Source organism: Thiovibrio sp. JS02 (assembly GCF_053485635.1).
On record NZ_CM130715.1, the window covers coordinates 3082666 to 3197157 of the forward strand.

At 59.2% G+C, this 114492-nt stretch carries 106 protein-coding genes (2 of these 106 cut by a window edge); 67 read left to right on the forward strand and 39 right to left on the reverse strand.

What is annotated here, in order from left to right; all coding sequences use genetic code 11:
- From ACUUL3_RS14130 to ACUUL3_RS14215, 18 genes are all read left to right on the forward strand, one after another.
- Positions 1-328 carry the 3' portion of a type I restriction enzyme HsdR N-terminal domain-containing protein gene (locus ACUUL3_RS14130; protein ID WP_448552384.1) on the forward strand. 248 nt of this gene lie to the left of the window's left edge, so 328 of the gene's 576 nt are visible here — the last part of the coding sequence; the start codon falls outside the window, past its left edge; the stop codon is at positions 326-328.
- 97 nt (positions 329-425) lie between these two features.
- Positions 426-1775: a class II 3-deoxy-7-phosphoheptulonate synthase gene (locus ACUUL3_RS14135; protein WP_448552386.1), complete on the forward strand. Its 1350-nt coding sequence runs from the start codon at positions 426-428 to the stop codon at positions 1773-1775.
- 292 nt (positions 1776-2067) lie between these two features.
- Positions 2068-4779, forward strand: a complete 2712-nt coding sequence (locus tag ACUUL3_RS14140) for a DUF2339 domain-containing protein (protein ID WP_448552388.1) — start codon at positions 2068-2070, stop codon at positions 4777-4779.
- Positions 4776-6179 carry a DUF3999 domain-containing protein gene (locus tag ACUUL3_RS14145; protein ID WP_448552390.1) on the forward strand — a complete coding sequence of 468 codons (1404 nt, stop codon included), beginning with the start codon at positions 4776-4778 and terminating at the stop codon, positions 6177-6179. The genes ACUUL3_RS14140 and ACUUL3_RS14145 overlap by 4 nt, the downstream gene beginning before the upstream one ends.
- Before the next feature lie 269 nt (positions 6180-6448).
- A complete protein-coding gene (locus ACUUL3_RS14150; RefSeq protein ID WP_448552392.1) occupies positions 6449-7819 on the forward strand; it encodes a sigma-54-dependent transcriptional regulator in 1371 nt (456 codons plus the stop codon).
- Between the two features lie 284 nt (positions 7820-8103).
- Complete coding sequence (locus tag ACUUL3_RS14155) at positions 8104-8565, forward strand: hypothetical protein (protein ID WP_448552394.1); 462 nt, start codon at positions 8104-8106, stop codon at positions 8563-8565.
- A 103-nt stretch (positions 8566-8668) separates the two neighbouring features.
- Positions 8669-9604: a sulfite exporter TauE/SafE family protein gene (locus ACUUL3_RS14160; protein WP_448552396.1), complete on the forward strand. Its 936-nt coding sequence runs from the start codon at positions 8669-8671 to the stop codon at positions 9602-9604.
- Between the two features lies 1 nt (position 9605).
- Positions 9606-10400, forward strand: coding sequence for a TIGR02186 family protein (locus ACUUL3_RS14165; RefSeq protein ID WP_448552398.1), 795 nt, complete (start codon positions 9606-9608; stop codon positions 10398-10400).
- Between the two features lie 166 nt (positions 10401-10566).
- Positions 10567-13125, forward strand: a complete 2559-nt coding sequence (locus tag ACUUL3_RS14170; RefSeq protein ID WP_448552400.1) for a PEP/pyruvate-binding domain-containing protein — start codon at positions 10567-10569, stop codon at positions 13123-13125.
- A 42-nt stretch (positions 13126-13167) separates the two neighbouring features.
- The gene (locus ACUUL3_RS14175) at positions 13168-13554 is read left to right on the forward strand and encodes a response regulator (protein WP_448552402.1); all 387 of its coding nucleotides are present in this window, start codon (positions 13168-13170) and stop codon (positions 13552-13554) included.
- A 15-nt stretch (positions 13555-13569) separates the two neighbouring features.
- On the forward strand, positions 13570-15066 hold the full coding sequence (locus ACUUL3_RS14180; RefSeq protein WP_448552404.1) for an ATP-binding protein: 1497 nt from the start codon (positions 13570-13572) through the stop codon (positions 15064-15066).
- A 6-nt stretch (positions 15067-15072) separates the two neighbouring features.
- Positions 15073-17601, forward strand: a complete 2529-nt coding sequence (locus ACUUL3_RS14185) for a PEP/pyruvate-binding domain-containing protein (protein ID WP_448552406.1) — start codon at positions 15073-15075, stop codon at positions 17599-17601.
- Positions 17602-17606: 5 nt separating this feature from the next.
- Positions 17607-20219, forward strand: a complete 2613-nt coding sequence (locus ACUUL3_RS14190) for a PEP/pyruvate-binding domain-containing protein (RefSeq protein WP_448552408.1) — start codon at positions 17607-17609, stop codon at positions 20217-20219.
- A gap of 5 nt (positions 20220-20224) precedes the next feature.
- Positions 20225-21754 (forward strand): hypothetical protein, encoded by a 1530-nt coding sequence (locus ACUUL3_RS14195; protein WP_448552409.1) that lies wholly within the window; start codon positions 20225-20227, stop codon positions 21752-21754.
- Complete coding sequence (locus tag ACUUL3_RS14200; RefSeq protein WP_448552411.1) at positions 21741-22964, forward strand: GspE/PulE/PilB domain-containing protein; 1224 nt, start codon at positions 21741-21743, stop codon at positions 22962-22964. Before ACUUL3_RS14195 ends, ACUUL3_RS14200 begins: the two co-directional genes overlap by 14 nt.
- Positions 22961-24367: an ATP-binding protein gene (locus tag ACUUL3_RS14205; RefSeq protein ID WP_448552413.1), complete on the forward strand. Its 1407-nt coding sequence runs from the start codon at positions 22961-22963 to the stop codon at positions 24365-24367. Before ACUUL3_RS14200 ends, ACUUL3_RS14205 begins: the two co-directional genes overlap by 4 nt.
- A 97-nt stretch (positions 24368-24464) precedes the next feature.
- Positions 24465-24833 carry a response regulator gene (locus ACUUL3_RS14210; RefSeq protein ID WP_448552415.1) on the forward strand — a complete coding sequence of 123 codons (369 nt, stop codon included), beginning with the start codon at positions 24465-24467 and terminating at the stop codon, positions 24831-24833.
- A gap of 18 nt (positions 24834-24851) precedes the next feature.
- Complete coding sequence (locus ACUUL3_RS14215; protein WP_448552417.1) at positions 24852-27398, forward strand: PEP/pyruvate-binding domain-containing protein; 2547 nt, start codon at positions 24852-24854, stop codon at positions 27396-27398.
- Between the two features lie 3 nt (positions 27399-27401).
- Here the strand turns inward: ACUUL3_RS14215 and ACUUL3_RS14220 are convergent, their stop codons facing one another.
- Positions 27402-28058 (reverse strand): metallophosphoesterase, encoded by a 657-nt coding sequence (locus ACUUL3_RS14220; RefSeq protein ID WP_448552419.1) that lies wholly within the window; start codon positions 28056-28058, stop codon positions 27402-27404.
- 19 nt (positions 28059-28077) lie between these two features.
- On the reverse strand, positions 28078-28671 hold the full coding sequence (locus ACUUL3_RS14225; protein WP_448552421.1) for a hypothetical protein: 594 nt from the start codon (positions 28669-28671) through the stop codon (positions 28078-28080).
- Positions 28672-28791: 120 nt separating this feature from the next.
- Here ACUUL3_RS14225 and ACUUL3_RS14230 point away from each other — a divergent pair, with 120 nt between their 5' ends.
- From ACUUL3_RS14230 to ACUUL3_RS14240, 3 genes are all read left to right on the forward strand, one after another.
- Positions 28792-30138 carry a phosphomannomutase gene (locus tag ACUUL3_RS14230; RefSeq protein ID WP_448552423.1) on the forward strand — a complete coding sequence of 449 codons (1347 nt, stop codon included), beginning with the start codon at positions 28792-28794 and terminating at the stop codon, positions 30136-30138.
- Between the two features lie 130 nt (positions 30139-30268).
- Positions 30269-31576 carry a porin gene (locus ACUUL3_RS14235; protein ID WP_448552425.1) on the forward strand — a complete coding sequence of 436 codons (1308 nt, stop codon included), beginning with the start codon at positions 30269-30271 and terminating at the stop codon, positions 31574-31576.
- A 37-nt stretch (positions 31577-31613) separates the two neighbouring features.
- Positions 31614-34262 (forward strand): ATP-binding protein, encoded by a 2649-nt coding sequence (locus ACUUL3_RS14240; protein WP_448552427.1) that lies wholly within the window; start codon positions 31614-31616, stop codon positions 34260-34262.
- Between the two features lie 99 nt (positions 34263-34361).
- Here the strand turns inward: ACUUL3_RS14240 and ACUUL3_RS14245 are convergent, their stop codons facing one another.
- Positions 34362-36590 (reverse strand): NADP-dependent isocitrate dehydrogenase, encoded by a 2229-nt coding sequence (locus ACUUL3_RS14245; RefSeq protein WP_448552429.1) that lies wholly within the window; start codon positions 36588-36590, stop codon positions 34362-34364.
- A 239-nt stretch (positions 36591-36829) separates the two neighbouring features.
- Here ACUUL3_RS14245 and ACUUL3_RS14250 point away from each other — a divergent pair, with 239 nt between their 5' ends.
- The 14 genes from ACUUL3_RS14250 (at position 36830) to ACUUL3_RS14315 (ending at position 45062) form a co-directional block, all read left to right on the forward strand.
- Entirely contained in the window at positions 36830-37249 is a 420-nt protein-coding gene (locus ACUUL3_RS14250; RefSeq protein ID WP_448552431.1) for a bacteriohemerythrin, read from the forward strand.
- 38 nt (positions 37250-37287) lie between these two features.
- Positions 37288-38457, forward strand: coding sequence for a sensor histidine kinase (locus tag ACUUL3_RS14255; protein ID WP_448552432.1), 1170 nt, complete (start codon positions 37288-37290; stop codon positions 38455-38457).
- Positions 38448-38768 carry a heavy metal-binding domain-containing protein gene (locus tag ACUUL3_RS14260; RefSeq protein WP_448552434.1) on the forward strand — a complete coding sequence of 107 codons (321 nt, stop codon included), beginning with the start codon at positions 38448-38450 and terminating at the stop codon, positions 38766-38768. The genes ACUUL3_RS14255 and ACUUL3_RS14260 overlap by 10 nt, the downstream gene beginning before the upstream one ends.
- Complete coding sequence (locus ACUUL3_RS14265) at positions 38761-38931, forward strand: hypothetical protein (protein ID WP_448552436.1); 171 nt, start codon at positions 38761-38763, stop codon at positions 38929-38931. Before ACUUL3_RS14260 ends, ACUUL3_RS14265 begins: the two co-directional genes overlap by 8 nt.
- A gap of 29 nt (positions 38932-38960) precedes the next feature.
- Positions 38961-39356, forward strand: coding sequence for a hypothetical protein (locus ACUUL3_RS14270; RefSeq protein ID WP_448552438.1), 396 nt, complete (start codon positions 38961-38963; stop codon positions 39354-39356).
- A 121-nt stretch (positions 39357-39477) separates the two neighbouring features.
- Entirely contained in the window at positions 39478-41178 is a 1701-nt protein-coding gene (locus ACUUL3_RS14275) for a diguanylate cyclase (RefSeq protein ID WP_448552439.1), read from the forward strand.
- 110 nt (positions 41179-41288) lie between these two features.
- Entirely contained in the window at positions 41289-41492 is a 204-nt protein-coding gene (locus tag ACUUL3_RS14280) for a hypothetical protein (protein ID WP_448552441.1), read from the forward strand.
- A 97-nt stretch (positions 41493-41589) separates the two neighbouring features.
- A complete protein-coding gene (locus ACUUL3_RS14285) occupies positions 41590-41745 on the forward strand; it encodes a rubredoxin (RefSeq protein WP_448552443.1) in 156 nt (51 codons plus the stop codon).
- Positions 41746-41991: 246 nt separating this feature from the next.
- Positions 41992-43089 (forward strand): NAD(P)/FAD-dependent oxidoreductase, encoded by a 1098-nt coding sequence (locus tag ACUUL3_RS14290; protein ID WP_448552445.1) that lies wholly within the window; start codon positions 41992-41994, stop codon positions 43087-43089.
- A 36-nt stretch (positions 43090-43125) separates the two neighbouring features.
- Entirely contained in the window at positions 43126-43341 is a 216-nt protein-coding gene (locus tag ACUUL3_RS14295) for a hypothetical protein (protein WP_448552447.1), read from the forward strand.
- A gap of 3 nt (positions 43342-43344) precedes the next feature.
- On the forward strand, positions 43345-43551 hold the full coding sequence (locus ACUUL3_RS14300; RefSeq protein WP_448552448.1) for a hypothetical protein: 207 nt from the start codon (positions 43345-43347) through the stop codon (positions 43549-43551).
- 13 nt (positions 43552-43564) lie between these two features.
- Positions 43565-43852 (forward strand): hypothetical protein, encoded by a 288-nt coding sequence (locus ACUUL3_RS14305; RefSeq protein ID WP_448552450.1) that lies wholly within the window; start codon positions 43565-43567, stop codon positions 43850-43852.
- A gap of 32 nt (positions 43853-43884) precedes the next feature.
- Positions 43885-44379 (forward strand): GatB/YqeY domain-containing protein, encoded by a 495-nt coding sequence (locus ACUUL3_RS14310; protein WP_448552452.1) that lies wholly within the window; start codon positions 43885-43887, stop codon positions 44377-44379.
- 86 nt (positions 44380-44465) lie between these two features.
- Complete coding sequence (locus tag ACUUL3_RS14315; RefSeq protein ID WP_448552454.1) at positions 44466-45062, forward strand: hypothetical protein; 597 nt, start codon at positions 44466-44468, stop codon at positions 45060-45062.
- A gap of 62 nt (positions 45063-45124) precedes the next feature.
- Here ACUUL3_RS14315 and ftsH read toward each other — a convergent pair whose 3' ends face one another.
- Positions 45125-46948 (reverse strand): ATP-dependent zinc metalloprotease FtsH, encoded by a 1824-nt coding sequence (gene ftsH, locus ACUUL3_RS14320; RefSeq protein ID WP_448552456.1) that lies wholly within the window; start codon positions 46946-46948, stop codon positions 45125-45127.
- Positions 46949-47176: 228 nt separating this feature from the next.
- On the opposite strand from ftsH, the gene yfcD reads away from it, so the two are divergent.
- From yfcD to ACUUL3_RS14340, 4 genes are all read left to right on the forward strand, one after another.
- Positions 47177-47677 (forward strand): NUDIX hydrolase YfcD, encoded by a 501-nt coding sequence (gene yfcD, locus ACUUL3_RS14325; RefSeq protein WP_448552458.1) that lies wholly within the window; start codon positions 47177-47179, stop codon positions 47675-47677.
- Complete coding sequence (locus tag ACUUL3_RS14330) at positions 47674-48396, forward strand: double zinc ribbon domain-containing protein (RefSeq protein ID WP_448552460.1); 723 nt, start codon at positions 47674-47676, stop codon at positions 48394-48396. Before yfcD ends, ACUUL3_RS14330 begins: the two co-directional genes overlap by 4 nt.
- 259 nt (positions 48397-48655) lie before the next feature.
- Positions 48656-49762: an S-methyl-5-thioribose-1-phosphate isomerase gene (gene mtnA / locus ACUUL3_RS14335; RefSeq protein ID WP_448552462.1), complete on the forward strand. Its 1107-nt coding sequence runs from the start codon at positions 48656-48658 to the stop codon at positions 49760-49762.
- Positions 49763-49873: 111 nt separating this feature from the next.
- Positions 49874-50146: a hypothetical protein gene (locus ACUUL3_RS14340; protein WP_448552464.1), complete on the forward strand. Its 273-nt coding sequence runs from the start codon at positions 49874-49876 to the stop codon at positions 50144-50146.
- Positions 50147-50178: 32 nt separating this feature from the next.
- On the opposite strand, the gene ACUUL3_RS14345 is transcribed toward ACUUL3_RS14340, so the two are convergent.
- Both ACUUL3_RS14345 and ACUUL3_RS14350 read right to left on the reverse strand, forming a co-directional pair.
- A complete protein-coding gene (locus ACUUL3_RS14345; RefSeq protein WP_448552466.1) occupies positions 50179-51114 on the reverse strand; it encodes a sulfite exporter TauE/SafE family protein in 936 nt (311 codons plus the stop codon).
- A gap of 14 nt (positions 51115-51128) precedes the next feature.
- Positions 51129-52250, reverse strand: a complete 1122-nt coding sequence (locus ACUUL3_RS14350; protein ID WP_448552468.1) for a serine hydrolase domain-containing protein — start codon at positions 52248-52250, stop codon at positions 51129-51131.
- 466 nt (positions 52251-52716) lie between these two features.
- Here ACUUL3_RS14350 and dnaN point away from each other — a divergent pair, with 466 nt between their 5' ends.
- The 7 genes from dnaN (at position 52717) to ACUUL3_RS14385 (ending at position 62510) form a co-directional block, all read left to right on the forward strand.
- Positions 52717-53847: a DNA polymerase III subunit beta gene (gene dnaN / locus ACUUL3_RS14355; RefSeq protein WP_448552470.1), complete on the forward strand. Its 1131-nt coding sequence runs from the start codon at positions 52717-52719 to the stop codon at positions 53845-53847.
- 79 nt (positions 53848-53926) lie between these two features.
- Positions 53927-56326 (forward strand): DNA topoisomerase (ATP-hydrolyzing) subunit B, encoded by a 2400-nt coding sequence (gyrB, locus tag ACUUL3_RS14360; RefSeq protein WP_448552471.1) that lies wholly within the window; start codon positions 53927-53929, stop codon positions 56324-56326.
- A gap of 163 nt (positions 56327-56489) precedes the next feature.
- Complete coding sequence (gene gyrA, locus ACUUL3_RS14365; protein ID WP_448552473.1) at positions 56490-58988, forward strand: DNA gyrase subunit A; 2499 nt, start codon at positions 56490-56492, stop codon at positions 58986-58988.
- Between the two features lie 85 nt (positions 58989-59073).
- Positions 59074-60153: a RelA/SpoT domain-containing protein gene (locus ACUUL3_RS14370; protein WP_448552475.1), complete on the forward strand. Its 1080-nt coding sequence runs from the start codon at positions 59074-59076 to the stop codon at positions 60151-60153.
- A gap of 174 nt (positions 60154-60327) precedes the next feature.
- The gene (locus ACUUL3_RS14375) at positions 60328-60744 is read left to right on the forward strand and encodes a very short patch repair endonuclease (RefSeq protein ID WP_448552477.1); all 417 of its coding nucleotides are present in this window, start codon (positions 60328-60330) and stop codon (positions 60742-60744) included.
- Positions 60741-61916, forward strand: coding sequence for a DNA cytosine methyltransferase (locus ACUUL3_RS14380; protein WP_448556495.1), 1176 nt, complete (start codon positions 60741-60743; stop codon positions 61914-61916). The genes ACUUL3_RS14375 and ACUUL3_RS14380 overlap by 4 nt, the downstream gene beginning before the upstream one ends.
- Positions 61917-61925: 9 nt before the next feature.
- Positions 61926-62510, forward strand: a complete 585-nt coding sequence (locus tag ACUUL3_RS14385; RefSeq protein WP_448552479.1) for an Eco29kI family restriction endonuclease — start codon at positions 61926-61928, stop codon at positions 62508-62510.
- Positions 62511-62640: 130 nt separating this feature from the next.
- Here ACUUL3_RS14385 and istB read toward each other — a convergent pair whose 3' ends face one another.
- Together istB and istA are read right to left on the reverse strand one after the other, a co-directional pair.
- Positions 62641-63423 carry an IS21-like element helper ATPase IstB gene (gene istB, locus ACUUL3_RS14390; protein WP_448551597.1) on the reverse strand — a complete coding sequence of 261 codons (783 nt, stop codon included), beginning with the start codon at positions 63421-63423 and terminating at the stop codon, positions 62641-62643.
- Positions 63411-64658 carry an IS21 family transposase gene (gene istA, locus ACUUL3_RS14395; protein WP_448556398.1) on the reverse strand — a complete coding sequence of 416 codons (1248 nt, stop codon included), beginning with the start codon at positions 64656-64658 and terminating at the stop codon, positions 63411-63413. The genes istB and istA overlap by 13 nt, the downstream gene beginning before the upstream one ends.
- 124 nt (positions 64659-64782) lie before the next feature.
- Between istA and ACUUL3_RS14400 the strand changes: the two genes are divergently transcribed.
- Together ACUUL3_RS14400 and ACUUL3_RS14405 are read left to right on the forward strand one after the other, a co-directional pair.
- Entirely contained in the window at positions 64783-65040 is a 258-nt protein-coding gene (locus tag ACUUL3_RS14400) for an Eco29kI family restriction endonuclease (RefSeq protein WP_448556497.1), read from the forward strand.
- A gap of 229 nt (positions 65041-65269) precedes the next feature.
- The gene (locus ACUUL3_RS14405) at positions 65270-65386 is read left to right on the forward strand and encodes a hypothetical protein (protein WP_448552481.1); all 117 of its coding nucleotides are present in this window, start codon (positions 65270-65272) and stop codon (positions 65384-65386) included.
- A 34-nt stretch (positions 65387-65420) separates the two neighbouring features.
- Here ACUUL3_RS14405 and ACUUL3_RS14410 read toward each other — a convergent pair whose 3' ends face one another.
- The 4 genes from ACUUL3_RS14410 to ACUUL3_RS14425 all read right to left on the reverse strand — a co-directional run bounded on the left by ACUUL3_RS14410 (position 65421) and on the right by ACUUL3_RS14425 (position 66636).
- Positions 65421-65687 carry a type II toxin-antitoxin system RelE family toxin gene (locus tag ACUUL3_RS14410; protein WP_448552483.1) on the reverse strand — a complete coding sequence of 89 codons (267 nt, stop codon included), beginning with the start codon at positions 65685-65687 and terminating at the stop codon, positions 65421-65423.
- 3 nt (positions 65688-65690) lie between these two features.
- Positions 65691-65942, reverse strand: coding sequence for a type II toxin-antitoxin system Phd/YefM family antitoxin (locus ACUUL3_RS14415; protein WP_448552485.1), 252 nt, complete (start codon positions 65940-65942; stop codon positions 65691-65693).
- Positions 65943-66133: 191 nt separating this feature from the next.
- On the reverse strand, positions 66134-66388 hold the full coding sequence (locus ACUUL3_RS14420) for a Txe/YoeB family addiction module toxin (protein WP_448552487.1): 255 nt from the start codon (positions 66386-66388) through the stop codon (positions 66134-66136).
- Positions 66385-66636, reverse strand: coding sequence for a type II toxin-antitoxin system Phd/YefM family antitoxin (locus ACUUL3_RS14425; RefSeq protein WP_448552489.1), 252 nt, complete (start codon positions 66634-66636; stop codon positions 66385-66387). The genes ACUUL3_RS14420 and ACUUL3_RS14425 overlap by 4 nt, the downstream gene beginning before the upstream one ends.
- A 157-nt stretch (positions 66637-66793) precedes the next feature.
- On the opposite strand from ACUUL3_RS14425, the gene ACUUL3_RS14430 reads away from it, so the two are divergent.
- The 12 genes from ACUUL3_RS14430 to ACUUL3_RS14485 all read left to right on the forward strand — a co-directional run bounded on the left by ACUUL3_RS14430 (position 66794) and on the right by ACUUL3_RS14485 (position 79033).
- The gene (locus ACUUL3_RS14430; protein WP_448552491.1) at positions 66794-67825 is read left to right on the forward strand and encodes an NAD(P)H-dependent glycerol-3-phosphate dehydrogenase; all 1032 of its coding nucleotides are present in this window, start codon (positions 66794-66796) and stop codon (positions 67823-67825) included.
- A 6-nt stretch (positions 67826-67831) separates the two neighbouring features.
- Positions 67832-68125: a DUF3343 domain-containing protein gene (locus ACUUL3_RS14435; protein WP_448552493.1), complete on the forward strand. Its 294-nt coding sequence runs from the start codon at positions 67832-67834 to the stop codon at positions 68123-68125.
- The gene (gene selD, locus ACUUL3_RS14440; RefSeq protein WP_448552495.1) at positions 68122-69165 is read left to right on the forward strand and encodes a selenide, water dikinase SelD; all 1044 of its coding nucleotides are present in this window, start codon (positions 68122-68124) and stop codon (positions 69163-69165) included. Before ACUUL3_RS14435 ends, selD begins: the two co-directional genes overlap by 4 nt.
- Before the next feature lie 27 nt (positions 69166-69192).
- Positions 69193-71091, forward strand: coding sequence for an ATP-binding protein (locus tag ACUUL3_RS14445; protein ID WP_448552496.1), 1899 nt, complete (start codon positions 69193-69195; stop codon positions 71089-71091).
- A 21-nt stretch (positions 71092-71112) separates the two neighbouring features.
- On the forward strand, positions 71113-72147 hold the full coding sequence (locus ACUUL3_RS14450; RefSeq protein ID WP_448552498.1) for an Lcl C-terminal domain-containing protein: 1035 nt from the start codon (positions 71113-71115) through the stop codon (positions 72145-72147).
- 301 nt (positions 72148-72448) lie between these two features.
- Positions 72449-72724: an RNA recognition motif domain-containing protein gene (locus tag ACUUL3_RS14455; protein WP_448552499.1), complete on the forward strand. Its 276-nt coding sequence runs from the start codon at positions 72449-72451 to the stop codon at positions 72722-72724.
- 188 nt (positions 72725-72912) lie between these two features.
- A complete protein-coding gene (locus tag ACUUL3_RS14460; protein WP_448552501.1) occupies positions 72913-73518 on the forward strand; it encodes a hypothetical protein in 606 nt (201 codons plus the stop codon).
- A gap of 91 nt (positions 73519-73609) precedes the next feature.
- Positions 73610-74170 (forward strand): hypothetical protein, encoded by a 561-nt coding sequence (locus tag ACUUL3_RS14465; RefSeq protein WP_448552502.1) that lies wholly within the window; start codon positions 73610-73612, stop codon positions 74168-74170.
- A 54-nt stretch (positions 74171-74224) separates the two neighbouring features.
- Complete coding sequence (locus tag ACUUL3_RS14470) at positions 74225-75103, forward strand: YitT family protein (protein WP_448552504.1); 879 nt, start codon at positions 74225-74227, stop codon at positions 75101-75103.
- Positions 75104-75143: 40 nt separating this feature from the next.
- Complete coding sequence (locus ACUUL3_RS14475) at positions 75144-75836, forward strand: class I SAM-dependent methyltransferase (RefSeq protein ID WP_448552505.1); 693 nt, start codon at positions 75144-75146, stop codon at positions 75834-75836.
- Positions 75833-76471 (forward strand): DUF2238 domain-containing protein, encoded by a 639-nt coding sequence (locus ACUUL3_RS14480; protein WP_448552507.1) that lies wholly within the window; start codon positions 75833-75835, stop codon positions 76469-76471. Before ACUUL3_RS14475 ends, ACUUL3_RS14480 begins: the two co-directional genes overlap by 4 nt.
- 84 nt (positions 76472-76555) lie before the next feature.
- Entirely contained in the window at positions 76556-79033 is a 2478-nt protein-coding gene (locus tag ACUUL3_RS14485) for an ATP-binding protein (protein ID WP_448552509.1), read from the forward strand.
- A gap of 11 nt (positions 79034-79044) precedes the next feature.
- Here the strand turns inward: ACUUL3_RS14485 and ACUUL3_RS14490 are convergent, their stop codons facing one another.
- The 14 genes from ACUUL3_RS14490 to ACUUL3_RS14555 all read right to left on the reverse strand — a co-directional run bounded on the left by ACUUL3_RS14490 (position 79045) and on the right by ACUUL3_RS14555 (position 96088).
- Positions 79045-82137 (reverse strand): ATP-binding protein, encoded by a 3093-nt coding sequence (locus tag ACUUL3_RS14490; RefSeq protein WP_448552511.1) that lies wholly within the window; start codon positions 82135-82137, stop codon positions 79045-79047.
- Between the two features lie 94 nt (positions 82138-82231).
- On the reverse strand, positions 82232-83338 hold the full coding sequence (ald, locus tag ACUUL3_RS14495) for an alanine dehydrogenase (RefSeq protein WP_448552513.1): 1107 nt from the start codon (positions 83336-83338) through the stop codon (positions 82232-82234).
- A gap of 138 nt (positions 83339-83476) precedes the next feature.
- Positions 83477-83968 (reverse strand): universal stress protein, encoded by a 492-nt coding sequence (locus ACUUL3_RS14500; protein WP_448552515.1) that lies wholly within the window; start codon positions 83966-83968, stop codon positions 83477-83479.
- Entirely contained in the window at positions 83965-84960 is a 996-nt protein-coding gene (locus ACUUL3_RS14505; protein WP_448552517.1) for a hypothetical protein, read from the reverse strand. The genes ACUUL3_RS14500 and ACUUL3_RS14505 overlap by 4 nt, the downstream gene beginning before the upstream one ends.
- 113 nt (positions 84961-85073) lie before the next feature.
- On the reverse strand, positions 85074-86027 hold the full coding sequence (locus ACUUL3_RS14510) for a YbgA family protein (protein ID WP_448552519.1): 954 nt from the start codon (positions 86025-86027) through the stop codon (positions 85074-85076).
- A gap of 94 nt (positions 86028-86121) precedes the next feature.
- Positions 86122-87276 (reverse strand): cytochrome c3 family protein, encoded by a 1155-nt coding sequence (locus ACUUL3_RS14515; protein ID WP_448552521.1) that lies wholly within the window; start codon positions 87274-87276, stop codon positions 86122-86124.
- A 509-nt stretch (positions 87277-87785) separates the two neighbouring features.
- Positions 87786-89675: an anaerobic carbon-monoxide dehydrogenase catalytic subunit gene (cooS, locus tag ACUUL3_RS14520; RefSeq protein WP_448552523.1), complete on the reverse strand. Its 1890-nt coding sequence runs from the start codon at positions 89673-89675 to the stop codon at positions 87786-87788.
- Between the two features lie 158 nt (positions 89676-89833).
- On the reverse strand, positions 89834-90448 hold the full coding sequence (locus ACUUL3_RS14525) for an HAD-IA family hydrolase (RefSeq protein ID WP_448556499.1): 615 nt from the start codon (positions 90446-90448) through the stop codon (positions 89834-89836).
- A 49-nt stretch (positions 90449-90497) separates the two neighbouring features.
- Entirely contained in the window at positions 90498-91238 is a 741-nt protein-coding gene (locus ACUUL3_RS14530; protein WP_448552525.1) for a YkgJ family cysteine cluster protein, read from the reverse strand.
- A complete protein-coding gene (locus ACUUL3_RS14535; RefSeq protein WP_448552527.1) occupies positions 91238-92158 on the reverse strand; it encodes a dihydroorotate dehydrogenase in 921 nt (306 codons plus the stop codon). Before ACUUL3_RS14535 ends, ACUUL3_RS14530 begins: the two co-directional genes overlap by 1 nt.
- Complete coding sequence (locus tag ACUUL3_RS14540; protein ID WP_448552529.1) at positions 92155-92949, reverse strand: dihydroorotate dehydrogenase electron transfer subunit; 795 nt, start codon at positions 92947-92949, stop codon at positions 92155-92157. The genes ACUUL3_RS14535 and ACUUL3_RS14540 overlap by 4 nt, the downstream gene beginning before the upstream one ends.
- Before the next feature lie 65 nt (positions 92950-93014).
- A complete protein-coding gene (locus ACUUL3_RS14545; RefSeq protein ID WP_448552531.1) occupies positions 93015-93902 on the reverse strand; it encodes a ParB/RepB/Spo0J family partition protein in 888 nt (295 codons plus the stop codon).
- Positions 93903-93906: 4 nt separating this feature from the next.
- Complete coding sequence (locus ACUUL3_RS14550) at positions 93907-94710, reverse strand: ParA family protein (RefSeq protein WP_448552533.1); 804 nt, start codon at positions 94708-94710, stop codon at positions 93907-93909.
- A 229-nt stretch (positions 94711-94939) separates the two neighbouring features.
- Complete coding sequence (locus tag ACUUL3_RS14555) at positions 94940-96088, reverse strand: M20/M25/M40 family metallo-hydrolase (RefSeq protein WP_448552535.1); 1149 nt, start codon at positions 96086-96088, stop codon at positions 94940-94942.
- Between the two features lie 73 nt (positions 96089-96161).
- Between ACUUL3_RS14555 and ACUUL3_RS14560 the strand changes: the two genes are divergently transcribed.
- From ACUUL3_RS14560 to ACUUL3_RS14570, 3 genes are all read left to right on the forward strand, one after another.
- A complete protein-coding gene (locus ACUUL3_RS14560) occupies positions 96162-96545 on the forward strand; it encodes a cupin domain-containing protein (RefSeq protein WP_448552537.1) in 384 nt (127 codons plus the stop codon).
- A gap of 40 nt (positions 96546-96585) precedes the next feature.
- Positions 96586-96738: an RCKP-type rubredoxin-like domain-containing protein gene (locus tag ACUUL3_RS14565; RefSeq protein ID WP_448552538.1), complete on the forward strand. Its 153-nt coding sequence runs from the start codon at positions 96586-96588 to the stop codon at positions 96736-96738.
- 166 nt (positions 96739-96904) lie between these two features.
- Positions 96905-98941, forward strand: a complete 2037-nt coding sequence (locus ACUUL3_RS14570) for an ASKHA domain-containing protein (RefSeq protein ID WP_448552540.1) — start codon at positions 96905-96907, stop codon at positions 98939-98941.
- A gap of 46 nt (positions 98942-98987) precedes the next feature.
- On the opposite strand, the gene ACUUL3_RS14575 is transcribed toward ACUUL3_RS14570, so the two are convergent.
- The 4 genes from ACUUL3_RS14575 to ACUUL3_RS14590 form a co-directional block, all read right to left on the reverse strand.
- Positions 98988-99419 carry an NIL domain-containing protein gene (locus tag ACUUL3_RS14575; protein ID WP_448552542.1) on the reverse strand — a complete coding sequence of 144 codons (432 nt, stop codon included), beginning with the start codon at positions 99417-99419 and terminating at the stop codon, positions 98988-98990.
- Positions 99416-99982, reverse strand: coding sequence for an AAA family ATPase (locus ACUUL3_RS14580; RefSeq protein WP_448552544.1), 567 nt, complete (start codon positions 99980-99982; stop codon positions 99416-99418). Before ACUUL3_RS14580 ends, ACUUL3_RS14575 begins: the two co-directional genes overlap by 4 nt.
- On the reverse strand, positions 99969-100982 hold the full coding sequence (locus tag ACUUL3_RS14585) for a hypothetical protein (RefSeq protein WP_448552546.1): 1014 nt from the start codon (positions 100980-100982) through the stop codon (positions 99969-99971). The genes ACUUL3_RS14580 and ACUUL3_RS14585 overlap by 14 nt, the downstream gene beginning before the upstream one ends.
- Positions 100983-101165: 183 nt before the next feature.
- On the reverse strand, positions 101166-101540 hold the full coding sequence (locus ACUUL3_RS14590; RefSeq protein WP_448552548.1) for a hypothetical protein: 375 nt from the start codon (positions 101538-101540) through the stop codon (positions 101166-101168).
- Between the two features lie 15 nt (positions 101541-101555).
- On the opposite strand from ACUUL3_RS14590, the gene ACUUL3_RS14595 reads away from it, so the two are divergent.
- Both ACUUL3_RS14595 and ACUUL3_RS14600 read left to right on the forward strand, forming a co-directional pair.
- Positions 101556-101792: a hypothetical protein gene (locus ACUUL3_RS14595; protein ID WP_448552550.1), complete on the forward strand. Its 237-nt coding sequence runs from the start codon at positions 101556-101558 to the stop codon at positions 101790-101792.
- The gene (locus ACUUL3_RS14600) at positions 101789-102166 is read left to right on the forward strand and encodes a response regulator (protein ID WP_448552552.1); all 378 of its coding nucleotides are present in this window, start codon (positions 101789-101791) and stop codon (positions 102164-102166) included. Before ACUUL3_RS14595 ends, ACUUL3_RS14600 begins: the two co-directional genes overlap by 4 nt.
- A 6-nt stretch (positions 102167-102172) precedes the next feature.
- Here the strand turns inward: ACUUL3_RS14600 and ACUUL3_RS14605 are convergent, their stop codons facing one another.
- Entirely contained in the window at positions 102173-102709 is a 537-nt protein-coding gene (locus ACUUL3_RS14605) for a DUF309 domain-containing protein (protein WP_448552554.1), read from the reverse strand.
- Positions 102710-103073: 364 nt separating this feature from the next.
- On the opposite strand from ACUUL3_RS14605, the gene ACUUL3_RS14610 reads away from it, so the two are divergent.
- Together ACUUL3_RS14610 and ACUUL3_RS14615 are read left to right on the forward strand one after the other, a co-directional pair.
- Positions 103074-103676: a PEP-CTERM sorting domain-containing protein gene (locus ACUUL3_RS14610; RefSeq protein WP_448552555.1), complete on the forward strand. Its 603-nt coding sequence runs from the start codon at positions 103074-103076 to the stop codon at positions 103674-103676.
- Positions 103677-103926: 250 nt separating this feature from the next.
- The gene (locus ACUUL3_RS14615) at positions 103927-104319 is read left to right on the forward strand and encodes a HEAT repeat domain-containing protein (protein ID WP_448552557.1); all 393 of its coding nucleotides are present in this window, start codon (positions 103927-103929) and stop codon (positions 104317-104319) included.
- A 139-nt stretch (positions 104320-104458) separates the two neighbouring features.
- Here the strand turns inward: ACUUL3_RS14615 and ACUUL3_RS14620 are convergent, their stop codons facing one another.
- From ACUUL3_RS14620 to ACUUL3_RS14655, 8 genes are all read right to left on the reverse strand, one after another.
- The gene (locus ACUUL3_RS14620; protein WP_448552559.1) at positions 104459-106531 is read right to left on the reverse strand and encodes an MtrB/PioB family outer membrane beta-barrel protein; all 2073 of its coding nucleotides are present in this window, start codon (positions 106529-106531) and stop codon (positions 104459-104461) included.
- 12 nt (positions 106532-106543) lie between these two features.
- Positions 106544-107428 (reverse strand): DmsE family decaheme c-type cytochrome, encoded by an 885-nt coding sequence (locus tag ACUUL3_RS14625; protein ID WP_448552561.1) that lies wholly within the window; start codon positions 107426-107428, stop codon positions 106544-106546.
- A gap of 341 nt (positions 107429-107769) precedes the next feature.
- Complete coding sequence (gene aspS, locus ACUUL3_RS14630; RefSeq protein WP_448552563.1) at positions 107770-109554, reverse strand: aspartate--tRNA ligase; 1785 nt, start codon at positions 109552-109554, stop codon at positions 107770-107772.
- A 100-nt stretch (positions 109555-109654) separates the two neighbouring features.
- The gene (gene hisS / locus ACUUL3_RS14635; RefSeq protein ID WP_448552565.1) at positions 109655-110938 is read right to left on the reverse strand and encodes a histidine--tRNA ligase; all 1284 of its coding nucleotides are present in this window, start codon (positions 110936-110938) and stop codon (positions 109655-109657) included.
- A gap of 330 nt (positions 110939-111268) precedes the next feature.
- Entirely contained in the window at positions 111269-112882 is a 1614-nt protein-coding gene (locus ACUUL3_RS14640) for a methyl-accepting chemotaxis protein (RefSeq protein ID WP_448552567.1), read from the reverse strand.
- Between the two features lie 30 nt (positions 112883-112912).
- Positions 112913-113395 carry a chemotaxis protein CheW gene (locus ACUUL3_RS14645; protein ID WP_448552569.1) on the reverse strand — a complete coding sequence of 161 codons (483 nt, stop codon included), beginning with the start codon at positions 113393-113395 and terminating at the stop codon, positions 112913-112915.
- A 38-nt stretch (positions 113396-113433) separates the two neighbouring features.
- Positions 113434-113874, reverse strand: coding sequence for a response regulator (locus ACUUL3_RS14650; RefSeq protein WP_448552571.1), 441 nt, complete (start codon positions 113872-113874; stop codon positions 113434-113436).
- A gap of 298 nt (positions 113875-114172) precedes the next feature.
- Positions 114173-114492: the end of a sigma-54-dependent transcriptional regulator gene (locus ACUUL3_RS14655; RefSeq protein WP_448552573.1), read on the reverse strand. It continues 1048 nt past the right edge of the window; 320 of the gene's 1368 nt are visible here — the last part of the coding sequence; the start codon falls outside the window, past its right edge; its stop codon occupies positions 114173-114175.

Consider the following 114492-nt stretch of genomic DNA (forward strand, 5'->3'; position numbering starts at 1 on the left):
CCGCTACGGGCCCGGCTCCCTGGTGACCAGGGAACGGCCGGCCATCGCGGCGGCCCGGGTGCTTGAAGAATCGCAGCTCATCCCCCTGGCGGTGGTGAGCAACGGCGAGGATGCCGAACTGCTCGACGCCAGGAGCGGCAAGGTCCTTGCCCAGGGCCTGGCGGCGATTCCCGGCAAGGAGACGCTGACGGCCATGCTGCCGGGTCTTGATTTTACTCCGGTACCGACGGCACGACGCGAACCGGAATTGCGCATCCTGAATGCCTTTGACATTGAGGTCTGCTGCGCCGGCGGCCCCTGCGCCCTGCCCAATGCCAAAGAGGGCTGATGCGCACTTGGAGAACGCCCTTGCCGGACAATACGTATTCTCATATTTCATTGCGCCTCTGCGTTGACATTTTTCAATAAATAACGGAGACATAAACATGGCACAGCCCCCCTGGAGCAAAACAAGCTGGCAGAATTTCACGGCCCTCCAGCAACCGAACTGGCCGGACAAAGCGGCTTACGAGGAAGCGGTGCGGACCATCTCCCAGCTGCCGCCCCTGGTTTTTGCCGGGGAAATCCGCACCTTGAAAAAACAGCTGGCCATGGCCGCCGAGGGCAACGCCTTCCTGCTGCAGGGCGGCGACTGCGCCGAGGCCTTTTCCATGTGCAGCGCCCCGGCCATCCGGGAGCTTCTGAAGGTCATCCTGCAGATGACGGTGATCCTGGCCTATGCCGGCGGCAAACCCGTGGTCAAGGTGGGCCGCATGGCCGGCCAGTATGCCAAGCCCCGCTCCGCCGACACCGAGGTGGTGAACGGCGTCGAACTGTCCAGCTACCGCGGCGACATGGTCAACGGGATCGAGCCCACCCCGGAGGCGAGGCGACCCGACCCGCAGCGCATGGTCAAGGGCTACCATCTGGCCTGCGCCACCATGAATATCCTCCGCGCCTTCACCCGTGGAGGGTACGCGGCCCTGAACCGGGTCCATTCCTGGAACAACGACTTTGTCAAACGCTCGCCCCAGGGGCAGATGTACGAAAAACTGGCCCGCCAGATCGATCAGGCCATCAACTTCATGCGGGTGGTGGGCCTTGACCCGGAAAATATCCCCCAGCTCAACCAGGCGACCTTTTTCACCTCGCACGAGGCCCTGCTGTTGGGCTACGAACAGGCCCTGACCCGCCAGGATTCGACCACCGGCGACTGGTACGACTGCTCGGCGCACATGCTTTGGATCGGCGAACGCACCCGCCAGCTCGACGGCGCCCATGTGGAGTTCTTCCGCGGGGTGCTCAACCCCATCGGCGTCAAGATCGGTCCCAACCACGACATCGACAATGTGAAGGCCCTGGTCCGGACCTTAAACCCGGAAAACGAAGCAGGCCGGCTGACCCTGATCACCCGCTTCGGCGCCAAAAAGATCGGCGACTCTCTGCCCAATCTGGTCAGGGAAATGAAGAAAGAGGGTTTCAGGCTGGTCTGGAGCTGTGACCCCATGCACGGCAACACTTACACGGCGGAAAGCGGCCACAAGACCAGGAATTTTGACGAAATCCTCAACGAGATCCGTTCGTTTTTCGAAATCCACTGGGCCGAGGGCACGGTGCCCGGCGGCGTCCATTTTGAAATGACCGGGGACAACGTCACCGAATGCACCGGCGGCGGCCGCCAGATCCTCGACCGGCATCTGGCGGAAAATTACCAGACCCAGTGCGACCCCCGTCTCAACGCGGAGCAGAGCCTGGAACTGGCCTTCCAGATCGCCGAGCTGATCCGGGAGAAATAACCCGCCCGCGCCCAGCAGTCATTGCCAAGCAAGCAAAAAAGCCCGCCGGCGCCAAGCCCCGGGCTTTTTTTGCCTTCTGCTCCCTTCCGCACCGGACAGCTCCAGCCCGATAGAGTCAGCGTCCCTCCCGCAGCTGCCTCAGTTCCGGCCGGACAAGCACCAGACGCTTCGCGGTAAAAATCTTTTTCCCCGCTTCTCCTTGCGAACAAACGGCCTGTCAGTTTATTGTAGACGGGAAAAGACAAAGGAAATAGCGCAATTACGGAGACACGAAACAGATCGGGGGGGGGAAATGGCTCTGTTTGCCATAATTTGCGGCGTTATCGCGGGGGGAGTTCTTTTTTCCAGCCACGACCAGACGCCGGTCGGCTTTATCGTCGGCGGCCTCATGGCCTTCCTGCTGGTCCGGCTTATTCGTCTGCAAAATACAATCAGCCGCCTGGAGCGCCTCCTGGCGCAGGAGGGCGCGCGGGCGACCGCGCCCGAACCCGCGGCCAGGCCGGATAGGCATTCGGAATCTTTTGCCCCTCAACCCGGTGAATTGCCGCCGGATCGGGAAAAGATCGCCCGCAGCCGGCAAGCACCCCTTCCCTTTAAACCCGCCGCCGAAGCAGGGCCGGCCAAACCCGAAACCGCGCCCCCCCCTGACGACGGCAATCCCATCGACCTCCGGCAGATCATTATTTCCTACTTCACCGGCGGCAACGTGGTGGTCCGGGTCGGAATCGTGGTTCTCTTTTTCGGGGTGGCCTTCCTCTTAAAATACACGGCGGAACGCAATCTCGTTCCCATCGAGTTCCGCCTGCTTTCGGTCTGCCTGGCCGCCATGACCCTGCTCCTGGTCGGCTGGCGCCTGCGGCGGAACAGACAGTCCTATGCCCTCATCCTGCAGGGTGGCGGCATCGGCGTTCTCTACCTGACCATCTTCGCGGCAATGCGCCTGTACGATCTGTTGCCGCCCTGGCTTGCCCTGCCTCTCCTGGTGGGCATGTCGCTCTTCTCCGCAACCCTGGCCATGGCCCAGGATGCCCGCGCCCTTGCGGTCATCGGTGTTTCCGGCGGCTTTCTCGCCCCGGTCCTCGCCTCCACGGGCGCCGGCAGCCAGGTGATGCTCTTCAGCTATTACGCCCTCCTGAATGCAGGTATTCTCTATACAGCCTGGCACAAGTCCTGGCGGGAACTGAACCTGATCGGCTTTGTCTTCACCTTTGTCATCGGTACCCTCTGGGGTACAAAATTCTATGCGCCCGAAATGTTCGCCAGCACCGAACCCTTCCTGATCCTCTTTTTTCTCTTCTATATCGCCATCTCGGTCCTCTTCGCCAAGAATCTCCCCCTGGCCGGCAAAGGATTTGTCGACAGCTCCCTAGTCTTCGGCACCCCGATCATCTGCTTCGCCCTCCAGACAGCCATGGTGAAACCTTATGAATACGGGCTTGCCTGGTCAGCCCTGGCCATGGGTCTCCTGTATGCGAGCCTTGCCCGGCTGATTTTTGCAAAAGGCAACCAGGCCATGCGCACCATGGTGGAAGCCTTCCTCGGGCTCGCTCTGGTTTTCGGCACCATCGCGATTCCCCTTGCCCTTGACGGACGGTGGACGGCAGCGGCATGGGCACTGGAAGGCGCGGCCATGGTCTGGATCGGCCTGCGCCAAAATCGCCGCCCCGCCCGCTTCTTCGGCCTGGCACTGCAACCGCTGGCCGGCCTTGCCATTCTTGCCGACCTGCACATGGAGCCGGAAAGTCTTCCCCTGATAAACGGCTTTTTCCTGGGCTGTCTGGCCGTTTCCCTTGCCGGTCTGCTGAGCGGTTACTTTCTCTTTCTCCAACGGGAAAAGATCACCGGCGCGGCAACGGAAAGCCTGGTCGCCTTTACCTGGGGTCTGCTCTGGTGGGGCGGCGCCGGTCTCCATGAAATCGACTTTTTTGTGGATCACCCCCATAAGCTTGCCACCGGCCTCGCCTTTCTCAGCGCATCGGCGCCGCTCTTCTTTCTCAGCGGACATCGCCTCGGCTGGCCAGCCCCTCGTCAGGCCAGCAGGGGGCTGCTGGGGATCCTCCTCTTGGCCGGAATCGCCTCCGTGGCCGAAGTACGCCACCCTGGCCAAGCCGGCGGTTTTCTCGCCTGGCCGCTGGCCTTTTTTCTTCAGTATTTCCTGCTGTACCGCCTCAGCGGCCGGGAGGAAGAAACGCTCTCCGAGCTCGACAGGGGCTTGCACATCGGTTCACTTCTCCTGCTGGTGGCCCTGCTTTCCTGGGAACTCCGCTGGTGGGTCGATTTCTGGGTGGACGGCTCCGGTACCTGGCCCCTGATCGCCACCGCCCTGCTTCCCGCGCTGGTGGTTCTGCTGCTGAGCCGATTTCCGAGGGCAATCCCCTGGCCCGTGGCCTGCTTTCCCGTCACCTATCTTGCCCGCGGCCTGGCCCCTGTCGCCCTCTACCTCTGGCTCTGGACCCTTGCCGTCCCTCTCTTCAGCAAGGGCGATCCCTGGCCCCTCACCTATATCCCTCTTTTGAACCCCCTGGACCTCAGCCAGCTTTTTGTCATCATCGCCTTGGCCTTCTGGGCGTTGACGGTACGAAGGCAGCTTGCCCTGGCTCCCGCAGGCCTCACCGGCCCCTGCCTGTTCGGCCTCGCAGCCGTCGCCCTCTTTTCCTGGCTCAATGCGGCGCTGATCCGCACCCTGCATTACTGGGGCGGCGTCCCTTTCAATTTTTACAGCATGCTTCATTCCGATCTCGCCCAGGCCTCGCTCTCCATTTTCTGGACCCTTTCCGCCTTCCTGGTCATGTACCTGGCCCAACGCCAGGGCAGACGAGTCATCTGGCTGACAGGCTCCGGCCTCATCGCCATTGTCATTGCCAAGCTTTTCACCGTCGATCTTGCCAGCACCGGCACGGTGGAAAGGATTGTTTCCTTTATCGGGGTGGGAGTGATCTGCCTTGTCATCGGCTACCTGGCCCCACTGCCACAACGCATTCAGACAGAAACGGAAAAACCATGAAAAAAACAGCCTGCCACCTTGTCGCGCTCCTTATCCTCTTTAGTCTTGTCCAGGCAAAAGCTTACGCGGCATCGCCCTCCCCGGAGATGTTCGCCTACGGCATGGAACTCGCGGCCGAACCGGATCATGCCCTTTACGAGATCGCCCTGCCCCTTGCCGTCTATCAGGGGGTGACCCGTGGCGACCTCGGCGATCTGCGGATCTTCAACAAGGCGGGCCAGATTGTGCCCCATGCCTTGCGCCAGCCCCAGAGCAAAACCGCGCGACCCGCGGCAAGCAGCAGGCCCCTTCCTTTTTTCCCCCTCAGCGGTGGCGCTTCCCAGGCCGGGGCCGACCTTGGCCTCTCCCTTAGGCGTGACAGCGCCGGAGCCATCATGGATCTGAAGCTGACGGCGCCCGCCGGGCCGGAGAAAACGCATACGGTAACGGGTTACCTTGTCGATGCGAGTGCTCGGAAACAGGGCATCGATTCCCTGATCCTTTCCTGGCCGGACAGCGCTTCTGATTTCTTTACGAAAACCGTGCTGGAAAAAAGTAATGACCTTGCGCACTGGGAATCCGTCGCCACCGTGCCGGTGGCGCAGCTCAACCACCTGGGCAGGCGGCTTGTCCGCAACACCATCGATTTTGCGCCGACCATCGCCAAGTACTACCGGTTGACCTGGGCCCAGGACCAGCCTCCCCTGGCCATTGCCGGCATCAGCGCCCAGAGCCAGGTCGCCGCCGCGGCAGGCGATCCGCAGCGCAACTGGCATACCGCCACCGCCAGCCCGGCCGGGCAGAAACCCTTTCACTATCTCGTCGATCTGCAAGGGCCTCTGCCGGTGGAACGGGTGAAAATCAGGCTGCAGGACGCCAATGCCGTGGCCAGCGTCTCCCTTTCTTCCGGACCGACGCCGGACAAGGCCGAGAAGATGCACTGGCGCGGCCTGGTCTACAACCTCACCGTTGATGGTGAAAACGTGGCCGCGCCGGCCATGGCCGTGGGAGTAGGCAGGCACCGCTACTGGATGCTCACCATCGACCAGGCGGAATCCTCCTTAAGTCGACCGCCGGTCCTGGAGTTTGGCTGGCAGCCCCAGCGCCTGCTCTTCGTGGCGCAGGGAGAAGGGCCATTCATGCTGGCTTACGGCAGTAAAGCGGTCGAGCCCGACCCGCTTCGGATGGGCGGCCTGCTGGACAAGCTTAAAGACGATAACAGCCGGACAATAAACCCAAAAATAATCACCCCCGGCCCCCAATTTTCAATCAATGAAAAAAATCTCCGGCCCGGCCTCGGCTCCCTGCCCTGGCGCAAATACATCCTCTGGGCCACCCTGGGCGCCGGCGTGCTCCTGATCGGTTGGCTGAGCCGAAAACTCTACCGGCAGCTGCGCGGCGGCAAAGCCGCGGATCAATAATGGCGCTCTTTGCCTGAAAAAAGAGCGGGAACGCAGAGAATAGGCCGAAAGGAGAAAAACTGCGGCAGCGCGAACAAAAAAATTCCCCCTCTACCCGTTGCGACATGCGCCTGCCGACCATTGCCGAAATTTCCGTTTGCAAGGGGACAGGGGTCGTGCTAGTGTGCGCAACATAATTTTTTGATGAAATACCTTTCGCCTGTTGCCGGTCGAAAGCAAATCGGTATTTTTCCCTGCTTCGCAGCCGGTGCTCCTGGAGTTGTCTGACAATGGCGGATGCGGTCGCCCCCAAAGCCCTTATCTATATCCTGGATGACGAGATCATCACGGTGCGGCGCCTTGTCCAGGCCCTGGCCAAGGACGGCTATGAACTGGAAGGCTTTGTCACCGCCGCCGAGGCCATTGCCCGGCTCAGCGAACGGCCGCCGGATCTGTTGATCACCGATATCCGCCTCGGCGATGCCGACGGGGTGGAAGTGCTCCAGCAGGTCCAGGCCCTTTCCCCCCGGACCATGGTCATTCTCATGACCGGCTACGCATCCATCGATCAGGCTGTGCAGGCCATCAAGAACGGGGCCTTCAACTATCTGGCCAAGCCCTTCCGCCTGGAAGACCTGCGCCAGAACATCCGCGACGCCCTGCACAGCGCCAGTTTTACCAAGAAGGCCGCGAGCCGGCACGAGGAAAACCCTGACCGTTTCGGGGAAATCATCGGCCGCTCCCAGGCAATGCGGGAAATATTCAAAACCATCCGGCAGGTTGCCCCCTTGAGCTGCAACATCCTCATCCAGGGCGAATCCGGCACCGGCAAGGAACTGGTGGCCAGGGCGCTCCATGCTTACAGCAACCGGGCCGGGCACCCCTTTATCCCCTTCAACTGCGGGGCCTTCAGCGAAGAGCTGATCGCCAACGAGCTGTTCGGCCATGAAAAAGGCGCCTTTACCGGAGCGGTATCCACCAAGCTGGGCCTCCTGGAAACCGCCAACGGCGGCACGGTCTTCCTCGACGAGGTGGGCGAGATGCCGCTGCCCATGCAGATCAAGCTCCTGCGCGTTATCCAGGAGCGGACCCTGCTCCGGGTGGGCGGCGTCAGCCCCGTTGCCATTGAGGTGCGGATCATCGCCGCCACCAACCGGGATATCGAGAAGATGGTGGCGGCGGGCAGCTTCCGTCAGGATCTCTTTTACCGGCTCAAGGTGGTGATGATCGAGCTTCCTCCCCTGCGCAAGCGGCAGGAGGATATCCCGCTGCTGGTGGAGCATTTCGTCAGCCTCATCGCCACCCAGTTCGGCAAAAAAGTGCCCGGCATCGCCAATACCTTTCTCGATGCCCTGGTCACCTATCCCTTTCCGGGCAATGTCAGGGAGCTGCAGAACATCGTCGAGCGCGCCGTGGCCCTTTCCCGGGATGAGATGCTCACCGCCAGGGATCTGCCCCCGGACCTCTTCCTGGGCAACAGCCGCCCCATCCCGCCCGACCATGCGAAAAATCAGCTGAAAATCCTTGAGCAGGAACATATCTACGAGGTCTACCGCCGTACCGGCTTCAATCAGACCGAAACCGCCCAGCAGCTCGGGATCTCCCGCACCACCCTCTGGCGACGCCTCAAGGAGCTGAATCTGATCCCGGATAAAAAATGATTCTCCTCTAAAACCCCCCACCACTCCGCCTCTTTCCTCCCCGCCCCACCGCTGTTTCAACCTGAAACCATTGTTTCAATCTGAAAAATCCTTTTATTTCACATGGTTACGCGCATACTGTTTCAACCCTGAACGCACCGCTGCCCGCTGTCGCTGGTCAGATTCGACAAGAACCGCGATAATTCATTACGATATGCCACATGGCACGATCGATGCTTATGGGACGCGGCAACGGTCATGATGCCGCAACAACCGGCATCGGAACATGGAATACAGGAGCAACCATGAATTTAGGGATTGCTCTTCTCCTGAGGGGCTCCTCTGCCGATCTCTCCGCCGCTCTCCATTCCATCGAGCTTGCACGGCGAACCACCGGGGTGGTGCATGCGGTTTTTCTGGAACAGGGGCAGCAAGGCCAGAAAACCGATCCCGGGGAGGAGGGGAAAACGGTGAAACAGGGCTGGAAGGGGCAACTGGCCGCCCTGGCCGGCCTGTTCGGCGATGCGGAAGAGGTCACCGTCCACATCCACCTGCTGGAGAGTCTGGCCGACGAGCCGTTGCTGCGGTTTCTCTGCGAATACCGCATCTTCTGCCTCATCCTGGGCGCCGGAGACCAAAGCTCGGTGAAGCGGAAAACCGCCTGGCTGAAACGGTTGCGGCGACGGCTTTCCGGCAGACGGGACTGCTTTCTGCCCCCGCTCTGGTCGGTAATCATTAAACCCCGGGACGAAGCGGCGCCCCCATGACCCGAATACAGTGAAACCCGCCGGCATCGTGATTCTTCACCGCGCCGGCAAAGAATTTACCCATACTTTAAAACCCAACAAAAGAGTGTGAAAGGAGGAAAAAATGTACATGTACCTTCCAATAGCCCTCACCAGCGTGAATTATCTGGTGGTGGTGGGCCTGGGACTTGCGGTCGGGCTTTTGTCCGGCCTCTTTGGCGTGGGTGGAGGCTTTCTCATGACCCCGCTGCTGATGATGATCGGCATCCCGCCGACCATTGCCGCGGCCACCGATGCCAATCAGATCGTCGCCGCCTCGGCGTCCGGCTCCTTTGCCCACTGGCGGCTCGGCAATGTTGACGTCAAGATGGGCATTTTTCTGCTCATCGGCGGCTTTGTCGGCGGCGCGGCAGGCGTCCAGGTCATCAAGATGCTGCGCGCCACCGGCGGCGCCGACTTTCTCATCAAGATCACCTATGTGGTCATGCTGGGCCTGGTCGGCTCCTTCATGTTCGTGGAGAGCCTGAACGCCCTGCGCAAAAGCAAAAAGGCGGCCGCCGGCGATGCCGCTCCGGCCAAAGCCGCGCCGGAAAAGAAAAAAGGCGGCTTCTTCGCTTCCCTGCCCATGCAGACCTACTTTGAAAAATCCGGCGTTACCCATTCCGCCCTGGTTCCCCTGTTCCTGGGCACCTTTGTCGGCGTCCTGGCCGCGATCATGGGTGTTGGCGGCGGCTTTCTCATGGTGCCGGTCATGATCTACATGCTGCGCATGCCCATGCACGTGGTGGTGGGCACCAGCCTGTTCCAGATTCTGTTCACCTGCATCGAGGTCACCTTCCTGCAGGCTTATCAGAACCATACCGTGGATTTCTTCCTTGCCCTGCTCCTGCTGGTCGGCTCGGTTTTCGGCGCCCAGATCGGCACCGCGCTTGGCAAAAAACTCCATGGCGACCAGTTGAAGATCCTGCTCGCCATCATCGTTCTGGCGGTGACGGTGAAAATCGTCCTGGAACTGGTGCTTGAACCCTCTCACCTTCTCGCCTATGCAGGAGGTCACTGATATGAAGAATGCCATGATGAAGAACATGAAACTGTGGGCGGCCAAAGCCGCCGTCTTGCTCGGAATGATCGCCTTTTCGGCCGCCGCCGCCCAGGCGCTGACCGCCGAGGTGGCTCCCAAGGAGATCCCCATCACCCTGAGCTACCACGGCGCCAAACTGACCATCACCGGCCAGAGCGGAGCCAATGACGACCTGGTGGTGAAGATCTCCAACGAATCGCACGACGCCGCCATGAAGTACAAGGCCAAGGTCGGCGGCGTGGTCTGGATGAAGAAGGGAAGCCTTGATTTCAAGAACGTGCCCGGCGTTTATCTGGTGACATCCACCGCCGATCTGGGCAGGATTCTCTCCGATGCCGAGCGCAGCCAGTACCAGCTGGGCTATGACGCCCTGGCCGCCTCCTCCAGCATCGTAGCGGCCGGCGGCGAACCCGCGGACGGAAAATGGTTTGCCGAATTTATCCGTTTCAAGGAAATGGAGATGGTTTATAGTATCCAGCAGGGGACCATCACCCGTCAGCACGGAGAAAACGGCAACACCTTCCAGGTCGAGGTCGCCTGGCCCTATCAGGCCCCTCCCGGCGTCTACAACGTGGAGATTCTCGCCGTCAACGGCGGCAAGGTGGTGGACAAAGCCGCGACCACCTTTGAGGTACAGCGGGTGGGCATCACCGCGGCCCTGTCGAACATGGCGTTTAACCAGGCGGCCCTTTACGGGATCATGTCGGTTGTCATCGCCATGGCGGCCGGCTTTGCCGTGGCCGCCGTCTTCAAGAAGGACGGCGGCAGCCATTAAGTAAGACCCTGGCGCGCCGGCTGGCGCATCCCGGCAATGCAATCCCCGGACGCACAGGCGTATTTCGCCGCCCTGTGCGTCCGTTTTTTTCCTTCCTTACCGCAGCAGCCCGCGCAAGTTTCCGCAAACTTGCCTTTGTCCTGTCCCTGGGGACAGGGGAGAAACGATGTCGCTCCTGAACTCGCTGAAAACCCGAGCCTGGCCATGGCAAAAAGGGCCTGCCCCCGCCTGCCGGCCGATCTCGGAGGTCTTTTCCCGGTTCCGCGCCGTGCTCAAGGCCAACAACCAGGCCCTGGAACTCATTGCCGACATGGGGGAAAAGCTTTCCGGCGAGTACCTCTTTGATCAGCGCTACGTGGAAACCGTCGTCGAGGAGCTGATCGTGGCCATGCAGCGCTCCATTGCCGCCCTCAACACCCTCACGGAAGGCCGCTGGACCTCGCTGATTGAAATATTCGCCGGGCTGGAGGCGCGGGTACGGGCCATCGCCGCCCGCCGCGACGACCGGGAAGGACCGCCGCTTCTCTGGCTTGACGAGATCAACAGCCGGGACTGGCCGCTGATCGGGGGCAAGGCCGCCCACCTTTCCGAGTTGATGGGCAACCCCCAGGTTCTGGTGCCGGAAGGATTCGTCATCACCACCCGTCTTTTTCATGATTTGATCGACGCCAACTCCCTGCGCGCCGACTTCAGCCGTTTCGAAGAGCTGGCAGCGGCCTCCGACCGCTGGGAAAACGAACTGGAAGCGCTCCGCGCCTCTTTGGAAGAACGGGTGCTGGCGGCCCAGGCGCCCCCCGGCTTTCTCGCCCTTTTGGCCGAGGCCCTGGCGCGCCTGGCGCAAACAAGCCCCGCCCCCCTCTTTCTGGCCGTGCGCAGCAGCGCCCAGGAAGAGGATATGGATTTCTCCTTTGCCGGCCAGTTCCATTCCGAGTTGCAGGTTGCCCCGACCCCGGCCGCGGTTTTTGCCGCCTACCGCGCCGTCACCGCCAGCCTGTTCGGGGCCAAGGCGCTCCGCTACCGGCGGCAGGTCTTTCCGGAAGGGGGCCATCTCGCCATTGCCGCCTGCTGCCAGCGCATGATAAACGCCCAGGCCAGCGGCATCATCTATACCGAAGACGCCCTGGCGCCGGGCGGGCAAACCATGCTGGCGGTGGGCGCCTTCGGCCAGGGACAGGCGGTGGTGGAAGGCCAGGTGCCCACCGACCTCTTCCGGATCAGAAAAGGCGAAAGCCCGCAACTCATCGAGAGCAGCATCGCCGTCAAGGAGCCAGCCGGCGCGCCGGCTCGGGCCGGAGAGCCCTGCCTGGCGGAGGAAAAGCTCTTCGAGCTTGCCCGGATCGCCGCCCATCTGGAAACCTTTTTCAAGCGGCCCCAGGATATCGAGTGGAGCCTGGACGACAAAGGGGTTCTTTACATCCTGCAGGCAAGGCCTCTGCTCCTGGCGGAAAGGGAGCAGGGGAAAAAGCCGCTTTCGGAAAAACTCGACGCCTATGCGCGGATCGCCGAAAACGCCGGCCGGATCGCCCAGCAGGGCATCGGCAGCGGGCCGGTCTTCCGGGTGGAAACCCTGGCCGACCTCAAAAATTTTCCCGAGGGGGCGGTGCTGGTGAGCCTGCGCGACTCCTCGCAGTTTGTCCAGGTCATGCAGAAGGCGGCCGCCATCGTTACCGAGGTTGGTACGCCGGTGAGTCATATGTCCACCCTCTGCCGGGAATTCAAGGTTCCCTGCCTGGTCGGGGTCGCCGGCATCTTCGGCAAGGTGGCGGACGGCGAGGAGATCACCGTGGATGCCGAGGACCGCTGTCTCTACCGGGGCCGGGTCACTGAGCTTCTCGCCTACCAGGCCGCCACCACCATGAACGTGCAGATGGCGCCGGAATTCCGGATGCTGCGCCGGATCCTGCACGAGGTCTCCCGCCTGAATCTGGTGGATCCCCTGATGCAGAATTTCCGGCCCGAAGGCTGCCGGACCTTCCATGACGTGCTGCGCTTCATCCATGAAACCGCGGTCCTCGATCTGGTGGAAATCGGCAGGGACGAGCGCTGCCTGCGCGGGCAGAAGCTGGCAAAGCGCCTGGATCTGCCCATCCAGGCAGGCATTCTTGCCATCGACATCGGCGGTGGTTTCGCCGAGGATGCGCCGCCGGACAATGTCCCCTTTACCGCCGTCCGCTCCAGGCCCTTCCGCGCCATCCTGCAGGGCATGCTCTTCCCCGGGGCCTGGCATCAGGTGGGAATGCCGGTGAGCTTTACGGACATGATGCACAGCATGCTTTCCACCCCGCGGGACACCCTGTCCGGCCAGTACACCGGTCACAATATCGCCATCATCAGCGAAACATACGTGAATCTCTGCTTCCGTTTCGGCTATCATTTCAACATCATCGATGCCTTCTGCCATGAAGTGGAACGGGACAACCATATCTATTTCCGCTTCCTGGGCGGCGCCACGGATATCGCCAAACGTTCGCGCAGGGCGAGCCTGATCGCCGCCATCCTGGAAGCCTTTGACTTCAGCATCCGCACCCGGGGCGATCTGGTCATCGCCCGTACCGGCAATCTGGTCCAGAGCGAGATGGAGCGCACCCTGGATATTCTCGGCCGCCTGGTCGGCTTCACCCGCCAGCTCGATGTGCAGATGGCAAACGACCAGGCGGTGGCGCGCTACGCCGAGGCCTTCCTCATGGGCGATTACGGGATTGTCGCCAGGGAGGGAGGGTATTAGAATGCGGAAGAAACAATCTTTTCCCGGAAGGAGAACCAGAACATGACCCAGGAAATCTGCCGGCTGTTGGTGGTGGACGACGAAGCCATCGTCGGCAAACGCCTCAAGCAGGTGTTCAGCAAGATCGGTTTTGAGATAGAGACCTACACCGAGGCGGCGCCGGCCATGGCCGCCATGGCGGAAAAGCCCTTTGATGTCGTGGTCACCGATCTGAAAATGGATGGCATGGACGGCATGGAAGTGCTAAGACGAGTACGGAGCATGAATCCCCGCACCCAGGTGATCATCATCACCGGCTACGCCTCCCCGGAGACGGCGGAACTCGCCCAGGAACAGGGCGTTTTCGAGTTCCTGGCCAAGCCCTTCCGCCTGGATGAACTCAAGCAGGTCATTTTCCGCGCTCTGGAGCAGCAAAAGGGTCGCAACTGAACAAGGAATCCCCTGATGAGCATTGACCCCGTCCCCCAGCAGCCCGCCGCGCAGACAGGCCGCCCCGCCAGCCAGGAGTGCGCCTGCCTGCCCCTGCCCCGCTCCATCCGGGGCAAGCTCATTGTTTCCCTCACCGTGGTTTCGGTGCTGGGCATCATCGCCACCGTCTCGGCCATCTACGCCATGTGGCGCATCGAGGACAAGATCCGGATCATCGAGTCCTTCTACGAACTGAACCAGAACGTCCTCGAGGTGCGGCGCTACGAGAAGAATTATCTTCTCTACAGCAACAAAAAAGATCTGATGAGCGCCCTGGACTACATCGATCAGGTGCGCGCCTCCGTGGTCACCGTAAAGCAGTTTCTCCCGAAACGCGAGGTTGAGCTGCAATCCTTTTACGACGAGGAACTGGGCAAGTACGAGTCCATTTCCCGGCGGCTGATGGCGGAAAATCTCACCCTGCGCGGCAAGAAGCTGCTCGAGGGCGCCCTGCGCAAGCATGGCCAGGACATCACCCGGCGGATTTTCGCCATGGATGCCCAGGCCCGGGTCCAGGTGGAGCGGGAGGTGGCCAACTACCAGAAAACCGCGGCGCTGATCCTCGCCCTGGCCGTGCTGGTGGGCGGCGTCCTCATCTATTATCTGATGGGCTGGATCATGCGCCCCCTGGAAGCGATCCGCGACGCCGCCGCCCAGATCAAGCAGGGCAAAATGCGCTCCATCCCCATCACCGGGGCGGTCAGCTGCTCGGTGGAGGGCATCGAGCTGGTCAACTCGCTGAACCGCATGCTGCAGGCCCTCAATCACAAGCAGGACCAACTGGTCCAGTCGGAGAAACTGGCGGCCATCGGCAAGGTCACCGCCGGCATCGCCCACGAGATCAACAACCCCCTGAACAACATCTCGCTCACCGCCGAGGTGTTGCTCGAAGATCTGCCCAACCTGGCCTGCAGCGAGCGGCTGGACATGGTGCGGGACATCCTGGTCCAGTCCGACCGGGCCCGGGAGGTGGTGCACCATCTGCTCGAATTTTCCCGTTCCCGCAAGACCAACGTCACGGTAAACCTCGATCTGGTCAAACTGGTGGCCGACTCCATCACCCTGGTCCGCAACCAGTTCCGGCTGGGCGGCGTGACCTGCGACTACCAGCATCCCGAGCAGGCGGTGCGGATTACCGGCAACCCCCATCAGCTCCAGCAGGTGCTGGTCAACATGATGCTCAACGCCGTCCAGGCCATGCAGCCGGGCGGCCTTCTTTCGATGCGGGTGGCGGCAGAGGAAAAAGACGCGGTCATCACCATCAGGGATAATGGCGCCGGCATCCCGGCCCGGCTGCTGGCCCACATCTTCGATCCCTTCTTTACCACGAAAAACGAGGGCACCGGCCTGGGTCTCTCCTTGAGCTACGCCATCGTCAAGGACCATCAGGGCGACATCGGGGTGGAAAGCACGGAAGGCCTGGGCACCACCTTCCGGATCAGCCTGCCGCTCGCCGCGGCCGCGGAGGCATAAGACTCCATGGACCTTTTCGGCAAAAGCGGGGAGAGCGCCGCTTTTTCGGCCTCCTTTCAGCAGTTCCGCCGCCTTCTTTCCTTAAACAATGCGGTGCTGGAAAAAATCGCCCGCATGGAAGGCGCCCTTTCCGGGGAATATGTCTTTGACCGGAAATTTCTCTCCGAGGCGGTGGCCTCGCTCTCCGATCTGGTGCGGGAGGTGATCTACTGCGTAAACAGCCTGAGCAACGACCGCTACCTTGCCCTGTATGCGCGCTATGAGGAGATCACGGGCAAACTCGCGGTGCTGGCCGCCGAATATACCGGCCCCTACGACAACAGCCTCACCCTGGCCTATGCGCTGATCAACAGCGATTTCGAGGAGCTGGTCGGCGCCAAGAACGCCACCTTGAGCGAGATCCGCAACCGCCTGAACCTGCCGGCGCCCGACGGCTTCGCCATCACCGCGGCGGCCTACCGCCTCTTCATGACGGAAAACGGCCTTTTTGCCGAAATCGACGCCATCTGCGCCGCGGCCGGGACCAGTCGGGAGCGCAGCGAGCGGATCGGCGCCCTCATCGCCAAGGCGAGGATTCCCGAAAGCCTGGTTGCCGCGGTGCGGGATGAACTGAGCCAGCTTCGGCGGCGGCTCGGTAACGAACTTCCCCTGGCGGTGCGCTCCAGCGGCGTTGGCGAAGACGCGGAAACCCGCAGCTTTGCCGGCCAGTTCCATTCGGCCCTTGGGGTGCGGCCGGAGCTTTCCGCGCTGCTCGCCGCCTATCGCCAGGTCATCTCCTCCCGTTTTTCCGTGCCCGCCCTGGAATATCTCGGCCCTTCGGCAAGCAGCCGGGATGTCCCCATGGCCGTCGGCGTGCAGCCCATGGTGGCGGCCCGGGTTGCCGGCGTGACCTACAGCCGCAACCCCGAAGCCCCGGAACAGAATCAGCTCCTGATAACGGCGGTGCGCGGCGCCGCCCGCGCCCTGGTGGAGGGACGCAAGCCCGCGGACCGTTATCTGCTCAGCCGGAATTGGCCCTTTGCCCTGCTGGAAAGCGAGTTGGTCCAGGGCGAGGATTTTTCCGCCCGCAAGGCGCCGCTCGACCTTCTGCCCTCCGGCCTGCGGCGCGGTTCGGCCGCCCTGACTCCCAAGGAACTGGGCAAACTTGCCGAACAGGCCATGCTGCTCGAAAAAGCCTTTGGCGAGACGCAGGATATCGAATGGGCTCTAGCCGGCGAACCAGTCATCCTCCAGAGCCGGCCCTTTTCCCTGCCTGGGAAGCCGCCGCCCCGGCCTGGCGAACTCGCCGCCGAATTGGCCGCCGCCATTCCGCTCCTCAGCGGCAAAGGCCAGGTCGCCCAGCTGGGCATTGCCGCGGGCAGGGTGGTGCAGGTGGATCAGAACACCGATCCGGCCCGGTTTCCGGTGGGCGCCATCGCGGTGGCCCGTTTCCCCAGCCCCCAGCTCAGCCCCATTGTCTGGCGGGCCGCGGCGATCATCACCGATGTCGGCAGCCCCACCGGCCATCTCGCCACCATTGCCCGCGAATACCGGACCCCGGCCCTGTTCGGCACCGGCGAGGCGACCAGGCTCCTTGCCGATGGCGGGGAAATCACGGTTGATGTGGAAAACAAACAGATCTACCAAGGGATCATCGCCGGGCTGGTCCGCCTGCAGGCGGCGGAAGAAAACAGCTACCGCGCCTCCACGGAACTGCGGATCCTGCGCCGCCTGCTGCGCTGGGTGGCGCCCATCACCCTTTCGGACCCGGGCGGCCCGGAGTTCAGGGCGGAAAACTGCCGGACCTTCCACGACATCCTCCGCTTCTGCCATGAAAAGGCCATCGACGCCCTGATCCATTTCCATGCCGACCAGGGTGGAAAAACGGGCCTGCGGAGCCGGGCCCTGCACCTGCCGGTTCCCCTCAAGCTGCGTCTCATCGATATCGGCGCCGGCATTGCCGCCTCCGCGCCGGCCAAAGGCGAGCTCACCCTGGAGATGGTGAGCAGCCGGCCGCTGGCCGCCATCCTCGCCGGCTTTCTCAAAGAGAGCGCGGCGGACAGGGAGCCGGTGCCCTTGGGCCTCAGGGATATCCTCTCCGGCATCGGCAAACCCATGGCGCTCATCGGCGGCGCCTCCTACCCCGGCGACAACCTCGGGATCATCGCCCAGGATTACTGCAATCTCAGCCTGCGCCTGGGCTATCACTTCAACGTGGTGGATGCCTATATGTCGACGGAGGCGGACAACAACTACATCTACTTCCGCTTTGTCGGTGGCCTGGCCGAGAAAAGCAAGCGCGAATGGCGGGCCCGCCTGCTCGGCGCCATTCTCTCCGGCCTCTACTTCAAGGTGGAGCGCAAAGGCGATCTGGTGATCGCCAAGGCCAGGAACCTGGACCTCCTCCAGATGGAGCGGGTACTCTCCCGCCTGGGCGAGCTGATCTCCTTCACCCGCCAGCTTGACGTGCAGATGCACGACGAGACGGCCATCGAACGATTCTTCCTGCAATTTCTCTCCAGCATCAAGGAAGAACAGGCAGGGGCAAGGGGCTAGCGAAGATGCGAAGCTGGCTGAAAAAACAGCTGGGCAGACTGCGGGAGGGCCGCGAGCAGCGGCAGGCCGAGGCGAAAAACCTCCTCACCGCCCGCTATCAGGTGTTCCGCTCGCTCCTGGCCGGCAACAACAGGGCGGTGGACTGCCTCACCGAGATCACGATCCTGCTCCGCCTGCAGAGCGACCCGGCGAATCTGGCCAGCCTCATCAAAAAACTCCTTGCCGAAACCGGGGAGATGATCGGCCGCCTGGAAAGTTTAAGCCGCGGCAAGTACCGCGGCCTCTGGGGCGTGCAGGAGAAGCTCGCCCTCGCCATAACGGCCAGGCTCAAGGAGCTTGCCGGCCCCGAGCAGGAGACGATTCCCCGCCTCCTGCCGCTTGCCGCCATCAGCGACGGCCACAAGGCGATGGCCGGCAACAAGGCCGCCAACCTGGCCCGTCTCATGCGGCAGGGCACCTTCCGGGTTCCGGACGGTTTTGTCGTCACCCTGGCCGGCTGCCGTCTTTTTCTCGACCACGAAGGCCTCTCCCTGAAACTGGTCCATCTCCTGGCCCGGCACAGCGCCAAAAACCAGGGCAGCATCCCGCCGGCCGTCGCCGCTCAGGCCCGGGAGCTGATCAGCAATGCCGGCCTGCCGCCCGAGCTGGCCGCGGAACTGCGCGGGGCGGCCCTGCCCTTCCTGGGCGCGGGCAAGGCCCTGGCCGTGCGCAGCAGCAGCATCAGCGAGGACGGCCGCCACCACTCCTTTGCCGGCCAGTTCAGTTCGGTGCTCAATGTCAGAAACGAGGCGCAGCTCTTTGCCGCCTTCAAGGAGGTGGTGGCCAGCAACTTCACCGCGCGCAGCCTGGCCTACCGGCTCAATGCCGGCCTCGACCCTCTGCGCTTCGACATGGCCGTCCTCTGCCTGGAGATGGTGGAAGCCAGGGCGGCCGGCATCCTGCTCAGCCGCTCCCCCCAGGAACCGAACAGCGACCTGCTCCTGATCAGCGCGGTCCCGGGCCTGGGCGAAGCAGCCGTTGCCGGCAGCGCCGCCGCTGATCTCTACCATCTCCGGCCCGACGGCAGCGTGGACTGGCCGCGCTCCGTCATCGCCGACAAGGAAAAACTCCTGGTCTGCAAGGAGGACGGCGGCCTTGCCTGGCAGGAACTGCCGCCGACGGAGCGGCACAAACCGGTGCTTGCCGAAGAGGAGCTGCGAACCCTGACCGCCTGGGGAAAACAGCTTGAAGCAGCGGAGGAAACCCCCCAGGATATTGAATGGGCGGTGGACAAAACCGGGCAGCCCCTCATCCTGCAGATGCGCCCCCTCACCATCCTGGCGGGCCGGGAGGATGACGGCTGGCAGGGCAAAACCCCGCCCCTTGCCGAAGGGATCATGGCCTCGCCCGGCCGGGCCACCGGCCGGGCGAGGCCGGTGAAGAACCGGCAGGATCTGGAAAATCTGCCCCATGAACCGGTGGTCCTGGTCATGCAGCAGAGCTTTGTCGATGCGGCCAATATCCTGGGCCAGGTCGCCGCGGTGCTGGTTGACCTGGGCAGCCCGGCCGACCACCTGGCCTGCGTGGCCCGCGAACAGCAGATCCCGCTGCTTTGCGGGCTGAACCAGGCCGGCCGCCGGCTCAAGGCCGGGCAGTGGCTCACGGTGGACGCAAGCCATGGCCGGGTCCATGCGGCAAGCGCCGAGGAAATCGCGGCAGCCCTGGCTGCCTGGCGGCAGGCCCCCGCCGCCAAGGCCGCCAAACCGATCCTGCCGCCCCTCTACCAGGAGCTGCAGGCACTGGTCACCGCCCTCAACCTCACCGATGCCTACGGTCCGACCTTTTCCATTCTCGAGTGCCGCTCCCTCCACGACATCGTCCGTTTTGTTCACGAAAAAGGGGTGCTGGCCATGTTTGACGCCGGCGACGAGATGCTGGAGAAAAATCTTGGCGCCGTGCATGCCATCGACTCGCCGGTCCCCTTTTTCCTGAGCGTCATCGACATGGGTGGGGGGCTGGCACCGGGCCAAGGTCCGCGCCGGCGGCGCATCCCCCCGGAACTGGTGATCTCCCGGCCCTTCCAGGCCCTCTGGCAGGGAATCACCAGCCCGGGCCTGCACTGGGGGCCGCCGCCGGGCGGGGCGCCCATGGGTTCGGTGCTCTCCTCCTTTCTCACCGACCAGAAATCGGAACGGCCCATCGGCCTGCCCAACTACTGCATCGTCAGCCGCGACTACTGCAATATGAACGCCCGCATGGACTTCCACTTCATCATGATCGACGCCGTCGCCTCTCCCTCCCCGCGCAGCAACCATATCAGATTCCGCTTCAAGGGCGGCGGCACCAGCCTCGAACGGCGGCGGCGCCGGGCCCTGTGCATCGGGGAGATCTTTGAACAGTACGGCTTTCTCGTCGATGTACGGGAGGATCTGGTCAACGCCTCCCTGCAGGGCGCGGCCCGGGAGGCCATCGAGGAAAAACTGGTGATGGTGGGAAAAATTCTGGGTTTTACCCGCCTGCTCGACGCCTTTATGGCCGACGACACCATGATCGCCAAGGTGGCGGAGGCCTTCCTGGCCGGCGATTACGCGCTGGCGGGACTGGCAGCGAACACTAACCCTGCGCTGGCCACCGGATGAAAGAGATGGTGGCTGGATTAGAGAAACAACAGGCCCTGGCGGCGCTTGGCGAACAGTACGGCTGCCCCTGGGTGGAATATCAGGAATCGGTGACCGGCCCCCAATTTCTCCTTTGGAAGCTCGACATGGCGCGGCTCCGGGCCGAGGGCTGGTTTCCACGCCTGGTTGCCCATGGCCGGGCGACGGTGATCGCCACCGCGCCGGGGCCGGCGCTGGCCGCCAGGATCCGCGCGGTCCTCGGCGTTTCCGAAGTGGAGTTTCAGGTCACCCTGCCCGATGATCTCATCCGCATCCTCGAACACAACCAGGACCTCAACCCCGGCTTTCCGGCCGCGGCCGGCCGAACCCCTTTGGCTAAGGTCCGCACCTACCTGGCTGGCCGGCGCTCTCTTTTCGCCCATTACCGCACCCTGCTCGCGAAAAGCCGCACCGGCCTGGCCTTCATCCGCACCGGCCTGGCCTGCATGACCATCGCCCTCCTCTTTCTCCGCCTGGTCGGCAGCGGCTATTATCTGCTCCTGGAGATTCCCCTGTTCCTTGGCGGCATCATCGCGGTCTGGGACGGCCTCAAATGGTATCTCCCGGCCCGGGCTCTGTTCGCCGGCCTGCCGGCCTGTCTCGATACCGGCGCCAGCGGCGGCACCAGCGTCCTGGCGGTGGAAAACGAGTACCTCACCCCGGAATTTCGCCGCAGCCTGGTGGTGGAAGGCGCTGCCGGGCGCCGGGCCGCCTGGCATAGTCTCTCCCCGGTGATGCGGCGCCGCTTTCTCGCCAGCGACCGCACCGATCTCGCCGAGGAACGGACGGTGCTCGCCTGCTTCCGGACCAGAATGGCCAAGGTGCGCACCGGGCTTGCCTTCAGCCGTACGGGTCTGGCCTTCAGCGGCTTGGGCCTCGGACTCCTGCGTCAGTTTCAGGCCAGCCGTTGGCTGCTCTTCGACCTCGCGCTCATCGCCATCGGCATCCTCATGGCCCTGGAAGGGTTTCTCTGGTATATGCGCGGCAGAAAGGCCGGCGTGGAGGGACATTGCTCGGTGCGGGAAAAAACGAGGATGTCCTCGATCTGGGATTATTTCTTTCCCCACCGCCATGTCCCGCCCGGACCGGCGGGCAATCCCCTGACCCTGCCGGTGAAGAGTTCCCACGCGCCGGGGATCTGGGCCACCACCGGCGTCGCTCTGGAGCGTACGGTGCTGGCGGAACGCCGCAACGTCATGGCCAGGCTGCGCACGGTCATGGCCCGCGCCCGCACCGGGTTCGCCTTTATCCGCACCGGATTGAGCCTCTTTCTCGTCGGCGCCGCCTTTCTCCTCTCCTTCCGGGCTTCGGGCGGACCGGCCTGGACCGTCTTTTCCGCGCTGCTGATGGCGGCCGGCCTTTTTCTGGTGGCTGACGGCTTTGTCTGGAGCGTTCCGGCGGAACGGCTGCGCCGGCAGTTTCCCTACTGCTATGGCGACATGGAGATCCCCATCCCTGATTACGGGGTGCCTGCCAGATTCTGGAAAAAAGTGGTGTTCAGCAATGACGAGGATTGACGGCGAAACCTTGCTGCGGCCCTTTGCCGGCAGCGGCCTGCTTGCGCCCGACCTGCTCAGGCTGGCGGCCGAGGCGGCGGTCTTGCGGCGGGTGCCGCTCAGCCGGATTCTTCATGCCGAGTACGGGGTACCCCGGCCGCAACTACTTGCGGCCCTGCGCGACTATTACCGCTGCGCCTCCCTCGAATACGATGAGCGCTTGCCCATTCCCCCTGAATTGCTGCGGGATCTGCCGGCACGCCGACTTGCGGAAAACGGCTGGTTTCCGGTGGTCAAGGATGCCGACGGCACCATTGTCATCGCGGCCCAGGATCCCTCCGACCCCGGCATGCGCGCCGAGGTGGAGAACATTTTCGGCCCGGCCCCCTATGAATTCCGGGTGGCCCTGGCCGATGACCTTGCCTGGTTCATTCAGGATTTTCTCCATGCCCGCCCCGGTCTGCTCATCGGCAGCGAACGCACCGGCCTGGCCTTCTGGCGCAACACCATGGCCCAGTGGCGAACCCGGCTCGCCTGCTACCGCACCGACCTGGCCAAGGCCCGTACCGCCCTGGCCTTTGTCCGCACCGGCCTGGCTTTTGCCACCATTTCGCGCACCCTGCTGGGCGGCGAAGTTTTTCCAATCTCTCCCGTCCTGGCCTATTGTGTCCTGGCCATCGGCCCGATCCTGATCGGTACCGCCCTGCCCACCTACCTCAAGGTGCGCGGTTCCCGGATGACTCCGCCCCGGCACCAGACCCTGGTCGAGGTGAGCGGCGCCACCCTCAGCTTTCTTGAAAACTACCAGAATCTGGAGCAGCCCGGGCCGGTCAGGCAAAGCAAGGACACCATGCTGGCCCGCCTCGGCGACCTGCTCGGCAATTACTGCACCATTATCCATCCGGTGCCGGCCAGCCGGGAACGCACCCACCTGGCGCGGGAACGTAACGTGCTCGCCGCGCAACGTACCATCGCCGGCTGCTACCGGACCATCTATGCCCGGGCCCGCACCGGCCTGGCCTTCGTCCGCACCGGGGTCGCCTTTATAAGCATCGGCATCGGCCTGATCGGTTACTTCGGTCTCGGCGTCAACACGTTTTTCGACGGGGCGCTGATTCTCTGCGGCCTCCTGATGATCATTGACGGCGGGCTCTGGTACCTGCCGGTGCGCAAGGAGCAGGCCGAACTGCCCAGCACCCGGAGCGCCGCCCTGGCGGGGAAATCCTCATGAAAATAGAACACAAGATCTATCTTTCCAACGCGGTCCATATTCTGCTCATCGTCCTGATCGGCACCTTTGCCCTGCATAATCTCAACGAGATCCTGACCAAGTTCCGCTTCACCGTGATCGCGGAAGGCCTGAACGCCACCTTTCTCGAAATGCGCCTGGCGGAAAAAAACTACTTTCTCTACGGCGATGACGAGGCCCTCGCCAACATCAGCGGCCGGATCACGCAGACCACCGAGACCCTGCAGCAGGTGCGGCCGGAGATCACCCGGGCCGTGGGGGCGGAAAAGTACGCGAAGCTGCGGGACCATCTGCGTGCATACGCGCGGCAGGTCGAGACCATCGGCAAGACAGGACACGGAAACAGGACCGCCCAGAAAAACCTGCGCGAAGCGGGGCAGAGCCTGAAAACCTTTTCCGAGGACATCACCGCCCTGGAGAGCGAGCGGATCGGCACCATCATTGTCCGCTCCAAGAATATCCTCCTCTACTCCTTCTGGGCCGTGGTCCTCTTCGCCTTGCTCTTCAGCAACCTCATTGTCCGCAATATCGGCAATTCCCTGCGCAAGATCGTCGATCTCACCCGGGCGATCTCCAGGGGCAACTACCGGAAGATCGAGGCAACGCCATCAAACGACGAAATGGGCGCGGTGCTGGCGGCCATCAACGCCATGGCCGAGGAGCTGCGAAAACGGGAAAAGGAGATCGTCCAGTCGAAACGGCTTGCCTCCATCGGCGTGCTGGTGGCCGGGGTCGCCCATGAGCTCAACAATCCCCTCAACAACATCTCCATGATCGCCCAAACCTACTCGGAGGTCTATGACGGCTTAAGCAGGGAAGAGCGGATCGGTTTCATGGGACGGATCGACGAAGAAACCGAGCGGCTGCGGGTGATCATCCACAATCTCCTCGACTACGCCAAGCCCAAGGAGCAGCATCTGGCCCCGGCCGCCGCCAATCAGGTCATCCAGAAGATCCTGGCCCTGATCCAGAACATGCTTGATATCTCCAACATCAAAATCAGGCTGACCCTGGCCCGGGATCTGCCGGAGATCTATATCGACGAACACCAGATCCAGCAGGTCCTGGTCAACATGGCCACCAACGCCATCCAGGCCATGGACAAGGGCGGCGAACTCTCCATCTCCTCCCGGTTTCTCCCGGAGGAAGAGATGATCGAAATCGAGATCCGCGACAACGGCAAGGGCATCCCCCCGGAGTTTCTCGATCATATCTTTGATCCGTTTTTCACCACCAAGGAGGAAAGCGGCACCGGCCTGGGCCTGTGGGTCAGTTACGGCATCATCAAGAATCACCAGGGCAACATCCGGGTGACAAGCCGGCTCGGAGCCGGCACCACCTTTATCATCACCCTGCCGACCTGCAAAAAACTGGGAATCGCATGACGAGTCCGGGCCGGGGCCAGGGAACCTACCACGCAATAACCGCCGGCCTTGCGGCCTACGCGCCAGGCCGGCATCAACAATTTCATGAGGTGAAGTGATGGCGAAACACAGCATAATGATCATTGACGACGAAAAAATCGTGGGAGACATGGCAAAGCTCTCCTTCGAGCAGGATGGGTATGAGGTGGAGACCTTCCTGAACGGCGAGTCCGCCCTGGCTCGTCTTGCGGAAAAACCCTTCGACGTGGTGGTCACCGATCTGAAGATGAAGGGGGTGGACGGCCTTGAGGTGCTGCGCACCGTGAAAAAGCTCTACCCCGGCATCGTGGTGATCATGATCACCGCCTTTGCCAATCTGGACGTGGCCATCGAGGCCCTGCGCGACGACGTGCATGACTTCTTCCCCAAGCCGGTCAAGATCAAGGAGCTCAAGGCGTCCATCAGACGGGCCCTGGGCGAGCAATGAACAGGCAGGCCCGTTGACATGCCCTCCTCTCTTCTCAGGCGGCTGCGCGGCCTGTTCGCTGCCGGCTCCGACCTTGCGGGGCGCTTTGCCCTGTTCAAGGCGGTGCTGGCGGCCAACAACCGTACCCTGGAAGCCATGACCGAAATGGGGGAAAAGCTTGGCGGCGACTATCTCTTTGACGTCAATTACACCCGCCGCGCTTATCAGGAGCTCCATGGGGCGATCTCCGACTCCCTTGCCAACTTCGCCCGGCTCACCGACAACCGCTACCCCGCGCTTGTCGAAACCCTAAACCGGATCGACACCCTGGTGCAGCGGATGCTTTCCGGCAACGGGCCTGCCTCTGCGCGGCTGGTGGTATTTTATCCGGAAATCACCTGGGATCTGGCCGAGGAGGTGGGCGGCAAGAACTACCACCTGGCCGAACTGGCGAACAGCCTGAAGCTCCGGGTGCCCGAGGCCTTTGCCGTCACCACCGCCGCCTTCAGTGCCTTCATGCGCCACAACGGTCTGGAAGAACGGCTGGCCGGCCTGGACGGGGTCGATGCCGCGGCGATTGCCGACCTGCGGGCGAAGATTCTCGCCGGCAGCTTCCCGGAGGATTTCCGGACCGACCTTGCCGCCGCCCTCGACACCATGAAAAAACGGCTCGGGCCGAACGCAACCCTGGCGGTGCGCAGCAGCGCCGAAGAGGAGGACGGCGATTTTTCCTTTGCCGGCCAGTTCGAGACGGTGCTCAACGTGCCCTGTACCCCGGCCGCGGTCGAAGCCGCCTATAAAGAAGTGGTGGCCAGCCTTTTCCAGGAAAACGCCATCAGCTACCAGCGCCAGCTTGGCTATGCCCCGGGCCGCTTGATGATGGCGGTGGGCTGCCTGGCCATGCTCGACGCGAAGGCGAGCGGCGTCATCTATACGGCCGCAGGCGGCAAGGACCGGAGCAGGCTGGCGATCAGCGCCGCCTGGGGCCTGGGCAAGGGCGTGGTGGATGGCCTGACCGACGCCGATCTCTACACGGTGGCCAAGGGCGAGGAGCTGACAATTCTTGAACGCCGCATCGGCGCCAAGGCGAAGATGGTGGTCAACCTCGGCGAGGGCACCGAAATCGTGGCCACCCCGGCCAACCTGCGGGAACTCGCCTGCCTGAACGATGGGGAGATTCTTTCCCTGGCCGCCCAGGCAAAGGCCATTGAGGATCATTTCCGGAACCCCCAGGATATCGAATGGGCGCTGGACAAGAGTGGCCGTTGTCACCTGCTCCAGGCCAGGGCCCTGCGCATGGATGGGCCGGAAGAAGAGACTGCGCCTGAGGAGCGGCCCGCGACAACGGGCTTTCCGGTGCTCCTGGAAAATCAGGGGACCGTGGTGCAGCGGGGCACCACTGCGGGCAAGGTCTTTGTCCTCCAGCGCCTGGACGAGCTGGCCAAGATCCCCCAGGGCGCCATTCTGGTGGCCAGCCATGACTCCCCCCACTTCGTGCAGGCCATCCCCTTTGTCAACGCCATCATCACCGAGGTCGGGGTGCCCACCAGCCATATGGCCGCGATCTGCCGGGAGTTTGCCGTTCCCGCCGTGGTCAACACCGGCGTTGCCACCCGCCTGCTCCGGACCGGGCAGGAGATAACCCTGCAGGCCGGCGAGGGCGGCGAGTTTACGATCTATGCCGGCCTTGTCCAGGGGCTGCTCCGCAAGGAGCGCCAGACCGGGGCAAGGCTCCGGGAGTTGTACGAGTTCCGGCGACAGAAGTATATCATGCGCCACATCGCGCCGCTGAATCTGGTCAATCCTCTCAGGCAGGACTTCAGCCCGGAGAAGTGCAAGACCGTGCACGATCTGGTCCGCTTCGTGCACGAAAAATCGGTGCAGGCCCTGGTCGCCACGGCCGAACACCAGGGCAAGTCCTGGGTTTTCGGCGGCCGGAGCGCCCTGCGCCGCCTGGCCCTGCCCTTGCCTGTCCAGCTTCTCATGATCGATCTCGGCGGCGGCCTGGAAGATTCGGCTGGCAAGGAGGTCGGCTTTGCCGGGATCGCCTCGCTGCCGCTACGGGCCGTGCTCGCCGGCATGCTGACCCCCGGCGTCTGGCAAAACGAATCCGTGCCGCTTCAGGCCGGCGACCTGCTTGCCGGCCTGAGCCGGGCCGCGGATCTCACCGCCGCAGGCGGACAAGCCGGCTTCAACCTGGCCCTGGCCAGCCGGGAGTATGTGAACATGAGCCTGCGCTTCGGCTACCATTTCAACATGCTGGACAGCTACTGCAGCGACACCCCGCGCAACAACCATATCTACTTCCGCTTCGTGGGCGGCGCCGCCGCCATCGCCAACCGTTCCCGCCGTATTGCCCTCATGGCCATGGTCCTGGCGGACCATGGTTTTTCCTTGCAGGAGAAAGGCGATCTTCTGGTCGGCCGCCTCTCCGGCCTGAGCCGCGGGGAGATCGAAAAAATACTTGCCGGAATCGGCCGCTTGCTCGCCTATACCCGACAGCTCGACGCCCGTCTTGATTCCGACGGGCAAGTCGCGGTCCTGGCCCGCCGGTTCCAGGCCGGCGATTACCGCCTCGACCTTTAAGGTTCAGGCGTGATAAAAGCGCAGGCTTGGCAATTCCACGGCGGTGAGCAGGTTGCCATAGGCGGCGCCGGTGTCGATGCCGATCTTGTTGGGGGTGACGAGGGGGGTGGCAAAGGGGGTATGGCCGAAGATGATCCGCTTGCCGTAATCCCGCTCCTCGGAAAGAAAGGGCTCCCGCACCTCGCAGAGATCGGAGATGTCCTGCTCGCTTACGGGCTGATCAAAGCGGAGGCCGGCATGCACGAAGATGTAGTCGTCGGTTTCCCAGTAGGGAAGAAGGGTGTCGAGAAAATCCCGGTGTTCGCGGGGCAGAAAGGCGAGATCGCCGAGAGCGGCCAGGCTGGCGCCGCCGTAGCTCTCCAGGGTATTCTCCAGGCCGAGCCGGCGCAGATAGGGAAGCAGGGCCGGGTCCTTGCCGCGATGGTATTCGAGGAGCAGGTATTCATGGTTGCCCATGATGGCCTGCAGGCGGACCCCGTCCTGCCGCAGGCGGCAGAGCTGCGCCAGCACCTCCCGGGCGCCGGGGCCGCGGTCGAAATAGTCGCCCAGGGTGACCAGGGTGTCGCGGCCTGCCGCAAAGGGCAGCCTGGCCAGCAGGGCGGCGAGCTTGTCCGCGCAGCCGTGGATGTCGCCGATGGCAAAGATTTTTCCGTCCCTCATCCACTTCCCTTGCCGCGTCTCAGAACCGCGGCGGCCCCAGGAGGATCATGTCGGCGATGGTCTTCTTCACCTTGGGCATCTGCCCCTGCTCCCTGCCGAGCAGCTCCTGCTCCAGGGCGACCAGGCCGCGCAGGAGGGGGGCGCGTTCCACCGTCGGCACCGCCGGCCGGCCGGCCACCAGCTCCTGGCAGCGGAAGCAGCCGGGAAATTTCTTGATCTGGCCGTTGGGAAAGGTGAGGCTCGAAGGCACCCCGTGCAGCCGGCAGATCATCAGCCGGTGCCTGTAGAGGCTGCAGCGGCCCTCCTCGTTCAGCGGGCACATGAGCCGGGGCCGCTCATCCTTTTCCTGGGCTTCGAGGCTTGCGGCCGCATAGTCGGCGGCCCGGTTTTCCAGGAGTTTGCGCCGGGCGGGGGCAAGCTCCATGAGTCCCACCCAGAGATAGGCCCACTCCGCATAGGTATGGTGGAGAAAATAGGAATCGCAGCAATTGTCCGGGCAGCCTTCGCAGGAAAAATCGAGCTGCCTGGCCACGATGTCGTAGGCACCTTCCATCCGCGCGTAGAGATCGGCCATCCGGGCCGCGAATTGCGGTTGCAGAATCGGGGTTTCCATGCTTTCTTGTCCTTCTTGAGATTTACAAAAAACAACTCTACCCGAAAACACGCATTCCTTCAAAGGGTTATGCGAATCCGCCGCGACAGCGGCATATTCCGCACATGAGCTGGAGCCCCCATGAGCCTGCCCTGTTTCAAAGCCTACGATATCCGCGGCCGCGTCCCGGACGAACTCAACGAGGAGCTGGCCTTTTTGATCGGCCAGGCCTACAGCGCGCGATTTTCCCCGAAAAAAGTGGCCATCGGCCACGACATCCGCCTCTCAAGCCCGGCCCTGGCCAGGGCTCTGGCCGACGGCTTTCTCGCGGCCGGGGTCGATGTGGTCGATCTGGGCCTCTGCGGCACCGAGGAGATCTACTTTGCCGCCTCCCATCTGGCCGTGGACGGCGGCATCATCGTCACCGCCAGCCACAACCCGGCCGACTACAACGGCATGAAGCTGGTGCGGGCCGGGGCCCGGCCCATCTCCGGAGACACCGGCCTGAAAGAGATCGAGCGGCTGGCCGAGGCGGGCAAAAGGATAACCGCGGCCAGACCCGGCAGCCTCAGCACGCTTGACGACAAACCCGCCTACATCGAGCACCTGCTTGGCTATATCGACAAAAAGGCATTGAAGCCCTTGAAAATCGTGGCCAATGCCGGCAACGGCTGCGCCGGCCCCATCATCGATGCGCTGGCCGCGGCCTTGCCCTTCGAATTCCTCCGGGTGCAGTGGCGGCCGGACGGCACCTTTCCCAACGGGGTGCCCAATCCCCTGCTCCCGGAAAACCGAGACCTCACCGCGCGGGCGGTGCGCGAACATAAGGCCGACTTCGGCCTTGCCTGGGACGGCGATTTTGACCGCTGCTTTCTCTTTGACGAAGAGGGCGAATTCATCGAGGGCTATTACATGGTCGGCCTGCTGGCCCAGGCGATCCTGGCCAGAAATCCCGGCGCCAGGATCATCCATGACCCGAGGCTGGTCTGGAACACCAGGGAGATGGTCGCCGCGGCCGGCGGGGTGCCGGTCATGAGCAAGACCGGCCACGCCTTCATCAAGGAGCGGATGCGGGCGGAGGATGCCGTCTACGGCGGCGAGATGAGCGCCCACCATTACTTCCGCGACTTTGCCTACTGCGACTCCGGCATGATCCCCTGGCTGCTGGTCGCCGAGATCCTCTGCCTGTCGGGCCAACCCCTTTCCCGGCTGGTGCGGGCCCGGCAGGAGGCCTATCCGGTGAGCGGCGAGATCAACAGCCGGGTGGCGGACCCTGACGCCGTCATTGCCCGGGTGGAATCCTTTTACGAACATACGCCGGGCCAGAAGGACCATACCGACGGCTTAAGCTTCACCGCCGAGCGATTCCGCTTCAACATCAGAAAATCAAACACCGAGCCGGTGCTGCGCCTCAATGTGGAAGCCAGGGGGGACAGGGCGCTGATGGAGGCAAAAACAGAGGAGCTGCTCCACCTGATCCGGGGCTGAACAGGGCGCGATCCGCGCCCTTGAAAAACAAGCCACAGAGTGGTAGCTCATTGCTTGACGGATACTTTTTTTTGCTGCTAGAGTGAATATTGTCCACAATGAGAATAATTACTACAGCAAGGACGCCTTGATGAAAAAAGCCCTGTCCGCCGGTCTGCTCGTTTGCCTCTGCGCCCTCTCCCTGCCCGCCCAGGCCCGGGCTGCAAACTGGCTGATGCAGCAGGGCACCGAACCGGACAAGGCTCCGGCGGTCCGTCTTTACGGCAATGTGACCGCCGACTACCAGTACACCGAGGACAGCCATCTTTCGGTGGGTCCCTGGACCGGCCAGAAAGCGGTTTTCAACCAGATCGGCCCGCGCCAGGCTTCCGCTTCCCAGCTCACCCTGCGCAAGATCCGCTTCGGCGCCCGCGGCGTCACCCCCGACCCCCGCTTCAACTACCTGATCATGGCCATGGCCGGCGACAACGACGTAACCCGCCTCGACGAAGGCGACAGGGTGAGGCTCCTCGACACCAGCCTCACCATGAACGTCATCCCCCACGCCCGGCTCCGCCTGGGCATGTTCAAGTATCCCGGCGCGGAAGAAGGCCTGCAGTTCAACGCTCCGGGCTCCTACGTCAATCTGAGCAACATGAGCGCCCAGCTCCTCCAGGAGCGCTTCCACGACAACGACGGCGCCAACCCCCAGGACCCGAATATCCCCGGGGCCTGCAGCACCTTCCGGGACATGGGCGCCATGCTCTTTGATTCCTTCCGCACCGCCACCTGGGAGCACACCTATGCGGCCATGGTGGGCAACGGCCGCGGTGTCAGCACAGGCGGCGGCAGCCCCGGGGAGGATCTCTATCTTTACTGGTCCTCGGAATACGTCTTTGCCGGCAAAGGCATGAAGCAGGAAGGCCTGAAGCTCTTTGCCTGGCTGCAGGACGGCGAACGGACCATCAAGGCCGGCGCCCTCCAGACCCGGCAGGACTTTGAGCGCAACCGTTTCGGAGGCGGCGCCGCTTACCGGCAGGGGAATTTCCGGGCCACCGTCGAGCTGAGCAAGGCTGAGGGCATGATTCCCAACAGCGTCGACTCGGGCGGCATCCCGGGATCCCTGGGCGACAACGGCACCATCTCCTCCTACAATCTGCTTCCGGAGGAAGACGCCCTGGGCTGGTACCTGGATCTCGGCTATCAGGTGTTGCCCGGCTGGTGGCTGGACGTGCGCTACGACCGTCTGGACCGCGGCACCGAAATCAGCGCCAACGAACGCAGATTCACCACCCTCACCCTGGGCAGCCATTACTACTTCACCCCCAATACCAGGCTGATGCTGAACTACGAGATCCGGGACAATGAGGCGCCCAACCTGGCGGACAGCGCGGCGCAGAACAACGTGCTCGACACCTATGACGACCGGGTTTCGGCGCAGCTCTTCTGGATGTTTTAAGACCCCTTTTCACAATGCGGGCCAATAAGGAGCCCTGGTGATCTTGTTGATGGATATCCGCGCCAAAGCCATCCTCTCGGTGATGCTCACCATCACGGTGCTGACCGGGATTTTTCTGTTCATGAGCATCCAGCAGCACAATGCCCATTTGAAAGCCGTGCTGCAGACCAAGAAGGACAGCGCCCATTTCCTGGCGGAAACCCTGCAGGAGCAAGTGTTTGCCGCATACAAATCCCGGGTCGTCAGCCTGGCCACCACCAAGAAAAACGTGATCGAGGCCTTTGCCCGGCGGGACCCGGAGGCCCTCTATCAGGCGACCCTGCCCTTTTACACGGCGATCAAAGGCGAAAACCCGTTCTTCGTCGTCATGCATTTCCACCTGCCGGACAACAGCTCGTTTCTGCGCATGCACCTGCCGGCGCTCCACGGCGATGACCTGAGTGAAATCCGCCCCATTGTCCGCGAGGTGAACAGAATCCGCAAACAGCTCTCCGGCTATGAGGTGGGGAGAAAAGGGCTTTTTTACCGGGTTGTACAGCCGGTATTTCACCAGGAGCAGTATATCGGGGCCCTGGAGTTCGGCATCAGCTACGAGCAGCTCATTCACCTGCTGCAGGAGCGGATCAGCCCCGAGATCGCCGTTGCCGTCAGCTCCGCGGAGTGGGAGAAGGCGACCCTGGCCAGAGGCAACAATATCGAGCAGGGGGAACACACCATCCTGCCCACGCGGAACGGTATTTTCCGGAAAATCGCCCCCCGGCTCGACCTGGGCGGAGGTTCGGAAACCCCGGTCACGGTGGACGGCAGGCAGTATATCCTCTTCTCGGATATCGGACTGGCAAACTACCGGCAGGAGCCCGTTGCCAGGATTCTCGTCGCCATGGAGATCAGCGGCGAGCTGGCCCGGGCGAGAAATTTTATCATCAAGGTCGTCCTGATCAGTGTTTTTCTCCTGCTTTTCGCCAGCCTGGTGCTCTACTTCAGTTTCGGCCAGCTGCTGAACCGGATCGTGGGTCTCAACCGCTCCCTGGGGCAGAGCAACCAGGATCTCACCAATGCCAAGGCCTATGTGGAGAATATCCTTGCCACCATGAGCGACGTCCTGCTGGTGACGGAAGCCGACGGCACGGTGAGCAAGGCAAACGAGGCGCTCTGCGGTCTGCTTGGCTGCACCGAGGCGGAGCTGCTCGGCCAGAAGATTTTTTCCTTCCTGGAAAACCCTGCCGACCTGGCCGCGGAATTCACGCGCTGCCGGGCCGGCGCCTGTAAAATCAACAAAGCCGAACGCACACTTATCACCAGGGAAGGAACCCGCGTGCCGGTCCTTTTTTCGGCAACCTCCCTTCTCGACCAGGAGGGCAACCTCATCGGCATCGTCTGTATCGCCACCGACATCACCGAGCGCAAAAAGGCGGAAACAGCCCTGCGCGAAGCCCACGACCTCCTGGAAGAGCGGGTCATCGAGCGCACCAGGGAGCTGGCTGCGGCCAACACCGCCCTGACCCGGGAAATGGCGGAGCGAAAACGCGCCGAGGCCGAGTTGCGGCAGGCCCAGAAAATGCGGGCCATCGGCACCCTGGCCGGCGGCATCGCACACGATTTCAACAACATCCTCACCGCCATCATCGGCTATACCCAGCTGGCCCTGGAAAGCGCGACCTCGAACGCGACCCTGCGCGGCTACCTGGACGAAGTCTTCACCGCCGGCCTCCGGGCCAGGGAACTGGTCCAGCAGATCCTCACCTTCAGCCGGCAGAGCGAACAGGAGAAAAAGCCCATCGAGATTCACCTGATCGTCAAAGAGGCCCTGAAGCTCCTGCGCGCCTCCCTGCCGGCCAACATCGAGATCGTCCAGAATATTCCCGCCGACTGCGGGCCGGTGCTCGCCGATCCCACCCAGATCCACCAGGTGGTCATGAATCTCTGCACCAACGCCTACCATGCCATGCAGGAAAAGGGCGGCACCCTCACGGTTTCCCTGGCGCCAACGAGGGCGGAGGATATTTCCCCGCCCCTGCCGCCGGGAGATTATCTGCAGCTGATGGTGCGCGACACCGGCTGCGGCATGGACACAGCGCTCCTGGAACGGATCTTCGAGCCCTATTTCACCACCAAGGAGGCCGGCAAGGGCACCGGCCTCGGCCTGGCGGTGACGCACGGCATCGTGACCAGCCATGGCGGCCAGATCCGGGTGGTCAGCACCACGGGGCTGGGCAGCACCTTCAGCATCTATCTGCCCCGGCACATACAGACGCCGGCGGAGGCGCCCCAGGAAAAAGAGGCGGCAACGGAACTCCGGGGCGGCAGCGAACGGATCCTGGTGGTGGACGATGAGCCGGAAATCGTCCAGCTCCTTGAGCTGTTTCTCAAAAATTTCGGCTACCGGGTCACCGGCCTGACGGACAGCGTGGCAGCCCATGCCTGGTTCAGCGAGCACCAGCGGGAGGTGGATCTGGTCATCACCGACATGTCCATGCCGCATCTCACCGGCAAGGAACTGGCCGTGAAAATACTGAGCCTTCGGCCGGAGCTTCCCATCATCCTCTGCACGGGCTTCAGCGAGGTGATCAATGAGGAGAGCGCCAAGAAACTCGGCATCCGCGCCCTCATCCTCAAGCCATTCCAGGAAAAAGAGGTGGTCAGCCTGGTCAGGGAGATCCTGGACGCGAGACGGCCGCGCCTCTGAGCCAGCGGTTTTCGGATCGCCCCAGCCCGCGCCGCAACGTCTCAAACGCAAAAACCCTCCGCCTGGAGGGTTTTTGCGTTTGTATCGGCAACTTTCCTATCAGAGCGCGTCGATGATCGCGTTAAAGGTTGCGCTGGGCCGCATGGCCCGGACGGTCTTTTCCCGGTCCGGCCGGTAATAGCCGCCAAGATCGACAGGGCGGCCCTGGGCGGAATTCAGCTCGGCAACGATCCTTGCCTCATTGTCGGCAAGGGCCTTGGCCACCTTGACAAAGCGTGCCGCCAGCTCCGGCTCCTTGCCCTGCGCCGCCAGGCTTTGCGCCCAGTAAAGGGCCAGATAGAAATGGCTGCCCCGGGTGTCCAGCTCCCCCACCTTGCGGGAGGGCGACTTGCCGTTTTCAAGAAAGACGCCGATGGCCTGATCCAGAGTCTCGGCCAGAAGCAGCGCCTTTTCGTTTTTAAAGGTGCCGTGGATATGCTCGAAAGAAGGCACCAGGGCACAGAATTCTCCCAGCGAATCCCAGCGCAGATGCCCTTCCTTCAAAAACTGCTCCACGTGCTTGGGCGCCGAGCCGCCGGCACCCGTCTCAAACATGCCGCCGCCGTTCATGAGCGGCACGATGGAAAGCATCTTGGCGCTGGTGCCGAGCTCCAGGATCGGGAAGAGATCGGTGAGATAATCGCGCAGGACATTGCCGGTTACGGAAATGGTGTCCTCTCCCCTTCTGATCCGCGCCAGGGAGATGCGCATGGCTTCCTCCGGCTGCAGGATCCGGATGTCGAGACCGCCTGTATCGTGGTCAGGCAGATATTTTTTCACCTTGGCGATGAGCTGGGCGTCATGGGCCCGCTTCTCGTCCAGCCAGAAGATCGCCGGGGTGGCGGTCGCCCTGGCGCGGTTCACGGCGAGCTTGACCCAGTCCTGGATGGGGGCGTCCTTGGTCTGGCAGCTTCGAAAAATGTCGCCTGCCTCCACCTCCTGGCAGAGCAGATCCTCGCCGGAAGCAGCGTCGCGCACGCGGATCGTCCCTTTGCCGGGGGCGAGAAAGGTCTTGTCGTGGGAGCCGTATTCCTCGGCCTTCTGCGCCATCAGGCCGACATTGGCGACCGAGCCCATGGTGGCCGGGTCAAAGGCGCCATGCTTCCGGCAATCGTCAACCACCTCCTGATAGATGGTGGCATAGCAGCGGTCCGGCACCATGGCGATGGTGTCGTGCAGCTTGTCGTCCGCTCCCCACATCCTGCCGCCGTCGCGGATAAAAACAGGCATGGAGGCGTCGACGATCACGCTGTTGGGCACATGCAGGTTGGTGATCCCGCGGCTCGAATCCACCATGGCAAGTTCGCAGTTTTTCTTATAGACCGCCTGGAGATCCGCCTCGATCTCGGCCCGCTTCGCTTCCGGCAGACCCTGGATCTTGGCGTAGAGGTCGCCGATGCCGTTGTTGACGTTGACGCCAAGCTCCCGGATGACCTGGGCGTGCCTGGCGAAGACCTCCTGATAGAAAACCGAGACGCAGTGGCCGAACATGATGGGGTCCGAGACCTTCATCATGGTCGCCTTGAGGTGCAGGGAGAGCAGCACGCCATCCTCTTTTGCCGCCGCGATCTGCTCGGCATAGAATTTCCGCAGGGAAGCCACCTGCATCACCGCGGCGTCGACAACCTCCCCGGCCTGGAGCGGGGTCTTCTCCTTGAGCACCTTGCTCGTGCCGTCAGCACCGTGGAACTCGATGCGCACCTCGCACGCCCTGGCGACGGTGACGGACTTTTCGCTGCCGTAGAAATCGCCGCCGGCCATGTGCGCCACCCGGGATTTGGAGTCGGCCGGCCACGGCTTCATCAGCCGATGCGGATTCCTGCGGCCGAACTGTTTTACCGAGGCGGCGGCCCGCCGGTCGGAATTGCCTTCCCTGAGCACCGGATTCACCGCGCTGCCGAGTACCTTGGCAAATCTGGCGGCAAGCGCCTTCTCTTCCTCGTTTTTCGGCGCCTCGGGATAGTCGGGGATGTTGTAGCCCTTGTCCTGCAGTTCCTTGATCGCCGCCTTGAGCTGGGGCACCGAGGCGCTGATGTTGGGCAGCTTGATGATATTCGCCTCGGGCTGCTTGGCGAGCTTGCCGAGTTCCGCGAGATGATCCGGGATCCTCTGCCCATCGCTCAGGTTTTCGGGAAAGTTGGCGATGATTCTGCCGGAAAGGGAGATATCCCTTGTTTCAATGGCAAGGCCCGAGCCTTTGGTGTATGCGGTAAGAATCGGGAGCAGGGAATAGGTCGCCAGCGCCGGTGCTTCATCAACTTCGGTATAGATTATCTTCTCTGTCGCCATGATTTTTCCTTCGTTCTTGATGCTTGAATCGACTGTCCGTATATGAACTGAACAGGATTAGCATATACCGGAGGCGATTGCAAACTCCATCTTCTCCTCCTGCCGCTGCGGGCGGAACCGCGCCCTTTTCCCGGTTGCGCCCGCCATCTCCGCTGTTGCTTTTTCACCTGTAAAAAACTTACAATGGGAGTGCTTCCCCATGGCGGCCCACGCCGGCAGGAGGCCGGGGAGGACGACGGATGGCGGATTTTGCCTGGCAGGATGCGTTGAGCATCGGCAACGAGATGATCGACCAGGAGCACCGGAGGCTCATCGCGCTTGCCAATGAAGTGCTCCGCTTCGCGAACCGCGGCGAAGGGATCGAGCGGATCAAACAGGCGGTGGTCGCCCTCTATGCGTACGTCAATACCCATTTCCGCCATGAAGAAGAGTACATGGCCTCCATCGGCTATCCACAGCTTGCCGAGCACAGGATCCTGCACCAGGACATCATCCATGAGATGAACACGATCATGAAACACAGCGGCAATCTGGATGCCCTGAGCTACAAATTAAAACGCCTCATGCATGTCTGGGTGCTGGAGCACATCGGCACGGAAGACCGCAAGATTGCTCCGCCCCGGCGAACCGAGGGCGCGGCGGGCGGGGATGCACCCTGACCCCTTGTTAACCCCGTCACCCTGCGAGGGAGTCCTCCATGAAAACATATTTCGCGCCGGCGGAAAAAGCCTCCTCCGAACAGCTGCGGCACGAGATCAACGCCATCAGCAACAGCCCCATCGTGAACGCCCTGATGCGGTCGGTCAGCGGCCTGTTGGCCGTGGTCAACGACAAACGGCAGATTCTGGCGGTGAACGATTCCCTCCTTGCCATGCTGGGCATCGAGGATGCCGGAAGCGTTCTCGGCCTGCGTCCCGGCGAGGCGATCAACTGCATCCATGCCCATGAACCGCCCCACGGCTGCGGCACCACCAGGTACTGCTCCTCCTGCGGCGCCGCCATCGCCATGGTCACCTGCCTGGCGGACAAAGGGCCGGTGGATCAGAAATGCGTGGCCACCGTGCGGCGCAACGAGCAGGAAAGCGATCTCTGCCTCAAGGTGCATGCCTGCCCCATGGAGATCGAGGGGCTGAATTTCATCCTGCTCTTTCTCCAGGACATCACCGCCCAGGAACGCTGGGCCTCCCTGGAGCGCAGCTTTTTTCACGACCTCAACAACATCCTCGCCAGCCTCATTGGCGCAAATGAGTTGCTGCTGCTCGATGCAAAGGAAGACAGCAACACCCTTCCTCTGGAGATGAGACATCTGCTCGGCCGCCTGGAAAAAGAGATCGCCATCCAGCGCGCCCTGGTGCTTGCCGATTACCGGAACTACCAGGCCAAGCTCGCCCCGGTTTCCTGCGAACAGCTTCTGCTCGAAGCGGCCCGGAGCCTGACCGCGCATCCGGCCGCGAAAAACAAACGCCTCAGCCTGCCGGAAAAGATCCCGGCCATCACCATCAACACGGATGCCTCCCTGGTGAATCGAATCCTCACCAACATGCTGCTCAACGCCTTCGAGGCCTCGCCAGAGGGGGAAGAGATCCGTCTCGGCTTTCAAGAAGAGCAGGAGCGGGTCATCTTTACGGTCTGGAACTCCGAAGCGATCGCTGCCGAGGCGCAGCTGCGCATTTTTCAGCGCCATTTCAGCACCAAGGATGGCGACGGCCGGGGCAGCGGCACCTTTGCCATGAAACTTTTCGGCGAAACCTTTTTACACGGCGCCGTGGATTTTGTATCTTCAGCGGAACAGGGCACCACCTTCCGCTTCGCCCATCCGGTTTGCCCTGGACCCCCTCAGCCCACGGAGGCGCGCAAATGCTCATGACCACCACCCCCGGCCTCGACGGCCGGAAAATCAACGCCTACCTGGGCGTTGTCACCGGCGAGGCCATTGTCGGCGCCAACATCTTCCGGGATCTCTTTGCCGGCATCCGCGACATCGTGGGCGGCAGATCCGGCGCTTACGAAAAGGAGCTGCGCAAGGCGCGGGAGATCGCCTTTGCCGAACTTGAAGCCGCCGCTACCCAGCTCGGCGCCAATGCCGTTGTCGGTGTTGATATCGACTACGAAGTGCTGGGCGAGAAAAACGGCATGCTGATGGTTTCCGCCAGCGGTACGGCGGTGCGCATTGACTAGCCCGGAGCAGCGCCTGCCCTTGCCGGCTGGAGAGATGGAGCAGCAAGGGGCCTGCACCGTTTGCGGGGAGGTTTTTCCCGCCAATGACCTTGCCTGGACCGGCAGCGGCCTGCTCTGCCCATTCTGCCTGGCGGAAAAAGAATCCTGCGGCTGCAGCGATTGATTCCTCATCCCAGAGCTGACCTAAACCCCATGAGCAATAAGCCCCATACCGTTCCGCCCTTTGTCATCTATCTTTTCCTGATCATCGGCCTTTTGTCCGCCGTGGCCTTCCGGCTGCTCACCATCGTCAACACCTTTTATCCCGCCCTGCTGCGGCCACTCTGGTATTTCGGGGTAATCGGCTATATCCTCTTTTTTGCCTACCGCTACCATATTTCCGAAAAGCGTAAAAAAGCGATCCGGGAAAACCGCCTTCTGGAAAAAATCCGGGCCGCTGCCCCGCTCGACCGCGAAGACAGGGAGCTCATCGAGTACGTGCTTTCCTCCATCAGCAAATCAAAGGAAAACATCAACTATCTCTTCATTTTCGCCCTCTCCATCGTGGCGGTGGCGGCCGACATCCTCCTGGCCCTGTACGGGTTCTGACCCTGGCGGCTCCGCCCGCCCGGAAACGGCTAAAGACCTTGTTTTTTCCCTCTTTTCCGGTATAAGATTGGACCAATTGTCGCATCTCTCCCGATAAGGGTTAACAACACGGGCTCCGGTCATGAAAAAAATTCTGGTGGTGGATAACCACCCGGTGGTCTTAAAGCTGCTCGTTGATTTCTTAAACAAAGAGGGCCATCAGGTGACCACCGCCGAAGACGGCCTGCACGCCTTGGAGATTCTCAAAAAAACCAGGCCGGACATCGTCTTCACCGATCTGGTCATGCCCAACATCAGCGGCGAAAAGCTCTGCCAGGTGATCCGCAGCCGGCCCGAACTGAAATCGACCCGGATCATCATCTACTCCGCCACGGTGCTGGAGGACGAGCCCCATATCCTTAAAATCGGCGCCGATGCCTGCATCGCCAAGGGTCCCTTCAAAACCACCGAACGCTATATCGCCAAGGTCATCGAACACATCGACAACAATACCCTGGCGGAAATCGCGGGCATGATCCTGGGCGGCGAAGATCTTTTCAAGCGCCACATCACCTCGGAGCTGCTCTTTTCCAAACGCCATTACGAGATCATCTTCGACAGCATGCCCGAAGGGGTTGTCGAGTTCACCTTCGACGGCAGGATCTTCCATGCCAACGCCGCGGCCGTCGCCCTGTGCGGCCTGCCGGAAGAAAGCCTGCTCGCCTCCAATTTCCTCGATCTCTTCAGCGCCAAACAGCGTACGCGCCTGCGGTCCCTGCTCGAACATATCGCGGAATATCCGACTGTTATCGACGAAAAAAGCCCCGCTCTCTTGAACGACAAACAGGTGGCGATCAATTTTCTTCCCATCAAGGATGAAGACCATGAATTCATTGTCGCCATCATGCGCGATCTCACCGAAAAAATTGAAACCAAAAAGGCGCTCGCCGATTTGCGCCATCAGCATGAGCGCATCTTGAACGCGGTGGGTGAAGGCATCTTCGGCCTGGACCCGGAAAACCGCATCTCCTTTGCCAACCCGGCGGCCCTGGCCATGCTCGGCTATGAGCAATCGGAGATCGTCGGCCACAGCCTGCACGGGATTGTCCACTCCTGCTCCCCCGGGGAAGAGGCGGAGGCGGAAATATGCCCTGTTTCCGCGGCCGGCCGCGACGGCATCCTCCGCAAGGGCACGGAAACCTTCTGGAAAAAGGACGGGACCAGTTTTCCGGTGCGCTTTACCAGTACGCCGATCCTCGACGAGTTTGAAATTAAGGGCGCGGTGGTCACCTTCGCCGATATCACCGAGCGAAAAAAATGGGAGGAAAAATTGCGGGAATCCGTGGTGACCGATGAGCTCACCGGCCTCTTAAACCGCCGCGGCTTCATGTCCTTTTCCGACAAGCTGATCAAGATCAGCGCCCGCGACAAGATCGACCTGCTCCTCTTTTATATCGACTTCGACAACATGAAGTGGATCAACGATACCCTGGGCCATCAGGTCGGCGACCAGGCCCTGGTGGAAACCGCCATCCTTCTCCGCGACACCTTCCGCCTGGCCGACGTGGTCGGCCGCATCGGCGGTGATGAATTCGTCATCCTCTGCACGGACAACTCGCCCCTGGGCACCGAAGAAACCATCGCCCGCCGCCTTGCCGAAGGCATCGCCAGGACCAACGGCAACCCCGGCCGCCTCTATCCGCTTTCCTTGAGCTTCGGGGTCGCCCGTTACCGGCATGGGGAGCCATGCTCCATCGGCGAGCTGCTGAGCCGCGCGGATCAAGCCATGTACTCCACCAAGGAGGAGAAGAAGAAACAGCACAAAGAAGGCTATAAGCACTAACCCTCTCTCCCCCGCCTGGCCAGAGGAAATTTTTTTTCTCTTTTTTTCAGTGGATTTTGCCCGAATCTGCCTTATAGTAAAAATTATCAAAAATAAAACAACGGTGCAAAATGGATATTAAAATCGATAAAAATGTCGTGGAATTCAGGCCTGCCGATGCCCAGGAAACCGCGGCCATGGAAGCATTGTGGCGCCTCATGGTGGACTGCCTGCGGGAGAACAAAAAGCTGGTTCCCATGGGCGAGTACATTCCGAGCAAGGCGAATCTGGCCCGTTTCGTCATCGAGGGTATTCCCGGCGGCCCCCACCGGTGAGCCGCAAAAAATACCCCAGCCGTCAAGAAATGATCATTCATGCAGGATAACGACTTGGACTTATCCGAATAACAGCGCAACGAAAAGGAGAACACCGATGGACAAGTATGAATGCCCCTGTGGTTACGTCTATGACCCGGCGGAAGGTGATTACGAGCACGGCGTGGAAGCGGGCACCGCCTTTGCCGATCTGCCCGCGGATTGGGTCTGCCCCAAATGCGGCGCTGAAAAAGAGCATTTCTACAAGATCTGATCCCCCCTGGAGACAGCCCTTCCTCCCTTGCCCCGGGAAACCCGCCTTTCCGCATGGGGTTTCCCGGGGCATTTTTTGTCCCCTTGCGGATCCCGCCTTTTCTTCTCATAATCTTTACAGTCCGGACAGGCGCGTCCGGAAAAGAACCGGAGAGGAAACATGCTTTTTCTGATACCCGCGCGGCGGAAAATTGCGGATACCCGAAGGGGAGATCGACCATGAAAAGCTGTGGCAGGAGGGCTGGCCTTGGCGGGAACCATTAAGATCCTGGGCGCCGGGCCAGCCGGCCTCACCGCGGCCATCGTCCTGCAGCGGGCCGGCTTTCGGGCGGAGGTCTACGAGAAAAACAGCGATGTCGGCCGCGTTTTTTACGGTGACCTGCAGGGCCTTGAAAACTGGTCCGAAGAGCGGGACGTGCTGGAGGAGTTTCAGTCCCTGGGCCTTGCCGTCAACTTCGACTGTACTCCGTTTTCCGCCCTTACCGTCTACAACGGCGACCGGGAATGGCGGTTCAGCGGCACCCGGCCCGGCTTCTATCTGGTCCGGCGGGGGGCGAAACCGGGCAGCCTGGACCACGGCCTTAAGGAGCAGGCCCTGGCCGCCGGGGCGACCATTCATTTTGGGAAGCGTCTTTCCGGGCCAGAGGCGGCCATCGTCGCCGGCGGCCCCCGCCTCAAGAACCGCTTCGCCGTCGCCAAGGGCATCGTCTTCAAAACCGGGCTGCCGGATTCTGCCTACGGTCTGGTCAACGACAGGGCGGCCCGCAAGGGATACGCCTATCTCCTGGCGGCCAAGGGCTGCGGCTGCCTCTGCACCGTGCTTTTTGACCGATTTTCCGAGATAAACCGATGCCTTACGGAAACGGAACGGCTTTTTCGCACGGTTGTCGATTTCGAGATCAAAGAGCCGAAAAAGGTGGGCGGCCCGGGAGGCTTTCTGCTTTCCCCGGTCTTTGCCCAAGGAAAGCGCCTTCTCGTTGGGGAGGCAGCCGGGCTGCAGGACATGCTCTGGGGGTTCGGGATCCGCTCGGCCATTGCCTCCGGCGCCATGGCCGCGCAAAGCATCATCGCGGGCGGAAGCTACCCGGACGCCGCCCGGCGCCGTTTCTCGGCCCGACAGAAGGCAAGCCTGGTCAACCGCTATTTCTGGGAAATTTTTGGCCGCGGCGATTACCGCGCCATCATGGACCGCATTGGCCGCACCGGCGATATCGGCAAATTTTTCCATGACTTCTACAATCTGAACCTGCTGCACCGGCTTGCCTATCCTTTTGCTTTTCATTATCTGAAAAAGAGGTACAATCTCTTTTCGATGGACGGGCCGCCAGAAGCAGACCCGTTGTGAACATTGCAGCGCAAAAGTTTTCAATTCCAGCCAGCCATGAACATCGACAACGAAGAACAGGCCAGAACCCTTATCTGCCAATGCCAGACAGACCCGCCCCGCGCCCAGCTCAGAAATCTGAAGCTGGCCGTGCAATCCCTCGAACTCAGCCAGATGTATTATGAACAGAAGGGCAATGACCATGGCGCGCGCCGCTCCCTGGCCTGCATAACCATCCTGAGCGAGCGCATCAAAGAGTTGGAAAAAGCATAACCCATGCCGGCCATCCTTTACACAACAGGCCTTGTCCTTGCCGTTCTGGGCTTCATCCTCAGCGTGGCCTTCTGGATACCGCGCCTGGTCAACCGGGTGCGACTGAAGGAGATTCTGGGACCAAAATACCCCCTGATTTTTTTCGTCTACCTGGCGAACGGCCCCTTTCTCATGGCCCTCGGTCTGATCCTGGCCTGGAAATTCCACTGAGAGCAGGCAGGTCATGACGCGCGGACTCCTTTTCCCTCTCCTCCTGCTGAGCCTTGCCGCGGGCACACCCGCCATGGCCGGCGAGGAGCCGTGCGCCGCGCTTCTCGACAGCCGCTGTCAGAGCTGCCACTACAAGTCGCGCATCTGCCAGAAGCTGGGCCGGAAAAACGTCAGGGGCTGGCAACGAACCATCAGGAACATGATCCGCCACGGGGCCAGGCTTTCCGCGGCGGAGGGAAAAACCCTGGCCGAGTGCCTGGCTGCGGCGCCTGCCGGGGCCGAATTCGTCTGTAAAAATTAAGCCCAACGCCTTCCAATACAAGAGGAACGATCATGAGCGCAGAAAGCAAGCACGGCTGGAACGATTCCATGGACATGAGCCTGATGGCCAAGATGAAAAGCGACCTCAAATCAGCCATGCTGGCCAAGGATGAGCCGGTCAAGGGCGCCATCCGCATCATCATGAGCGAGTTTCCCACCAAGCTCACCGTGGCCATCACCCTGGAGAGCGGCAAAAAGTCCAGCCGGCCCAAAAAAGAGGACGAAATCAGCAACGACGACATCATCTCGGTGATCCAGGGTCTGGTCAAATCGGAAAAACAGACCCTGGAGCTGAAAAAGGAGGCAACCTCCGACTACCTGCGGATCCTGGAATCATACCTGCCAACGATGGCCAGCGAGGAAGAAATTACCGCCTGGGTCAAGGCCAATGTCGATCTTTCCCAGTTCAAGAGCTCCATGCAGGCCATGGGTCCCATCATGAAACATTTCGGCAAAAAGGCGGACGGCAATGTGGTGAAGAAGGTGCTGGCCAGCCTTGCCGGGTAAGAGGGCGACACCGTTTTCTCGATTCGCCGCTGCCGCCGATTAGATGAGGGCATTGGCACCTTTTCCAAACCAACCGGAAGGAACCCATGAACAAAAAACTCTGTATAATCGGACTGATGGCTGTTCTCGCCCTCTGGGGCTGCAACCGGGAAGAAAAACAGGCCGAAACGCCGGCAAGCGCGCCGGCGGTCGAGCAGGCCGTGAACCAGGCCGGGAAAGCAGTCGGCGCCGCACTCAAGGAAGCGGCGGACACCGTTGGCCAGGCCGCCCCCGCCGTGGAAGAAGCCGTGACCGCGGCGCAGGATGCGGGCCAGGCAGTGGTGAAGGAAGCGGAGCAGGCGGTGGAGGCGGTGCGGGAGAAAGCGGCGGCCACCGTGGTGGAAACCGCGCAGGAACGGGCCGCCGCCCTGGTGGCGAAAGGCGAGGAGACCGTGGCCGCCACGGGCGCCTCGGAAACCGTGGTCCTGGTAAACAAGCAGGGCAAGATCACCCTTTCCCACCGGAAACACGCCGAGGCGCAGGGCTGCGCCGCCTGCCATGGCGGGCAGACACCGGGCCCCCTCACCCTGGGCAAGGAAGCAGGTCATGCCCTCTGCCAGGACTGCCACAAGGAAAAACAGGCCGGCCCCACCGGCTGCAACCAGTGCCATCAGAAAAAAACAGCGGCCGTGGAAGGCTGCTGATCCGCGACCTTTTTTCGGTCACCAGGGCTTGGCGCGGAAAAACCGGGGCAAGCCCTCCTCCCTTAGGCCGCGGCGGTTGTCTCCCCCGCCAACAGCCCCTTGAATTCCTCGTCGTCCAGTGACTCTTTCTCGAGCAGGGTCTGTGCCACCTTTTCCAGCAAAGCCCGCTGTTCCGTCAGGGTCTGCTCCACCCCCACCATCCGTTCATCAATGATCCGGCGCACCTCCTCGTCGATGAGCAGGGCGGTCTGGTCGCTGAACTCCTTCTGCTGAAAAACCCCCTGTTGAAGAAACTGGCTGGCAGGCTGCAGATAGGTGACCTGGCCGAGTTTTTCGTTCATGCCGTACATGGCCACCATGCTGCGGGCGATCTCGGTGGCCCGCTGCAGGTCGTTCTGGGCGCCGGTGGTGATCTCGCCGAAGACGATCCTTTCCGCGGCCCTGCCCCCCAGCAGCACGTCGATTTTCTCCAAAAGCTCGGTCCTGGACATCAGGAAACGATCCTCGGTGGGCAGCTGCATGGTGTAGCCCAGGGCCCCGATCCCCCGGGGCACGATGGAAATCTTGTGCACCTTTTCCGCGGTTTTGCGGAAGGTCGCCACCAGGGCGTGGCCGGTTTCGTGATAGGCCACCGTCTTTTTCTCGGTTTCGTTGAGCACCCGGTTTTTCTTTTCCAATCCGGCGATGATCCGGTCGATGGCCTCCTCGAACTCGAGCGCGTCCACCTGCTCCTTGCCCTTGCGCACCGCCAGCAGGGTCGCCTCGTTGACCAGATTGGCAAGGTCCGCTCCGGTAAATCCTGGCGTGCGACGGGCAATGATTTCGAGATCCATCCCGGCCGAGAGCTTGATGCCCTTGACATGCACCTTGAGAATGGCGATCCGCTCCTTGAGATCGGGCCGGTCCACCAGAATGTGCCGATCAAAACGGCCGGGCCGGAGCAGGGCCGGGTCCAGGATCTCCGGCCGGTTGGTGGCGGCAAGGATCACCACCCCTTTATTCACCTCAAAGCCGTCCATCTCGGCCAGGAGCTGATTTAAGGTCTGCTCCCGTTCGTCGTGTCCGCCCATCATGCCGCTGCCTCGGGCCTTGCCCAGTGAATCGAGTTCGTCGATGAAAACGATGCAGGGCGCCTTGGCATTGGCCTGCTCGAAAAGATCGCGCACCCTGGCCGCGCCCAGGCCCACGAACATCTCGATGAAGTCGGAGCCGCTGATGGAAAAGAAGGGCACCCCGGATTCGCCGGCCACCGCCTTGGCAAGCAGGGTCTTGCCCGTGCCCGGCGGGCCGACCAGGAGAATGCCCTTGGGGATCTTGGCGCCGAGCCGGGTGAACTTTCCGGGCGTCTTCAGAAACTCGATCACCTCGGCGAGTTCCTGCTTGGCTTCGTCCTGGCCTGCCACGGAGTCGAAGTTGACCCCGAGATCGGTCTGGGCGATGATCTTGGCCTTGGATTTTCCCAGGGTCATCATGCCGCCGCCCGCCCCCTGGCCCATGCGGCGCATCATGAACATCCAGATTCCGACGAAAAAGAGGGTTGGCAGCACCCAGGAAAGCAGGGTGCGCAAAAAGGTGTGCTCGTTGGCGGCGATGATATCCACATTGTGCTTTTCAAGAAAATCCACCAGGTTCTTGTCATCGATGCGCGGGGTTACATAGAGGGCCTCGGGAAACATGGGCTCCTTCTTGCTGCTCTCCACCTTTTCGTAGCCCTTGAGCTGGTTTGAGGAGATGACCACCGAGTTGATCTTGTCCTCGGCAACATAGCTCTTGAACTGGCTGTAGGAAACGTTGTTGATCCGGGGGGAGAGCCAGTTCTGGAGCAGCAGAAAAACCGCGAGGGCAATTAAAAGATAACTCACTGAAAATTGTAATTTTTTTTCCATTTACCAACCCTTTGTTCTGGATGAAGCCGGCAGCTGGACCCTTTGATCTTCCATACCCCGGACTCAATTTCTATGTTATAAGAGTTTTGCCTATTCGCAAACCGGCAAATGGCCGGCTGTCTAAAAACGGCTTTTTCGACTGCCGGCCACCCATCCGGGAAATGGGCGCCTGTTTTGTGGAAGCGTACCTCCCTGAAATTGTCCATACCCGCAAAAAAGAGACAGATCATGAATCCGGAAGAGGAAATTGTGCTCATTGTTGATTCCGACAATGCGCCCATTGCCAAGGTTCCCAGAAAAACCATGCGCCAGCAGGGGCTCATTCACCGGGCCACCTATATCCTGGTCTTCAACAACGTCGGGGAGATCTTTGTCCAGAAGCGGACCATGCACAAGGACATCTATCCCGGCTATTACGACGTCGCCACCGGCGGGGTGGTGCTGGCCGATGAACCCTACGAACTTTCCGCGCAGCGCGAACTGGCCGAGGAACTGGGTGTTGCCAGGGTTCCCCTGACAAGCCATTTTGATTTTTATCACGAGGATATGCACAACCGGGTCTGGGGAAGGGTCTTTTCCTGTCTCTGCGATGGGCCTTTTCTTCTCCAGAAGGAAGAGGTGGAGGATGGGTTTTTCCTGTCAGTGACCGAGGTGCTTGCCAGATGCGAAAACGAGCCCTTTACCCCGGATGGCATCCTGGTGCTCAAAAAATTTCTCGCCGAGCGATGAAGACCTTTCTGGGCTCCCTGCTCGATCTTTTCTTTCCCCCCTCCTGTCTTTCCTGCGAGGCGCCGCTTTCCTCATCCCGGAACATCCAGTTCTGCGCTGACTGCTATTCCCGTCTCTCCTTCATCCATTCCCCTTTATGTCCCCGCTGCGGCAGGCTTTTCAGCAACGCTGCCGGCGGAGACCATCTTTGTTCCGCCTGCCTGACCAAAAAAATCCACTTCAGCGCGGCCAGGGCCCTGCTCCTCTATGAAGAGCCGCTGAAAAAAATCATTCACCGCCTCAAGTACCAGGGCAAGACTTCCTGCTTAAGAAGCATCTCCCTGCTCAAGGATGCGCATCCCCTGCCAGCCCGATTTGCCGGGGTCGACCTGATCCTGCCCGTGCCCTTGCACAAAAAACGGCTTGGCGAACGCGGCTTCAACCAGGCCCTGCTCCTGGCGGAATGCTTTTTCCCTCGGGACAAGCGCCTGAAAAGAGATCTGCTGGTCCGCCCCCGGGAAACAGCGCCACAGACCGGCTTCAGCGGCCGGGAGCGCCGGCGGAATCTGCGCGATGCCTTTGCCGTGCCAAAGCCGGCCGCGGTGGCGGGAAAAAGGATTCTCCTCATCGACGATGTCTTCACCACCGGCACCACGGTGAATGAATGCGCCAGAACCTTGAAAAAGGCCGGCGCCGGCGAAGTTCTCGTCCTTACCCTGGCGCGGGTCAGGGAGGATTGAGGAAATTGCTCGCCCCGACCAATAAAGCATATTAAATTAACGCCTCGGTCTGTTGTTACAAAAAGGAGTCGCCATGGATATCCCGCATCTGCTTGCCGCTTTTGCCTCGCTTCTCATCGCCGGTTTCACCTTCACCCGGCTCTTCAAAAAACTGCGGGAAGACGATTGCCCGGCCTGACTGATGATCTACGGATCGATTGGTATGGGTCTCATATCATATTATATTTTCACGGTTTTTTTCTGAAAGGGGAGACAGGGGATGCATGTGCAGGGCAAGGAATACCGCACCATCTGGCCGGCTGAAGCGGCAAGAGAGGTTGTTCGGATCATCGACCAACGTCAGCTGCCCCATCGCTTTGTCATCGAAGAACTGCGCACGGTTGCCGAGGTCTGCACGGCCATCAGGGAGATGCACGTGCGCGGCGCCGGCCTCATCGGGGCCACGGCGGGATTCGGCATGTACCTGGCTGCCCTGGCCGCGCCGGAAAACACCTTCGCCGAGTTCATGCAGGAGGCGGCGGAGAAACTGGTGCGAACCAGGCCCACGGCAAGCAACCTCGCCTGGGCGGTGAAGAGGCAGCTGGAGGCGCTGCGCTGGGATTGCAGCATCGAGGCGAAGCGCGACAAGGCCTTTCGCGTGGCCTGCGAGATAGCGGACGAGGATGCCCGGTTCTGCCGGAGGATTGGCGAACACGGCCGCGCGCTCATCGAGGCGATCAGCAAAAAAAAGCAGGGCGGGCCGGTGAACATTCTCACCCACTGCAATGCCGGCTGGCTCGCCTTTGTCGACTACGGCTCGGCCACCGCCCCCATCTACGCCGCCCACAATGCCGGCATCCCCGTGCATGTCTGGGTGGATGAGACCAGGCCGTGGCTGCAGGGCGCCAGGCTCACCGCCTGGGAACTGCGGGAGGAAGGCGTACCCCATACCCTTGTTGCCGACAACACCGGCGGTCATCTCATGCAGCACGGGCTGGTGGACATGGTCATCGTCGGCACCGACCGCACCACCCGCCGCGGCGACGTGGCCAACAAGATCGGCACCTATCTCAAGGCCCTGGCGGCAAAAGACAACAACGTCCCCTTCTATGTGGCCCTGCCCTCTTCCACCTTTGACTGGTCCATCCGGGACGGCATTGCGGAAATTCCCATCGAGGAGCGCGGCGGCGAAGAGATCACCTGGGTCAGCGGCCTCACATCCGACAACGACCTTGCCACCGTGCGGATAGCGCCGGAAAACACCAACACCGCGAACTACGGCTTTGATGTTACCCCGGCCCGGCTCATCACCGGTCTCATCAGCGAACGGGGGATCATGGCGGCCGAGGAGGCTGATATTCTCCGCCTCTATCCGGAAATGGCCTGAATCCCGTCAGCCATGCCACTTGCCTTCCCCTCCGGCTGCCGTGATAGAATAGAGACGATTGGAATCGCGCAGTCCTTATCCCCTCAACCTGTAACCCCATGGTGCACCGTGATGAAACGCCCCCTCATTCTTGCTTTCTGTCTGGTTTCTCTTTTCAGCCTTCCCTCCTTTGCCGCCGATGGCGAACAAAAGCTGGAAATAGAGCGGGGAACGTGGAGCACCGAGGATGACAAAATCCCGCACCGCAAAACCTATCGGCTGCTCTGCATCGAGGGTCTCAATTTTCTCAGCATGGAAGGCTATGGCGGCGGCCAGAGTTCCTCGACCGCCGTTCACCTCATCCAGGTGCTTGACAAGAGCGGCAAGCCGAAGACCTGCAAATGAGGACGTCGATGGCCAACGGCCGCGCAACACCATTACCTCGCTGAAAAATCCAGCACATACTTGCCGGCCGTGAAGAGGACAAACCCCGCCAGCATCCATTTGATAGCCCTGGCCGGCACATGCTTCTGCAGGCTGGCCCCGCAGTACATGCCGCAAAACCCCCCGACCCCGAAAAGAAACCCCAGCAGCCAATCCGGCGCCACGCTCATATTGGGATACAGGGGAGCGATGAGCTGATAAAAGAGCACTCCGGCCACCGAGGTCACGAAGGTGCCCATCAGGGCCGCGCCCGCCACCGTATGCACCGGCAGGCCGAGGATGCTGACAAAGAATGGGGCGATGATGGCGCCGCCGCCGATGCCGTACACCCCGCCGATTATTCCCACCACCAGACTCAAGGCCAGGACGGCAAGGCTGCTCGCCTCGCAGACCTCCCCTAAAAATTCATAGCGGATGCTGAAGAGGCCGGCCCTGTGCACGGTCACCGGCGGCAAACTCCCGCCGCCATGCAGGGCCTGATATTCGCGGAGCCGCAGCGCAACTCCATCCTGTTTTTGATCCTCGCCGTTCCGGCGGCCCAGAAGGTCTTTCAGCAGCCGTACGCCGATGTAGAGCAGGACAAGGCCCACAAACATCTTGAAATTGCGCGCATCCGGGAGATAGCGGATGCGCAGGAAGGCGCCGACGAGAACCCCGGGCAGCGTACCGACGATCACGGCCCAGGTCAGCGGCCAGACCATCCGCCCCTCCTTGAGATAGCGGTACACGCCGCTGGGAATGGCGACAATGTTGAACAGCTGGTTGGTTGCGCTCACCGACGGGGTGTTGAAGCCGAGGACGCTTACCTGAAAGGGCAGCAGCAAAAAGGCGCCGGAGACGCCACCCATGGAGGTGAAGAGGGAAATGGCAAAGGCCACCAGGGGTGGAACCAGCGGGTTGACCTCCATGCCGGCCACGGGAAAATACATGCTTGTCTTCCTCCTTATCGCAGACCCAGACTTTCCATCACCATGTTGTGAAAAAGCGGCCTGAACAGCTTGATCTGCTCATTGCCGCGGCTTGTATGCACCCTGTTGCTGAGAAGGACCATGACAAGCTCCCTGGCAGGGTCTATCCAGAATGAGGTGCCGGTAAAACCGAGGTGGCCGACGCTGGCAGGGGAAAGATGATCGCCGCCGCTGGAGCCTGCGGCCGACGGCGTATCAAAACCCAGGGCCCAGGTGGAGCCGGGAATATCCTGGCGCTGCAAAAAACCGGCAAGGTCGCGGCTCCGGTAATTGGGATGTTCCTCCCTGCCCTGCCACTGATCGAGCAGATGGACAAGGAGCTGAAAAACCCCATTGATGGTTCCGAACAGGCCGGCGTGACCAGCCACGCCTCCCATGGCAAAGGCGTTTTCATCGCTCACCTCGCCGGAGAGGATTCTCTTGCGCACCCGGCAATATTCCGTCGGAGCCAGGGTCATATCCTTCCTGCCCTGGGCTCCGGTGGGAAGAAACAGTATTTGCTCGTTTAACCCCAGGGGAGCCAACACCATTTGCCGATAAAACATATCCAGTCTCTGCCCGCTTACCTTTTCGATGATGAGCCCGAGCAGGATAAAGCCCAGATCGCTGTATAAGGATTTTTCTCCGGGCGCATGGAGCAGGGGTTCGGCAAGGATCAGGGCAAGGATCTTTTCTCTTCTTTCTTCTTGCGCCAGGGGAATGAGTTGCCTGAAAAACTCCCGGTGCGCCGGAAAGCCGGAGGAATGGCTGAGCAGATTCCTGATGGTAACCTCCTTTTTTTCTCTGTCACCAAGGCCGGGGAAAAATATTTCCAGCCTATCAGAAAGTTTTATCGCATCTTCCTTGATAAGACAGAGAAGCGAGAGGACCGTGGCCAGCGGTTTGCTCAGGGAGGCGAGGTCGTAAAATGTGTGTTCGTCCACCTCCTTTTCCCTTTCGTAGTTGAGAAATCCATAGGTTTCGATAACGGTTTTTCTGTTCCGGCTCGCTCCAAAACCTATGCCCATGGCCGCCCCGGGGAAAACCTTTTTCTCCATGGCTTGATGAAAAATTGTGTAAATATTCGATTTTAAAGAAATAATAGTATTTTTTTTCATTGCGGCTGAGGGGATTGACCAGAGCGGAGAAAAAGAGGATGAAATAGAGGCTTAACATCCCAATAAAACATCATCTTTTTATTTATTATTATTGTATTTTTTTGCTTTTTAAACTATCTTTTTGTAACTGATTTCAGTAAAAAATCCGCCTTGTTATTTTATTTATTTTTTTTAAATAAAATCAATAAATTAAAAAGGTTTTTACTCTTTTGTTTATTTATTCTTTTCTGAACAGATTTTTCAACACCTTCCCGACACAGTCCCATGAATACATGTTCGTTCACTTTTTAAAAAATGTTGATAACTCATTTTTAAATTTTATTCCTATCTTTTCACTCTCTCAAATTTAAAAAAATAATTTATAAATTCAGGAGGTTAAAAGGTTACTCAACATATCAACACCGCTTATAATCATAATCTTTTAAAGATTTAAAAAACTAATTCTTACTCAACAAGGATGTGAATTATGTCTCTGATCTTTAACATTTCGAGAGATGACTTTCTGGCTGGCCTTGCTTCCCTGCAAAATGTCACTGGCAAAAAGGGAACCATTGCCATTCTTTCCAATGTGCTTATCGAATCCCAGGCGGATTCCCTCCGTTTGACCGCCACGGATCTTGAAATAGGTATCCGCAACATTCTGCCGGCGGAGATACTTTCTCCAGGCTCCATCACCCTGCCCGCGAAAAAGCTCTTCGAGATAGTGCGCGAATCAGGCGCTGACCAGATCCATTTGGAAATTCTGGAAAACAATTGGGCAAAAATCACCTCGGAATCAACGGATTACAAGCTTGCCGGCATGCCGAGCGAAGAATATCCCGCCTTCCCGGAGTATGATGAGGCCAATCTGGTTGCCCTTAAAAGCGATGATGTGAAAGAGCTCATCGATAAAACCATCTTTTCCGTGGCCCAGGAAGGAGAGTCCCAGTTCAATCTCACCGGTATCCTGGTGGAAAAGGATACCGCCGAAGGCAAGAACAGGCTGCGCATGGTTTCCTCCGATGGTCACCGTCTTTCCCTGATGGAAAAAGAGTTGGAAAACGACATCAACCAGCTGAAGATGGAAAAAACCATCCTTATTCCCCGGAAAGGAATGCAGGAAATTAAAAAGTTCTGCGAGGGAAGCAATGAAATACAATTATGTTTTGAAGAAAAACAGGCGGTGATGAAAACCGACCATTCCGTCATGGTCATTCGTCTGATGAACGGAGATTTTCCCGACTACAAAAACATCATTCAGGTGGTGAACAAAGCGAAATATTTCGAGCTGAACAGAATGAAGATAATGACCTCCATGAAGAGAATGAATCTCTTTACCGAGGATCGCTACAACGCCGTTCAATTTGAAATACATAACAACAGGCTGGTTCTTTCCTCCCAGAGCATGGACATCGGCAGCGCCAAGGATGCCCTTGAGATCGCCTACGAGGATGCACCTTTGAAGCTTGGTTTTAACGGGAAGTATTTCGTGGAAACCATGCAGGTCATGTCAAGCGATATCATCAAGGCCTATATAAACTCCGAGGAAAGCCCCTGCATGATCCAGGGCGATGATGATCCCGGCTTCATCAGCATCATCATGCCCATGAAGATATAACCTACGAATTCCAAAAGAAACAGAGCACGATAAAGATAAAAAATATCTTTATAAACAATACGTTAAGAGGAATCACACTTTGACAGAGGCAAACACGAATTACGGTGCTGATCAGATCAAGGTTCTTTCCGGGCTGGAAGGCGTCCGGATGCGGCCGGCAATGTACATTGGCAATACCGCCGAAGAGGGTTTGCATCATCTCATCTACGAGGTGGTGGATAACAGTATCGACGAGGCCCTGGCCGGATACTGTTCGAAAATAAAGGTGATCTTTCACCAGGACGGCAGCGTGAGCGTGGAGGACAACGGGCGCGGCATCCCGGTGGCCATGCATCCCACCGAAGGGGTTTCCGCCCTGGAGCTTGTCATGTGCACCCTGCATGCCGGCGGCAAGTTCGATCACTCCACCTACAAGGTTTCCGGCGGTCTGCACGGGGTGGGCGTCTCGGTGGTCAATGCCCTGAGCCGCTGGACCACCGCCGAGGTGAAACGTGAGGGCCATGTCCACCGCCAGACATACCATTACGGCATTCCCCAGGGAAACATAGAGGTGGTTGGCGATACGGACAAGAACGGCACCAAGATCACCTTCATGCCCGATCCTGAAATATTCAAGGAAACCACCGAGTTCAAATATGAGATCATCCAGAACCGCATGCGGGAGCTGGCCTTTCTCAATAAGGACGTCAAGATACTGCTCCACGACGAGCGGACCGGCGCCGAGGATGAATTCCATTACAAGGGCGGCATTGTTTCCTACATCGAATATCTCAACCGCAACCGGACCCACATCCATCCCGAGGCTGTTTTCGTGGCCGGCGAGAAGGACAATGTGCAGGTGGAGGTCTGTTTTCAGTATTTCGACGGCTATTCCGAGCGGCTCTTTTCCTTTGTCAACAACATCCACACCAAGGAAGGCGGCACCCATGTCGCCGGTTTTCGCGCCGCGCTCACCAAATGCATCAACCGTTACGCCAGCGACGACATCGTGCCCAAGAACATGAAGGAGAAGATGGGCGGCGACGACGTGCGCGAAGGGCTGACCTGCATCGTTTCCGTGCGGGTGCCGGATCCGCAGTTCGAAGGGCAGACCAAGACCAAGCTGGGCAACAGCGAGGTCAAATCCATCGTCGAAACCATCTGTAACGAAAAATTGGCCATATATCTGGAACAGAACCCGCAGGTGGCAAGAAAGATCCTCGGCAAGGTGGTTGACGCGGCAAGGGCCCGGGAAGCGGCCCGCCGCGCCAAGGAACTTTCCCGCAAGAAGGGAGCGGGACTTGACCTGATGATGGCGGGCAAGCTCGCCGAGTGTCAGTCCAAGGACCCGAAGGAGCGGGAGATCTTCCTGGTGGAGGGTGATTCTGCCGGCGGCTCGGCCAAGCAGGGCCGCGACCGCTCCATCCAGGCGATCCTCCCGTTGCGCGGCAAAATCATGAACGTGGAAAAAGCGCGTTTCGACAAGATTTTGAGCAGCGAGGAGATCAAGCAGATCATCGCCGCCCTGGGTACCGGCATAGGCAAGGATGATTTTGAAGTAGACAAGCTCCGCTACCACAAGATCATCATCATGACCGACGCAGACGTGGACGGCGCCCATATCCGCACCCTGCTTTTGACCTTTTTCTATCGGCAGATGCTGCCGCTCATTGAAAACGGCCATGTTTACATCGGTCAGCCCCCTCTCTACCGCCTTGGCCGGGGCAAAAAGGAGCAGTTTTTCACCACCGAGGAGGATCTGAATCAGCATCTCTTTGATCAGGCCAGCAACACGCTGTCGGTGGCCGTTGCCGAAACCGGGGAAAAATTGAGCGGCGAGGCCCTGGTGGGTGTTCTGAAGAACCTTTCCTACTATCTGCGCCTCATCGAGTACCTGACCAGGATCAACATCTGGGAGGAGATGGTCCATTTTCTTCTGGAAAACGACATCAGCACCGCGGATCAGTTCGAGGATCAGGGTCTGGTCGAACATCTCAAGGAGCAGCTTGCCGGCAAGAACATGATTCTGGGCAATATCCGGCCCTGCCGCTGGCGGCCCAGCTGCTGGGAGTTTGACGCCGCCATCAAGGACAAGGCGCACATGATGATCACCATCGGCCCGCAGATCCCCCTGATCAATGAATACCGACAGGCCATCGCTCAGTATCCCAGGATCAGGCAGTACCTGCGCACCGGCTTCACCGTGGAAACCCAGAGCAAAGGCATCGAGGCGGCCACCTGGCAGGAAATGCTCACCACCGTCCGGGCGGAATCCTTCCGGGGCAGCACCATGCAGCGCTACAAGGGCCTGGGCGAGATGAATCCGGAGCAGCTCTGGGAGACCACGATGAACCCGGAAAAGCGGACATTGCTGCAGGTGCGCATCGAGGACGCCGAGCAGGCGGACGATATCTTCACCACCCTGATGGGCGACAAGGTGGAGCCGCGGCGCGAGTTCATCCAGAACCACGCCCTGGAAGTTGCCGAGCTTGATATTTAGACCCTCTTCAGGTCAGAGAGGAGCAACACGGCTCAGCCCGCACTTCTTGCTGAACAGATAAAGATATCAGAAAAAAGTAGAGGCTTTTTCCGCTCCGCCGGATTGGAGCAGACCTCGAATAAAGACTGGATAAGGGTTCATCCAGTAAAATAAGGATTTTCATATGACGGAAGTGACCAGTAAAGAGTTGCCGGAGATTCCCAAGGTTTCCCTGGAAAAGGAACTGCAGAAATCCTATCTGGATTATGCCATGAGCGTCATCGTGGGCCGGGCCCTGCCCGATGTGCGCGACGGCTTGAAACCGGTGCACCGGCGGGCTCTTTTCGCCATGCGCGAGCTCAACAACTACCACAACCGGCCCTATCTGAAGTCGGCGCGTATCGTCGGTGACGTCATCGGTAAGTATCATCCCCACGGCGATACCGCGGCCTACGACACCATCGTCCGCATGGCCCAGGATTTTTCCATGCGTTACCCCCTGGTGGACGGCCAGGGCAACTTCGGTTCGGTGGACGGCGACTCGCCGGCGGCCATGCGTTACACGGAAGCGCGCATGACCAGGATCGACCAGGAGCTGATCGCCGATCTCGACAAGGAGACCGTTGATTTCTCCCCCAACTACGACAACTCCCTGCAGGAGCCGGTGGTCTTCCCCACCAGGATCCCCAACCTGCTGATCAACGGCTCCTCCGGCATCGCCGTGGGCATGGCCACCAATATCCCGCCCCACAATCTGGTGGAGGTGATGAACGGCCTGATCGCCATGATCGACGACCCCAACGTCACGGTCAATCAGCTCATGGATCACATCAGCGGCCCGGATTTCCCCACCGGCGGCTTCATCTGCGGCCGGGCCGGCATCCGGGAGGCATACGAAACCGGGCGCGGCTCCGTCCTGATGCGCTCGAAGACCGAGGTGGAAAAGAGCAAGAGCGGCCGGGAATCCATCATCATCACCGAGATCCCCTACCAGCAGAACAAGGCCTCCCTCATCGAGAAGATCGCCATCCTGATCAAGGAAAAACGGATCGAATCCATCGCCGAGGTGCGCGACGAGTCGGACCGGCACGGCATGCGCATCGTGCTGGACCTCAAGAAGGACGCCATCGCCGACGTGGTGATCAACCAGCTCTTCAAGCTCACCCCCTTGCAGAAGAGCTTCGGCATCATCCTGCTCTCCATCGTCAACGGCAGGCCCGAGATCTTAAATCTCAAGCAGATCCTCGAATACTTCCTGCTCCACCGCAAGACCATCATCTACCGCCGCACCACCTACGACCTGAAAAAGGCGGAGGAGCGCGCCCATATCCTGGAAGGGCTCAAGGTGGCCATCACCAACCTGGACGAGGTGGTGGAGCTGATCAAGAGATCCGCCAACCCGCAGGAGGCGCGGGACGGCCTGATGAGCCGTTTCGGCCTTTCCGAGATCCAGGCCCAGTCCATCCTGGAGATGCGGCTGCACCGGCTCACCGGCCTGGAACGGGAAAAGATCATCAAGGAGTATGAGGAGCTGCTCGCCCAGATCGAATGGTTCAGGAAGATCCTCGCCGACGAGGCCCTGGTGCTCAGGATCATCCGCGAGGAGTTCGAGGCGATCAAGGAGCAGTACGGCGACGAGCGCCGCACCGAGATCATCGAGGCCCCGGACGAGATCCTGCCCGAAGACATGATCATGCCGGAAGAGATGGTGGTGACCGTCACCCACGAGGGCTACATCAAGCGCAACCCCGTGGATCTTTACCGCTCCCAGCGCCGGGGCGGCAAGGGCATCAAGGGCACCACCACCATCGAGGAGGATTTTGTCAGCCACATGTACCTGGCCTCCACCCATGACACCTTCCTCTTCTTCACCAACCACGGCAAGGTCTTCTGGCGCAAGGTCTACGAAATCCCGCAGGCGAGCCGCATCGCCCGGGGCAAGGCCATCGTCAACCTTCTTGAGCTGCAGGAAGGCGAGAAGGTGGCGGCCATCCTGCCGGTTTCCACCTTTGACATCCCCGCCGGCGAGGAATGCCACGTGATGATGGTCACCAAGAAGGGTGTGGTCAAGAAGACGGTGCTGGACGAGTTCCGCCGGCCCATCCGCCGCGGCAAGATCGCCCTGACCATCCGCGAGGATGACGAGATTCTGGGCGCGGTGCTCACCAACGGCAAGAACGATATCCTCTTTGTCACCCGCGAGGGCATGTCGGTGCGCTTCCGGGAGGCCGATGTCCGCAGCATGGGCCGCACCGCCACCGGGGTCAGGGGCATCAACCTGGCCGAGGGCGACGAGGTGGTTTCCGTGGATGTGGTGCATGAAGGCTCCTCCATCCTGGTGGTGACCGAGAACGGTTACGGCAAGCGGACCGAAGTGGATGAATACCGCCTGATCAAACGCGGCGGCAAGGGCGTCATCGCCATCAAGGCCAGCGAACGCAACGGCCTGGTGGTGGGCGCCATGCAGGTGACGGACGAGGATGAGCTGATGATGATCACCAATGCCGGCAAGATCATCCGCATGCCCATGCGCGACCTCAGGGTAATAGGCCGCAACACCCAGGGAGTGCGCCTCTTCAAGCTGGAAGAGGGAGAAAAGGTGGTGGCGGTGGATAGAATGGCCGAGACCATGAATGACGAGGATGAGGCTGGTGAGGAAGAGGGCGGACTGGCGGAGGAGTAGAGAGGGGGGATAGTGTCTGCTGTGAGTGTAAGAGGATAAAAAATTTCTGTCTAATACACTTTCGGCATCATTACCGAGGATAAAATTGAAACAGAATATCAACAAGAACTTTCCAGGTGGCTCAAAGTCACGTGTTAATCTAGCGGGGAATAATGTTCGTTCCGGAAATGTTACAGTAGATGATTTGGTTGTAATCGATGAGTGGCGTGCTGCTCATCGTGCAGTCTTGAATACATTTCAGGCAATTCTACGCACAAGAACTCGCGGAAAATCAATAATAGTTGCCCAAAGACATAAGCGAAAATCAACGATTTTCGGAAAATTGGATAGATTTCCAGAAATGCAACTGGCAAGAATGGATGACGTAGCTGGTTGCAGATTAATATTTTCTAATCTTAAAGAACTATATGATTTTAGAGGTGTCTTTCACCGGGCACGTTTTAATCACAAAATCCGTAATGATATTGACAAATACGACTACATAAAACGCCCAAAATCAACAGGCTATAGAGGTATTCATGATGTCTATGTATATGATGTGAATTCAGCAACTGGTAAGCATCTTAAAGGCTTAATGGTTGAAATACAGTACAGGACAAAGATACAACATGCATGGGCAACAGCTGTTGAAGTCATTGGTTTCATAACTGAAAGCCAGCCAAAGTTTCAGGAGGGAGATACACGCTATCAAGATGCTATGGCTCTTGCGAGTGAAATTCTTGCGAGGGCATTTGAAACTTCACATGGGCCTTTTCCTCACAAAGAAAATGCTGAATTGGTAAGAGACTTCCTGCGGTTGGACCAAGAACTTAAACTGTTGAAAACTCTTCAAGGCTTAAATTCCATCGACTCCATTGCAAGTACAAACCGTAACTCCATTTTAATATTCTCTCCTTCAGGTGAGTTAGAAATAAAAACATACCGCGATGCACCTGAAGCACTCCGAGCGCTATTTCAACTTGAAAAAGAACACCCAGGCAAAGACATCGTACTCGTTAGGGCCGATACGTCAGAGGAAGTTCGCTTTGCTTTTAAAAACTATTTCTCTGATGCTCAGGACTTTGTTCGTATGGTCGAAGAAGGATGTCAAACTTTATCTGGTGTGCAATTGGTTAATAAAACTGCTTTATTGAAAGCTCTTAACAAAAAAATGCCTAAGAAATAGCCGAACTAGGCGGTTCGCTTGACGCCGAGAACGTCTGCGGCGCTGACGCGGCAAGTTTGGGTGTGGCCACCGCTGATCAGCGCGTTGAATTTGTGGAAAAAGTCAAACAGCCTATTGTAAAGACCTTTTTCATTTTTCTACAGGCTCGTTGTGCCGGAGGGAACCCCAAATAACATGCCCCGCTATGATCCGCTGACACCGGAAGAGCGAAGCGAACGGATGTCGCGAATCCGAAATGCCGATACAAAACCGGAAATGATCGTGCGGCGGATGGTTCACGGAATGGGGCATCGTTATCGTCTTCACGCTCCGGATTTGCCTGGGCATCCTGATCTTGTTTTTCGCCCTCGAAATAAGGTAATCTTTGTGCATGGGTGCTTCTGGCACCAACACGGCTGCCACCAGTATCGGCAGCCGCGCACTAATCGTTCTTTTTGGGAAGCGAAGCTCACACGGAACAAGGAGCGAGACGCTAAGATTCAAAGAGAGCTACGGCAACTTGGTTGGCATTTCATGGTGATTTGGGAATGCCAACTGAAGAAGAAAGCCGCTTTGCGTTCCCGAATCAGAAGATTCTTGGAAGGAAAATGAAAAAACAACGATCATCAATAGAACTGTTCACGGGGGCCGGAGGTTTGGCCCTCGGACTGGAGCAAAGCGGTTGGCATCACACAGCGCTGATTGAAAGAAACGAGTATGCGTGCTCGACAATTCATTTGAACGAGTCCCTTGGCCACCCACTTGCCAAAGGTTGGCGTCTCTACCCCGATGACGTACGCATGATTCGCTACTCTGATTTATTTGACCATGTAAACATGGTAGCTGGCGGCCCTCCTTGCCAGCCTTTTTCTCTCGGTGGCAAGCATCGCGCATATCAGGACAACCGGGACATGTTTCCGGAAGCCGTTCGTGCGGTTCGAGAATTGCACCCGGAATGCTTCGTCTTTGAGAATGTCAAAGGGCTGCTTCGACAGAGCTTCGCGAGCTATTTTCACTATATCATCTTGCAACTCACCTATCCAATGCTTGTACGGAAACAAGATGAAGAATGGGTATCGCATCTAGATCGGCTCGAACGTCATCACACCGGAGGCATTGAGCGTGAGCTTTCATATCGAGTAGTTTATCGTTTGCTTGACGCAGCTGATTACGGTGTGCCACAGCACCGCCACCGTGTATTCATTGTCGGTTTCAGGTCAGACCTTCAACGGCAATGGTCGTTTCCGGAGCCGACCCATTCATATGATCGGTTGCTTTGGGATCAATGGATTTCGGGAGCTTATTGGGATGAACACCGGATTGCAAAGAAAAATCGACCAGCAGTGCCAGAGCGGTACGTTTCCCGCATAGCCCGACTCAAATCGCGATTCGGCCTTTTCCTTCCGCCTGGAGAAAGATGTCGCACTGTACGCGATGCTCTTATTGGCCTTCCCGACGCGAGGAACAAGACGGAGACGGTACCCAACCATGAATTCAGGGACGGTGCTCGTCCCTATCCTGGACATACTGGTAGCACTCTTGACACTCCATCGAAAGCGCTTAAAGCAGGCGATCACGGAGTGCCGGGAGGTGAGAACATGATTGCATTGCCTGATGGAACTTATCGGTATTACACAGTTCGCGAAAGCGCCCGGATTCAAACATTTCCAGATGATTATGTATTCAGTGGCTCATGGACCGAAGCCATGCGACAGATCGGAAATGCCGTTCCGGTACGCTTGGCTGAGGCGATCGGTAACAGTATTTTAAAACAAGTAGCGTGAAGGATTGACATGTCATTATTGCCTGACCTATTGAAACAAATTCAGAAGATGAGGAAATCGTTACACCCGATCATGAATTTTACATCCGCCGACAGCCAGAGCGATCGGGACATTAAGCGCTTCGTATCCGAATCAGGTTTATTGATCAATGAGTTACATCAGGCACGGGAACTAGTCTCACCAGTCCGTTTCGGGGCAGTTGGTATCACTCTGGGCCGATCTGACAGCATCGCCAAGTTTTTTGCGTTTAGCTTTACGAATAAAGAGAAACTCGTTCTTGAGAACCTTGTCGACTCTCCCTTTTATGGCGCTGGAGTCTATGCGATCTACTACCATGGTAAGGCCGAGAAAGCATACCTCCCTCTTTCATGTACTGAAACGCCGATATATGTAGGCAAAGCAGATCCAAGGAACCCGCAAGCTGAGACCGTTGAAGAACAGGGGCAAGCGCTGTACTCTCGCCTTAAGGAGCATTGCAAGAGTATGAACAAGGCGAATCTGTCGTTATCTGATTTCTATTTCAGGGCCGCACCCATTCAGACCGGGATGCAAGCAGCGGTGGAAGATTTCATGATCCTGTCAATACAGAAGTAAAAGTGTACCAGTTTCGGCAAAGTAAAAGTGTACCACCTGTGAGGGAAAGAGGTCTGCGAAGACGCCAGCGGAGTTTGTCGCCCAAAGCGTTCATCGAAGCGGTCTCTCCCAGCCGCTGCAAATGGTTCGGTTACATGGGTTGATTTTCTGCCAGTGTTTCACCTTGTTCTTTGATAGTTGATTTTGTGATCGAGTGGCCCCGCAGCCGGTAGCTGTGGCCCTTGATGTTGACCACTCGGCAGTGGTGAAGGAGCCGGTCGAGGATTGCGGTGGCTATCACCGGATCTCCGAAAAATTCCTGCCAGTCCCCGAAGCTCTTGTTGGAGGTTATTATGGTGGAGCTTCTCTCGTAGCGGTGCGAGATGAATTGGAAGAAGAGGTAGGCTTCCTGGGGATTGACCGAGAGGTAGCCGACCTCATCCACCACAACCAGGCTGGAGCTGAGATACGCTTTATGCTTGGACTGTCCGCTTTCCTTGAGTTTTCTGATCAGGGTTTCCATGGTTGTGAAGTAGACCTTGAAACCATGATGGCAGGCCTTGATGGCAAGGGCCGTTGCCAGGTGGGTCTTGCCGACCCCGGGCGGGCCGAGAAAGACGACGTTTTCGTGCTTGGTAATGAAATCAAGCTCGAAAAGCTCCATGACCGCCTTCTTGTCCAGGTTGGGATGGAAGGAGAAGTCGTACTCATCGATGGTCTTGGCGCTGGGGAGGCCGGCGGTTTTCATGGCGGTCTGCACTCGCCGGGTGTCCTTGGCCGCCACCTCCTCTTCCAGCAGGTGATCAAGAAAGGCCAGATACGAGCTCTTGTTCCCCTCGGCATCTTGGACGATGGCGTCAAGCACCTCTGCGGCCCGGCTCAGCTTGAGGCGTTGCAGGTTGTCCTGGAGACGTTCACTGGTCAGTTGTTCCATGCGACACCCCCCTGTGCAAACAGGTCATACTCGGCCAGGGGGCGCTGCTCGACTTGCGGATAGAGGCTGCCGGAGGTGAGTCCCCTGGTGGCCTTGCCCTTGCCTTTGCCATATTTGCGGGTGAGCTGTTGCTGATCGCGGCGGAGTTGGTCGTAGAACAGGCGGTTGCCGACAAACTCGTGCTTTCCGCCTGCCTCCTGGTAGCTGACCAGGAAGTCGTGATCGTGGAAGATGGCGATGACGCCGTGCTTGATCTTGAGCAGCACTCTTTTGCCCACCACCCGGTGAGGGACAAGATAGCGGTTGGTGTTGTAGGAGATCTGACAGTCCTTGTAGACCTTGCGATACACCTTGATGGAGGTGTCGTAGTCGGTGGGCGGCAGTTTCCCGAGCAAGGAGCTTTCCTGCTGCCAGCGATCGCAAACCGGCCGATGATGGGTGCCATGGACTCGACGGTTGGCGGTTTCGTCAAGCCAACGGCGCATGTCCCGATTGAGGGCCTGGAGGGTGGTGAAGGTGTAGCCCCGCCAGAAACGCTCCCGGATATAGTCCATGGGGCGTTCCACCTTGCCCTTTACCCATGGGCTATAGGGAGGGCAGGCCTTGGCTGCGAAGCCGTAGTGATGGGCGAAATGGAGGAATTCCTTGTTGAAATTCGCCTTCCCCTCACTGCGGTCGACCACCACGTTCTTCATGTTGTCGTACAGGATCTCCGCCGGCACCCCGCCAAGGTAACGGAAGGCGTTGATGTGGCAGTCCATGAAGGCTTCCATGGTGCAGCGCTCGACGTACTCCACATACATGGCGCGGGAAAAGCCGAGGAGCATGGAAAAGGCATGGACCGTGGTGGTGGTGCCGTCTGGTTCGACAATCTGATAGTCGCCGAAATCAACCTGGGCCTGCAGGCCAGGCTCGGTCTCGAATCTGATATAGGCCAGACGGGTTTGTTGCTCCTTGAGAGGGCGAACGAAATCCCGCACGGTTTCGTAGCTGCCGACATAGCCCATTTTCCTGAGTCGGTCAAAGATCCAGGTTGCTTGGTAGTCGTCCTGCTCGACATAGTCCTTGATGATCTGGCGGAAGGGGTCAAGAACAGAAGGCCGGCGCTTTTTCGTGTGGTATTGGGGCAATGTGGTTGCCGCGAGATGATTTTTGACAGTCTGCCGGTGAATGCCGAGCTTCTTAGCAATGGCCCGGATACTCAGGCCGTCACGTCGCAATGAGTGAATGTCCATAAAAACCTCCAACGTAATCATGGGAATCACCTCCTTGCGAAGAAGGTAATCTCCCTTGGGTTAGGTTGCAGGTGGTACACTTTTCATTGCCATTTTTGGTACATTTTTACATTGCCAGTGACAGATCCGCCTCTTCCTTCCAATATGGAACAAAGAAGTCAAGATTTGTTTCGGAATTGGCAAACACGGCGATAGCGCTAAAACGCGGGCTAATAAACGTTCTCCTTGGGACACCATGCATCCCGGACGTAAGTGGGCGGCGGATACAGAGAGCGACCAAATGAAGCGCCATGAAATCGAAGCTAAAATAGCTGAACATTTCATGAAACATCCAGTCGTCCCCAATAAAGACAAGTTGTACAAGTTGCTTTCTCTTGAATGACGTTCATAGGAATTTTGGGGACGGCATATTTAATAGAATCAAGAAGGGGTCTGGCCAAGACAACTGACTGATTTAGCGACGAAAAGATGTGTAAGGTGGACCTTTGCTATCTCTGTCATGGCGGGAAGAGGCTGGCGCATATGGCGTTGTAGCCCGAAATCCGCCTTCTCCCGCAAAGAGACCTTGAACACACAGGCTTGAATAATGGCTTTTTCTGAAAATTATAGCCGTGATAAGCGCGGGCAGCTGGGGCACCGCCCTGGCCAAACTGCTTGGCGACAAGGGTCAAGGCGTGGATCTCTGGGCGCACCGGCCCGCCGCTGATCATGAAGTCATAACGGAATAAAACCATGTAAATATAATGGGTTGAAGGCTAAAAGTCAGGGCAGGTTTTTGTAAACGTCTTTTCTGTGGCCAACTTTCACAACAAGAATGACAAGCCTATCGTCATGGATTTCATAAATAATTCGGTAATCGCCAGATCTGATTTTATGAAAGGGGTTATTGCCCTTCATTTTTGTTGTAGCCGGATTCGGGAGGTTTGTGCCCAACGCATCAATTTTCTTTTTAATTTTCAGCAAATCCCGTCTTGGGAGATGTTCAATGCTTTTCAAGACTGCGGGCCTGAATTCAACAGAATAGGTCATGGCTTAAAGCCCCAACTTCTCCCAAAACGCTTTTGCAGGCATATTTTCGCCGGGTTCGGCCAAGGCCTTTTTGGCATCCTCGATGTCAATGACATCTTCAAGCTGTTGGAGCAGTTCATGCGCCTCAATGGGAACCAGGGCGGCAATTTTTTCTCCCCGGCGGGTCAAGATTACAGATTTGTGGCCATAGGCCACTTCATTGACAATATCCGCAAAATGTTTTCTGGCGTCAGCGGTAGAAATTACGGTTGGCATGGCGCTCCTCCTTAAATGTACATTATGTACAAATAGTACATTTCGCAGGGGGGTAATTCAACAATAAAAAAATGCAATAAAATCAAACTATAACAACAGGTTAAAGGTTCGTTGTGCGATGTGGAGACAATTGAGTCACTTGACCGCAGGGGGTAGCGTTCTCTGAATCAAGTTCAGTGGCGGCTGATAAATCAATAATGGTAGCGGAGCTGGGCGATAAACACGGCACCATTTTCGATTTTATAAACAATGCGATGCTCATCGGTTATTCTGCGTGACCAGTACCCGGAGAGGCCATGCTTGAGGGGCTCGGGTTTTCCGATTCCCCCATGGGGGGTGCGCTGAATTTCACGTATCAGCAGATTGATGCGGCTGGAAGTTTTTTTATCGGCCTTTTGCCAGTAAAGATAGTCGTCCCAGGCATGTTCGGAGAATATAAGTTTCAATCCATGAGCTCCCTCACCATTCCTTTTCCGGAGCCAAGCTCGGCGATTGATTCAAGAAGCCGGCGGGCATTCTGGGGGCTCCGCAGCAGGTAGGCGGTCTCTTCGAGGGCTTCATAGTCCTCAAGGGACATCATGACAACAGGCTGGGAGGTTTTTCTGGTTATAATGACCGGAGCGTGGTCATCGCAAACCTTTTCCATGGTTTTTGCGAGGTTGCTTCTCGCTGAAGTGTATGTGATAGTATCCATATCAAACCTCCAAAGTGGACATGTACAGCTAAATGTACTGTAAAATAAATCGTGGGATAAGTCAATCAGGCGCACGGCGAGAATGGCTGTGCATATTGGCATTGCAACGCGAAACATGGGTCGGCGCGGATGGACCCTTATCACACAGGCTTGACTGATGACTCTTCCTGAAAACATAGCCGTGATCGGCGCGGGCAGCTGGGGCACCGCCCTGGCCAAACTGCTGGGCGACAAGGGGATAGGCGTGGATCTCTGGGCGCACCGGCCCGAGCATGTGGAGGAGATCCGCGGACAAAGGGAGAACCGCACCTATCTGCCCGGTTTTCCGTTGCCGGAGACGGTGCGGCCCACCACGGATCTTGTCGCCGCCGTCACCGGCAAGCCGGTGGTGGTCATGGTGGTGCCCTCCCATGTCTACCGGGAGGTGTTTTCCAGCCTTGCCTCCCATCTGGCCCCGGATTGTCGGATCATCTCCGCCACCAAGGGCATCGAGAACGACACCCTCATGACCATGAATCAGGTCATGGCCGAGGTGCTGGCCAGGGAAAATCCCTCCTTTGCCGGTGAGCTCGGCGTCCTGGCCGGGCCGAGCTTCGCCAGGGAGGTGGCCGCCGGTATTCCCACCGCGGTGACCGTGGCCGCTTCCACCCTGGCCGGGGCCAGGTTTTTTCAGGATCTCTTTTTCACCGAACGCTTCCGGGTCTATGCCGGCACCGATGTGATCGGCATGGAGCTTGGCGGGGCCCTCAAGAATATCGTCGCCATTGCGGCCGGTATCTGCGACGGCCTGGGCTACGGTACCAATACCCGGGCCGCCCTCATCACCAGGGGGCTTGCCGAAATCACCCGGCTCGGGGTGGCCATGGGTGCCCAGCCCCTCACCTTTTCCGGCCTGGCCGGCATGGGCGATCTGGTCCTGACCTGCACCGGCGATCTGAGCCGGAACCGGCAGGTCGGTCTCAAGCTGGGCCAGGGCAAGACCTTGAGCCAGATACTCGCCGAGATGGAGATGGTGGCCGAGGGTGTCAAAACCACCCGCTCCGCCCTGGCCCTGGCCAGAAAGATCGGGGTGGAGATGCCGATTCTGGAGCAGGTCTATCAGGTGATCTACGAGGAGAAGCCCTGCGACCGCGCGGTGCAGACCCTGCTTTCCCGGGATCAGAAAGAGGAAATGGAGTACCAGGCCTGAGTATCCATGAACGCAGCGGAAAAAAAAGAACATACAGCCCCGGAACCATACGTGCTGATCCTTTTTTCCATCCATTACGTGCTCAAGGCGGAAAAACTTTTAAAAAACAGTGGCATCAGTCATGATGTGGTGCCGGTGCCCCGCGAGATCAGCTCGGACTGCGGCATGGCCATACTCTTTGCCCCGGAGAGCTTTGCCCGGGTGCGCGATATTTTAGCGGCGGCCCAAATCGCCATCGCCCGGATCCATCGGAAAGGGCGCGATGGCCTCTATCAAGAAATAGCGTGGAAGGACAAATGACCAGACCCAAGCTGACCAGCACCGTCAAAGCAGCCGGTTGAGCCGCCAAACTGAGTCCGGGGGACCTGGACCAGCTATTGTGCGGCCTTGAGCTGCCCACCGATCCGAACCTGATCGCGGGCGCGACCACCGGCGAGGATGCGGGGGTCTACCGTCTGAACGACGAGACCGCCCTGATCCAGACCGTGGACTTTTTCACGCCCATTCTCGACGATCCTTACCTGTTCGGGCAGGTGGCCGCGGCCAACGCGCTCTCCGATGTGTACGCCATGGGTGGCAAGCCGCTCCTGGCCATGAATCTGGTGGCGTTTCCCATCAAGAGCATGGACAGGTCCGTGCTCAGGGATATCGTGCGCGGCGGTCTGGACAAAATCAAGGAGGCCGGGGCTTTGCTGGTGGGCGGCCACTCCATTGAGGACGAGGAACTGAAATATGGCCTCTCCGTCACCGGGGTGGTGCATCCCAACCGGGTGGTCCTCAATTCCGGCGCCAGGGTGGGTGATCACCTGCTCCTCACCAAGCCGCTGGGCACCGGCATCCTCGCCACCGCTCTCAAGGGCGGGCTGGCCGAGAAGGCCGTCGAACGCATGATCGCCATGGTCATGGCCACCTTAAACAGGGAGGCGGCCCAGCTCATGCAGACCATCGGCCCCCATGCCTGCACCGATATCACCGGCTTTGGCCTGGTGGGGCATCTCCATGAGATGGCGGTGGCCTCCCAGGTCGCCATCCGCCTTGATGCGCAGGCGGTGCCGGTATTGCCGGACACTCTCCGTTTCGCCTCCATGGGCATCATCCCGGAGGGGGCCCACAAGAACCGGGAATTTTATACCCCGCATCTGCAAAGCGAACTTGCCGAGGCGGACCCCCTGGAGATGGTCCTCCTCGATCCCCAGACCTCGGGCGGCCTGCTCATCGCCGCCTCGGCGGATGGGGTCAGGTCCATTGCCGACCGCCTCCTCAAGCGCAACTATCCCCTTGATTTCGGCATCATCGGCCAGGTGGTGGAAGGCAGGCCCGGAACCATTGAAATTGTTTAAAAGGAGTCTGCAAAGCATATTTCAGCCATGCTCAAATTCTTTCTGGACCATCACCAGGGCGAGCCGGGGACACAGAGCCAGGTAAACAACGAACTGGTCCGGCTGGTGCTTTTCTCTGGTTTTTCCAGCAGCACGGCCGCTTATGTGCTGGTCTGCGCCATGGCGCTCATGGTACGGACTGTTGCTCCGGCGGGGTTGCTCAAGGGCTGGCTGGGAATCATGACCATCATCTACTTTTGCAGGCTGGCGGCGGTTCGCTGCTACCGGAAACGGAACCTTCTCGCCGGCGGCGCTCCCACGGGTTTTTCCTGCATTCAGATCTATATTGCCCTGATTGTTCTCACCGCGCTCTTCTGGGGGCTGGCGGTTTTTTATTTTTTCCCTGCCGGCGCGATCCCGGAGCAGCTGGGTTTTATCTTCATCGTTGCCGGCCTCACCGCCGGCGCCATACCTCTTCTTTCTCCCCTGCGAAAGCTTTATTACACCTATATCGCCCTGCCGATTCTCCCCCTCGCCTATCAGCTTTTTGCGCAAGGCGGCACCCTGTACGGCGTTATGGCCTGTATCCTGCTCTTTTACATGGTGGTTCTCATCAATTCCGCCACCCGGATGCAGGAATCGCTGGTCGCCGCCTTTACCATGCGGTTTGCCAATGAAGAACTGGTGGAAAACCTCGAACAGGCCCGCGATGAAGGGGAAGCGCTCAATATGGAGCTCATGGCCGAGAACGAGCGGCGCAAGGCAACGGAGGCGGAGCTGATCAAGGCCAGGGATGTCGCCGAGGCGGCAAGCCGGGCCAAGGACGAATTTCTCGCCAACATGAGCCATGAGATCCGCACCCCGATGAACGGGATTCTCGGCACCCTGCAACTCCTTGCCGACACGGAGATGGCTCCGGTGCAGAAGGAATATGTGCGTATCGCCCATTCCTCGGCCGAGGCCCTGCTCGGCATTCTCAACGATATCCTCGATTTTTCCAAGATCGAGGCCGGCAAGCTGATTTTGGAACAGATTCCCTTCAGTCTGAGAAAGATCGGGGAAGAACTGCTGAGCCTGCTGGCCAGGCAGGCCAGGGAAAAGAACATCGAGCTTTCCGCCGAGATTGACGCCGCCTTGCCGGAGCGGCTTCTGGGTGATCCAACCCGCATGCGGCAGATCTTGAGCAATCTGCTCACCAATGCCATTAAATTCACCGAAAACGGCCGGGTAACGGTGAGAGTCAAGTGCCTCTCCTCCCATACCGACAGGGTTGCCCTGCGCATGGAGGTCATTGACACAGGCATCGGCATAGCCGAGAAATATCAGGCCGATCTGTTCCAGAGTTTCAGCCAGGCGGACGGCTCCACCACCAGGAAATACGGCGGCACCGGCCTGGGGCTGGCCATCGTCCGGCAGCTTGTCCTGATGATGGGGGGGCGGATCGGGGTGGAGAGCGAGCCGGGTAAAGGGTCCACCTTCTGGTGTGCGCTTGATTTTCCGGTGGTGGCCGAGTTCGGACGGGAGGTCGCCCGGAACAAGCCAGAAGCGCGCAACCCGGGCGCGCTTCAAGGCAGGGTTCTGCTGGTGGAGGACAACAAGGTCAACCAGATGGTCGCCGCCAGGATGCTTGCGGGCCTGAACCTCTCCGTGGATATCGCCGAGGATGGTGAAAAGGCCCTGGCCGCCCTGGCAAGGGGCGGGTACGATCTGGCCTTCATGGACTGCCAGATGCCCATCCTGGACGGCTACGAGGCGACCAGGCGCTATCGCCGTCAGGAAGAGGGGCAGGGCCGGCTGCCCATCATCGCCATGACCGCCAACGCCATGGAGGGCGACCGGGAGAAATGCCTGGCCGCCGGCATGGATGATTACCTTGCCAAGCCGGTGAAAAAGGAACAGCTTTGCGATCTGCTTGCCAAGTGGCTGCCGGAAGGCCGGCAGAAATAAGGTACGCGGCGGGAGGCCTCCATGGACGCTGGCGACAGGCAGCGAGTGCTGCGCACCGGGCAAATATTCTGTTATGACAGCCTGGGGTTGCCCATCGACTGTGCCGGCACCGGCCAGGATGCCGAGAGCGCATATGGCCTCCCCTGGCCGTCGCCCCGTTTCCAGGAGGAAGGGGAGGTGGTGGCGGATCTCCTCACCGGGCTTTCCTGGTCAAAAAACGCCAATCCCGGCGAATTCCCCCGCACCTGGGATGAGGCCTTTGCTTTTGTCCGGGCCATGAATACTGAAAAACATGGCGGCTTCGCCGACTGGCGTCTGCCCAACCGGCGTGAGCTTATAAGCCTGATGAGCTATCAGGCGAAAAACCCTTCCCTTCCCCGGGATCATCCCTTTGTGAATGTTTTTCTCGGCTGGTACTGGACCGCCACCAGCGCGGCCATTGATCCCCGCTATGCCTGGTATGTGCACCTGGAAGGCGCCCGGATGTTTTACGGCCGCAAGGACCAGTACTCTCTTGTCTGGCCGGTGCGGGGGGGGACGAATGTGCTGTCAAGAACCGGGCAGGAGCACTGCTATGACCAGAGCGGTACTGTCATCGACCCTGTTGGCACGGGCCAGGATGGGGAGTTGCGCCTGGGCCGGCCATGGCCCGCGCCGCGTTTCAGCGACCAGGGCGCGTATGTCGTTGATGGGCTGACAGGCTTGCGGTGGCTGAAGAACGCCGACCTGACCGGCGGTCCGGTAACCTGGGCCGAGGCCCTGGCCGCGGTCCGGGAGCTGAATCGCAAGGAGGCTGGGCAAATACGCCACTGGCGGTTGCCGAACATCAACGCCCTGGAGTCGCTGGTGGACTGTTCCCGAAGCAATCCCGCCCTGCCGGAGGGCAATTTTTTCAGGAACGTGCGGGATACCTACTGGTCAGCGACCACCAGTTTTTTCGAAACCGACTGGGCCTGGGCCCTCTACCTGGACAAGGGCGCCCTGGGGGTGGGATATAAGAAGGGCAGGACGTTTTTTGTCTGGCCGGTATCGTATGGAGAACCGCTTGGCCGGTGAACCGGGAAGCGCTGTCCTGGGGCGGATCGTGTTAACTGGCCGGGATCATGATCAATTCCATGAAACAGCTTGAATAAGCGTGAAAACATGCTACGATGCGTCATCGTGCTGGTTTTTCCCATTATCGGCCAGTGCTTCACAACTACCTGAAAAAGCGTGCTGAGGGACCACTCCGGTCCCTCTACTTTTTTACAGGTTTTCAGATAATCAGCCATCCTTGGCTGGTCGCTATCTTCCAATTTTGTGCATTGGATTTTTTGCTAGCGAAATCTCGATCAATGCACATGAGGAGGAGTACCGCATGAATATGTACATCGGCAATCTGGCTTACGGCGTTACCGAAGAGGAATTGAAGGAGATTTTTTCCGCCTACGGTGAGGTCGCCAGCGTGAGCCTCGTCAAGGATCGCTTCTCCGGCCAGTCAAAAGGATTTGGTTTTATCGAAATGCCCAACAACTCGGAGGCGGATACCGCCATCAAGGCCCTGAACAAGAGCATGCTCAAGGGCAGGGATATCAAGGTGAATCAGGCGGAACAGAAGAAGAAAAACACCAAACGCCGCCGGCCCCAGTATTAAGGGGTGAGCGGGGTTCGCAGGCTCCCGGGGCGGCAGGCTGGACCATGGGTCCAGCCTGCCGCCCTTTTCTGAAGCCGCCCCCCCTTTCTTTCCGTGATCTTCTTCCGGCGAATTCACCTTTTTCAACAACCCTGTGCAGCCTCTGCCGACCAGAACAAGCGCTCCGGCAAATACCCCATTGGTGGACCATGCTCGATACCCGAATCGAAGCCCTGATCGAGAAGATCAAAAAGCTTGAAAAGGAGCTTTACCAGGAGGCCCAGAAGAAAGAGGAGGAGTTCTATTACAAGATCACCGGCAAGAAGGTGCGTTTTGAAAAGGAGGTCAAGCGTCGGCACAAGGTCCTGATGCAGAGGGTGTCGCGCTATCTTTCCGAGGCGGCCCTCCTCAATATCCTCACCACTCCCGTCATCTGGTTTATCCTCATCCCCACCCTCTTCCTCGACGCCTCGGTGACCCTCTATCAGGCCGTCTGCTTTCCGGTCTACGGCATTCCCAGGGTGAAGCGGAGCAAATACATCGTCATTGACCGGCATGCCCTGGGCTATCTCAACATCATCGAGAAGATCAATTGCGTCTACTGCGGCTATTTCAACGGTTTCATGGCCTATGTCCGGGAGATAGCCGCCCGCACCGAACAGTACTGGTGCCCGATCAAGCATGCCCGCAGGGTGGCCTCCATGCACAGCCGGTACGGCAGGTTTTTTGAATACGGCGATGCGGAAGGGTACAGACGGTATCTTGAAGCGGTGCGCCGCGATTTCGCGGATCTCAAGGAGGAGGCGGAGCGCTGACCGCGCTCTCCCCGCTCTTGCCGACCCGGGTCTTTCCGTGGCAAGAGTATCCCGGGTGGTCATGGTCCTGCACCAAAGCGATTGAGGCGGTATGAACGGAGAAGTCATTGCAACCCGGTACGAAACAGCACCCGATGGTCGGGTGATCATCGATATTGCCATTGATTCCCTCAATGACCTCTACAATGCCTTTGACAAAAAGGCGGGTTTTCGCCGGCGGGAGCTGGATCAGGATTTTGTCGAGTATCTGATCGAAAGCGTCCAGGAGCTGGAAGAGCACCCCTTTCTGATTCGCATTTCCTGCGGGCAACCGGCGGAAGGCGGTCTGGACGAGCGGGTGCGGGACAGCATCGCCAACTACTTTATCTACCTCAGGGAGGTGGAGAGGCGCGCCCTCGCGAAAAATCGGAAAAAGACCATCTCCCTTTTTTTTCTGGGAACCGTTCTGCTCGGCGGGTCGGTTTTTTTCCCCCTGGAAAATCTCTTCGTTTCCAGAGGGCTGTTTACGAAAATTCTCCAGGAAGGCATTGGCATCGCCGCCTGGGTTTCCCTCTGGGAATTTTTCGCCAACCTCATTTTTGAGTGGCAGCCTTACCGGCAAAAAATTAAGTTGTACGAAAAAATCAGCAAGGCCGAGGTGCAGGCCGGGTAAAGCCGGGAACCGCGCGGCCGGTCAGTCTGGTGGAAACAAAAAAACACGGGAATCATGAACAACCCCATTGACCGGCAACAGCTGATCCTCTCCCCGAAAAATTTTCTCTGGAATCTGCTCCTCATCACCACCGGCAGCGTTCTTTGCGCGCTGGCGATCAACGGCATCATGATTCCCCGCCATTTTGTCACCGGCGGCATCACCGGGCTCGCCCTCATCCTCCACAAGAGCTTTCCCGCCCTTAGTGTCGCCACGATCTTTATTCTCCTGAACATCCCGCTCTTCCTCATGGCCTGGATGTCGGTGGGCCGCAGGTTCTTTTTTTACAGCGTCATCGGCCTTGTGACCCTGGCCGCGGCCATTGCCCTGGTCCAGGTGCGCATTCCCCTTGAAGACCGGCTGCTGAGCGCGCTGCTTGCCGGGATCATCAGCGGGGCCGGCGCCGGCATCACCCTTCGTTCCCTGGGCTCCTCCGGCGGCATGGACATTCTTTCGGTCATGCTGCTCAGGCGCTACTCCATAGGCATCGGCAACACGATCATGACCGTGAACGCCGTCGTCCTCTCCCTGGTCACCTTTATTTACTCCCTGGAGGCGGTGCTCTACACCCTGATCGTTATCTACGTCGGCTCCAAGATGCTGAATCTGGTGGTGACGGGCCTGAGCCAGCGCAAGGCGGTGTTCATCATCTCCTCGCAATGGGAGCGGATCAGCGAGGAAATCCTCAAGGACATCCGCCGCGGCGTCACGGTGATCCGCGGTGAAGGAGGCTACTCCAAGGAGCAGGAGTGCATCCTCTACACGGTGATCAGCTTCCGCGATCTCGGCCAGCTCAAGCGCATCATCAACCAGATCGACGAAAAGGCCTTTGTCGTGGTGAGCGACACCCTTGAGGTGATGAATTACCGGATCGGCAACCAACCCCACTGGTAGGCGCTCCTGTTCCGCCAGCTTCCTCATTTGCGAGACGATCATGTTTGTTCAAGAGGCTTTTGACAAGTATGCCGAGGATTATGACGGCGGCAGACGCAGGCTGATCCCCTGCTTTGACGATTTTTACGGTACCGCCCTCGGCTGCATCCCTTTTCCGGTCGAGCAGGCGCTTCGGGTGCTGGATCTTGGCGCGGGGACCGGTCTTTTCGCCGCGATGATCGCGGCCCGCTATCCAAGGGCAATTCTCACCCTGGTCGATGTTTCGGAAAAAATGCTGGCCTGCGCGCGCAGGCGTTTTGCCGCCCAGACCGGGAAGGTTTCCTTTCTCGCCGCCGACTATTCCCGCGATTTGGCGGTTACCCCGCCATTTGACCTCGTTATCTCGGCTCTTTCCATTCATCATTTGCGTGATCCCGAAAAAGAGGGCCTTTTTGCCAGGATCTTCGCGGCGCTCAAGCCGGGCGGGATTTTCGTCAATGCCGATCAGGTCCTGGGCGATTCCCCCGCCATCGAGCGGGTTTACCGGCAGACCTGGCTTGAGCAGGTAAAGGAGAAGGGTGCCAGCGAGGCGGAGCTTGCCGCAGCCCTGGAGCGGATGCAGGCAGACCGGATGGCCACCCTGGCCTTTCAGCTTGACTGCCTCGGGAAGGCGGGTTTTGAAAAGGTGAACTGCTGGTACAAGAATTACAGCTTCGCGGTTTTCAGTGGCGAAAGGCCGGGCCGACAGAAATGAAATACCTCTGGACCGCAATTTACTCTGTGGTGCTGCTCTGGTCGGCCTTCGAGCCCAGGGATTACCTTACCTGGCTCCTTGAGGTGCTGCCGGCCCTGATCGCCGGAGCTGTTCTTCTCGCCACCCGCAAACGCTTTCCCCTCACCCCCCTGCTCTACGGACTGATTCTCGGCCACTGCCTCATCCTGATGGTGGGCGGGCATTACACCTATGCCGAGGAGCCCTTTTTCAACTGGCTCAAAGAGATTTTCTCCTGGCCGCGCAACAATTACGACAAGGTGGGCCATTTTGCGCAAGGATTCGTGCCGGCCATTGCCGCTCGGGAGCTGCTGCTCAGAAAGGCGGTGGTCAACGGCAGGGGCTGGCTCAACTTCCTCGTCGTCTGCGTCTGTCTCGCCGTCAGCGCTTTTTATGAACTCATCGAGTGGTGGGTGGCGGCACTCTCCGCCACCGCCGCCGAGGCCTTTCTCGGCATCCAGGGCTATGCCTGGGATACCCAGTCCGACATGGCCTTCGCGCTGGTCGGCAGCTTCCTGGCCCTGTCGTTTCTGGGCCGGGTCCATGACCGGCAACTGGCGTTTTTCTTCCAAAGTCCGCACAATAAAAAAGACAGGCAGTCCGGAAATCGAGCCTGAGAAACTTGATTTTTTCAGCTGTCTCAGCGACCATGAGAGAGACCATGCAATGACGTTTCCTATTGGTGCTTGCCGGGAGCTGACATGTTTCGCCGCCGCCTGCTTTTCCTTGTTTCCCTCTTCGCCGTTCTCCTGTCCGCCCCAACGGCCTCTTCCGCCGCCCTCCTGGTCAAGGTCGGTCTCTGGGAAAACAACCCCATGTGCTACACCGATGCAAACGGCAAGCCGGCCGGTATCTTCATCGCGGTGCTCGAGTATGCCGCCGCGCAGGAGGGCTGGCGGCTCGACTATGTCCATGGCGCCTGGGCAGACCTGCTGTCCGACCTGGAAAAGGGAAAGATCGATGTCCTGCCCTCCGTGGCCGTCACCGCCGAGCGGGAAAAAATCCATGCCTTCAACGATCTTGATGTGTTCAACAACTGGGGCGTGGTCTACACCAGGCCCGGCGCCCAGATCAATTCCCTGCTGGACCTTGCCGGGAAACGGATCGCCACCATGGAGCAGGGTATTTACTCCACCGGCCCGGAAGGAATCATCACCCTCAATGAACGCTTCAGCCTGCAGGCGCAGATCATCCGCGTTCCGGAATACCGACTGGCCATGGCGGCAGTATTTAAGGGTGAAGCCGATGGCGCCGTGGTCAATCGATTGGTGGGGCCTGTGCATGAAAATGAGTATGGCCTGGTCAATTCCGGCATCGTTTTTGCGCCGGTAAAGATCCGCTTTGCCCTCGGAAAAAGAAATCCCAAAACCCCCCGTCTTGTCCAGGGAATCGACCGGCATCTGGCCGTGCTCAAAAATGACAACAACTCCATCTACCACCAGGCCATCAGCCGGGCCCTGGGCGGTTCAGCCCCTTCCCCGCGCCTGCCGCGCTGGTTCTGGTTTGCCTTTGCGGCAATTCTCGGCCTGTTCACCCTCCTGGCTCTTCTGGCCCTTGCCCTCAAATGGCAGATAAACCGGAAGACCAGCGAACTGCGGCAGGCAAACGCCCTGCTCCAGGAGGATAACCTGAAGCGGCGGGAGGCGGAGGAAGCCTTGCGCGTCAGCGAGGCGCGGTTCCGCTCTCTGGTGGAAAACTCCAGCGACTGGATCTGGGAGTTTGATGAAAACGAGATCTTCACCTATGCCTCGCCCCGGGTTCAGGAGCTGCTCGGCTATGCGCCGGAGGAGGTGGTGGGCAGATCCGCCTTTGACTTCATTCCCGAAACCGAGCGCCGGCAGGTTGCCAAGGAGTTCCTGCCGATGAAGGAGGCGCGGCAGTCATTTTCCAACCTGCTCAATGTCAATCAGCACAAGGATGGTCATCTGGTGACCATCGAGTCCAGTGGCGTGCCGATTCTTGATGGCGCAGGGATATTCCGGGGCTACCGGGGCATTGACCGGGATATCTCCGAGCGCAAGGAAATGGAAACAAAACTGCGGCAGGCCCAGAAGATGGAGGCCATCGGCACCCTGGCCGGCGGCATAGCCCATGATTTCAACAATATCCTTTCCGCAATCCTCGGCTATGGGCAGATAGCGCAGACCGAAGTCGCAAAAGATCATCCGGTGCAACAATCGTTGGCCGAGATCATTTCCGCCGGGTTCCGGGCCCGCGACCTGGTCAGGCAGATCCTTACCTTCAGCCGTCAGAACGAACGGCAGCTGGGACCGGTGCAGATTTCTTCCATCGGCAAGGAGGCGCTCAAGCTTCTCCGGGCCTCGATTCCGACCACCATCGAGATCCGTCAGGATTTCGGCGCGGATGTCGGCACCATCTGGGCCGACCCCACCCAGATCCATCAGGTGATCATGAATCTCTGCACCAATGCCTTCCAGGCCATGGCGGCGCAGGGCGGCGTCCTGGCCGTCACCCTGCGCAATGTGGAAATAACTCCGGAGGAGGCGCAGGACGATCTGCCAGCCTGCTCCTACGTCCAGCTCACGGTGGCAGACACAGGCCCGGGCATAACGCCGGCAAATCTGAAACGGATTTTTGAACCCTATTTCACCACCAAGGAGCAAGGCAAGGGCACCGGCATGGGCCTGGCGGTGGTGCACGGCATCGTGAAAAGCCACCAGGGCGCCATCCGGGTGGAGAGCGTTCCCGGGGAGGGGACAGTCTTCCAGGTCTTTTTTCCGCGTAAAATTGAGGAATGCGGCAACACCTTTATGAACGCGCAGGCGCTGCCAGCGGCGCACGGAGAGCGCATCCTCTTCATCGATGACGAGCCTCCCATTGTGGACATGGCCGGCAAGCTGCTTAAAAAGCTGGGCTACACGGTGCAGGCTTTTTTCGAGAGCGGCGAGGCGCTTGCGGCGTTCCGGGAGAACCCGGACGCCTTCGATCTGGTCATCACCGACCAGACCATGCCGGGGATGACCGGGCTGGAAATCTGCAGGGAGGTGCGCCGGATAAAGCCGGGAATGCCGGTGATTTTATGTTCCGGCTACAGCGAACTCATCAATCAGGCGACGCTGCGGGCCGCCGGGTTGAACGGCTTCGTCATGAAGCCCTTTGTCAGCGCCGAGATAGCAGGGACCATCCGCAAGGCCCTTGAGGATGGCAGCGGACGGTGAATTCCGTCTGCTCATTCCCTCTCCCTCAGTTCCTGCAGGGTCCTGATCAGCTCGCTCCGGGCAAAGGGTTTCATGAGAAACGCGGCAATGCCCAGGTCGGCGGCCTGATTTTCGTCGATGCTTTCGCTGAAGCCGGTGGCGAGGATAATGGGGAGGCGGGGGCGCATGGCCAGGATCTTTTGCGCCAGTCTGGCGCCGGTCAGTTCCGGCATGGTCTGGTCGGTGATGACCAGATCGAAGGCGTCCGGGTCATCCTGAAAGGCGGCCCAGGCCTCCGTGCTCCTCACAAAGGAGGAGACGCGCCAGCCCAGACTTTCCAGGGTTTTTTTCTCAAGCTCCACCAGGGCGGTCTCGTCATCCACCACCAGGGCGTGTCCGGTTTTGCCGGCTGCCCTGTCCTCTTGCGGCTGTTCCGCTTCTTTTTCACCTTCAGGCGTCAGGATGACCGGGAAGTATACCTCCATGACGGTGCCCTGCCCGGGGGTGCTCTCCACCCGGATGGCGCCCTGGTGGCTCTTGACAATGCCAAGGACCGTGGCCAGGCCCAGCCCGGTGCCCTGCCCCAGCCCCTTGGTGGTGAAATAGGGCTCAAAAATCCGTTTCAGGTTCCCGGGCGCTATGCCATGGCCGGTATCGGCGATCCGGAGCAGGGCATGGGGGCCGGGGCTGAGTTCGAGCCGGGCGGCAAGATCGGCGTCAAGCCGCATCTCGCGCAGGCTCACGCTCAAGGTGCCGCCTTCCTCCTGCATGGCATGGTAGGCATTGGTGCAGAGATTCATGATCACCTGATGGATCTGGGTGGCATCGGCCAGAACGGGGCGGCAGCCGGTGGCGATATCCTGCTGTATCGCAATGGTGGCGGGCAGGGTGCCCTGGAGAAACTTCAGGGTTTCCTTGGTGATGGTCTGCAGGGAGAGGGGATTTTTTTCCGGCGTCATTTTCCGGCTGAAGGCAAGGATCTGCTTGACCAGTCCGGCCGCGCGGCCCGAAGCCTTGAGGATCTCCTGAAGGTTGGCTTCGAGCATGCCGGCCGGCGCCAGGGTCAGCGACAGTTCCGCATAGCCCTGGATGGCATAGAGCAGGTTGTTGAAATCATGGGCAATGCCGCCGGCCAGGGTGCCGATGGCCTCCATTTTCTGGGCCTGGCGCAGCTGCTCTTCATTCTGTTTGCGCTCGCTGATGTCCCGGGCGATAACGGCCAGACCGGCGTCGGTGCCGTGCAGGGCAAAGGCGTTCATTTCCACCGGGATCATGCGATTGCTGCCGGTGTTCACGAGTTCGGTTTCGTTTTGCCAGCCGTTGTTGTGCAAAACCGCCGGGAGAATCGCCTCCCGGAAGAGATGTTCGGCGCCGCCTGGCAGCAGCCGGCCAAGGGTCAATGCCGGCGGCAGGGGGTCAGGCAGGCCGGTCATCTTCCGGCCGGCCCGGTTGAGGTACCGGATCTCCCCTTCTGTTGAGCAGATGGCGATGAAGGCGCTGCTGTGTTCGATGATGTCGGCGAGCTTGGCTGTTTCCGCCTCCGCCTTTTTGCGGCCCGAGATGTCGGTGGCGATTTCCATGCGGACAATGCGGCCGTCCACCCAGGTGATGGCCCGGTCGATGCACTGGTACCAGGTGCCGGTGACCGTATTCTGAAATTCCCAGGCATGGGGAGGGGCCGGCTCTCCGCTGGCGTCCAGCAGCCTGTTGTTGGTGCAGAACGGGCAGGGTCCGTTCTGGCCCTGCTGGATGGTCTGCCAGCAGACCCTGCCGGTGATGTCGCCGAAGATATCCCGCACGCTTTTGTTGATGTAAAGGATCTCGTATGTCTGCATGTCCGCCACATAGACGATGGCGTTTAAGCCGTCCAGGATGGTGAGCAGGCGCTGGTGCGACTCGGCCACTTTTTTACTGCGTTCGTGGAGCTGATCCACCATGCGGTTGAAGGAGGCGGAAACAATGCCGATTTCATCCTCTTCCTGGTATTCCAGGCGGGCGTTCCAGTCGCCGGCGGAGAGTTGCGCCGCCTTTTCGCTGATCATCTGCAGGGGCCTGGTCGACTTGCGGGCGGTGAGAAAGGAGATGCCGCCGATCAGGGCAAGGGCGAACAGGGCGATGGCGGTCAGGATCGAGTAAAAACGGTAAAGCGGCGCCATGATCACCCGCTTGGGGACCAGGACGCCAAGGCCGTAATTGGCCGCGCGGACCGGGGCGTAAAAGAGGTGAAGCTCCTCCCCGCCCTTTGCCTCCACGAGGTGGAGATTGCCGCTCTTGCCGGCCAGGAGATCCTCGCCGGCCATGAGCAGTTCCGGTTGCGTTTCCTCAAGGATCCTGTGGCTCACCGTGATCTTTTCGCCGATTTCGTTGAGAACGGCCTCGCCTTTGTCGTCGGTGAGCAGATGGATCGCCTTTCCCGGATTTTGATGATAGACATAGGTGCCGTCCTGGGAGATGAGAAAGATCTTCGCCTCATCTCCGAAGTGGGAGAGCACCGTGGCTTTTATCTCGCTGATGACCCGTTCCAGTTCGGCCCATTCGATGGAACCCGAGACCATGCCCACCACCTGCTGATTGTCCTCGGAGAGGATGGTGGAGGCGACCATGATCTGCCGGACGCCGGTGAAATAGGAGACCATGGGGTTTGAGACGTAGACCCGGTCTTCCCGGTTCGGATTTTCACCGGCCGTGTATTGCCAGTAGTCACGCGCGGCAATGGACTTGAGCCTGGCGGTGGGCGAGCTGTTGTCAAAACTGAGCAGGCCGCCGAAGTGGGGGTTTCCTTCCGTGGTGATGTAATAGTTGCCCGGGTAATTGGGCAGCCCGAGCAGCATTTTTTCATAGATCCCCTTGTGCCGTGCCTCCTCCTGTTTGAGATAGGGGCCGATTTTTCGCCAGTCCATGGTGCGGAAAATGGGGGTATGCGCATAGGTGGTGATTTCCGCCTTCCGGGTTTCAAAGTAGCTGGAAAGCTCCCTGGCGCTTGAGATGGTCATCTCGGTGCCCAGCTTCAGGTTGACCTCCTTGAGCTGCCGGGCATTGAAAAATATGGAAACCCCAACAAGCAGGACGATGGAGAAAAGGCAGGTGCTTAAGAGGAGCAGGGTTATCTTTGTTCTAAATTTCATCGATCATCTTTATGCGCAGGGAAAAGAGGAACTGGTTCCTTCCCGTTATACGCCATTTTTTCCCGAAAGTTCAAGGAGATATTTGCCAGGATTTTCAGGGGGCCAAGGGTTCCCAGTCCCGCTTCTGCGCCTCTCCCACCCCCTGGTTGACCAGTTTTCCCAGGTAGACATTGATGCCCCGCGCCAGGGCCGGGTCGGCGGCCGCGGCGGCGGGAAGGCCTTTGCCGGCAATGGCAAGACAGTACGGCAGGGTGGCGTTGGTCAGGGCAAAGGTCGAAGTGCGTGGCACGGCGCCGGGCATGTTGGCCACGCAGTAGTGGATGATGCCGTCCACCTCGAAAATCGGCTCCGAGTGAAAGGTGGGCCGCGAGGTTTCCGCGCAGCCGCCCTGGTCGATGGCCACGTCGACGATGACCGCCCCTTTCCGCATCCGGGAGAGCATTGTTCTGCGGATCAGCTTGGGGGCGCTGCCGCCCGGCACCAGGATCGCGCCTATGACCAGATCCGCTTTTTGGAGCTCCTCTTCGATGTTGTGCCGGTTGGAGGCCAGAGTGGTAAGCCTGCCCCGGAAGAGGCCGTCGAGTTCGGCAAGGCGGCCGAGGTTTCTGCCCAGGATGGTGGTGTGCGCCCCAAGGCCCACGGCCATTTGCGCGGCATGGGTCGCCACGGTGCCGCTGCCCAGGATGACGACCCGACCGGGGGGTACGCCGGGGACTCCGGCCAGGAGGACGCCGCGGCCGCCCTGTTCTTTTTCCAGGAAGCGGGCGCCTTCCTGGATGGCCATCCGGCCTGCCACCTGACTCATGGGCGCCAGCAGCGGCAGTGAGCCGTCGGCCAGCTGCACGGTCTCGTAGGCCACGCCGATGACCTTTCTGGTAAGCAGTTCTTCGGTAAGGCCCGGCTGCGGGGCAAGGTGCAGATAGGTATAGAGAATCAGCCCTTGCCGAAGCAGAGGGTATTCGGCCGGCAGCGGCTCCTTGACCTTCATGACCAGATCGGCTCGGCCCCACACCTCTTGCGGGGTGGCGGCAATGGTGGCGCCGGCCGCCTGGTATTGGCCGTCGTCAATGCCGCTGCCCTCCCCTGCCCCGGCTTCGACGAACACCGTATGCCCGGCCTGGCTGAGGGCCTGGACCCCGGCCGGGACGATGGCGACCCGGAATTCCTTTTCCTTGATCTCCTTGGGAACGCCGATGATCATTTTTTCGCTCCTTGTGCATTCCTGGCCATTGCCGCAACCCGGTTCCTCATCTGGAGAATCTCGGCCGGATATCAGCGTTCTCCGGGATTCCTCGCGAGGCGCCGGATATTGCCGGTCGCTTCGGACCGGGCCGGATAATCATTCCACCACCAGCACGGCGCAGTGTTTGGCATGGTGCAGGATCCTGCTTGAGGTGGAGCCGAAAACGAACTCTTCGCTGGGGGAGATGCCGCGCCTGCCCACCACCACGATGCAGCAGCGCAGTTTTTCCTGTTCCTCCAGAATCGCATCGCCGATGGAGGCGCATTGTCGGATCAGCAGGCGGGTTTCGATCTGTTTTTCCGCAAATCCCGCCCCAAGCAGAATGGTTTTATAATCGGCCAGCCTTCTCTCCATGGCGGCCTTTTTTTCCGCCAGCCAGCCCAGCCGTTCTGTTTCGCTGGCAAAATAATCCTCGGACGGCTCGGGGATGATGGAAAGCAGGGTGATAAAAACGTCTCGGTAATCGCCGAAAAAATCGGCGACATACAAAACGGCGCGCTTGGAATTTTCCGATTCATCCACCGCCACCAGCAGGTGGCGTTCGGTATCTCTGCGCGCCAAATCGGTGAAAGTTCGTTCGCTCATCATCCCCTCCCTGTTTCCGCGATGAGGTCGGCTTGCGCCGTGGCCAGCTCTTCGAGCATCTGGCCGGTGTTTTCGTAAAAAATCGAAGCGCCCTGGGAAAAGTGCAGAAGAATTCTGTTCAAGGATTCCGGAATATAGGGGAAGATCTTTTTCAGGTTGGCCACCCTGTTTTTATAGGAGATGTTCAGATCTTCCCCCCACAACCGGTCGAACAGATCCCGCTGGTTGCTGTAGAGGTCCGGCACCAGGACATCGCCCTGGCCGGTCAGAAAGATGAGAATGTTGCCCAGGCCGTGGAGATCGAAGCCGAACATGGATTCGCCGTGCTGGTACGTGTAGTCGAAATCGATCCAGCGGTAGCATTCCCGTTCTCGATCCCAGAGAATGTGATCGCGCCGGATGTCGCCATGTTTCTCGCCGTGGTCGTGCAGAAATTGGATGGCCTGGACCAGCTCCATGAATTGGCCCAGGATCTTCGGGAAATACGCATGGAAATACTCGTGGTGACTGTTGCCGTATTCGACAATGATTTCATCCAGGATGCGGCCGGGAATGTATTCCAGAACCCGCACATTGTTGCCGGCCGTGTCCAGGGCCCAGGTTCCGTGCATGAAACGGGGATCGTCGGCAACCAGATCGAGAATGCGCGCCTCTTTCTTGGGGCTGCGAAAGCACTTGATTTCTATCTCCCCGATTCTGGTGGTGAATTCTTCATGGAAGACGAGCTTTAAAATCTTGGTGGCGCCGGTTTTCAGGTCGATGGCCCTTCGCACCCAGTACTTGGGTTGATCGTCGATGCCGAACCGCCCCTCTTTTTCATAGCGCTTGATCCAATAGGCATTGCCGGCCAGGAGAACCACGTCGTTGTATTCCACCCTGAAAAAATCGCTGGTGTCGGTGATGATTTTAAATCTTTCCGGCACCCGCTCCGGCCCGGCATGGGAAGCGATGAGATCCTGGACCTCCGATTTTGAGAAGGTGTTGGCAGTCGGCACGGGAAACCCCTCCTTGTGTTTTCATGGTAGCATTGAAGGAAGGGAAAATGACAAAAAAATTTCAGGCCAAGGACAATAGGCGGGCGGGGGGAGAACGGTGTTGCTGCCTGCCGTCATACGTGGTTTCGTAAGGCAAGCTCCATGGGGTGGGGATTCAGATAGTACTGCTCGGCCAGGTAGATCTCGCCGTATTTGCGCACATAGTGGTTGATGAGCGTTACCGGCACGATGAGGGGAAGATATTCCCGGCCGTACTGCTCGATCAGGGTAAGCAGCTCCTGCTTCTCAGCCTTGCCGAGCACCTTTTTGAAATAGCCGGCCATGTGCATGAGGACATTGACGTTTTTCCGCACTGTTGATTGGCAGGACAAGGCCCGCAGCATCAGCCTTTCGTATTCGGCGAAAAGTTCCGCCGCGTTCTTCTCCTTGGCCCTGGCCACCAGCTGCCCCAGCTGCCGGTAAAGCCTTTCATTGTGCGCCAGCAGGAGCAGCTTGTGGCGGGTGTGGAAGGCGATCAGGTCGCCTCGGCTTCCGGTTTTCGCCAGTTCCCGCCAGCGGGTAAGCACGAAGATACGGGTGATGAAGTTTTCCCGCAGGCCCGGATCGTGCAGCCGGCCCTCATCTTCCACGGGCAGCAGGGGGAAATGCTCCATGAAGGCCCTGGCAAAGAGCCCTACCCCCGTGTGCTGCGGGCTGCCATTGCCGTCTTCCCGGTAGACCTTGACCCGCGCCATGCCGCTGGACGGAGAGCGGCTCTTGAAGACAAAGCCGCAAAGCGCCTCTTTTTCCAGCGTTGTCACCCGTTTTTCCGCCCACTCCCGCATGCGGCGGCTCAGGTCTGTTTTCGTATGGATGGTGACAAGTCTGGGCGCTGCCGGATCGCCCACCAGGCGCATGGCCTCCCGGGGAACGCCCAGGCCGCATTCCGCTTCCGGGCAGACCGGGACAAAATCCACAAACCGGCCCAGGGTGTCCATCAGGAAGGGGTCGCGGCTGTGGCCGCCGTCGTAGCGCACTTTCTCGCCGGTAAGGCAGCTGCTGATGCCGAGTCTGATCTTTGTTTCCATTCCAGGCCATGGTAGCGCATTCCGGCCTCAACCGCAAAGCGGCAATGGGAAAAAAATCAGGGAGGATTCAGGAAGCCCCCGAACCGCGCAAGGGTCAGTCGTCGTTTTTCAGGGAGTGGCAGACGAAACAGCCGCCGGTGGCCGCCGTGCCTGCCTGCATCTCCGTATAGTCCCAACGGAGCATGTCAGGATAGGGGCTGGCATGGGCCATATGGCAGGAAAGGCAGGTGACCACGTCCGTGCCTGGCGTAACGCTGGCGCTGGCGTTTTCCGGGACAATCGTCCGGCCCACCGGCACGGTGGGGTCGTAGGTCGTGTAATTCTGATATTCACCGGAGTTTTTGATGACAATATCGTTGGGGTGCCTGATGAAGGGGGAAACGCTGCCGGTGCCGATGCCGTCCTCCCCGTTATCGCTCAGGGTGTGAAAGTTGCCGTGGCAGGTGCCGCAGAAGCCGCTGATGGTATTGCTGGGCGGCGAGACGCTGTCCGGCTGTTCGTGGCAGTGGCGGGTGCTGCAGCTCAACTCCAGGGGGGCGGAGGTGCCATAATATTCGTTGTGGCTCGCGGCGCTGGTGTTCTGCCACTTGTCCACCTGATTTTCGTAGCCCTTCACTCCGCGGAGAAAGCGATAGCTGTTGCCCACGGTGGTGGCGCTGTCGCATCTGCCGTCCACATTGTTGTGGTGCGCTCCTCCCAGGGCCTGCAGCCCGGTGGGGCCTGAAATGCTGTAGCGGACCCCGTGGCAGCCATTGGTGCCCGCGCAGGTCAGGTTGTCGCTGTTCACGTTGCCGCCGTCGTCATGGAAGAAAGCATGGATGCCGCCCGGCGGCTCGTACAGGACATCATCCTTGTTGCCAAGATCGATGACGTTGTGGCCATGGCTGTCTGCGGGAGTGTCGCCCTTGCCGCCCAGGATATAGGCATAGTTGCCGGCGGCCAGGTCGCCGGAGGCGTCGGTATGATAGACCTGGGGAACCTGGCTGTCGGCCATGTTCAGGATTTTTTGGTTGCTGCCCTGGGCGTGGCAGCCGGCGCAGGAGCCGCGCAGCAGATACTCGTTCACCGCCGTGCTGACGCCGCCCAGGGCCATGGTGGCGCCGTCCTGGCTGTTGTGCATGGTGTGGCAGTTTGAGCAGATTCCGGAAATCCGCGCCGTGCCAGGGGCGGCAAATGTGAGTATGACGGCAGGGGTGATAAACCCTGTCAAGAGCAGCAAGGGAAGAGAAGAACGTTTTTTCAGGCGCATACGTTTATTCCTATCGTAATGGAGGCGAACCGGCAAGGTATTTTAAATAAGCATTTTTTGTGCCAAGCTCTAACCAATGACTGGTGTCGATTGGAATCGGTATCATATCAATATGTTATGCATAATTCGCCCGGTGCTTTGGGGGGGATCGTTCTGGCGTTTTCGCCAGTTTTTGTCGGAAGGAATGACAATATCTGGTCATTTGGCGGCACCATTTTTCTCTGCCGGTGTCTCCAGACAGGTTGGCATGGCGCGCAATGTTGTGATGGTGATTGCGGAAAAGAGGAATGTCCGTCGGGGCGCGGGAACAGCCCCACCGGAATCGGCTGGCCCGGTTTTTTCCTGCCCGGAGGGTCTATGCGACACCGGAACGGCGAGGTCGCCGAAGAGCGCTTGGTGACTTCTCACGTGTGCGCCAAGGCGCACTTGGGTCGCGAAGGTGACGAGCCCCTGTCTTCGCTGTCCTGGAGTGGAGGGGGCTGCAAGGATAAAGGCGGCCAGCGCCGCCTTTATCCTTGCAGCCCCAATGCCTGCCGTTTTTTGCTGATCCGGGCATCAAAGAGTTCCGCCGCCCTGCCAGGATCGGACTCCACCACAAAACTTGCACCCACCAGCCCTTCCAGGCCGTTCAAGGCCAGATCGGTCACGGCCTGGGAGCCGAGGATGTTGGGGGGCAGGCCCAGGTGGGTGTAAATGCCGCTGGCCACCGCGTACATGCCGATGGCCGCGGCTTTTTCCGAATACCATTCCGGCGAGGAGGCACCCACCGGCAGGTCGGAGATATCCACGTCCAGCTCCCTGGCGATCAGGGCGCAGAGATGGATGATCCGGGAGTTGTCCACGCAACTGCCCATGTGCAGCACCGGTGGCACTCCCAGACTCCCGCAGACCTCCTTGAGGCCAGGGCCCGCCATGGCGATGGCCTCGGGCAGCAGGAGGCCCGCCTTGCCGCAGGCCGTGGTGGCGCAACCGGTGACCAGCACCATGATGTCCTTCTTGATCAGGGCCTTGGCCAGGCCGACGTTGCCGGAATCCTGCTGGATCTTCGGGTTATTGCAGCCGACGATGGCGACAAAGCCACGAACCTTGCCCGCCTTGACCGCGTCGAGAAGCGGGGTCAGGCTGCCGCCCAGGGCGGCAACGATTGCCTCGTTGCTGAAGCCGGTCATGATCTCCACCGGCTCCACCGGAATTTCGACCCGCCCGGCATCACGCTTGGCATACTGGGCGATGGCGAGGCTGACGATCTCCTTGGCCTGATTGAAAGCGGTGGCCGGGTTGATGTCAAAGTGGATGGCGCCGGTGAACTTCGCCTTGTTGGCCGTGGTGACGAACTTGGTGTGGTAACAGGAGGCTGCCTGCACCAGGCTCGGCATGATGCACTGGTAGTCCACCACCACCGCCTCCACCGCGCCGCTGACGATGGCCAGCTCGGTCATCAGATGGTTGCCGGCCATGGGGATGCCCTGGCGGGCCATGATTTCGTTGCCCGTGCAGCAAAGGCCGGCCACGTTGATGCCGTTGGCCTTGATCGCGCTTGCCCTGGCCAGCATTTCCGGGTCGTTGGCCGCCGCCACGATCATCTCGCTGACCACCGGGTTGTGCCCGTGCACCAGGATGTTGATCTGGTCTTTTTTGAGCACCCCCAGGTTGATCTGGGCTTTTTTCGGGATGGGGGTGCCGAAGATCACGTCGGAGAGTTCGGTGCCGATCATCGAGCCTGCCCAGCCGTCGGAGAGAGCGGTGCGGGCCGCATGGATCAGGGTGTTGGCCGCGTCGTTGTCGCAGCCCATGTGGGTGCGGTGCATCATTTCGGCGATTTCCCGGTCCACGCCCCGGGGGATCATGCCCAGTTTACGCCAGATGGCCTTGCGTTTTTCCGGCACCCGGCAGAGAAAGGAGACCTCCCTTTTGCGGGAGCCGAAATCGGCAAAGAGCAGTTCCATGAGTTCGCTTGCCACCTCCAGCAGGGGGCGCCCCTCTTCCTCGATGCCGAGTTCCGCCGCGATCCGCCGCAGCTTGCCTTGGTCGGTGATCTTGTAGTCAGAGGTTTTGCCTTCGACAATGGCCTCCAGCACCTCGAGCAGATCGCGGCCATGGTCCGAGTGGCCGGCCGAGCCGCCGGCGATGAAACGGCCGAAGTTGCGGGCCACGATCACATCGGCGTCGGCCCCGCAGACCCCGCGCACCATCTTGCTCCCCTCCTTGCTGCTCACCCGGCATGGACCCATGACGCAGTTGCGGCAGGTGGTGCCGAGTTCGCAGAACTTGCAGTGGGGAGTCTGGCGTTCCAGGCGGTCCCAGGCGGTTTCCACCCCGTCCCTCTCCGCCTTGCCCAGCATCCGGCGGGCATCCTCCCAGATGGTTTTTTCCTCGGCTGAACGTTTCCTGTTTTCCATGCGCCTCCTCCCTGTCGGCTCTTGCGCTGAGATGGCTGCCGCCACTGATCGACTAAAAAATACTATAGCAAATAGTCAACGGGATGGGTGGTTTTTGCAAAGAAAAAATCGGCCTGTTTTGCCTGCATGATTGCGATGAACAGCAGACCTGATTTTGGCTATTCTTCAATCAGCTCTTTGAAATAGAGAATGGATGGGTAGCGGCTTGAATATTGGACCGGTTTGCTGCTGCTGGGCCTGGCCACATAGATCAGGGCGCCGAAGCCGAAAAGGGCGGCGGAATCGAGGACACGTTCGGTGTCATCGGCAAACATGGTGTGTTCGCGGCGAAAACCGAGCATTTTTTCGAGCCTCGCCCAGAAATCCGGATCCTCCTTGGCAACCCCGATCTCCTCCGAACAGATGATGCCATCGAAATAGCCCGCCAGGGCGGTTTTTTCCATCTTGATGGTTAAGGTCTTGCTGTGGGCGTTGGTGACCAGATAGATCCGCTTGCTTTTTTTTCTGCAGAACTTGAGAAAATCCACCACATAGGGATGGACGCCGATGAGGTGGTTGATTTTCATTTTGAGGGCCGGAATGTCCAGCCCCAGCTCGGTTGACCAGAAATCGAGATCGGTCCAGGCCAGTTTTCCCTCCTGGGTCCTGTAGCGGGCGAGCAGTTCTTTTTTCGCCGCCTCGATGCTGATGCGATTTTGCCGGGCATAGACCTCGGGGACGTAATGCTCCCAGAAATAGTCGTCGAAATGGCGGTCCAGGAGGGTTCCGTCCATGTCGAGGAGCACCGTCTCGATCTGTTGCCAGTTCACCTTGCACTTCTTTTCACTGGTCAACAAGGCGATTCTCCCCGCTTTGCCGCAGCCACTGCAGAAGAGTTATCCCTTTCACCCGCGTCTCGGCCAGGCTCTTGAAAATGGTTGCCATCGCCGCCTCATCCTCCGGAGGAATGAGAAAACCGGGAATCGTCTCTGCCCGGGCAAGGCGCGCATCGTTTTCGCCTTCGCCGGCTAGAGCGCCCAGCACCACCAGCATGTTTCCCCATATCCCATTCGAGGCGACATGCTCCACAAGCTGCAGGAAGAGGGTGTTGCCGGTGACCACCGCGGCCGGTACTTCTGCGCTGCCGCTCTGTGCGCAGTTCGTCTTCGAGACAAAGGCGCGGCACATCATGGGCCGCACCGGGTAGATCGAGCAGAGGTTTTCAACCAGAAAGGGACAGGGCCGCAAATCCCATGGATTATCCGGCTGTTCCGGCGGCTCGCATCCGGCAAGGCAGAAGCGGGCAAAGGCGTTGGTGGTCAGGGGCTGATGCGCCAGCCCTGGCCCTGGCCGTTTCCAGGCGGTGGCGTCTCCCTGCTTCGGAACGCGGCCTGTTTCGCCCAGGAAGCGTTGGATGGCGCCGCCTTCCAGGCCGGTGATGTTCACGCTTTGGGTACAGCAGGAGGTGCAGCCTGGAGCGCAGGTCCAGGGCTGCATGCCGAGCCAGGTCTCATGTATGGAATAGAGGGCGGCAAGCACCTGTTCGGCGCCGATTTTTTGCTGTTTTGCAGGTGATGTCATCATCAGCCGGTGATGAGGCTGCCGATCAGCTCATGTACGCTTTGCAGCCGGTTTTCCGTGAGGTATTTTTCGATTCCTTGCACTATCTCTTCGCTGGCCCCGGGATTGACGAGGTTTGCGGTGCCCACCTCGATGGCCGATGCCCCGGCCAGGAGAAACTCGATGGCATCCGTGGCGGTGCTGATGCCGCCGATGCCGATCACCGGAACGCTCACCGCCTGGGCAACCTGCCAGACCATGCGCAGGGCGATGGGTTTCACGGCAGGCCCTGAGAGGCCGCCGACAATATTGGCCAGTTTCGGGCGTTTACTTTTGATGTCAATGGCCATGCCGAGCAGGGTGTTGATGAGGGAGACGGCGTCTGCTCCCCCGTTTTCCACGGCTTTGGCAATGGTTGTGATATCGGTGACATTGGGAGAAAGCTTGACGATGACCGGCAGCGCGCTTTTGGCGCACACCGCCCTGGTCACCGCCTCGGCCATCACCGCATCGGTGCCGAAGGCAACCCCGCCTTTCTTCACATTGGGGCAGGAGATGTTCACCTCGATGGCATGGATTCCTTGCACGGCGCTGAGTCTTTCCGCCAGGATCTGATAATCCTCCAGGCTGTCCCCGAGGATATTGACGATCACCTTGGTGCCTATCCCCCGCAGGTATGGCATTTTTTCGCTGATGAAGCGGTCGAGGCCGACGTTTTCCAGGCCGATGGCGTTGAGCATGCCGCCGGCTGTTTCCACGATGCGGGGCGGGGGGTTGCCCCGGCGCGGGGTCAGGGAAATTCCCTTGACCACCACCGCGCCCAAGCGATGCAGATTGACATAGGGGGCGAACTCCTTCGCGTAGCCAAAGGTTCCCGAGGCGGTCATCACCGGATTCTTGAAAACCTCGGCCCCGATGCTGATGCGCAGATCCGTAGTGTTCATATCCATGCCACCTCGTTTGCGTCAAATACCGGGCCATCCTTGCAGACATGGAGATAGTCGCCGGCAAGCCCGGCAGCGGGAATGGCGCAGCCCAGGCAGGCGGCTATTCCACAGGCCATCATCGTTTCCAGCGACACCTGGCAGGGGCAGGAAAGTGCCCTGCTCTGTTTCACCACCGCATGCAGCATGGGGTGCGGTCCGCAGCTGCATACCTGCCATTGTTCTTCTTTCCCCATGTGCAAGGGCATCAACTCAGCCACATAGCCATGGTGGCCCAGGGAGCCGTCGTCGGTGGCAAGGTGGAGTTCCCTGACCCCGAGGGCACGGAAATCCTCGGCCAGTTGCGCAAGCTCTCCGGAATTACGGGCGCCGAGCAAGACGACGAGCTTGGGAATGGAGGCGCGACGCAACAGCTCCCTGGCAAGGAAATAAAGGGGAGCAATACCCATGCCCCCGCCCACCAGGCAGAACGCCGCCCGCTTTTCCAGGGAATAGCCGTGGCCCAGCGGACCGACCAGATTCAGCGTATTTCCTTTTTCCAGGCCGGCGAGGATCCGGGTGCCCTTGCCGAGAACCTTGAACAGGATCTGGACCATGCCGTCAGCGGTTGCCTGATGGATGGAAAAGGGTCTGCGCAGCAAGGGGTCATGGCCGTCGCTTACCTTTACCATGATAAATTGGCCCGGTTTGGCGCTGGCGGCGATGTCCGGCGCCCTGAGGGTCATTCGGACAATATCGCCGGTGATATGTTCCTGCCTGACGATTTCCGCCTGGCTCTGATATTGACTCATTTTCGTCATCGTTTGCGCGGGTTTGTTTTTTCTAACCACATGTATTTGTGGTATTTTTGCAAGTTTTACTTGGAGTCGGGCAGGATGAGGCCCAGCAACCGATCAAGGTCATCGGTGGAATAATATTCTATTTCCACCTTGCCGCGGCTGCCGTTCTGGATGATCTTCGCCTTGGTGCCCAGGTAGTTGATGAGATCGTTGGCCATTGAGCGACAGTAGGATTCCGGCAGCGCGTTGCCGGATTTTCTCGGCCGGCTCCCTCCCCTGCCATTCCCCTGGCCAATGGTTTTTTTCTGTTTTTTCGCCAGCGCCTCTGCCTGCCTGACCGTGAGACCCTGCTCGACGATTTCGTCGCGCATCTCCCGCATGGTCGATTCATCATCCACACTGAGCAGAACCCGGGCATGACCCATGCTCAGTGTTCCCCGGATCAGGTCCTCTTTGGCAAAATCAGGCAGCTGGTTGATCCTGAGGGCATTCGCCACGGTTGAGCGTTCCTTGCCCACCCGTTTTGCGACCTCTTCCTGGGTCAGGTTGAACTCCTTGACCAGCCGGAGGTATGCCTCTGCCTCTTCAAGGGGGTTGAGATCCTGGCGCTGAATGTTTTCGATCAGGGCCAGTTCCAGACGATCCTGGGGCGATACGTCCTTGACCAGGACAGGAACCTCGTCCACGCCCGCCATTTTTGCCGCCCGCCAGCGTCGCTCGCCGGCGATGATCTGGTAGCCGCCATGGTCCAACTGGCAGACCACCAGGGGCAGAAGAATACCCTTCTCGCTGATCGAGGAGGATAATTGGACCAGGGCCTCATCATTGATATCTTTTCGCGGCTGATGGGGGTTTGGTTCGATGGAATCAATGGGACAGAGAAAATATTCACCGCCTTCACCTCTCCCTGAGGGCAGCAAGGCGTTTAATCCCTTCCCCAGGGCCGGGGCTGTTCTTTTGCTCATGATTTTATTCCTCCTTCCCGCTCGTCTGGGCCTTCTGCTGTTTGCGTAAAAACTCCCGTCCCAATTTCAAATAGCTCTGGGCCCCGCTGGACCGTTTGTCGTACATGATTGCGGCCTGGCCATGGCTCGGGCACTCGCTCAAGCGCACGTTCCTGGGAATGACCGTGTTGTAGACCCGGCCCTGGAAGTGGTTTTTCACTTCGCTCACCACCTGATGGGTCAATTTATTTCTGCCGTCGTACATGGTGAGCAGCAGGCCCTCGATTGCCAGGTTCCGGTTGTAGGAATTCTTTACCAGGCGAATGGTTCGCACCAGTTGGCTCAATCCCTCCAGGGCGAAATATTCGCACTGCAAAGGGATAATGACGGTGTCGGCGGCGGTAAGTGCGTTGATGGTGAGCAAGCCCAGGGATGGGGGGCAATCGATGAAGATGAAATCATATTGCGGGCGGAGCGGCTCCAGAACCTTGGCGAGGTAGCGTTCGCGCTGGGCAGCGGTGATCAACTCCACCTCCACCCCGATCAGGTCGATTCGGGTGGGCAGCACGGACAGTTTGCTGATTTCCGCCACCTGGCAGATGGCCGTGTCCGGGGTTGCCTCGCCCATGTAGCAGTGATAAAGGTGGCTTTTGCTGTTCGCGCCGTTGATGCCGAGGCCGCTTGAGGCATTGCCTTGCGGGTCCGAGTCCACCAGGAGCACTCTTTTGCCCAGCAAGGCCACCGAGGCCGCCAGGTTGATAGCGGTCGTCGTCTTCCCCACCCCACCCTTTTGGTTTGCCAGCGCAACAATCTTTGCCTTGTTCGACATGCCTGAAAGCCCCTCCCCTGCTGGATTTCCGCCGCTATTGGCGGGTTTCCCGCCGCCTTCCGTGGCTGAAGACGCAGGCCGGCGGGGAAATTTCAGTCATAATAACACAACAAGCCCGGCTCGTCTTCCCCTTAATCTCTTCCCGTTTGTTTTTGCAAGCCTCATACTCCTGTCCACCCGGGGCCGGAAAGATGTTTCACGTGGAACATCTTTCATTTTTATAATTGTTTCAGCATGTTAGAATGGAAACGATCAGCTCGGTGGTGCGCAGCATGTCGTTGAGGTCGATGGATTCCTCGGTGCTGTGAACATGGTCCATGCCGATGCCGATGATGGCGCTTGCAAAGCCCTTGCCGTTCAAAATGTTGGCATCGCTTCCCCCGCCCGCCCGCAAGTATTGGAGGGGGCGGCCAAGGCTTTGCGCCGCCTTGGCCACTCGGGTGACGACCGGCTCGGTGCAATCCAGGTGCATGGCCGGGTATTCGTCTGAGACCTCGATTTCCAGGCCGGGGCGAACACCGGTTGCGAGGCGGGAGTTCGCCGGAGGAGTCCAGTCAGCCACCGCCGCCCGAATGGAGCCGAGGATGGCGTGCGTGTGCGCTTTGAGCTTGGCCGGAGAGTGGCTTCGGACCTCGCCGTCAAAGCGGACGGTTTCCGGAACGATATTGGTTGCCTTGCCGCCGGAGATGAGCCCTATGTTGGCGGTGGATTCATCGTCCAGTCTGCCGAGGGGGAGCTCAGCCACCGCCTTTCCGGCAAGCTGGATTGCATTGATGCCCCGTTCCGGATGGAGTCCTGCATGGGCTGCCGCCCCGGTAATGGTGCAGGTGAAGTGAACCGCGGCCGGCGCCCCGGTGATGACCAGATCGACGCCGGTGCTGTCCAGGGCATAACCCATTCCTGCCTTGAGCAGGGAGACATCCAGGGCCTTGGCGCCCAGCAAGCCGATCTCTTCGCAGGTGGTGAAGACAAGATCCACGGGCAGATGCGGCAGCCCGGACTCCTTGAGATAACGCATGGCCTCGATGAGAATGGCGATACCGGCCTTGTCGTCACCGCCGAGGATGGTATCGCCGCTGCTGAAAAATCGGCTCCCTCTGCGGATGACCTTCACCCCGCAGCCAGGTTCGACGGTGTCCATGTGACAGGTGAAGAAAATTGGGGGCCCGGGGAGGACGCCGGGGAAATGGACGACAAGATTTCCCGTCTCGGAGCCGGTCTGGAGCTCGGAGGAATCTTTCCGGAGGACCGCCTCCGGAAAGTCGGCCCGGAAAAGAGCTTCTAAAAATTGCGCCATGCGTCCTTCCCTGCGGGAGGGAGAATCGATTTCACACATGGTCTGGAAAACTTGGGCAAGACGGCTCTCGTTAATTTTCATAAATCCTCTTGAAAGTGTTGACGGGGGTGGCGGAAATTGTTTAAATTAAGAATCATTATCATCTGGGTGGACCATGAAGGCAGGATACAGTGAGCGCGAACCCTATATCACCAAGGATGGATCGCTGATCCGGGAACTGCTCCATCCGCGCCATTCCGGGATTTCAATGCTGCAGAGTCTGGCGCAGGCAACCGTGGCGGCGGGTAGGGAAACGGAGCTGCACCGCCACCGGATGAGCGAGGAAATATACCATTTCACCCAAGAATACGGCATTGTAACCCTTGGCGAGAAAGTTCTCAAAGTGGAAAAGGGGGATTCCATACTCATCAGCCCCGGAGTCTGGCATAAGGTGAAAAATACCGGCCGGAAAGATCTGGTCTTTCTCTGCTGCTGCTCGCCGGCGTATCGGCATGAAGACACGGAGCTTTCCGCGGAAACGGTTTCTGCATCAAAATGAACAGGAAGACAGGAACAACCCAAGGACAAAGGAGAAACAAATGGCCGAGTTCAAATGTGAAAAATGTGGAGCGACCAAGGAAGGAAGATGCAAGCCCAAGAAATGCGCCGCTTGCGGAGAGTCGGGCTGTATGGTCAAGAAGGAAGAGAAAAAAGGCGCAGGGTGTGGTTGTGGCTGCAAGATGAAAAAATGAGGTTCATCCGGGAACATACCGGGGAAAACGGCTTTCGGGGAACCGGAAGCCGTTTTTTTGTGCGCGCGGCAGGGTATAGTGCATTGCCAAGAGTAGTCCTGGACTATTAGGATAAACAAGGAAGAAGAAAAAACACCGACCGACACGGCAAAAAGGCGGACAGGCGATGAATGAGGGAAAACAACAGGAATTGCACACGGTGTGCTTTGAGCCGAGCGGCCGCACGGTGTGTGTCCCGGCGGGAAGCTCGATAATCAAGGCTGCCCGCGAGGCCGGCATCCACATCAACGCCTCCTGCGGCGGCAGCGGCGTCTGCGGCAAGTGCAGGGTCATCGTCGAGCAGGGCAAGGTGACCGGAGGGATCAACGAGAGATTGAGCGGCAAAGAGCAGGAAGCCGGCCATCGGCAGGCCTGCACGGCAACCATAAGCGGCGATGCCGTCATCCGCATCCCGGAGAGTTCCGGCCTCAAGGCCGGCGGGCTGGGCACGGCCGTGCCGACCCGCAATCGGGCCAGGATGCACATCTACGACATCCAGGATCTGCGGGAGGAAGGGATCTTCATGCCCCCGGTGGAAAAGCTCTTCCTGGAGGTGCCGCCCCCCCGGACCGAGGACAACATGGCCGATGCCGGCCGGATCATCAACGCCCTGAACAGCCAATACGACGAACACCGGATCATCATCAGCCTGCCGGTGCTGCGCAAGCTGAGAAAGGCGCTCCGGGCCGAGGATTTTAAAATCACGGTTTCCCTGGCCCGACCGGTGAATACGCAGGGCAAATCCTACCTCATCAACATTCAGCCCGGCAACTGGACGCACCGGAACTTCGGGCTGGCCTTCGATATTGGCACGACCACGGTGTACGGCGCGCTCATCGACCTCAACAGCGGCAAGGTTCTCGCCCGGGCCGGCGATTACAACGGGCAGCTCGGCCATGGCGAGGATGTGATTTCCCGGATCATCATCGCGGAAAAGGAAGAGGGCCTTGCCAAGATGCAGGAGCTGGTGGTTGGCACCATCAACGCCATCATCGACAGGCTGCTGGCTCAGGCTCGGCCACGGGAGGGGGAAGAAAAGGGCAGCATCAGCCGCGAGGAGATCACTTCCGTCACCCTGGCCGGAAACACCACCATGACCCATCTGCTCCTGGCGCTCGAGCCGAACAATATCCGCCGCGCGCCCTATGTGCCGGTCACCACCTTCCTGCCGCCCATTCGGGCCGCTGATCTCAAGATCAAGATGCCATCCTACACGGTGGCCCTGGTCTATCCGTCGATCTCAAGCTATGTGGGCGGCGATATCGTCGCCGGTGTGATGGGCTCGGGCATGTACCGCACCGAACTGGTCACCCTTTACGTGGATATCGGGACCAATGCGGAAATCGTGGTGGGGAACCGCGAGTGGCTGGCCTGCGCCGCCTGCTCAGCTGGCCCGGCCTTTGAGGGGGGCGGCATCACGCACGGCATGCGGGCCGCCAACGGCGCCATTGAGGATTTCAGCTTGAACCCACACACCCTTGAGCCGATGAACATCACCATCGGCAACAAGCCGCCGGTGGGAATATGCGGTTCGGGGCTGCTGGTGATGATCGCCACCTTTTTCGAACAGGGGGTGCTCGACCGCAGCGGCAAATTCAACCGCAAGCGCGACAGCGGGCGTATCCGCAAGGGGCGGAGCGGGTACGAGTTTGTCCTGGTCTGGGAGAACGAGGCGGGAGTGGACCATGACATCGTCCTGAACGAGGTGGATATCCAAAACTTCATCCGGGCTAAGGCGGCTATCTACGCAGGGATCAAAACCCTGGTGGAACAGGTTGGCCTGGGGATGACCGATATCGAGCAGATCATCCTGGCCGGCGCCTTCGGCAGCTATATCGATCTCGATTCCGCCATGACCGTGGGGCTGCTGCCCGAGGTGGACCCGGACCGGGTGCTTTATGTGGGCAACGGTTCCCTCATGGGCACCTGGATGAGCGAGATGAGCAATCATATCCGGCAGGACGTGGTGGAGGTGGTGCGCAAGATGACGAGCTTCGAGCTCTCGGAGATCCCTTACTTTCAGGATCAGTACATTGCCTCGCATTTTCTGCCCCATACGGATATGGCCCTCTTTCCGGCGGTGAAGGAGCGCCTGGAAAAGAGGGGCGGCGTCGAGGAACAGCAGGTGGTCGGGGCGGAAGGGAGCGGACAGGAACAGGAATAACAAAGGGGGCGGGCAATCGGCCCCCTTTGTCACGGTGATGTTGTAATCAGGCGGCGATATCGATGTCGCCGTTCAAGGAAACCTCCATGGCCCGGGCCGGGCAGACGGAAACGCAGAGGCCGCAGGCCGTGCACTTGTCCTCGTCGAAAACAACCGCCATATCGGGCCGGTGCAGGGAAAGGGCGCCGGTGGGGCAAATGCCGGTGCAGGCCCCGCACTGATAGCATTTCTCATCATCCCGGCGGATATTGCCGGACAGGCTCTGCACCTTCACGCCCATCTCATTGAGATAGGCCATGCCCTTTTTCACATTGGCCTTGTGGCCGACAAACTCGATGACCATGACGCCTTCCTGCTGCAAGAGGATGGTGGCCTTGAGGATGTTGAACTGCAGGTCGTATTTTTTCACCAGATTGCAGATAATCGGCTGGTCAATGACCTCTTTGGGAAACTTCAGAACATACAGGCGGGTATTCATGCATTGGCCTCCAGCAAGGAAGAAAGATATCCTAAAATCACATCCACGGGCATATCGGTGGATACGGTAAAAAAAGCGCCGCCCGGCAACTCGTCGGGCGCTTCGAAGCGCTCCTTCTGTTTCAGGTAGATTTCCCAACGGCCGTCGGAGACGGCATTGGGGTCAAGAGCCCTTTTCTCCATGCGGCGTCTCATTTCCTCTTCCGGGCATACACAGAGAACAAAGTATACCGGAATCGCAAGGCTTCGCGCAAGATCCCGGACAGCGGCGCGCTCTGCGCGGCTCTGATAGGATGCGTCGAGCACGGTACCCCTGCCGGCTGCAATATCCTCGCGGGCTCTTGAGAGTAATGCCGCATAGGTTTTTTGCGAAAATTCCCTGCTATAGATGCCCTGGTCAACGGCGTCGCGTTGACTGGCGGTGGGAGAAAGGCCTGCCAGCTGTTTGCGCACCACGTCGGAGTTGTGGTAGGCAAGACCGCGGCTGCTTGCCCAGGCTTGGGCAACCGTGCTTTTCCCGGTGGCGATCAGGCCGAAGAAAACAAAAAGTTCAGGCTGCGGCATAGCGTTCGGCAAGGGCGAAGTATTGTTTCGCCTGATCCAGGCAGGTGGCCTTGGTCGCGGCATCCACCTCCGGGGCATGGGCGGTAAAGAGGCCGATCTTGCCCCGGACATAGGCGCGGTAGCATTTGTAGAAGTTGAGCATGGTCTTGAGGGACTCATCGCCCGCCGCCTTGGAGAAGCTGTCGATAAAGTAGGCGGAAAGTTCGCTTAGGCCATGATAGTCCAGGTCCATGGCCAGAAAGGCCACGTCGCTTGCCACGTCGCAGTAACGAAACCGCTGGTTGAATTCGATGCAGTCGTAGATATGGATGGGGTCATCGAGGCAGATGTTGGCCGAGTAGAGGTCGCCATGGCAGTCCCGGATGCGGCCGGCAGCGATACGACTTGCAAAAAGTTCTTCCCGGGCCAGAAAAGTTCTGGCATAGGCGCTGATCGCCTCGTACTGCTCCTGGCTCAAGGCAGGGCAGCCGATGAAGGCGGAAGTCTGTGCGAAATTTTCCAGAACATTGACGCTGACCGCCTGGGAGGTGCCGAATTTTCTGATCTCGCTGCCGCCCTCCGCCTTCTGGTAGAAAGGGACCAGAAGGGCGACAATGCGGTCAATGGTTTCCCTGCTGAGCTTGCCTTGGGCGATCACCCTGCCCATCATTTTTTCCTCGGGCATTCTGGCCATCTTCACCGCATACTCCACCGGAGAGCCCGGTCCAGCCAGGGAAAATTTTTCACCCTCCTGATTGACGGCGACAAGGCCCAGATAGAGCGAGGGGCAAAGGCGACGGTTCAGGGTGAGTTCCTGTTCACAGAAGTATTTGCGTTTTTCCAGGGTGGTGAAGTTGAGAAAGCCGAAATCCACGGGCTTTTTGATTTTGTAGACAAAATCACCGGCCAGGAGGACATAGGAAATATGGGTCTGTATCAGCTTCACTTCCGGGGCAGGATGGGGATAGGCCTCGGAAGTGAGCAGGAAACGGATAAAGGCGGGCAGGTTTGCTTCAACCATGGGCGACCTCGATAACGGAAAACGGTAAGCCAATGCGATGGCGAAAAAATAAGGTGTCACCTTAACAGAATCGCCGGCTTCCGTAAACCCTGGAGAAGGCTGAGCAGGGACGAAAAAAAGGCGGCCCTTTGCGGGGCCGCCTGGAGGGCATGGTCTTGAGCAAACAGCCGGGCCGGAAAGAGGTTACCTGCCCTTCTGTTGGCCGCCTTCCTGGCTCTGCGTCTTGTATTGCTCCTGATGCTGATACTGGTATTGCTCGCCGGTGCCGTTTTCATCGACGTTGTTTTGCTTCTGTTTGGACTTTTGTTTTTGCGTGGCCCGTTCCTTTTCGGAGTCCTGATAGCGGTCCTGGTCCCGGTCCATATCGCCCCTGCCGTCCTCGGCCGCCCGGCCCGAAGAAAACCCTGAGCTGTGGCTGCCGCCACCACCGCCGGAATGGCTGCCGCCACCGCCGCCGCCTCCGCCGCCACGGGCCCAGGAAGAAGCCGGCAGGATGGTCAGGGTGAGCAACAGCGCCGCGGCAAGCAAAATGGATTTTTCGCGCAATGAAGCCTGCATGGGGTCATTCTCCTTATGAAGGGGTTATTCAGCCGTGAAGAGTACAGCCATTATACGATGAAACGCGGTGTTCAGAAAAGGGTTCCCAAACTTTTTCCGGGCGGCAGGGAAAATAAACGCAAAGCGCAACCCGAAAAGCAGCAGCCGCGGTTGGCCGGGCCGGCAAAAATAGTATTCATTTTTTTTGCAAACAATCCCGAAGAGATAATTGGAAGCAGAAAAGAAAAAGCGAACGGGAAATTGCCGCCATGACCAAACGCAATCTCGATATTCTCATAGTGGACGACACCGCGGTGGTTCGCAATATCATGAAGATGCAGCTCCAGAGGATGGGCTTTGCCAGGATTCACGAAGCGGAAGACGGCAGTGTGGCGCTCACGGTATTGCAGTCGAAAAAAATAGACCTCATCATCTCAGACTGGAACATGCCGGTCATGAGCGGGGTGGAGCTGCTGCGCGAGGTGCGCGGCAGCGATTTTTTAAAGGACATTCCCTTCATCATGGTGACAGCCGAGGCGACCGCCGCCAGGATCAGCATGGCCCTGCAGCTCAAGGTCAACGAGATGATCCTGAAGCCATTTACCCTGGAGATCCTCGAAAAAAAAATCATTCAGGTGATCCAGTAAGCTGGGTTAACGACGCAGTTTCGGAGGGATTTGCGCAAGCCCTTTCAGTTTTTCCAAAAGCAGTTCGAGGTTTATTCCGGCAGGCACCGCCTGCCGATTTTTTTCCAGAGCCGCAACCGCCCGCGCCGCCATCTTGGCCGCCGCCTCTTCGTAGCCGTATTCCAGCTTGATATAAAATCCCGCCGCCCGGATCAGGGCCTGCAAAATCTTTTTTTCTTCCCCCCGCGCTTCATTCCATGCCTCTTCCAAGACCTCGTGGACTTCAAAAAAGAGTCCGAGGTCCCAAAGCACCATTGCCTCCGTAAACGCGTCTCCGTGGCCATTTTGCCGGATGATTTCCAGGGCCTGGGCATAGCGGGTCAGACGATCGCGAATGTAATCGCCATAACAAGGAGGCAGATCCATGGCCAGATAACGCCTGGCAACCGCCAGGGCCGGCGCGAGATCATTCTCCGCCAGCACCGGGGCGATGGTCTCGGAAAGCGCGTTTCTGATGTCGCGGCTCAGGCGATCCTGAAAGGGCTCGAATTGACAGGGTTCCATGGGGAAAAACTACCAGGGGAAAGGGCGGGAGAAAAGAAAAATTCGTCACTGCCTCCAGGATCCGGAAGGGAGCGGCTGCGGCCGCGGCAAGGGAACAGCACCTAAAGTGCCCGCTTTTCCGATTTTCCATTCTTGTTTTCCGAATATCCGGACCGCGCGTCCGCCGCTAGAGGGCGGGATCTTCTTGTCGTCCTTATGGCAACCTGTTGAATTCAATGCTATTTTCAATAGCTGATTGGGCAGGGCCATTGTGGTGCATTTTTTGCAATAACCAAGTATCACCAAAAAATGGTCGCGGAAGAGGCAAACTCACAAATTCACCAACATGAGGGAAAATATGCGGAAAAAATATGCAGCTGGGCTTATGGCGGCACTGCTGGTGGCCGGAATCTCCACTGTGGCGGCCGCCGCGGTCATTGATTTTCAGACCCTTGAGCACATCGACGGCGGGATAGCTGACCACGGCTTCACCTATTCAGAGGATGGTTTTACCCTGAACAACCTTTCCTCTCCTTTTGCCTTTGCCACCTTTGGCACCCTGGAGTCCAGATATCTCGGCAGCACCGCGCTTTTCAACAATACCATCGACGGCGTCACCGAGCTGGTCCGTTCCGACGGGGGAACCTTTTCCTTGAACTCCATCGATCTCGGGGAGCTGAACGGCTCTTACAATGCGCCGGTGACCTTTGTCGGCACCCTGTTCGGCGGCGGCACCATCTCGCAGACCTTCAATCTCGACGCCTTCTTTGCCACCAACGATCTCAGTTCCTTCCAGACCTTCAGCTTCAGCGGCTTTGCGGACCTGACAAAGGTGACCTGGACCCAGCAATATGCCTTTCATCAGTTCGACAACATCGTTACCGATGCTGACGGCGCAGAGGTGCCGGAGCCGGCCACCATGCTGCTTTTCGGCACCGGTCTTGTCGGTCTTGCCGGCAAACGGCTGCGGAGAAAAAACAACGCCTGATCATCCCTGCCGCAGATCGACCGAAAAAGGCGGAGTCTTCGGACTCCGCCTTTTTTTATTTCCGGCAAACCAGCCGGCAGCGAGGAGGACGCCATCCAGCCTGAGCGGCCAAGGCGGGAAAAGGAAGTTGACTTCAGGGGGGATAATCAGTAATACAGCAGCCGGACCGGGAGTCACCCCTGGCCAGGCGTTCAGGATTAAATGACGGGGGCTGACAACGAGGCGGTATGTCATCGAGGACGGAAAGAGGATGGTTGACGACAACGACAGAGAACTCATCAAGGTGATTGGCGACTTCCTGGAAATGGGCCATGTGGAGAACATCATGGCCATGTTCAAGCAGGATCCGTCCCATTATCGCCTCACCGGCGAATTGCTGCAGGATGAGCGTTTCATGGTGCGCATGGGCGTGGCCGTTCTCTTTGAGGAGCTGAAGGCCATACGGCCGGCGGAGATCGCCCTGGCGACCCCTTCCCTCCTCCCCCTGTTGGCCGCGGAAACTCCCTGGATACGAGGCGAGGCGGTGAACATCCTGGGCATCATCGGTACTCCTGAGGCCTTAGCCCACATCAGTCCCCTGGCCGACGATCCGGAAGCGCAGATCCGCGAAATTGTCGCCGACATCCTGGGAAATGGTGCCTAAGCGCACGGCCAAGGTGCTCAAGACAGGACTTCAATGGGCAAGCGTGGCAGAAGGGTTGAAAAGAGCAAGAGAATCAAAAAAAGGGGATGCCCGAATGGGCATCCCCTTTTCTGTATAGCCGGATCTTGCGTACTTGAGCTTAGAAGCCGTAAGAAACCATCAGGTAACCGACATTGGCCTCGTAATCTGGATCGGCATACAAGCCGCTGACATAATCAGTCCCGGAAATATTTGTATAATCGCTATAGGTGTAGTCTTTATATTCAAGTTTCTCGTACAGATACCCAACCGTTATTTTCAGTTTGGGGTCGATGGCGTAGATGGCCTTTGTCTCCAATCGTTTCTTGGTGTAATCGTCAAATTCAGTAATGCTTACGAACGGACCACCTCCCAAGTCTGTGAAATTCACAGAACCGTCCGAATCCTCATACTGCCAGGCGACGGCAAAGGACAACTGCTCGGTTGCCGCTATGCTAGCCGATAGGCCATAGGTCCAGAAATCGTCGTCACTCGATTCGGTTCTGTCGGGAGTAAGCGCAAGATTGGTGCGCTTATTTGTGTTGATTTCAGTGTTTTCAAAGCCGACAAAGCCGCTCATGGTGACGGACTTGACGGCGTGCCAAGTGATATCGGCGTACACTTTCTGCCGCTTATCATCCGTGCGGCTTGAGTTGCTCCAATCATAGTCATTGTCCTGGAACGTAAAATCCAGGCCCAGATCAAGATTGTCGGCAGGATAGAGCTCAAAGGCCAGTTTCCATTCATCCATGGTCTTGTCTAGGGCATCGAACCGGGTTGTGTAGATGGTCGGGTCAGCGACAGCACTTGTATTGAGATCGGAATCTCGATCCAGTCTGGCGTATTTGATTTTTGCGGTCAACCAGTCAAGATAGCTGTTTTTAAGGCCAACATAGATGGTATCGTCAGTGGTCGATTCGGGATTATCATACCGATTATAGTAACCTGCCACTTCCGTATATGCCGGCAGCGCGGTCGAACGGTCGATATTCTCATACCCGTACCCTGCATCCAGTTTGGTTTTGTTGGGCAACCGATAACCGATATCAATGCCGAAAGAGTCCTTGTCATAACTGAGAAGCTCACGGCCGTTGTTGGTTATATCGGCGGCAGGAGTGGTACCATAAGAGATAACGGACGAGTTGTTGTCGCGTTCAAGGTAGGTGTAATATATCTTTGTGTCCAGTTTGTCCAACGGCCTGGAGCTGAGGGCAAGAGAGGCGTTTGTGTAATCAATGTCGCCAGAAAAGTTCGTGCGGTTCAGGTTGGCAAGTGATGCCAGCATCGCCGTGCTGTAATTGATATCCGCAGCGGAGAAATCATTTTCCAGGTTGGCATAACTCAAGCCGGCGGCCAACACGGACCCAAGAGGCAGACCCCGCCAACTGAAGTCGCCAGCGATCTTGCCATAGTCGTTATCCGGGGCAAGCACGTTGTTTTTATCAACATCACTGTCCGCCGCGCCCACGTCGCTGCGGGTAAAATATTTATTATCGTTGCTGAATGAACTCAGATAACCTGCAAGGGATGCGGAAATCGATTCTCCAAGAAAACCGGCTTTGAGGTGCAGATTATCGGTGGTATTGGAAATGGGTTCAGGAACCTCGGCGTATTTGCGGCCAGCGGCATTGGTGTGCTCTGTGACGACGCTGTAAGGGCGTAGACCGTTCTGTTCACGCTTTTCCGCGCCGACATTGAGATAAAACGGCGAGTGAAGCGAGATTTCCACCTCACCGCCATAAGTCTTGTGCTCAACCTTATAATCAAATTTTGTCCAGGTGGAGGTGTCTGCCGGTGTGCCGACAACCGTAATATTTCTTGTGCCCACCCCCGTGAACGGAGTTATGGCATCAAAGGTGTAGTTGTGCGGCATTTCTTCGTAATTAAACTTGTATTTGAAGTTGCCGTATTCTCCCCCCTTAAGTTGGAAGGACTGGTCATCCGCGCCCGGATTTTCCGCGTCAAACTGGAAAAAGTAGGCGCCTTTCAACACATCGAGCTGGATCTCGCCCAAAAATCCATCGTCCAGATCCCGGAATTCCTCAAAAAAGGCGCTGTTTGCATTGCTGTCAACTGCGCGAACTCCCATTTCAACAAGGCCATGCACCTCGGTTTTACCTTCTTCCGCCGCAAGAACCATTGCAGGGGCGGCAAGCGAAAGCAAAATAACAGCAGAATAGATTTTCTTCTTCATTGCCTGCCTCCTTTATCGGGTGAAGGATCGATTGAAATTGGCGGAACCATGTATGGAATGATGGCATTCGAGGCAGCCGCGCTTGAGTACGTAGTGTGACGTACTTGCCCCATCATTGACGGAGGTGTGATGTCGTCTGTCGTCATGGCAGTTCTGGCAGAGATTGACAATTTTTTCCACCATCAGATTTTCATGGCGGCTGCCGTGCGGGGTATGGCAGATGGCGCAGTTCTCCTCCACAGGCGGATGCTCCCAGATCCAGGGGCCGCGTTTGTCGGCATGGCATTTGTAGCAGAGCTGGTTGATGCTTTCGGCGGCAATCATGCCGGGAGCCAGCGAGCCATGGGTGTTATGGCAGTCGGAACACTTGACCTTGCCTTCGATGATCGGGTGGTGAGACATCTTGTTGGCATCGGAACGCCTATCCCGATGGCAGGTAAAACAGATGTCCGGTTGTTTTACGGTCGAGCGCCCGGTGTGGATGTCATGGCAGGAAATGCAGCCCACGTCATTGCGGCTGTGCGCTCCCATGTCCCACAGGGAGAGATGTGATGAGGTGGATGCATGGCAGCTCAGGCACTGCGCGCTCATTTCCTCGGCGGAACGGCCGCCATCCTTGCTGAAGGAGATGACGGTTTTTTGGGACGGGGCAGCCGTGTGCTGATCCGTTGCGCCATGGCATGATTGGCAGCCATTGGCCCCTTGCCAGATCCGGGCATGGTAGGAGGCGTTGAAACTGGCCGTTGCCTGCTCATGGCAACCAACACAAGCTCCTCCCGCGTCCGTCGCCGAGGTGGCAGTCGCTGCTCCACCGAGCACCAGGACTCCCGCCGCGCTCAGACACAAAGCCGCAGTCCGCGCGTACCTTCTCATCTGTCGGAAAACGTTTTCTTGCATGTTCTTGTCTCCTCCCTTTTTTAGATAGTGGCAACGTGGCAACGCCAATACGACAACAGCCGGTCTCCACCATACTCTTCCCTCCCTTGTCAGTCAGGCGCGACAATTTGTCAAGCGAAATTTTTTCGAAAAAACAGCCAATTGGAAATTAATTAACAACTTGAATGTCCATGATTTTATCTTCCGGTTTTTGCAGAGAAGGCGAAAGGGGGGAAATACGTGGATGCGAGGGAAGAGTGAACGCAGAAGCCTGATCAGCGAAGAGGCTTCTGCGTTCAAACGGGATGGTGGCAAAGATCCTGACCACCAGCAGGCAGTGCGCTGCGAAAAATTGAAGGCTGCTATTCCTTCCAGTCCGGCCGCAGGGCCAGTTCGGTGAGCTGCCTTCTTGCCACCGCGGCCGGCGCGTCGGTGAGGGGGCAGGTGGCTTTCTGGGTTTTCGGGAAGGCGATCACGTCGCGGATGGAGTCGCGGCCTAAAAGGATCATCATCAACCGGTCCAGGCCGAAGGCCATGCCGCCATGCGGCGGAGCGCCCAGCTCCAGCGCCTTGATGAGGAAGTCGAACTTGTCGACGACCTCTTCCTTGGAGATTCCCAGGGCGGCAAAGACCCGGTCCTGCATCTCCTGCTGGTGGATGCGGATGGAGCCGCCACCGATCTCGGTGCCGTTTAAAACCAGATCGTAGGCGCGGCTGCGCATTCTACCCGGCTCGGTTTCCAGCAACGGGATATCCTCCTCATTGGGCGCGGTGAAGGGATGGTGCACGGCCACGTGCCGTTTTGCCTCGTGATCGTACTCAAGAAGCGGAAAATCGCAGACCCAGAGGAAATTGAACCGCTTCCTGTCGATGAGGTTCAGTCTGCGGCCCAGCTCCAGGCGCAGCTCCGAGAGGGCCTGGTGCACCACGCCCGCCTGGTCGGCGACAAAGAAGAGCAGGTCGTCCGCCTGGGCGTCCAGGGTCCTGGCCATGGCGGCGCGCTCCTCATCGGAAAAGAACTTGGCGATGGGCGATTGCCATTCGCCGTCCGGCTTCACCTTGACCCAGGCCAGGCCCTTGGCGCCGAAGTTGGCCACATGGGCGGTGAGGTCATCCAGATCCTTTCTGGAAAAATGGGCGCAGCCCTTGGCGTTGATGGCTTTCACCATGCCGCCTTTTTCCACCACGTTGCGGAAGACCTGGAAGCCGCAGTTTTTGACCTGTTCGGTGAGACTGATCAGTTCCAGGCCGAAGCGGGTGTCGGGCTTGTCGCAACCGTAGCGGTTCATGGCCTCGTGATAGGTCATGCGCGGGAAGGGCAGGGTCAGCTCCAGGCCGATGGTTTCCTTGAACAACCGCTTCATCAGCCCCTCGCCAACCGCGTAGATATCCTCTTCCTCGACAAAGGAAAGCTCCATGTCCACCTGGGTGAACTCGGGCTGGCGGTCGGCGCGGAGATCCTCGTCCCGGAAGCATTTGACGATCTGATAGTAGCGGTCCATACCCGCCACCATCAACAGCTGTTTGAAGAGCTGCGGCGACTGCGGCAGGGCGTAGAATTTTCCCGGATTGACCCGGCTGGGCACCAGATAATCCCGGGCGCCCTCCGGGGTGGAGCGGGTCAGCACCGGGGTTTCGATTTCGAGGAAGTTCTCGCCGTTAAGAAAGGTGCGGATTGCCTGGGCCGCCTTGTGACGCATGATGAGGCTTTCCGCCATATGGGGCCGGCGGAGGTCGATGTAGCGGTACTTGAGGCGCAGGGTGTCGGAGACTTCGGTTTCCTCGTCCAGCGGGAAGGGCGGGGTCTTGCTCTGGTTCAAAATGCGCAGCTCGTCCACCAGGATCTCGATCTCGCCGGTGGCCAGCTTGGGGTTGACCATGCCCTCGGGTCGGGGATGCACCTTGCCCCGGATGGCAAGAACCCACTCGCTTCGGATGCCATGCGCCTTGGCATGCACCTCGGCATTGATCTCGGGATTGAAGACGATCTGGGTGAGGCCCCAGCGGTCGCGCAGGTCGATGAAGATCACCCCGCCATGGTCGCGGCGCCTGAGCACCCAGCCCATGAGAACGATCTCTTTGCCGACATCGGCGTGGGTCAATGCATTACAATGGTGACTGCGCTTGAGTCCTCCCATGGATTCCATAGGACTGCTCCTTTTGGGTGATAATTAAAAATTAAAAATGCAGAATGGAGAAGGCAGAGATGCGAATTTTCTTAATTCCGCGTTCTTGCTTCCGAATTCCTCACTGTTTTCCGCTGATTGCCGCGCTGATCGCGGCGCATGCCGTTTCCGGATCCCCGGCAAGCTTCAGGGTCTGCTGCTCCTTGCTCGCCATGTCCCGCAAGACCGCCTCGCCTCTTGCCAGCTCCTCCTCACCCAGGATCAGGGTGAAGCGGGCCCGGGCCCGGTCCGCCTGTTTCATCTGGCTTTTTAAGCTCTTGCCCTCAAGGTCGGTGGCAACCGTCAGCCCCTGGCGGCGCAGGAGATGGATCAGGGGGAAGGCCGCAACGGCGGCGCTTTCGCCCAGGGCCGCGACAAAGAGATCCGTAACGGCGGCCATGGCGGCCTCGCCGTTCTGCTGGGCAAGGAGGAGAACCAGCCGCTCCATGCCCATTGCAAAGCCGATGCCGGGCATGTTTTTCGGGCCGCCCAGCTGCTCGACCAGGCCGTCGTAGCGGCCGCCCGCGCCCACGGCGCTCTGGGCGCCCAAGGCGTCGGTGACGAGCTCGAAGGTGGTGCGGGTGTAGTAATCCAGGCCCCGGACCATGAAGGCGTTTACCGTATAGGGAATTCCGAGCAGGTCGAGGCTGGCGCGGGTTTTGCCGAAATGGTCGGCGCACTCTGCGCAGAGATGGTCGAGGATTAAGGGGGCGTCTTTATACTGCTCCTGGCAGTGTCCGCTCTTGCAGTCGAGCACCCGCAGGGGATTGCTGACGCTGCGGCGCCGGCAATCGTCGCAGAGCCGTTCTTTCCGCGCCGAGACAAAGTCGACCAGGGCTTTCTTATAGGCGGGCCGGCAGGCCGGGCAGCCCAGGGAGTTGATCTGCAGGCTCACGGAAAGCCCAAGCTCCCCGAGGATCAGCCAGGCCATGGCCATCACTTCCGCATCGAGACGGGGATGGTCCAGGCCCAACACCTCGACGCTCATCTGATGGAACTGTCTGAGCCGCCCTTTCTGCGGCCGTTCGTGCCGGAACATGGGGCCGATGGTATAGAGGCGCTGCACCGGCAGCTTTGCCGAGAGGCCATGCTCGATGAAGGCGCGCAGCACCGAGGCGGTCCCCTCCGGCCGCATGGTCACCGAATCGCCGTTGCGGTCGCTAAAGGAATACATCTCCTTTTCCACGATGTCGGTGGCCTCGCCGATGGAGCGGGCAAAAAGCTCGGTTTTTTCCAGGATCGGCACCTTGATCTCGGCGAAGCCGAACCGGTGAAAGATGTTCCTGGCCGTTGCCTCGATATGCTGCCAGAGCACGACCTCGTCGGGCAGGATATCCTTAAAACCTTTCAGAGCCTGAATGGTCATCACGTTCCTCACGGAAAAAAACGCCCGGGCTGCCCCGGAAAAACGTCCTAACTCAAGAAAAATGGGAGAAAAACATGCATTCTTATCCCACCTCCGCCTAAAAGTCAAGCAGGCAGATGGGAGCGGAAGGGGCGGCCGCTGGCAGGGCAGGAACGGAAAGAGAAACGGCGGGTTGCCCGAAGGCCCCGCCGTTTCCTGAAAAGACGCCGTCGTCACGGCTATGCCGCCAGGCGGCATTGGATGTGTCTCCGGGCTGAAAACCACTGGCCAAACCGGTTTTCGTGGCCGGGCCAGGGGAATGCACCCCTCGGTATCGCCACGTCTTCGCGGCTATGCCGTCGTGCTGAAATCGGCAAATTCCTCCTCTGTCTCAAGTGGGATAAAGGGCTGCGGCGCAAGCGCCCGCAGCGGGCGCCGTACCTGGCTGTCCGGTTGTCGGCGTGCGGGGACGGGCGCCGGTGCCGGACGGAGGTGTTGAACTGCGGCAAGATGCCGGCTCGCCGCCGCACCGCCAACCATGGCGACCATGTCGTGGATGGTGCTCTTCATGAGTTCCGCCTGGGCGCTCAGTTCTTCCGCGGCGCTGGCAGATTCTTCGGCGGTGGCGGCGTTCTGCTGGGTCACCTTGTCCATTTCCGTGACCGCTTTGTTGATCTGACCGACTCCCTGGGCCTGTTCGGTCGAGGCAACGCTGATCTCGTTGACCAGCTGACTGATCTTGGCCGAGCGGGCGGCCAATTCGCCAAAGGCCTCATTGGTGGTGGCCAGCAGGCTGCTGCTGTTCTGAACCTGTTTCACCGTGCCTTCAATGAGATTTGCCGTGTTTTTTGCCGCTTCTGCCGCCCGCATGGCAAGGTTGCGCACCTCGTCGGCCACCACGGCGAAACCGGCGCCTGCTTCGCCGGCCCTGGCCGCCTCGACCGCCGCGTTCAGAGCCAGCAGATTGGTCTGGAAAGCGATCTCGTCGATGGTCTTGATGATCTTGAAGGTGGCCTCGCTGGCCGTGGAAACATCGGTCATGGTCGCGGTCAGCGAGGCCATGGAGGCATTGACCCGCTCGACCATCCGCATGGTCTCCTGCATGATGGCGTCCGCCTCCTTGGCGTTGCCGGCATTCCGCTTGGTCATCGCGGTCATTTCCTCCAGGGCGGAAGAGGTCTCTTCAATGGCCGCCGCCTGCTCGGAGGCGCCTTCCGCCAGCATCTGACTGGCGCCGGCAACCTGACCGGATGCCGAGGCTACCTGGGCCGAGCCGTCGTTGAGGTTTTCGATGGCCCGGTGCAGGGGCCGGGTGATCTGCCGGACCAGAAACATGGCGAAGCCCATGCCGAAAACAAGAACGCAGAAACTGAGAATCGCCATGAGGGTTTTGGCGCTCCGGCTTTGGGCAAGGGCCTCGCTGGCCACGCTTTTCGCCTCTTCGCTGTTGCGTGTTTCGAAATCCGCCACCGCTTCCTTGAAAGAGGTGGCCGCCCGGCTCATTGCATCGGCGCGGGAATCGATGGCGTCCTGATCGCCGGCGGCGACCGCGGCCAGCAGCCCCTTTGCCTCGGAGACAAACAGATCGTGGGTCACGGCCAGCTGGTCGATTTTGGCGATCCAGTTCTGGCCGATCAGATACTCATCCCTGCCGATGAGCTCTTTGATCCTTGCGAAATTTTGGTCTTCAGCGGCGTCCAGCTCCCGGAACCGTCCGGCGAACCGCTCTTCCCTGTGCAAAGCATACATGTTCATGGCCAGTTCCTGGCGCAGGGCGGTTTCCGCCACGGCCCCCATCATGAGGGTCAGGGGCAGATGGGTGGAGTCCAGATCGTTGACCCCGGTATCCACCCGGGTTGCCTTGAAGAAGCCGATGGCGCCGATCAGCACCGCCAGAATCACGAGAAATCCGAAGCCGCCTTTGATTTTTGTCCCGATGGTCGTCGCCTTGCTCATATTCAACATGGTTTTCCCCTTCTTGCTGTTGGCCGCCGGTTAGGCGGCACACTGTATGGCTTTGGGTGATTCATGGAGTATCACCTGCTCGATATCAAGCAGGATCTTCACGCCGCTTTGCACCTTGGCCAGGCCCAAAATATTTCCAGAACCAGATTCTCCCAAGGAAGAGTGGGATTCGATCTGTTCATTTTTGATGGCGAGCACTTCGGAAACAGCGTCCACCATCAGGCCGGTCAGGCCGCCGCCCTGGTGGCCGACCTCGACCACGATGATGCAGGTACGCTCGGTGGCCTCCTGGGCCGGCATGGCGAATTTCGTTCTCAGGTCGACAACCGGGATCACCTTGCCCCGCAGGTTGATGACCCCGCGCAGATAGACAGGGGCCTGGGGCAGGCTCGTGACCGGCATCATGCCGATGATCTCCTTGACCTTCAAGATCCCGATGCCATACTGTTCGGCGCCGAGGCCAAAGGTCAGGTACTTGCCTTCGTTGCTGATGCTTTCGGTTTGTTCGCCCATGGGGCCTCCTGGTTGCTGGAAATGCAAAAGAGTTTTTTTCAGCACTCCATGCGTGTTGTCGGCGGCTTCCCTGGCCGGGAAGCCATTTCCCGCTTCTGTTCTATGCAAAGAATGGCGGCCACGATCTCACCGGGCAGGACCGGTTTTTTGCGAAAGCAATCCTGGGCCGGCCTGAGGTGGGAATCGAGCAGGTCCGCGTTTCCGAAGCCGGAAATCAGCAGCACCGCAACCTCGGGAAACTCCCGGTTGAGCCAGGGGATAAAGGAGAACCCGTTTCCGCCTGGCCTCCGGATGTCCGTGATGGCAAGGTCAAATGGTTCCCCCAGCAGTTTGGCGGCCAGAATCAGATCCCTGGCCATGGCGCCGCCGGCGGAAACCACAACCTCAAAACCCTCTCTTTTCAGGTGGCGCTCCAGGGAGTGGGCCATGATTTCATTGTCATCCGCCACCAGGATTTTTTGTATCTTCGGAAAATGCATGCTCTTCCTGGCGCCAAAAGGGAATTGCCCGGGGAGTTCAATGGTTGTTGCCACATCGTGACGAGGGAGAGAATAAGCAAGGCGGATGCCAAGGCGGAAAAAACGCGGAGATGGGCGACAACCTCTCGATATCAAAGGCTTTGTTTTTTGGTCGTGAAGAGGAAGGCCTCGGTGGGAGATGACAAAAATGTCGCCGGAAGAATGCCGGACTGGAGAATAAAAAGGAAGGTAGGAGTAAAAATCTCCTGTTCCGTCGCGCGAAATACGGGAGGCGACATGAACGTCGCCTCAGGGCGACCTAAATGTCATCAAGAAGGGTGGCCCAGCGGGGGTCTTTTTTCATCTCGGCAATCTTCCGTTGCACCTGGCGGACCGTGACCCCGAGGACGCGGGCGGCCACCTTGCGGTCGCCATTGCTCTGGCTGAGGACAAAGGCGGTATGCTGGTCGGCATCTTCCTTGAGGCTGCAGAGCCTTCTCGCAAAGGAAGGGGTGGGGGCCGTCGTCATGCCCAGGGCCTCGGGCGGCACAAGGGGGTCCTGGCAGACAAGCACCGCGGTTTCCACCTTCTGGGCCAGTTCGCGGACGTTGCCTGGATAGGACTGCCCCTCTAAAAGCG

Excerpts from the sequence above, each read along its gene's own strand:
- ACUUL3_RS14135 (WP_448552386.1), top strand. The coding sequence starts at position 426 with ATGGCACAGCCCCCCTGGAGCAAAACAAGCTGGCAGAATTTCACGGCC.
- ACUUL3_RS14140 (WP_448552388.1), top strand. The coding sequence starts at position 2,068 with ATGGCTCTGTTTGCCATAATTTGCGGCGTTATCGCGGGGGGAGTTCTT.
- ACUUL3_RS14145 (WP_448552390.1), top strand. The coding sequence starts at position 4,776 with ATGAAAAAAACAGCCTGCCACCTTGTCGCGCTCCTTATCCTCTTTAGT.
- ACUUL3_RS14150 (WP_448552392.1), top strand. The coding sequence starts at position 6,449 with ATGGCGGATGCGGTCGCCCCCAAAGCCCTTATCTATATCCTGGATGAC.
- ACUUL3_RS14155 (WP_448552394.1), top strand. The coding sequence starts at position 8,104 with ATGAATTTAGGGATTGCTCTTCTCCTGAGGGGCTCCTCTGCCGATCTC.
- ACUUL3_RS14160 (WP_448552396.1), top strand. The coding sequence starts at position 8,669 with ATGTACATGTACCTTCCAATAGCCCTCACCAGCGTGAATTATCTGGTG.
- ACUUL3_RS14165 (WP_448552398.1), top strand. The coding sequence starts at position 9,606 with ATGAAGAATGCCATGATGAAGAACATGAAACTGTGGGCGGCCAAAGCC.
- ACUUL3_RS14170 (WP_448552400.1), top strand. The coding sequence starts at position 10,567 with ATGTCGCTCCTGAACTCGCTGAAAACCCGAGCCTGGCCATGGCAAAAA.
- ACUUL3_RS14175 (WP_448552402.1), top strand. The coding sequence starts at position 13,168 with ATGACCCAGGAAATCTGCCGGCTGTTGGTGGTGGACGACGAAGCCATC.
- ACUUL3_RS14180 (WP_448552404.1), top strand. The coding sequence starts at position 13,570 with ATGAGCATTGACCCCGTCCCCCAGCAGCCCGCCGCGCAGACAGGCCGC.
- ACUUL3_RS14185 (WP_448552406.1), top strand. The coding sequence starts at position 15,073 with ATGGACCTTTTCGGCAAAAGCGGGGAGAGCGCCGCTTTTTCGGCCTCC.
- ACUUL3_RS14190 (WP_448552408.1), top strand. The coding sequence starts at position 17,607 with ATGCGAAGCTGGCTGAAAAAACAGCTGGGCAGACTGCGGGAGGGCCGC.
- ACUUL3_RS14195 (WP_448552409.1), top strand. The coding sequence starts at position 20,225 with ATGGTGGCTGGATTAGAGAAACAACAGGCCCTGGCGGCGCTTGGCGAA.
- ACUUL3_RS14200 (WP_448552411.1), top strand. The coding sequence starts at position 21,741 with ATGACGAGGATTGACGGCGAAACCTTGCTGCGGCCCTTTGCCGGCAGC.
- ACUUL3_RS14205 (WP_448552413.1), top strand. The coding sequence starts at position 22,961 with ATGAAAATAGAACACAAGATCTATCTTTCCAACGCGGTCCATATTCTG.
- ACUUL3_RS14210 (WP_448552415.1), top strand. The coding sequence starts at position 24,465 with ATGGCGAAACACAGCATAATGATCATTGACGACGAAAAAATCGTGGGA.
- ACUUL3_RS14215 (WP_448552417.1), top strand. The coding sequence starts at position 24,852 with ATGCCCTCCTCTCTTCTCAGGCGGCTGCGCGGCCTGTTCGCTGCCGGC.
- ACUUL3_RS14220 (WP_448552419.1), bottom strand. The coding sequence starts at position 28,058 with ATGAGGGACGGAAAAATCTTTGCCATCGGCGACATCCACGGCTGCGCG.
- ACUUL3_RS14225 (WP_448552421.1), bottom strand. The coding sequence starts at position 28,671 with ATGGAAACCCCGATTCTGCAACCGCAATTCGCGGCCCGGATGGCCGAT.
- ACUUL3_RS14230 (WP_448552423.1), top strand. The coding sequence starts at position 28,792 with ATGAGCCTGCCCTGTTTCAAAGCCTACGATATCCGCGGCCGCGTCCCG.
- ACUUL3_RS14235 (WP_448552425.1), top strand. The coding sequence starts at position 30,269 with ATGAAAAAAGCCCTGTCCGCCGGTCTGCTCGTTTGCCTCTGCGCCCTC.
- ACUUL3_RS14245 (WP_448552429.1), bottom strand. The coding sequence starts at position 36,590 with ATGGCGACAGAGAAGATAATCTATACCGAAGTTGATGAAGCACCGGCG.
- ACUUL3_RS14250 (WP_448552431.1), top strand. The coding sequence starts at position 36,830 with ATGGCGGATTTTGCCTGGCAGGATGCGTTGAGCATCGGCAACGAGATG.
- ACUUL3_RS14255 (WP_448552432.1), top strand. The coding sequence starts at position 37,288 with ATGAAAACATATTTCGCGCCGGCGGAAAAAGCCTCCTCCGAACAGCTG.
- ACUUL3_RS14260 (WP_448552434.1), top strand. The coding sequence starts at position 38,448 with ATGCTCATGACCACCACCCCCGGCCTCGACGGCCGGAAAATCAACGCC.
- ACUUL3_RS14270 (WP_448552438.1), top strand. The coding sequence starts at position 38,961 with ATGAGCAATAAGCCCCATACCGTTCCGCCCTTTGTCATCTATCTTTTC.
- ACUUL3_RS14275 (WP_448552439.1), top strand. The coding sequence starts at position 39,478 with ATGAAAAAAATTCTGGTGGTGGATAACCACCCGGTGGTCTTAAAGCTG.
- ACUUL3_RS14280 (WP_448552441.1), top strand. The coding sequence starts at position 41,289 with ATGGATATTAAAATCGATAAAAATGTCGTGGAATTCAGGCCTGCCGAT.
- ACUUL3_RS14285 (WP_448552443.1), top strand. The coding sequence starts at position 41,590 with ATGGACAAGTATGAATGCCCCTGTGGTTACGTCTATGACCCGGCGGAA.
- ACUUL3_RS14295 (WP_448552447.1), top strand. The coding sequence starts at position 43,126 with ATGAACATCGACAACGAAGAACAGGCCAGAACCCTTATCTGCCAATGC.
- ACUUL3_RS14300 (WP_448552448.1), top strand. The coding sequence starts at position 43,345 with ATGCCGGCCATCCTTTACACAACAGGCCTTGTCCTTGCCGTTCTGGGC.
- ACUUL3_RS14305 (WP_448552450.1), top strand. The coding sequence starts at position 43,565 with ATGACGCGCGGACTCCTTTTCCCTCTCCTCCTGCTGAGCCTTGCCGCG.
- ACUUL3_RS14310 (WP_448552452.1), top strand. The coding sequence starts at position 43,885 with ATGAGCGCAGAAAGCAAGCACGGCTGGAACGATTCCATGGACATGAGC.
- ACUUL3_RS14315 (WP_448552454.1), top strand. The coding sequence starts at position 44,466 with ATGAACAAAAAACTCTGTATAATCGGACTGATGGCTGTTCTCGCCCTC.
- ftsH (WP_448552456.1), bottom strand. The coding sequence starts at position 46,948 with ATGGAAAAAAAATTACAATTTTCAGTGAGTTATCTTTTAATTGCCCTC.
- yfcD (WP_448552458.1), top strand. The coding sequence starts at position 47,177 with ATGAATCCGGAAGAGGAAATTGTGCTCATTGTTGATTCCGACAATGCG.
- ACUUL3_RS14330 (WP_448552460.1), top strand. The coding sequence starts at position 47,674 with ATGAAGACCTTTCTGGGCTCCCTGCTCGATCTTTTCTTTCCCCCCTCC.
- mtnA (WP_448552462.1), top strand. The coding sequence starts at position 48,656 with ATGCATGTGCAGGGCAAGGAATACCGCACCATCTGGCCGGCTGAAGCG.
- ACUUL3_RS14340 (WP_448552464.1), top strand. The coding sequence starts at position 49,874 with ATGAAACGCCCCCTCATTCTTGCTTTCTGTCTGGTTTCTCTTTTCAGC.
- ACUUL3_RS14345 (WP_448552466.1), bottom strand. The coding sequence starts at position 51,114 with ATGTATTTTCCCGTGGCCGGCATGGAGGTCAACCCGCTGGTTCCACCC.
- ACUUL3_RS14350 (WP_448552468.1), bottom strand. The coding sequence starts at position 52,250 with ATGAAAAAAAATACTATTATTTCTTTAAAATCGAATATTTACACAATT.
- dnaN (WP_448552470.1), top strand. The coding sequence starts at position 52,717 with ATGTCTCTGATCTTTAACATTTCGAGAGATGACTTTCTGGCTGGCCTT.
- gyrA (WP_448552473.1), top strand. The coding sequence starts at position 56,490 with ATGACGGAAGTGACCAGTAAAGAGTTGCCGGAGATTCCCAAGGTTTCC.
- ACUUL3_RS14375 (WP_448552477.1), top strand. The coding sequence starts at position 60,328 with ATGCCCCGCTATGATCCGCTGACACCGGAAGAGCGAAGCGAACGGATG.
- ACUUL3_RS14380 (WP_448556495.1), top strand. The coding sequence starts at position 60,741 with ATGAAAAAACAACGATCATCAATAGAACTGTTCACGGGGGCCGGAGGT.
- ACUUL3_RS14385 (WP_448552479.1), top strand. The coding sequence starts at position 61,926 with ATGTCATTATTGCCTGACCTATTGAAACAAATTCAGAAGATGAGGAAA.
- istB (WP_448551597.1), bottom strand. The coding sequence starts at position 63,423 with ATGGAACAACTGACCAGTGAACGTCTCCAGGACAACCTGCAACGCCTC.
- istA (WP_448556398.1), bottom strand. The coding sequence starts at position 64,658 with ATGGACATTCACTCATTGCGACGTGACGGCCTGAGTATCCGGGCCATT.
- ACUUL3_RS14410 (WP_448552483.1), bottom strand. The coding sequence starts at position 65,687 with ATGACCTATTCTGTTGAATTCAGGCCCGCAGTCTTGAAAAGCATTGAA.
- ACUUL3_RS14415 (WP_448552485.1), bottom strand. The coding sequence starts at position 65,942 with ATGCCAACCGTAATTTCTACCGCTGACGCCAGAAAACATTTTGCGGAT.
- ACUUL3_RS14425 (WP_448552489.1), bottom strand. The coding sequence starts at position 66,636 with ATGGATACTATCACATACACTTCAGCGAGAAGCAACCTCGCAAAAACC.
- ACUUL3_RS14430 (WP_448552491.1), top strand. The coding sequence starts at position 66,794 with ATGACTCTTCCTGAAAACATAGCCGTGATCGGCGCGGGCAGCTGGGGC.
- ACUUL3_RS14435 (WP_448552493.1), top strand. The coding sequence starts at position 67,832 with ATGAACGCAGCGGAAAAAAAAGAACATACAGCCCCGGAACCATACGTG.
- ACUUL3_RS14445 (WP_448552496.1), top strand. The coding sequence starts at position 69,193 with ATGCTCAAATTCTTTCTGGACCATCACCAGGGCGAGCCGGGGACACAG.
- ACUUL3_RS14450 (WP_448552498.1), top strand. The coding sequence starts at position 71,113 with ATGGACGCTGGCGACAGGCAGCGAGTGCTGCGCACCGGGCAAATATTC.
- ACUUL3_RS14455 (WP_448552499.1), top strand. The coding sequence starts at position 72,449 with ATGAATATGTACATCGGCAATCTGGCTTACGGCGTTACCGAAGAGGAA.
- ACUUL3_RS14460 (WP_448552501.1), top strand. The coding sequence starts at position 72,913 with ATGCTCGATACCCGAATCGAAGCCCTGATCGAGAAGATCAAAAAGCTT.
- ACUUL3_RS14465 (WP_448552502.1), top strand. The coding sequence starts at position 73,610 with ATGAACGGAGAAGTCATTGCAACCCGGTACGAAACAGCACCCGATGGT.
- ACUUL3_RS14470 (WP_448552504.1), top strand. The coding sequence starts at position 74,225 with ATGAACAACCCCATTGACCGGCAACAGCTGATCCTCTCCCCGAAAAAT.
- ACUUL3_RS14475 (WP_448552505.1), top strand. The coding sequence starts at position 75,144 with ATGTTTGTTCAAGAGGCTTTTGACAAGTATGCCGAGGATTATGACGGC.
- ACUUL3_RS14480 (WP_448552507.1), top strand. The coding sequence starts at position 75,833 with ATGAAATACCTCTGGACCGCAATTTACTCTGTGGTGCTGCTCTGGTCG.
- ACUUL3_RS14485 (WP_448552509.1), top strand. The coding sequence starts at position 76,556 with ATGTTTCGCCGCCGCCTGCTTTTCCTTGTTTCCCTCTTCGCCGTTCTC.
- ACUUL3_RS14490 (WP_448552511.1), bottom strand. The coding sequence starts at position 82,137 with ATGAAATTTAGAACAAAGATAACCCTGCTCCTCTTAAGCACCTGCCTT.
- ald (WP_448552513.1), bottom strand. The coding sequence starts at position 83,338 with ATGATCATCGGCGTTCCCAAGGAGATCAAGGAAAAGGAATTCCGGGTC.
- ACUUL3_RS14500 (WP_448552515.1), bottom strand. The coding sequence starts at position 83,968 with ATGATGAGCGAACGAACTTTCACCGATTTGGCGCGCAGAGATACCGAA.
- ACUUL3_RS14510 (WP_448552519.1), bottom strand. The coding sequence starts at position 86,027 with ATGGAAACAAAGATCAGACTCGGCATCAGCAGCTGCCTTACCGGCGAG.
- ACUUL3_RS14515 (WP_448552521.1), bottom strand. The coding sequence starts at position 87,276 with ATGCGCCTGAAAAAACGTTCTTCTCTTCCCTTGCTGCTCTTGACAGGG.
- cooS (WP_448552523.1), bottom strand. The coding sequence starts at position 89,675 with ATGGAAAACAGGAAACGTTCAGCCGAGGAAAAAACCATCTGGGAGGAT.
- ACUUL3_RS14525 (WP_448556499.1), bottom strand. The coding sequence starts at position 90,448 with ATGGACGGAACCCTCCTGGACCGCCATTTCGACGACTATTTCTGGGAG.
- ACUUL3_RS14530 (WP_448552525.1), bottom strand. The coding sequence starts at position 91,238 with ATGATGACATCACCTGCAAAACAGCAAAAAATCGGCGCCGAACAGGTG.
- ACUUL3_RS14535 (WP_448552527.1), bottom strand. The coding sequence starts at position 92,158 with ATGAACACTACGGATCTGCGCATCAGCATCGGGGCCGAGGTTTTCAAG.
- ACUUL3_RS14540 (WP_448552529.1), bottom strand. The coding sequence starts at position 92,949 with ATGAGTCAATATCAGAGCCAGGCGGAAATCGTCAGGCAGGAACATATC.
- ACUUL3_RS14545 (WP_448552531.1), bottom strand. The coding sequence starts at position 93,902 with ATGAGCAAAAGAACAGCCCCGGCCCTGGGGAAGGGATTAAACGCCTTG.
- ACUUL3_RS14550 (WP_448552533.1), bottom strand. The coding sequence starts at position 94,710 with ATGTCGAACAAGGCAAAGATTGTTGCGCTGGCAAACCAAAAGGGTGGG.
- ACUUL3_RS14555 (WP_448552535.1), bottom strand. The coding sequence starts at position 96,088 with ATGAAAATTAACGAGAGCCGTCTTGCCCAAGTTTTCCAGACCATGTGT.
- ACUUL3_RS14560 (WP_448552537.1), top strand. The coding sequence starts at position 96,162 with ATGAAGGCAGGATACAGTGAGCGCGAACCCTATATCACCAAGGATGGA.
- ACUUL3_RS14565 (WP_448552538.1), top strand. The coding sequence starts at position 96,586 with ATGGCCGAGTTCAAATGTGAAAAATGTGGAGCGACCAAGGAAGGAAGA.
- ACUUL3_RS14570 (WP_448552540.1), top strand. The coding sequence starts at position 96,905 with ATGAATGAGGGAAAACAACAGGAATTGCACACGGTGTGCTTTGAGCCG.
- ACUUL3_RS14575 (WP_448552542.1), bottom strand. The coding sequence starts at position 99,419 with ATGAATACCCGCCTGTATGTTCTGAAGTTTCCCAAAGAGGTCATTGAC.
- ACUUL3_RS14580 (WP_448552544.1), bottom strand. The coding sequence starts at position 99,982 with ATGCCGCAGCCTGAACTTTTTGTTTTCTTCGGCCTGATCGCCACCGGG.
- ACUUL3_RS14585 (WP_448552546.1), bottom strand. The coding sequence starts at position 100,982 with ATGGTTGAAGCAAACCTGCCCGCCTTTATCCGTTTCCTGCTCACTTCC.
- ACUUL3_RS14590 (WP_448552548.1), bottom strand. The coding sequence starts at position 101,540 with ATGCAGGCTTCATTGCGCGAAAAATCCATTTTGCTTGCCGCGGCGCTG.
- ACUUL3_RS14595 (WP_448552550.1), top strand. The coding sequence starts at position 101,556 with ATGAAGGGGTTATTCAGCCGTGAAGAGTACAGCCATTATACGATGAAA.
- ACUUL3_RS14600 (WP_448552552.1), top strand. The coding sequence starts at position 101,789 with ATGACCAAACGCAATCTCGATATTCTCATAGTGGACGACACCGCGGTG.
- ACUUL3_RS14605 (WP_448552554.1), bottom strand. The coding sequence starts at position 102,709 with ATGGAACCCTGTCAATTCGAGCCCTTTCAGGATCGCCTGAGCCGCGAC.
- ACUUL3_RS14610 (WP_448552555.1), top strand. The coding sequence starts at position 103,074 with ATGGCGGCACTGCTGGTGGCCGGAATCTCCACTGTGGCGGCCGCCGCG.
- ACUUL3_RS14615 (WP_448552557.1), top strand. The coding sequence starts at position 103,927 with ATGGTTGACGACAACGACAGAGAACTCATCAAGGTGATTGGCGACTTC.
- ACUUL3_RS14620 (WP_448552559.1), bottom strand. The coding sequence starts at position 106,531 with ATGAAGAAGAAAATCTATTCTGCTGTTATTTTGCTTTCGCTTGCCGCC.
- ACUUL3_RS14625 (WP_448552561.1), bottom strand. The coding sequence starts at position 107,428 with ATGCAAGAAAACGTTTTCCGACAGATGAGAAGGTACGCGCGGACTGCG.
- aspS (WP_448552563.1), bottom strand. The coding sequence starts at position 109,554 with ATGGAATCCATGGGAGGACTCAAGCGCAGTCACCATTGTAATGCATTG.
- hisS (WP_448552565.1), bottom strand. The coding sequence starts at position 110,938 with ATGACCATTCAGGCTCTGAAAGGTTTTAAGGATATCCTGCCCGACGAG.
- ACUUL3_RS14640 (WP_448552567.1), bottom strand. The coding sequence starts at position 112,882 with ATGTTGAATATGAGCAAGGCGACGACCATCGGGACAAAAATCAAAGGC.
- ACUUL3_RS14645 (WP_448552569.1), bottom strand. The coding sequence starts at position 113,395 with ATGGGCGAACAAACCGAAAGCATCAGCAACGAAGGCAAGTACCTGACC.
- ACUUL3_RS14650 (WP_448552571.1), bottom strand. The coding sequence starts at position 113,874 with ATGCATTTTCCGAAGATACAAAAAATCCTGGTGGCGGATGACAATGAA.